Below are 113,212 nucleotides of genomic sequence, written 5' to 3'. Positions count from 1 at the left end.
TTCAGAGGAAATAAGGAATCAAATGAATACCTACTTTCTTGAAAGACTAATTGAAAATATAAAGGGTGGAAAAGGTGATTTATACCCGAATGTAACGGAAGTGTTCAGTTATTTACATGCAAATAATTATTCCATTTACATAGCTAGTAATGGTTTAACGGATTACTTAAAAGCAATTGTCAGCTATTATAATTTGGATAAATGGGTTACAGAAACGTTCAGTATTCAACAAATACAATCATTGAATAAAACTGACTTGGTTAAGGCAATCATTGAGAAATATCAAATTAAAGAAGTAGCAGTAGTAGGAGATCGTTTGTCTGATATTAACGCTGCAAAAGAAAATGGGTTAGTATCGATTGGATGCAATTTTGATTTTGCACGGGAAGATGAATTAGCACAGGCTGATTTAGTGATCAATGATTTAATTGAGTTAAAAGAAATACTACCCAAATTAATCAATAAATTGTCTATTTAGGTGATTTTATTGAAAAGATTTATTAGGATTTTGTGTGCTAAGTGTTATTACTAAAGAAATGAAACGATTAAGTGTATTTATTAATACAGTTAAAGAAAACTGTCGATTGGTTCTATTAGAGATCAATCGGCTTTTTTGACTTGTAATAAAGAAGAAGGTTTTCAATTTAATACGACTTTTGGTCAATCTAAATTAAGTCTTAAGACTGTTAATATAATAATATTTATAATGTAAAATTAAGAAGTCTTATAGAAGCTAATTATTGGAGGAGATCTAAATTAATAAATTATATATGTTACACGGTTTTATGGGGACGGCCGAATCACATTTTATTAATCAAATATCTTTTTTAAAATCCGATTTTGAACTGATTTTACTTGATTTACCTGGTCATGGTAATTCCAAAGAAGTTGCATCTGACAATTATTTTGAAGATACGCTTGATTGGGTGGTATCAAAAATTAAGAGTAAAGGAAAAGGGTTTATTCTAGGACTTTCCTTAGGAGCATCATTAGCTATTCACATCGCCAAAAGGGAACCGGATCTTGTTAATGGAATTGTGTTAACGGGATATTCAACGTTTATACCCACAGAGTTTAAGGAAGTTATGGAAAAGCAATATAAATATTTTATACATATTGAAGAAAATGATAAAAATATTGCTACTCACTTTCAACATGTTCACGGTGAAAGATGGTTTGATACGTTAAAAAAGGTGTTATATACTATGACATTTAATTATCCTACAATTAGTAATAAGGAATTGAGAAATTTAAAAACTCCAATATTAGTTTTAAACGGAAGTAAAGACATATACGAGGTGGAAGCAGCAACACACATCAAAAAGCAAAATAGTAATATTGAAATAGGTATAGTTCCGGGGGGAGGACACACGGTAAACATTGATCAGCCAAAAACTTATAATACGTTGGTTAGAGAGTTTTTTTATAATCTCATTTAATAAAAAACTTATAGGGAGACCTATGATAAAACTGGAGTTTATGGGAAATGAGTATTTTAGAATATGAATGGTCGAAATGAATAGTTAGCTTATTAAGTTCTTTTTTATCTATCTCATTAGTACTTATCTTTATTTAAGTATTGGCAGGCCGATTATTTAAAAATGCCTTTAATTTTTTCACAGAATAATCCGTCTATCCTGTGCGAACAATAGTGGCATAAATGTAAAATAGGATGATAACAATGGCTACAATTCTTGAACCTCTATCATATGTCAGTGGATGGATCATCGTCCCTATATTGATTTTCGCCACCTGGCGGTTAGCTGATTGGAAAAACTGGAGAGCGTATTACCCTACGATTCTCTTTATGATATGTGTAAACTTATTTAGCAGTCTTTTAATGTATCAACATTCATTATGGTTTTTTCATGAAACGTTATTTCTTCCTAACCATACGGTGACTGATTTTTTTATTGTATTTGTTCAATTTCCGATGTTTGCTTTGATTTATCTTTCTAACTATCCTAAACAGTGGCTACTTCAAATCGGATATATTATTGTATGGGTATTTCTTTTCAGTGCCATTGAGCTCTTCTTCTATCAAGGAGGAAAAATTTCTTATCAGAATGGATGGAGCATGGGCTGGTCAGTCCTCTTTAATTGTGTGATGTTTCCGATCCTTGGACTTCACCATAAAAAACCCCTGTGGGCTTGGGTCCTGACTATTCCTTTTCTAATTTTTATTCTATTATATTTTGATTTTTCTTTTCAGGACATGAAATAAATTTTGTTTTAGAGAAAAGCACATCACGTGATACAACACCCGATTGATATTTTCAAAGAATCAATCGGTTTTTTAATGTAATCATGTTTCGACTCAGTCTCCTTAATACTGTATAACTTTTCTATTAAGAGGAAAAATATATGGAAATCATTATGAGGAGGACTAATATTGGCAGAAAACAATGACAAGAATGCTTCAAACGGAAAAGACGTGAAGAGGGAGACATTGACTACTCGCCAGGGCAGGCCAGTGGCGGATAATCAGAACATCCGTACAATTGGAAATCGCGGTCCAGCTACACTTGAGAACTATCATTTCATTGAAAAGATTTCCCATTTTGATCGGGAAGAAGTACCAGAACGTGTTGTGCATGCAAGAGGAGCAGGCGCATTTGGATATTTTGAAACGTATGGAAAAGTCGGTGATGAACCGGTAGAGAAGTATACGCGAGCAAAAGTATTTTCAGGCGCTGGGAAGAAAACACCGTTAATGGTTCGCTTCTCTACAGTAGCTGGATCAAAAGATGCACCAGAAACAGATCGTGATCCACGAGGGTTTGCAATTAAAATGTATACAGAAGATGGTAACTGGGATTTGGTCGGGAATAACCTTAAGATTTTCTTTATCCGTGATGCGATGAAATTCCCTGATATGATTCATGCATTTAAAGCTGACCCGGTTTCAAATGTACCTAATCCACAGCGTATGTTTGATTTTGTTTCACGTTCACCTGAAGCTACACATATGATTACATTTGTATTTTCACCATGGGGCATCCCAGCAACATACCGTCATATGCAGGGATCTGGTGTTAACACGTATAAATGGGTAAACGAAAAAGGTGAGGCTGTATTGGTGAAATATCACTGGGAGCCGAAGTCAGGAATCCGTAACTTAACACAAGATGAAGCAAGCGCTATTCAGGCGAAGAACGTGAGTCATGCAACACAGGATTTATATGAAGCGATCGAACGTGGGGAGTATCCGGAATGGGAGCTCTTTGTTCAGATTATGGAAGATGATTATCATCCAGAACTCGATTTTGATCCGCTAGATGATACAAAGCTTTGGCCAGAGGATAAGTTTCCATGGTTACCAGTCGGACGTATGGTTCTTGATCGCAATCCAGTAGATTACCATGCGGAGATTGAGCAAGCAGCATTTGGTACAGGGGTACTTGTTGATGGAATGGATTTTTCCGATGATAAGATGTTGCAAGGTCGTACTTTCTCGTATTCTGATACACAGCGCTATCGTGTAGGTGCAAATTATCTAAAATTACCTGTTAATGCACCGAAAACGGACGTGCGCTCAAACCAACATCGTGGACAAATGGATATTCGTGATTCGAAAGAGTCTGGTGATAATCCGCATGTTAACTATGAACCATCGATGATCGGAGGCTATCAAGAGCTCAGTGAAGAAGAGCCACCACCGCACCGTCCAACGTATAACGCTGCTGCAATGAGTGCACCGATTGACCGTCCTAATAATTACGGTCAGGCAGGCGATACATATCGTAGGTTTGAAGACTGGGAGCGCGATGAATTGATCAACAATCTCTCTGATGCACTTGCGATTTGTGACAAACGTATTCAAGATGCCATGGTTGAGCACTTCACCAAAGCTGATGAAGACTATGGTCGACGGGTGAAGGAAGGTATTGAAAAGAAAATGAAAGAGCTGCAAGAAAATAAGGCGGAAAATAAGGTACCCGGACGTGATTCAGGGATTTCGAAATATGGTGAAGGTTCAATGGCTGAGAACAAGGCAACAAAAGATGCTGTGAAGAAAGGTCATGAATCCGATCCTTATTAAAAAAATCGTTAACGATAAACGCAAACGTAATAAGTGTCCACGCTGGTCATGTAGTGTAATTACTTTTCCAAAGTGAGTTAGCTCTTGAAGGACTATTTTACTTAGGCTGAACGGTATTCACCATCGTTCAGCCTTAATTAATGGATTCATTTTTGTCTCAAATAAATCTTTTCTGATTCCACCATTACCAACGTAGCGCAGGATCTCCACCGATCTTTTAATTAAGTATATTATAGACTATTGATATCTTTAATTAATTCAAAAAAATAGTTAGTTAAACTTAACAATTATTTCTTTTTTCGATTCGATTTGTTTTGCAATATCACTTATATATTTTTTGCTCAATTCATCTTTCATATTACGTTCTGCATCACGCATCACATTTTCAATTAAACAATCTTCATTACTATGATCGAGTGAACATCTGAATAATGTTGTTTGACCTTCAATAGCATGAATGACATGTAAAAAAGAAATTGCTTGAGACCGTCTCGTGATACTGTAACCACCATTGACCCCAGGGTTGGATTCAATTAGTCCTGCTTTAACCAGCTTTGTTAAAATTTTTGAAAGGTAAGTGGGAGAGAGGTTTTGTATTTTCGCTAACTTTTCTACTTTAATCGATTTTCCTTTTGGTTGTAAGGATAAATAGACCATTGTGTGCAAAGCATAATTTGTGGCTTTTGAGTATTTCATAACGTGCCTCCTTTAATAATATATTAAAGACCTTTTATATCTATAATTGATTAACGAATCTAGTGACCGTCAGCATAAGTATCATCGATCAATAATAGGCAGTAACCGATATTCCCAATAATGGTTAATGATTAATATGCTTCTCCATCTTATGTGCTGTATGTTTTGTTCCCCATTCGTGCATTGCTTCTAAAATTGGCTCCAAGCCACGTCCATACTCGGTAATGGAGTATTCCACTTTTGGTGGAACCTGAGGGTATACCACACGCGCGACAATGTCTTCATCCTCTAATTCCCGCAATTGTTTGGTTAACATTTTCTGTGTGATTCCGGGTAAGCTACGTTTAAGTTCACTAAATCGTTTTGTTCCATTCTGCATTAAGTGCAACAAAATAATAGGCTTCCATTTTCCAACTAAAATACCTAACGCATCCTCGACACGACATTCTTCAGGTATCTTTTTCATCAATAATCCTCCTAAGTATCTTTTTGTATACTATACCACCGATAAGTGCGTACTTATCTAAACGAATTATATGTTCTATAATAGCATTGTAGACAAGCAATGGAAAGATTGGTGATAAATGAATGGAAAAATATAGAATTGATCCTGCCAAAGGGATGGAGTTTGGTATTTATACACTGGGAGACCATTTGCCAAATCCATTAACGGGTGAAAGAATATCTGCAAAAGAACGCATACATGAACTGATTGAATATGCAAAGCTAGCTGATCAAGCTGGTATTGATTTTTTTAGTGTAGGGGAGAGTCATCAGGAATATTTTGCAACGCAAGCGCACGCTGTGGTTCTATCAGCTATTGCACAAGCTACAAACAATATTAAGATTGCAAGCTCATCAACAATTATAAGCACTTCCGATCCTGTACGCGTATATGAAAACTTCGCGACGCTTGATTTAATTTCAGGTGGTCGTGCGGAGATTGTTGCTGGACGAGCATCACGAATCGGGCTTTTTGATCTACTAGGCTATAATGTTCGTGATTATGAAGAACTGTTTGAGGAAAAATTTGATTTGTTGCGGAGAATCAACGAAGAAGAGGTTGTTAATTGGAGTGGTGAATTCCGTGCATCGTTAAACAATGCAAAAGTGCTTCCGCGCCCACAAGACGGTTCAATGCCGATTTGGCGTGCTGTCGGTGGATCCCCCGCTAGTGCAATAAAGGCAGGATATGCTGGCGTACCAATGTTTATGGCGCATTTAGGTGGACCAGTCAGTGTGTTTAAGCGTACAATTGATGCGTACCGTAACGCTGCCGAAAGCAATGGATTTGATCCATCCGAGCTACCAATAGCTACGGCTGGCTTTTTCTATGCTGCAGAAACATCACAGCAGGCGTTAAAGGATATGTATCCGCATATTAATGAAGGAATGAAGAAAACAAACGGACAGGGCTTTCCAAAGCAGCATTTTGCGCAGGGTGTTGATCCGCATAACGTTATGAATATTGGTAGTCCACAAGAAATTATTGAAAAAATGCTTTATCAACATGAGGAATTTGGGCATCAACGATATATAGCGCAAATCGATTTTGGCGGTATGCCATTTGAACGTTTAAAGAAAAATATCGAAATTATTGGTACGGAAATTTTACCAGCAATTAAGAAATACACGGCTAAGAAGTAGGGGGCGATTTGTATGAAGATAGTCGGGTTATCCGGTTCAAATGTCGGATCGAAAACAAGAACGGCGATGAATTACACACTGAAGTATGTAAAAGAAAAATGTCCAGATACGGAAGTGACATTGATTGATTTAGCTGATTATGACGTACAGTTTAGCGATGGTCGCAATTACTTAGAATACGAAGGCGATACCAAATATGTGACACAGCTGATTATGGAAGCGGATGCCATTATTATTGGGACTCCGATTTTTCAGGCATCGATTCCAGCCACATTGAAAAATGTATTTGATTTACTTCCTGTAAATGCGTTTCTTGATAAAGTCGTCAGCATCCTTGTGACAGCTGGTTCGGCAAAGCATTACTTAATTGCAGAAAATCAATTAAAACCAATTTTAGCCTACATGAAAGCACAAATTGTCCAAACGTATGTGTTTATTGAGGAAAAAGATTTCCTGCGAAAAGAAATCGTTAATGATGATGTATTTTTCCGGATTAATCGTTTGGTGGAAGATACGGTTTTGTTGACAGAAACCTATACGAAAATTCGTGAAGAAAAAGAAGTAGCAGAATATGGTTTCTAGTTCCTAGAGTCATTAGAATTTCAATCGCAACCGATTAGTAGCTGTGTTCTATTAAAGAGAGCTTTCTGCTTTTTTACTATAGTCAACTTAGTTGACAAAAATACCGCGTTGGAATTATAATGAATGTAGTTGACGGTATATAGTAGGAGTGGAGGAATCAAATGTATAACGTTGGAGATTTAATCGTTTATTCTGCTCATGGTATTTGTAAAATAGATGATATTTGTGAAAAAACGATTTCAGGTATTACACAAACGTATTATGTGCTGCATCCATTGGAAGATGATCGCCTGACGATAAGCACTCCTGTTCATAATGAAAAGGTTGTTATGCTTGAGTTGGCAGATAGTGAGGAAGCTCTCGATATAATGGAATCATTTAAGCACCCGGGGGTAGAGTGGGATGACAAACATAATTCGCGTCGTAACGCTTATTCAGAGATTGTTCATAAAGGTGAAAGAAAGGAAATCGCTAAAGTGGTTAATACACTTTTGCGGAAGAAAATTGACGCTGAAATTCATGAAAGAAAGCTATATGAACAAGATCTGAAGCTATTGAACGATACTCAAAATATATTATTTAATGAATTAGCTATAGCATTAAATACGACAACTCATACTATTGAGGAAATGGTTAAAAAATCCATCAAGGGATCACCAGACTTTTCTCTCACTAATCATTAATGGAAAGTGAAATTTTTTAATAAAATGTCCCCCCTTTTTGTTATTTTGAGAAAATGGGGGGTTTATATTGTTATAATTGCCAGTCTAACTTTAAAATATCTTTAAGAATTTCTACTCGCTCTACACCAATTTTTTCCGCAATTTCCCCCTCAAGCTGGGCTTTAAGCGCAGCGTTTTTCTCGTAGCATTCTTCTCCCAAATCCGTTAATTCAATACACTTTTCTTTCTTATTGTTTTCTACATTTTGGACGTTTACTAATCCTTTTGCGGATAGGTTCTTGATAAATTTATGTATTGCCTGGCGAGAAATATCCACATTTTTCGTTACATAGGAAATGGTCGGTCGCTTTTTATAAATTCTGGCCATGATATACCATTCCGAATTTGAAATATAAATCTCACTCGTATCGTTCCATGCTTTCTCTGCAATTCCGCGGACCAAACCATGACGCTCGCTTAATAAATCTATTAAATCCAACGTTTGTAACTCAGCATTTGAAGGCAAACGATTCACTCCAATCCTATTCTTCGCACTAACTATACAAAAACCCTGATGTGATGTCAATTTGTTCCTTAAATAGTTAGTTTAGAAGAAAATTTAAAACAGTACCTTGCATTGTATAGTACCATGTGATATATTTCTTATTAATCACTACTATACATTATATAGTACTGGTTAATAACGCATAGAACGCCAGAAGAGATGAGGTGTTACCAATCGACGTTCAATTTAAAAAAGGTGTGCTAAAACTTTGTGTACTCGTTTTACTTGATAAAGAAGATCGATATGGATATGAACTCGTACAAAAAATTTCTGACCAAATTGAAATATCAGAAGGCACCGTGTATCCATTATTGCGACGTTTAACAAAAGAAGAATACTTTACAACCTATCTAAAGGAATCCAATGAGGGACCATCTCGAAAGTATTACAGTTTAACCAACAAAGGTAAAAACTATTTGCAGGAATTGCTGCAAGAATGGAAGGATTTCTCAAAAGGTGTCAATCAGTTAATAAAGGAGGGTTTTGACAATGAATAGTAAACAATTTATGAATGAATTGGAATCATCATTAAAAGGAATTTCTAGCGATGAACGACAGGATATTCTACATGATTTCCAGGAGCATTTCACCAATGGATTAGCGGATGGGAAAACGGAAGTAGAAATTGCGGCATCTCTAGGCTCGCCGCACCATATTGCAAAAGAATTACTTGCTACGCACCATGTAGAAAAAATGGAGGCAACTGCTAGTACTGGCAACATTTTCCGAGCGCTGTGGGCCGTAGTTGGATTAGGCTTTTTTAACTTAGTCATTGTACTTGGTCCGTTTGTTGCAATAGCTGGAGTCGTTCTTGCGGGCTGGGCTGCTGGAATTTCCTTTGTAGCTTCACCGATTCTCGTATTAGTTAACGTGTTAATTAACCCGTTGTCATTTGAATGGTTTGATTTATTCTTCTCCATCATGCTTGCTGGAGCAGGGTTATTCATTACAATTGGATTGTTTTTTGCCACAAAAGCATTAAGCAACATATTCGTGCGCTATTTAAAATATAACGTATCGCTTGTGAAAGGGGGATTGAAGCATGAATAAAATCAAGAAGACATCTATTATCGCACTCATATTGCTAGTAGTCGGAGCAATTGGAAGTATCGTTACATTTCAATCCGTAAGTAAGGCAGTAGCAATTAAGGAAGAAAAGTTAATAAAAAATAATACATTTACAAACATAGACATTAACGCTAACAATGACAGGGTAGAAATCGTCTCAACAGATGATTCACAGGCAACAGTTGAACTTGTAGGAGAGAGTAGAGAAGATGTAACAAAGGAATTGATTGTTGAGCAAACTGGTGATAAGCTTTCGGTTAAGGTAAAAGAACAGAAGGTATTTAAGTTGTTTCACTTCATGGGATCGGATTTAACGTTACGGATAGCGTTACCTCAAAAGCAGTACAAATCGCTACAAATCGATATCGACAATGGTACGGTCCAAGCGGAGCAATTAAATATAGAAAATATCCATGCAGAAACAAGTAACGGGGAGATTGAACTAAAAGACATCGAAGCAACAGCTTTGAAAGTCGAGTCAGATAATGGAACAATCTTGCTCGAAAACGTGTCTGGTGAAATCCATGGAGAAACAGATAACGGCGAAATTATTCTCGAGACCACCAATTTAAATCGTCCGATTACTTTGAATTCGGATAATGGCAGTATCACCATTAAAACGAATAAAGAACCAACTAATGCAACATTTGATGTACAAGTAGATAATGGTGAAATTAATATATTCGATAAATATAGTGATAATGCTGTTTTTGGTGATGGTGCGAATAAAATTATGCTTTCCACGGATAATGGGGAGATTACTGTTACGAAGTGATATAAAGAAAGCAGTTTGAAATATATCAAAAAGCCAAATACTATATATTGATAGCATTTACTAATTTTAAAAAATACCAAAGGAGGCAATGCATTATGAAAATAATTGCTACTAGTCTATTCGTACAAGACCAAGACAAAGCACTAAAGTTTTATTCGGAAACGCTGGGTTTTGTAAAAAAACATGACGTTCCTGCTGGAGAATTTAGGTGGATAACGCTTGTTTCTCCCGGGGATCAAGACGGTACAGAGCTATTACTCGAACCGAATAACCATCCTGCTGCCAAAGAGTATCAAAAGAAGATATTTTCTGAAGGCATACCGGCAACAATGTTTGGCGTTGCAGATATTCATAAAGAATACGAACGATTAATAGAAAAAGGCGTGAAGTTTACGACGGAACCGACAGATGCGGGGGAACTCACATTAGCTGTCTTCGATGATACATGCGGTAACCTAATACAAATAGCGCAGAACAAGTAACGAACTGTTAATGAGTATTACGTCGGAAGATTGTTAAAAAAGAATCCACTTTTGATAAATCTCTTTCAAAAGTGGATTCTTTAAGTTTTTCCTGTGAGCATATTTTTCAAAGCGTAATTAGCTACAAATAATCATGCTCACTATTAATCTTTAAATCTACACAACACTATCTATAATTTCTTCGATTTGATCGCATACATAATCAATGTCATTTAAAATAGTCTCATTTTGAAGTGTGATTACACCGCGGTGTTCGTTCAAGTTCATTTTTTCAAAAATTGATCCCATAGATTCTCCGGTATTCTTATCAACTTCAAAATATAATTTAGTTTGTTCTTTTTCAGGAACAATGTAAACTTCTAACTCATCTAATTTACGAGCATATTTTCCTATAGTGGGTTTGAACTCGAATTGCTGTACGTAAGGTAAACGACTCTCAATTCTACGCGCAGCTTTCTCGTTTTCCATCTGTCTGAAACTAAAGCCTAGCATCTTAATAGAATCAATGATTTTTTGATATGTATCTGTTGGTTCAACGGAAATATGATCCTTATCTCTTGGGTCAAATGCATTCTTTATTTCAAGACCAGTCTCGATCCAAACTGGTGGTACGTTCAATCCAGTTTCCTCGTCTCTCATGGTCATCGGTGTATCTAACGGAATTTCCATCGTGAAAGAAAACTCCTTTTTCTCACCTGGCTTGATACTAAGTGGTTCATTTATTTTTTGAGTAGAAATAGTAGCACGGGTTAGACGATCGCTACTTTCGTGGCAATATAATGTCATGAGTTGTAGTTTAATAGATTCAATTGATTGTTCCGTTTCTCCACCAAGAATAATTACGGTACCATGAAGTGTGTCACCTTGTTTAACTATATCATTCGTTATCTTTGTATTTACTTTGGCAGATCCTACACCAAAACTTGCAATTGTCTTTTTTAGAATTGACATGATTTTCCTCCTCGTACTTGTTAAACCCATCATACCATAATGGTGATTATGTTTAAATAATCAGTATTATTTAGTTAAAACTATTTGCATTAGCACAGTAGTTAATGTAACTACGTTTATTCATCCTGTACAATTAAATTATTTATTTACTAAAACTTGGACATTCTATTACTGGGTGATACAAATGAAGGCAAACGAAAATGATTATAAAAAGTATAGCGATGCTATTGATCAGATACAGCAAGGGAACGAAGCCATGATTGATTTGTTTAACGAAATGGAAGCAGATCAAGAGCTTATTGATTTTGACGATTCAGTTATTGAACAAATTAAAAAAGCAAAGGTGAAGTTTGGTAATGAGGAAGTTAATAAAAGAATAAATACGTTAGTTCACGAAATGCTTTCTTGGCTCGATTTGGATGATGTTGATTTGGACAAAGAATAAGAGCGGGTGAAAAAAATACGGTAATTTATCTCATCGTTTGGTGAGTTATTTTTGTATGTTTATAGGAAATATCCCTAAATTAATATCGAAGTTTATGACACCTTTTGCACAAAGGAAACGATAGTATGAGTACACCATTTTATATATACAATCGAATTGTAAATGGAAAGGGTGGCACAATCTGTAAATCTTTTAACTAAAACTAAATATGGACATATTTTGTGTGATATATCTTGAACGAAATGTTAACAACCTATATGCCCTACCACAAAAGCTCTGTATTAAGGCTAATGTATTTTGATATTATTCAGGAAAATGTAATATAGTATATTAATAGAATGATTATTACTTATTATAAAGAGGGATATGTTAAATGACGATAAACATAAAAAAGTGTACCATTGAAGATTCACGAAAACTTCAGGAGATTAGTTATGAAACATTTAATGAGACATTTCAAAAGCAGAATTCGTTCGAAAATATGAATGCCTATTTGGAAAGAGCATTTGACCTAAGCCAAATTGAAAAAGAATTAGAAACCATTTCTTCACAATTCTTTTTTGTTTATTATAATAATGAATTAGCTGGATATTTAAAGGTTAATACCAATGATGCTCAGTCCGAAGTAATGGATGATGAATCACTTGAAATCGAGAGGATTTATATTAAGAGGAAATTTCAAAAGCATGGTCTCGGTAAGTATCTGGTAAGTAAAGCTATGGAAATTGCGATGGAAGAAAGTAAAAAGAAAATCTGGTTAGGCGTGTGGGAAAAAAATGAAAACGCTATTGCTTTTTATAAGAAAATGGGGTTTGTTCAAACAGATTCCCACTCTTTCTATATGGGTGATGAGAAACAAATAGACATTATAATGACCAAAACACTTATATAACTTTTTGGAAAGGTGGATTATCCCTAAACATTTCAAAGTAACGGATTTTGATGAAATCAAAGAATTTATTCAGGACAATTCCTTTGGAACAATTGTGACGACAAAAGAAGGGAAACCAATTGCCACTCATCTGCCTTTGGAGTTATTTAAAAAAGGTGATGATTACTATGTAACTGGACATATGGCTTATGCAAACCCGCAATGGAAAACTTTCGAGGCTGCTAACGATAATGTTCTTATTATGTATCAAGGTCCACATGCTTATATTTCTTCATCCTGGTATCAATCTGAAAATGTACCAACATGGAATTATCAAGCTGTCCATGTATATGGAACAGCTAGTATTATGAGTGAACAAGAATTGCAAGAAGACCTTATTCTACTATTACAAAAATATGAACAACATCGAGAGGGTGCAGCTTTATGGGAAAATCTATCTGCCCAAACAAAAAAACAAATGAAAGGTATTGTTGGATTTAAAATCAAAATACAAGAAGTTCAAGCGGCTTATAAGTTAAGCCAAAATCGTGATGAATTTGATTATGGTAATATCATTGATAAATTACATAATGAAGGAAATTCGAATGCGGAACAAATGGCAGAACTTATGGATAAGAAGTTGAAAAATAACATGTAAACCCAATTATTATTCAACTCTCAATACAGAAAGAACGGAACTGTCGCCTTGGCGCAATTCTTTAAATGATTTATTATAAAATATACATAAACCTTAACAGTTAAACAAATAGGGAGGGAACTTACATGGCAAATAGTAATAAAAAGGTGTTAACCCCAGAACAACGTGGAGAATTGCTCGAAAAGTTGAAAGCCCGTTTTGAGAAGAACATGCATAGACATAAAGATATTGAATGGGCAGAAGTTGAGGCAAAGCTGGATGAGAATACGGAAAAGTTGTGGTCGCTCAATGAAATGGAAAGAACTGGCGGTGAGCCGGATGTAGTTGCTTATGATGATAAGAAAAACGAATACATTTTTTATGATTGTTCAACGGAAAGTCCTAAAGGTCGTAGAAGTATTTGTTACGACCGGGCAGCGTTAGAGTCAAGAAAAAAACATAAACCAGAAAATAGCGCCATTGATATGGCAACTGACATGGGCATTGAACTATTGACGGAAGAACAATATCGCGCGTTGCAGAAACTTGAAAATCTCGATAAGAAAACGTCGAGCTGGGTGCAAACCCCTTCTGACATAAGAGAACGTGGTGGGGCTCTTTTTTGCGATTATCGTTTCGGACACGTTTTCCTGTATCATAACGGAGCAGATTCTTACTATGGTGCCCGAGGGTTTCGTGGCTCACTAAGAGTCTAATTTTTGCTTAGGAAGCTTAATTTAAATTTCAGAACGATTACGATCCACTTATCGTGGGGAATAGGGTAGAAGAATTGAACAATGTGGGCTGTTTCCAGCAGTCCATTTTCTTGTTCTCTAGTCCAATTTGTCTGAGTTGATTAGTGATTAGGTGAGTTAATAAGCATTTTTCAGTTCTTATTTCTTCGAGCTTATATTAAAAGAGACATCCTAAATGGATGCCCTAATAATTGTTATTTGTTATCTAATTTTTCTTCAATTCTTGCTAAACTTTTTAATACTTCGTCTTTCCATTGTTGATCTTCATCATTGTTATTTTTTGAATTAGTATATTCGTTAATTTTATTCATTGCTTTATTTACATCAAATTTAGGCATTTTTTCACCTCCCTATGTAGTATTTAAGTTATTATTCCGCGAATTTTTAATTATTTTCTTCTCTCCAGATAACATATTGTCTTACTTATTTTGAGAAAAAAAGATTGCACCATGTTTGTTCATTTAATAGAATATGTTGACTATCAATTCGGCTCAGAAAGAACAGTGCTTATTACTAAACACCTACTATAATAATCATAGTGGTTATACAGTGGAGATACAAACTTTTGATTTATATTAAATGGGGAAAGAGCTATATATTTTAAAAACAGGGCAAATAACTAGAAGTACAAAACTTCATGCTTTTTTAGTTGGGTCTTTAACACAGTCAGAAAAGGAATAGCCTAAGCTACTCCCGTTCTAGTTGATGAGTGTTTACATAACATTTATAATTTATTTGACTGGTCCTTTATTAATCTCAGTAAGCCTAGAATTGATAGCAAAGATCTTTGCATTGACATCTGTTATTCCAAAACCAGCTAATCTTTTCGAATGCATTTCAATATATTTTTCAGCTGTTTCTTTCGTTTCGAACTGATAAATTCCACCTGCTTCATTTGTTGTGGGATTCTCTGTCCAGATTTTCCACATGAAGCCATCTTCTTCATTAATACTTTTTGCTATATCAGAAAATGCTTCTGCCATTTCATCTCCGAATGGTCCATTCATGTTAAAATCCACTTGTAATATATATGCCATGGTCATTCTCCTTTGTTTAATTAGTAGTTTCACTATGCAATAAGAAAGGATTTGTGCTTTCTTAACTGCTAAAATAGGATTCCCCTAAAACCTCTTTCACTTGATAACAATCTGATGTGAGTTCTTTTTCAACAAAAGCAAAAACATCTGATTGTTCAACATCGTACATTACTTCAATTTCTTTCGAGAATAACAGACGTTCTTTTTCAAGCAGACGAGAAAGAGAAGGTTGTTGTTTTGGTTGAAGTTCTTCCGTATTTAGAACCTGCTTTAATCCATCTACATAATTTTCTAACGGACGGCCACCAACAATTTTAACACCTTTATTATGCTCATTGACCATGATAATAGTCGGAAATCCTCTGGCACCTAAACTCGCTGCAAGTCCAAAATCTTCATTTAACAATTGTTGTCCGATTGACTGTTCTGCTTCATTTACAATTGCTTTTCCATCGAGACCAAGTTTATTTACAATTTCAATCATAACCGATTCATCTGCAATATTATGATTAAAAGCGAAAAGTGCTTCTCTTGCACGGCGCAAATATTCATATGCTAATGCATCATGATGATTTTTTTGAATCACCTTAAATACACGAGAAGGTGGATAAGATGATTGAACTGGATTATCAATCATTAAAGTCCCATCAATTGGCATTCTTGAATGTTCTCCAACTTCTCTCCAGTGACCAGCAACATCGGCTGGTTTATAAATTCCGTTTGCAGGATCAATTGGTCCGTCATGCCATTTTTCTAGCAAGCCGCCCATCACGGTATGAAAGTTAAAATAATGCCCATATTGTTCTTTAAAACGTCGAAGAACGGGTTCAATCGCCCAGCAATGAGAACAAATTGGATCAGTTACATAATAAAGATTGATTGATTTTTTTGGTTGGTTAAAATCAATCACCTCCATTTCTTTCTCTCCAGTTACTCCGCATACACCTGTTTCAACATCACAAATCATATTACTATTGTTTTTCAATTCTTTTCCCCTCATCTCGTTAAAAATTCTTATACTAGAAATAGATTTTCATTAATGAAAGTTGACACAATATATTTGCCTTACAATTGAATTTTAAGTCATAATGAACTTGATCAATACCAATAGTTCTGTGAATTTGTCGTTTATACAACACATTGAATAAATTGTTTAAAAAGTAGGAGTGAGTAACAATTGACGCAATCAAAGACGGATCCCCGAGTTTTGCGTACTCGCAAATTAATAATGGATTCTTTTATTGAACTTTCAGGGGAAAAAGAATTTAAGGATATTACCGTTAAGGATATTACAACTGAGGCTATGATAAATCGTGCTACATTCTATTATCATTTTGAGGATATATATGACTTGCTGGACAAGGCATTATCTGAAGTTTTGTTAGTTAATTTGGATTGTGATTACTACCAAAATAATAAACTAAATGAAGAAACGTTGGTCTGCATCTTCTTAGCGATTACAAATTTTCAAAAGTCATTATCTAATCGTTGTCATAGGGGATACGAAGATACCATTGCACGAATTATTAAAGAACAGCTTGAAGTCATTTTTTAGAAAATGCTGCTGAAACAACATCCAACTAAAGCAGAGCACGGGTTAAAGGTTATTGCTGTCATGTTAGTTTGGGGGATTTACGGGGCATCTGTAGAGTGGAGAAGAAATAGTAAAAAGTTATCGCCTGAAGAATTTATTAATTCAGCAATACCTTATATAATTTCAGGGATTGGTTTTGGATTTACTAAATAACAAAAATAATGTGAAAAGGGCATTTAATAGCCATTATAATAATTTATAGTAGTTTAAAATTAAAATAGGAGTGAATGTAATGTTAGTCGGTCATATCAAGGAAATAGTTCGCCATCCTATAAAATCTTTTTCCGGAGAAAGTGTGCCAAAAACCAAAATAATGGATTATGGTTTATATGGAGACAGAAGCCACGCTTATTTAGATGAGTCAAAAAAGATGATTTCCTAACAATAACTAGATTCCAAGAAATGGTTCGATATAAAGCAAGATTTGTTGGAGAAGAATCAATGGATGAATATCCGAAAGTGGAAGTCACAACACCTGAGGGTAAGGTTTTTAATTGGAAGGACACGGAATTAATTAAAGAAATGGAAAACAAATCAAATCGAAAAATCTCTACTACTGAATATACCCCTTCACACGTACCGATTGGACCAATAGCAGTAGAACACATTCAACTTGTAACGGATGCTTCAGTAGATAATTTGGAAGCAATGTGGGGGAAGGATGAGGTTGATTATCGACGATTTCGTCCTAATTTATTTATTTCATTAAATGAAAAAATACCGTTTATTGAAGAAGAATGGATTGGTAAACGAATAAAAATAGGAAATGAAGTAGAAATTGAGTTAGTAGGACATTGTAAAAGGTGTATGATCATTACTGTTAATCCAGATAATGCAAAACGAGATCCGAGTTTACATAAAACAGTTATAAAAGAAAGAAAAAATAATTTTGGTGTGTATGCTACTGTTATAAAAACAGGTGACATTCATGTGGATGATGAAGTTTATCTTAGTGACTGAATGTATCATACATAGTCCGAGCTTTTTAGAGAAAATTAATACTCCCCTTTAGAGATCAAAAACCATCTAAAGGGGAGTAATTTGTTTTTACATGAAAAAACTTATTCGTTGACAAAAATACCTTATGGGGGTATAGTATAAATATAAAATAAAAGGAAGTGATTACATTGGATAAATTCTTACATGATCACCCAACAAAACCAAGAACAAACGATGAAAAGCAGAAAGTTACAAATCGTTTAAAACGTATAGAAGGTCAAGTGCGCGGAATACAAAAAATGGTGGAAGAAGATCGTTATTGTGTAGATATTTTAGTACAAATTAGCGCCATTCAATCCGCGTTAAAAAATGTAGGTTTCGCTGTCACCGAACGTCATATCAATCATTGTGTCAGTGATGCTATTAAACAGGGTGAAGGCAAAGAATCGATCGAGGAACTAATGACTGTTATGAAGCAGTTTTCCAAGTAGGAGGGATTTATGATGAGCGAAACAAATCATGCAACACTTGGTATAACAGGAATGACCTGTGCTGCTTGTTCCAATCGCGTTGAGAAAGTATTAAATAAGATGGATGGGGTAGAAGCTCAAGTTAATTTAACAACGGAAAAGGCAACCATCGATTATGATTCAGCAAAAGCTTCAATGGAAGATATTACGGCAAAAATAGAGAACATAGGTTATGGTGTTCTAATGGAGAAGACTGAATTTGATGTTTTTGGAATGACTTGCGCTGCATGTTCTACCCGCATTGAAAAAGTTTTGAACAAACAAGATGGTGTTAAGCATGCAACAGTAAACTTAACGACAGAAAGTGCAACGATCGAGTATAACGCTGGATTAGTTGATCAAGGGGCTTTAATTGAGAAAATCCAAAAAATTGGTTATGATGCGAAACCAAAAGCAGAGGCAGAAGAAAAACAGACCTATAAAGAAAAAGAGTTACATCATAAGAAGACGAAGTTAATTGTATCGGCATTACTATCTGCCCCTTTATTAGTAACGATGCTCGTTCACTTATTTGGGATGAGTCTACCGGAAATATTCATGAATCCGTGGTTCCAATTTGCATTAGCAACGCCCGTTCAGTTTATCATCGGATGGCAATTTTATGTTGGTGCATATAAAAACTTGAAAAATGGTGGAGCAAATATGGATGTGTTGGTTGCATTAGGTACCAGTGCCGCGTATTTCTACAGTTTATACGAAGCATTTAAAACCATCGGTAATCCTGGATATATGCCGCATTTATATTTTGAAACGAGTGCAGTATTAATTACATTAATATTATTTGGTAAATATTTGGAAGCTCGAGCTAAAAGTCAAACAACGAATGCACTATCTTCATTACTTAATTTACAGGCAAAAGAAGCTCGCGTAGTAAAAAATGGCGAGGAAGTTATGATTCCAATAGAGGAAGTTGCTGTTGGTGATCGGTTAGTTGTAAAACCAGGAGAGAAGATACCTGTAGACGGTATGGTTGTAAAAGGAAAAACATCTGTCGATGAATCGATGATTACAGGGGAATCCATTCCAATTGAAAAAGATCCTGGTGAAAAACTCATTGGATCTACCATAAATAAGAATGGTTCAATTGAAATGGAAGCGACAAAAGTAGGTAAAGATACTGCCCTTGCATCGATTGTCAAAGTTGTGGAAGAAGCGCAAGGATCGAAAGCACCAATCCAACGATTGGCTGATGTAATTTCAGGATATTTTGTACCAATCGTTGTAGGAATTGCAATCGTAACTTTTATCATTTGGATAGCATTTGTCCAACCTGGTCAATTTGAACCTGCTTTAGTTGCTGCAATTGCTGTGTTGGTTATTGCGTGTCCATGTGCTTTAGGACTTGCAACACCAACATCTATTATGGTTGGTACAGGAAAGGCAGCAGAAAATGGAATTCTTTTCAAAGGTGGAGGACATCTAGAAAGAACTCATCAATTAGAGGCGATCGTTCTTGATAAAACAGGAACCATCACAAAAGGAAAACCAGAAGTAACTGATTTTACTGGTGATCAAGAATCATTACAATTATTAGCTAGTGCTGAAAAAAGTTCCGAACATCCATTAGCAGAATCAATTGTGACATACGCAACAGAAAATGAAATTGAGTTGTTGGATGTGGATGACTTTAATGCAATACCGGGTCATGGTATTGAAGCAGCAATTTCTGGAAAACAAATTCTTGTTGGAAATCGAAAATTAATGGTGGATCACCAAATAGAAATGAAAGATTCAGAAGAAAAATTAGTTGAATATGAGACAAATGGTAAAACAGCTATGTTAATTGCTATTGATGGTAATCTTCGCGGTATTGTTGCGGTTGCCGACACCATTAAAGAAACAGCACCTGAAGCGATTAAGCAATTAAAAGAGTTGGGAATTGAAGTAATCATGCTAACAGGTGATAACGAACGAACAGCACAAGCCATTGCCAAACAAGTTGGAATCGATCAAGTAATTGCGCAAGTATTACCAGAAGAAAAAGCTGATAAAGTCAAAGAAATTCAGAAACAGGGTAAAAAGGTAGCAATGGTTGGTGACGGTGTGAACGATGCGCCTGCATTGGTTACTGCAGATATTGGGATTGCTATTGGAACTGGTACAGAAGTGGCGATTGAAGCAGCTGATGTTACCATTCTTGGTGGAGAACTATTACTCATACCGAAAGCAATTCGAATCAGTCATGCTACGATTCGAAATATCCGTCAAAATCTTTTCTGGGCGTTCGGCTACAATACAGCAGGAATCCCAGTTGCAGCAATCGGCCTGCTTGCACCATGGATTGCTGGTGCTGCAATGGCATTAAGTTCGGTAAGTGTTGTTGCTAACTCACTTCGCCTAAAGCGAGTAAAACTATAAGAATCCAATTTTAAAGGAGGTGAAAGATCATGGAAAAAACGATAAGCGTACAAGGCATGACATGCGGTCATTGCAAAATGTCAGTTGAAGGTGCATTAAAAGAACTGGATGGCGTATCAGCAGCTGCAGTTAATTTAGAAGCTGGTAATGTAACTGTTACGTTTGAAGAATCAAAAGTAACAGTTGATGCCATGAAAGAAGCTATTGAAGAACAAGGCTATGATATTGAAGCATAAATATATAAATGAGAAGCTGGTTTTCCGTTGTGAAAATCAGCTTTTTTTACACAGAAAAATATAAGATTTTTAGGAATATCAGTATTAGGGCAACTAGGGTTTTTGACATCTGTCGATAAAACAGGTTTTCTAATTTTCCGCAATCGATTAGGATTTTCGATTTAATGACACAATAATAGCTTTTTCATACACTATCTTGGGGTGAAAAAATGCCAATAGTTAAATATACAAGTGCGGATGTTGCTCTAATGGCAAGGATGATGCGAGCGGAAGCCGTTGGTGAAGGAAAACAAGGAATGTTATATGTGGGAAATGTAATTGTAAATCGGGCTAAAGCGGATTGTTTAGATTTTAGAAGTGTAAGATCAATTCGAGATGTCATTTTTCAAGTACAAGGTGGAAATTATTCTTTTGAAGCTGTTCAAAAAGGAAATCTATTTTACAATGGCGCAAGAGAAGTTGAGAAAAGATTAGCAGAAAAGAATTTGAAATATTGGAGGCAATACCCAGCGAAATATGCTCTTTGGTATTTCAATCCGTATGCTCCATGTCCTCCTACGTGGTACGGTGAACCTTTTGCAGGCAGGTATAAAAATCATTGTTACTATGAACCAGCAGCCGGAACTTGTCCCAGTGTTTATTAAGTTATTGTATTTATCCAGGAAAACAGTTAAAAGTACTTAAATTATGTGCTTAGTTTAAAAGATGAAGCGAAAGAATACTAAACGTTGATTTTTGAATATTGGGATACGAAAGCAAAGAACGCCAACAACATTATTTTACTATCAAGTTCATGGAAAAAGGCACAAATTTGATTTGTGCCTTTTACTAATCAATAAAGTTAATTGACAACAGAAAATATTTGTAAGATACTATTGTTAAATTAATTTTACCGAGTAAATGGAGGAACTGATGAAGGATATAAAACTATTAACTACCCATGAACAGCTGAAAGCACTGAGTGATCCTTTTCGATCTGAGTTACTTTTACGATTAATGGAAAAACCTAAGACTGGACAACAACTTTCTGAGGTATTTAATCTTTCTAGAGCACGTATTCATTATCATTTAAAAGAATTAGAGAAGAATGAACTTGTCCAGATTGTACACAAGGAAGAAAAGAATGGGATTGTACAAAAGTTTTATCAAGCAGTTGCTGGGGGATTCGTGCCTGATCAATCCCTCCTTCCTTATTCTGATATGACGGAAACGGTCAGAACAATGATGATCAGTATGTTAGAGCAATCGAAAAGAAGAATTCTTGCTGCACCGGAAGAATCTTTACTAGACCAGTCTAGCTCACAGGATCCTGCAAAGTGGAAGTATAGATCGAGTGCATACGAAATTCATGCTAAAGAGGAAGATTTCATGACCTGGCAACAGAAATTTTCGGATCTGATGGAAGAGCTTGCGGAGATTCAACGGCCAGAACCTTCTCCTGATAGCAAACTTTACTATTTTCATATGCTTGGCTTAAAGATAGAGGAAAGTTCTTTTGAAAAGAAAAAGTAGAGTCGTAGCAAATGACTCTTTTTTTTAGATAGACGGTTAATTTATTTTAACCGAGTAAAATAATTATATGGAGTGAGTTATGGTGGAAAATGCAAAGATGTCGGAAAGTGAATTAACAATTCCTTTATCAAAATCCAAATCGTTTATTCTATTATGGTTCGTAACCGTAATATCAAGCTTAAGTTTATCTATGTTTATGTTTATTCAAACGTGGTACGTGGTTGAAGATCTCGGAATGGAAGCTGCTCTTGGCATTGTATTGATCTGCTTAACGAGTACGAGAATAGTTTCCATGGTTATTGGCGGAGTGGTGGCAGATAGAAGCAAACAAACAAAAATTATGTTCCTGTCTGATATGTCACAAGCACTATTATTAATCCTACTTGCAGTACTCTTCAGGTATTTATCAGAGGTTCCAATTTGGGCACTTGCTGTCAATGCAGCCTTTTTTGGAGTCTGTGGAGGATTATTAGAGCCGGCAAGAGATGCTCTATTACCAAAAGTTGTTAAGATCGAACAGCTTACACGCGCGAACTCGATCATTCAAGGAGCGATCCAAATCGCTCTTTTTACAGGTCCGCTACTTGCAGGAGTACTAATCAGTATTGTCAGTTATACTCTAATATTGGCACTTATTTCTCTATTTTTATGTTTTTCCGGAATAGGGGTACTATTTATAAAGCGTCGTAACGAAGACCAAAAAGAAAAGAAGATGGTTAAAAATTCTTTTAAAGCTCAACTAAAGGAAGGGTTTGTCTATACTTGGCAGTCTCCATTACTAAAGGCATTGTTTATCATTACAATTATTGTAAACTTCTTTATATCTGGACCATTAATGATGGGACTTCCAATTTTTGTGGAAGGTGTATTGAATGGTAATTCCATAGATTTTAGTTTCGTGCAGGGAGGTTTCACTTTTGGGATGATTATTGGTTCTGTTGTATTAGGGATGGTTAATATTCACCGAAAGAGAGGATCTTATGCCTTATACTTAATAGCACTACAAGGAATTGGTATGCTTATATTTAGTCAGGTTGAAACGCTTGGATTAGCTATTGGAGTTATAATTTTTATTGGGATGCTCAATCCAGCAGTTAACATTCCGTTAATTTCCATGGTTCAAGCCCATTCAGATAATTCCAAAGTTGGGCGCGTAATGAGCTTAATCCGCACGGGTTCGTTAGGGTTGATTCCACTTTCATATGCAGTAACTTCTTTTATTTTGGGGCTGGGAATACAAATTCAGACCATCATGGCTTGGAGTTCAGTTCCATTAATACTTAGTGTAATCCTATTGTTTTTCGCAAATCCAATATTAAGAGAAGCAGATTAACGTCAAATAAATAAGTGCAACGTCAATTTAGATAAAAATGGATAGAGTTTTATGACGCCTATTAAATAGATACTTTACATTTGCTCGTCGCATCTTCCTTATATGCTAAAATGATTATAGATTCATTTTACGGAAGTCACCCCGTACAATAAATAAACAGAAACACAAATAGAGAGGAAGTTTTCTTAATTGCCTACAAGAACAAACATACAAACCATTACGCCAACCAATGATCCGTGGGAAGCATACATGGATGTTGAGGAACATGGAGAAATGACGTTATCAAATGTGAAATTACGACTACGACACTTTGCAATATGCGCTGTGCCCATTGTGCGGTCGGTTATACCCTGCAATCACAGGATCCTGATGCATTGCCAATGGATCTTATTTTGAAACGACTGGATGAAATTCCGCACCTCCGTACGCTGAGTATTACCGGCGGTGAGCCAATGATGAATAAAAAGTCCATTCGTAATCATGTGCTTCCACTATTAAAATATGCACACAGTCGCGGTGTGAAAACACAAATAAATTCAAATTTGACATTGCCGTATGAAAGATATGAATCTATTATTCCATTTTTGGATGTATTACATATTTCCCACAATTGGGGTACTGTCGAGGAATTTGTGGAAATTGGTTTTGCCAATATGGAGCGAAAACCATCTAAAGAAAACCGCAAAAATTTTTTTGAACGTATGATAGATAATTCACAGCGACTTGCCAATGAAGGTGTAATGGTTTCGGCGGAAACGATGCTGAATAAACGTACTTTCCCATATTTAGAGCATATTCATGACCAAGTTCGTGAAATGGATTGTGAACGGCATGAGATTCATCCCATGTATCCAGTGGATTTTGCAAGCGCATTAGAAACGCTAGAATTGGATGATACTCGTATTGCGATTAACCGACTGCTTGATCATCAGCACAAAGATATCTGGATGTTGTTTGGAACGTTGCCATTTTATCCGTGCAGTGCTTCACAAGCAGATTTGGATTTATTAAAAAGATTGTATCGTGAGGAAAATGTGAGTGTACGGAATGATCCTGATGGCCGTTCTAGGTTGAATGTTAATATCTTTACAGGTGACATTATCGTCACCGATTTTGGAGACGAACCCAAACTTGGAAATATACAGGACATATCACTTCCCGTTGCATATTCAAAATGGGTGAATACACCGACAGCTAAAAGCCTGAATTGTCATTGCCCAGCGGTAAAGTGTCTCGGACCAAATTTGCTTGTAAAGAACACTTATTATTCAGACGTTGATTTTAGGAAGAGAAAGGCTCAAATCAGTTTATAATTGAAGATTAGTCTGGTTAAGCGCTGATCTTTTATCTATTTTAAATAGACCAGTCAGCGTTTGTAGACTGGTCTAATAGGATAGGTGAATTTTTAATAGCATTCATTTCTGTAATAATCATTCAAGTCTAATGCTAGCTTTTTTCTTTACTGGCATCCAGATTTCGCTATATACATTTTCCGATGTGCCATTGTGCTTTGTAAAAGAAATTCCAGGTAAATCTACTATCTCATAATTTGAAGAAGGCAACCATTCAGAATAAATTCTTGCAGTAGTTTCTTGAAGTGTAGTAGGGAAGGGCCCATGATTCGGAAATATTGCCCATAAACTCTCTTCAATAGAAATTTGCTTTAGATCATCGAATGAATTTTCTTTTGTGGTTGCAAAACCGATCATATGCGTTAAAGATCCTTTTTCTTCTAAGAAACCATCATCAAAATCATAAGATACATTTAATACATGCTGCGGATATAAATCAGCTAATTCATGCATTTCATTCCTTTGTTCTTGGGTAATTGATTGGGCTAGCTCTATGATAGCTTTATTTTCACCTTCGAATTGAATAGGGACTCTTTTCGAAACACCAACGATATTAAACTTCTTTTTGTTTTCAATTTTGAATTCCATGGATCTTCCTCCTTTTACATCGATAACGAATGATAATTTGGGAAATGATTTTTGAATTTTATTTTTCGTTACTTCTGAAGGTAGAAAACCACTCCATTCACGAAAAGCTCTTGAAAATCCTTCAATCGATTGATAGCCATATTTATACGCAATATCTGTAACTTTCTCGCCGTCTATTAATTCAACATTGGCAGATGATAATCTCCTATTTTTGATATACGCATTCAATGACATTCCAGCCATATACGAAAACATTCTTTTGAAATGATAATCTGATAGTCCTACAATTTTAGCTACATCTTTTCCCGAGATATCTTCCGTTAAATGTGCTTCGATGTAATCCATTAAATTATTAAATTCGTGTAGCATTCATTTCCCTCCTTCACAAAATCATTTTATCTTTGAAATCTTTATTTTACTCGATGTTTTTCATACGGAAATTATCGGAACTTTTTTTATTACTTACATAATCATTTCATAGTAATCTTTATTAGTCATTCGTAACGTTAAATAACTGATAAATTACTCGATTTATCTTAAAAGAATATCATTAATGTTATCATAGTCTTTAAGTGTTCTGCAGATAGGGCAGTTAATTGATGATTTTTTATGAAGATAATAGAGACACCAGAAATGTGAACATTTTAGCTCCTATTAAAATATGTTTTAATTTGGTAATAAGTTGAAACGGAATGTTACATTAAAACGTATAATTAAAAGGAGAAAATCTTTGTTTGTTAGAAAAACAAAGCTAGAAGTAAATTTGATTCATTTTACTTATGCAAATAACTTATCCAAACAAGAAAGGTAGTAGTTTAATGAAAAATAATCATAAAATTATTATGGTAATGCTAATAGGAGTTGTAGTTTTACTGACTGCTTGCGAGAATTCATCTGAGGAGTCAAAAGCATTGGATAACCAGCCCCAAAATAATACGGTTAGCGGCTCAATTGAAAAAAATTCAAGTAAAGAGAACCTCAACACAAATAGTAGTGATTCAGAAAATAATGATACAAACGAAAAAGCGGATACAGACAATAATGATTCTACAAAAGAGGATTCCTCCACGAATAGTTTGTCGGGTGTGAAAGATGAATATGTCCAGAAACTAAACGATGCTAAAAAAGAAATGGAAGAGATGCGAGAAAATCCTATAGACGGCACAACATTTGCTATGAAAAAGGTAGAAGGGGATTTATATGACATTTGGGATGGACTGTTAAATGAAATATATGGAGTGCTAAAGAAGCAACTTCCTTCAGAAGAGATGGACAAACTAAGACAAGAACAACGTGACTGGATAGATTACCGAGATAAAACTGCAAAAGAAGCATCGCTTAAATATAACGGCGGAACGATGGAACAATTAGAGTATGTAACGGTCCAAAACAATCTTACAGTTGAAAGATGCTTTGAATTAGTTGAAGAGTACATGGAATAATCTTTCAATACTAACCATCAATTTATTTCCATCTGTGTGATACAGCTTTTTGTAATAACTGTTTGGGGTTTAATAGTAATATTATAGTGGTGGTTGTTTTTTGAGAGATTCTTGAAATGGAAATAAAGGAGCCGATGCACTATGTCCCATGCGTCATTCAAAATCCGCATTTACGCTTTCTTATTAGATTATCTCGTTATCCTTATGTACGGTATTTTTGTTTTAGGTACCATTTCTTTAGTATTTCAATCATATATTAATCCCTTATTTTCAAGTTCCCCAGTAACAGCTGAATTGACAGGGTTTCTTATGATAACGTTACCAGTTTCGCTTTATTTTATTCTTTGCGAATGTTCAAAATGGAAGGGGACATTGGGAAAGAGAAAAATGGGCATCCGTGTAGTTGATCAAGCCGGTCAGCGGATTGGAATTGGTCGCTCCGTTTTTCGATCAGCAATCAAGTTTTTGCCATGGGAGGTTGGTCACTTTTGTATTTGGCGTTTAATGCTTCCAACTGACTTTTCTGAGGTTATTGTTTATGTGATCTTACTTACTGTTAATCTTATAATATTGATATATTTAATTACTCCTCTTACCAATAAAAAAAGGAAAAACATTTATGATTGGGTAGCAGGTACGAAAGTAGTTTGTTAACCAAAATTATCACTTATAAAATAGTCGATTTCATTATTTGGTATATTAGGAGGTTCTTTCTCGTTCAATAATTGAAAAGTTAGAGAGTGATATTGAGTATAATAATTTTAGGATTATTTATAGTATAGGGTAACTTGTAATCATGGTTGTTCCCCATAAGTTCTCTGTACCTTTATTATGAAGGAGAGATGAAAATCATGTCACGTGTTCAAGATGTTATATTAGATCAGTTCTTAGCAAATGCCAATGATCCTAGCTGGTACCTTCCATTTACAGTAACAGTTCAAAATTTATCTGAGGAAGAAGCATTTTGGAGGCCGACTGAAGATAGTCATAGTATCGCTGAAATTGTGCAGCATTTAATTTACTGGAATGAGACATGGCAAATAAGATACGAAAAATCTGATTTTAAAGCTGTTCTGTCTCTTGAGGATAACGATAAAAGTTTTATAATTCCAGAAAACAAAGTATTTAATGAATTAAGAGAGGAATTATTAGAGGTGCTGTTACAATGGCAGGGTCTACTGACCGAGAAACAACTCGAAAGTGATGTAAATGGATTCCCGGTACAAGCTAAATGGCATGATTTACTCGGAAATGCTATTACACATAACGCCTATCATATTGGTCAAATCGTTTATATACGAAAATTGCAAAAAAGCTGGAATCGTAGTGATAAGTAATCTTACTTACATGGGGATTAATCGCAAATGCAGTGGTTTTATTATTAGGTATCTATAAGGGACAAAGAAAAAATAAGAACTGTGCTCCATTCTAGGATTGTTCTACCATTTGATGATTAAGGGAGAGTGCAATATGGAAGTAGTATATTTTGCAGGTGGATGCTTGTGGGGAGTACAAGCTTTTATAAAAACTTTACCTGGAGTTATGTTTACAGAAGCGGGAAGAGCTAATGGAACAAGTCATACACTCGAGGGTGATTATGATGGATACGCCGAATGCGTTAAAACGGGATTTGATCCGGAGGTTGTAACAATCAGGGAATTAATGGGATATTTATTTGAAATCATTGATCCATACAGTTTGAATAAACAAGGCCAGGATGTTGGCGAGAAATACAGAACGGGAGTATATAGTGAAAAGCCAGAACACTTAAAAGAGGCTAAGGCATTTCTAAGTGAGAGAAATGATTATGACTTTATAGTCGTTGAAGTATTACCTCTTATAAACTATGTGAGAAGTGCAGAAGAGCATCAAGACAGGTTATCTAAATGTCCAAATGATTATTGTCATATTCCAGCAGAAATATTAAGTCGATATAAGTAATAAAGATTTAAGTAATCATTGTTCAAGTAAAGAGCGTGATTGCTGAAGATATATAAGTATACAATGATACCCCTACTTTGATGGAAAAGAACCAAAAATAGTAAAAGCCATACCACACAAGTCCTATCAACAACTTGTGCAGTATGGCTTATTTTAGAATCCAATTATCTTCATCAAAAAGTCAAATAAAAACAGCGATGATATGATTACTAATGCAAATGACAGCTCGCGTTGCTTTCCAAGTGCTAGTTTCACAATTGGATAGGCGATAAAGCCAAATGCCATTCCATCAGCGATACTGTACGTGAATGGAATCATGACAGCGATTAGAAATGCAGGTATTGCTTCGGATAAATCGTCTAAATAAATATGACGAATATTTTGCGCCATTAGCACACCTACAATGATAAGAATCGGGCTAATTGCTGTATTCGGTATGATCGATATCCACGGAATGATAACTATTGTCGCTAGGAATAAGATACTTGCTGTAATTGCAGCTTTCCCTGTTTTTCCTTTTGCCGCGATCATTGCCGCATTCTCAGCTGCTGAAACAGTTGGTGATGTTCCAAGAAACGCACATGCGAGCGATGAAAAAGCTGTTACATGATATGCTTTCTCGTAACGGTTTTCTTTTTTCAACATGTGTAGTTGTCCATGTAACAATCCCATGTTTTCAAAAATAAGGATCATCGCAAGCGGGAAAACAGCTAACCAGAATGACAGTTCATCTATTGCTGTAAATGATGGAATAAAAAGTAATTCCTCAGCATTCACATTTACTGTACTAGCACCGGTATCCAGAATCCCGAAAACATACGCTAACACCGTACCGCTAATCATCGTAATCAAAAAATTCGCTGGTACATTTTTAACAAATAAAAATATCGCTAAAAACAAGGTTAATAGACTTACGATTACAGTTGGTGAGGTGAAATCGCCTATTGCAACAATCGTATGTTCACCACTTGTAACAAGTCCGCTTTTTTCTAATCCAATTAAGATTAAGAAAAACCCTAAGCCAACGGTAATTGCATGCTTCAACGAATTCGGTATCGCTTCTTTCAATACCACTCCCAGCCGACTAAACGCCGTAATAAGAAATAATATCGAAGCAACGAGTACTACTGCCAAACCTTCCTGAAAACTAAGCCCTGTGCTTTCCACGATAGAATAGGCAAAAAGTGCATTAATCCCCATTCCTGGAATTAGAATCAATGGTAACTTCGCGTAAAGTCCCATGAACAATGTTCCAACAAAGCTTGCTAGAATCGTAGCCATCATGCCACTTTCGATTGATATTCCAGCTTCACTTAGGATCGAACCGTTCACCGCCACAATGTATACCGTAGTCAGGTAACCAATCAGTCCAGCTATAATCTCCGAACGCCAATTTCCTTTCGCTAGCGTGTTACTCGGATTTTGTTTGTTATAAGGCATGAAATCTCCTCATATTTCCTTCTATCCCTCTCCCACCCGATTATAGCTAAGTATAATCCACAAGATTATAGTATAAGCGGAATAGGGTAGTAAGTCAAATTTATACTGGATAAAGCCTTTGTTCAATGGTTTTCCATATATCATAATAGACGATGTATAAATTTGAATAAGGACTTCAAACTAAAGTAGATTGTTTAAAAAATGCTACGGAGGAAATTAAATGTTCACTAAACCTAAAATGACTTCTTCAGAACTGAGCGCATTATGGACTACATACCACAAAAAAACAATGATTCTGCGTTTTTTGGAGCACTTCATTCAAACGGCAGATGATCAAGAAGCCAAAAGTCTAATGTTGGGATTACACGAAAAACTTGATGCTAAAGTCAAAACAATGAAAACGATGATTGAAAATGAAGGGGCTGCGGTACCAGTCGGTTTTACGAAACAAGACGTTAATTTGGGTGCCCCTAAATTATTTGGGAATGGTTTTGATATAATGTTTAGTCGAATTTTAAAAGAGATAAGTATGGGAATGTATACCCTCCATGTTACGATGTCTTATCGGAAAGATATTATACAATTTTATCGGGAACTGACAGAACTTACGCAAACGTATTATGAACACTTCACCCAATATTTGCTTGAAAAAGGGTTTCTTTCTTATCCAAACTATATTAACATGCCGAAGTCGGGTGACTTTGTAAATGACAAAAAATATACTAAAGGAACGAATTTCTTGCGGGACAAACGCTCGCTGAATATTGTTGAGCTTGGAATTTTTTATCATGGTGTCGAGACAAATACTACAGGTATGCAACTAATGACAGGTTTTGCGCAATGTGCCAAAAATAACGATGTCAAGAAATATTTTATGAAAGGGAAAGAATTGTCAAAGGAAATGATTAATGAGACAGAGCAAATCTTTCTTCAGAATGATATCCAATCTCCAGTCACACCTGGTGGAACCATTACAAGCTCACAGGAAGCTCCATTTTCTGAAAGGCTTATGATGTATTGTACATATCTTTTATCCAATTTTAGTATTGGCGGTCATGGTTTTGGTACCGGTTTTAGCTTGCGAAAAGATCTGAACGCAAAATCAATGATATTCGGTAAAGATACGTATGAATTTATGCGAGAAGGTGTTTCGATTATGATTGAAAATGGTTGGTTGGAGGAACCTCCTAGAATGGATGTTAATAGCTTGGAATAGTGAGCGTGGTAGTAAAATGAATCGTTACTTTTACACGTCTATTATTGTACTGTAAGACAGTAGGACAAATGTAAGTGTATGTTTCTTAAGCAATCACTTACATTTTTTTGTTTTAATACGATTTTATAAATTATTGAATTTCATTTTTGTAAGATCTCATTTTTTTATTATCCTATAGTGACCACATTAATTTCATCATAATCTCCGTCTCAAGACCGAGATTCATTCAACCCAATGCCCGAAGTAATTTATAGCATAACGCTATATGATTAGGACAGTTAATATCTGTGCGTTTATGCTTTAGCTTAGACCCCGGATAGAAAGAAATGGGGGAAACAAAAATGAAATTTAGAGATTTTCATCCAAATATTAAGTTGCGAATCATATTTGGATTCTTTAGTGAAATTATTGGGAGTATGATTTTTCCATTTATGGCCATTTATTTCGCTGTCCACTTTGGAGCAAAATTAACTGGAATTCTATTAATCATTAATATTATTATTGGTGCATTGGTTGGGATGTACGGTGGCTATTTATCGGATAAGTTGGGACGGAAGCAGTTAATGGTCATAGCAGAAGTCGTAAGAGCTGTGTCGATGGTCGTAATGACACTCGCTAACTCACCTTGGTTCGAATCACCAACCTTAACCTTTTTCATGTTTTTGGTAGGTAGTATTTGTTGGGGAATTGAAGGACCAGCAACAGATGCTATGCTTATTGATGTCAGTAAGCCAGAGCAACGAAAACTTATGTACTCCATCATGTATTGGTCAGGTAACCTTTCGATGGCAATAGGTGGAGCTGTCGGAGCGTTCCTATTTGAGGACTATTTGTTCGAATTATTCATTGGGATGACGATTATTACGTTTGTATTGGCAATTGTAATTATCTTCTTCATCGAAGAAAGCTACATTCCAAAGCAAGCTACCGATCAAAAGAAAAGTACAGGAAAGCTTCGTGTCTTTACTGATATTATCAAAAGTTATAAAACAGTCGCGTCGGATAAAGTGTTTATCTTGTTTGTGATTGCAGGGTTATTCATTCAGTCGCTAGAATTTCAATTAACGAATTATATAGCTGTAAGGCTACATGAAGGGATGCCCATACAAGACGTATTTAACTGGTCGATCGACGGTTTGCAAATGACCGGAATCTTGCGAACAGAAAATACCGTTCTCGTGGTAATTTTTGCAGCACTTATTACCAAAATCGTTCACAAGTATAAAGATAAGCATGTCTTTTTAACATCCATTGTATTATTTACAATCGGTTATACGGCCATCAGTTATTTTGATAACGTTTGGATTTTATTCATAGCAATGGTAATTGCAACATTAGGCGAGCTAATGCGCGTACCAGTTCAACAAAGCTATATGGCTGCGATTCCACCTGATGATAAACGTAGTAGTTATATGGCAGTTAATGCCTTCGAGTATATTTTTGTTGATCACGGGTGTGATTGGGTATGTGTTGATTAATAATATTATTCCTAGTTTAGAGGAGAGGGTTCGGGGTCAGGATGGTGTTGATAAAGCGCAAGAAGATGAACAAAATGGTGTTTTGATTGGGGAGGTCTAGTTGGATAACTGGTTGAAAAGGTCAGTGCTTTAAAGAAGCACTGGCTTTTTTCAATGTCAACCAGGTAAACTGTTCCAGCATTATTCAGTTTCCTATATAGAAAGGTTCGTTTATTAGGTAAATCATATAGAACAGTAGATAAACGATTCGAGTTATGGTAATCTATTAATAACTTTATTTGGAAGAAAGGAATTTAGGTAAACGTATGCCAACATACTCATTGTAATGGAAACTAACTGAACATACTCTTTTTGGAAAACAGCCCGTTTTTCTCCCAGGGAGTAGTATGTCTATAAACATTACAAAAGTGTGGAACCTGAATTTCTGTAGAAAACGTAACCAATGGGACACTACATTTTGTAGATGTCTCTTTTTGTTTTCTGATAAAACTCCAAATAAATAATCGGTCCACCTTATAAAAAGATGAGGTGCATAACATGTTAAAACTAAATAAAATTGAAGAAAAAGCAAATAATTTATTGCAAAAATCTCCAGGTTTGGCCGTTTCCATTTTTACAGCTAACGACGTGCTTTTTGAAAAAGGGTTAGGCGTTACAAGTGTCGAACAACAAGGTGTGGAAGTGACTCCTGAAACAATGTTCCGAGTTGGTTCCATAAGCAAAACGATAACAGCTACGGTAATTATGAAGCTTGTAGAAATGGGGAAGGTTGAACTGGATCTTCCGATTAAAGTATACGTAGCTGAGCTGATACTTAGCAATGAAAAGGCGGTTGAGATCATTACGTTACGTATGCTACTAAGTCATACTGCTGGTTTACCGGATGGTGGTGACTTGTTTGGTGGTCGTTCTGCAGACGGACTAGCAAACTATGTTGAGAAGGAGTTACCAAATCTACCTTTTGTTGCTCCACCAGGAGTTCTTTATTCGTATGGGAACCATGCAATCAATCTAGCAGGTTATGTAGCGGAACGCGTGATGGATAAGACTTTTGCCAAGCTAGTAGAGGAAGAAATTTTCAGACCATTAGGGATGAAGAAAAGTACGTATGACCCATTACGGGCACTTACGTATCCGACCGCACTACAGCATGAAAAAGGGCGAGACGGGGAATTCGAGGCAGTCCATTCATTCCCAGAGAATACTGCATGTCATCCGTCATTCTTTTGTATTTCAAATGTAAGTGAAATGAAGAAATTTGGACAATTCTATTTAAATGGTGGGTCGGATGGAATTCTTTCTAGTGAGTCGGTTCAGGAACTACTCCATCCACAAGTTAATCGCTACACATTGCCACAAAGTTTTGGTGGTTTATGCTGGATTAAAGAAAAAGATCGTGGAATCAACTTTATTTGGCATAGTGGTGGTGTTGGTTCGTATCGTTCCTTTATTGCACTTTTTCCAGACCATAACCTAGGCATCGTGACGCTTGCGAACCAGGATACTGGTTGGGAGTTAGTAGAAGAAATTCTGCAACAGATTGGTATGGTAGAAGAGGTAGAATGGAAAGAAGTAAATCAGGAACTTGTTAAACAGAGCTACGGATCTTACCTGAGTGCAAAAAGCGGGTTTGTTACGCTGAGCGAAGATTTGAATAAACCATATGTGGAAATTAATACGGAGAAGTATAGCCTTCGTGCAATTAAGGATGATCATGTAGCTGCTATAGATAAACAGGGAAATGCGATCGCCTTCATTGGATTATTGGATCATAAAGATTACATTATGGTCAATGGTGCAGGATGCAAAAGGATAGATGGGCAAATTAACAGGCTAGACTTATTCGATTTAACCAATTTGGCGGGGGTCTATAAACAAGATGAACTTCAATTCAGCTTCTTTTTTGAAAACGCAATAGCTTTTTTAAACGATGGTGACGATACCCTAGAATGTAGGTACTTGTATAGTAGTAAATTTTACTGTCCAGGTCATGGGTTGCTAGAATTTGAGGATAATAAACTAACTATACAACGAGGGTGGATTTTTTATAGGCAATCAACGCGCAAATAAAAGATTGATTTTCAATAAATTTTATTATAAAAAAATAGTTATATATACTAATTTAATAAGAGAAACAAATTAAGGAGAGAACTATATGACAGATGTAAAAAAAGAAACGAATCCAAAGGTTGATGAATACTTAAGTAAAGCCAAAAAGTGGAAGGAAGAATCTGTGAAGCTAAGACAAATCGTTCTCGATTGCGGACTGACTGAAGAATTTAAATGGATGCATCCTTGTTACACACTTGACAATAAAAATGTTGTGTTAATACATGGATTTAAAGATTATTGTGCTCTTCTGTTTCATAAAGGAGCCTTGTTAAAGGATGCACATGGAATCCTAATCCAGCAAACAGAGAATGTACAGGCGGCGCGTCAGATTCGGTTCACCAATGTTGAAGAAGTTGTTGAGCTGGAACCCATATTGAAAGAATATATTAAAGAAGCGATTGAAGTGGAAAAAGCCGGATTGAAGGTGGAGGCTAAAAAGACAAAAGAATACAGAATTCCTGAAGAACTTCAAGATAAATTCGATGAAAATCAAACTTTAAAAAATGCATTTGAAGAATTGACTCCGGGACGTCAACGAGCATACATTCTTTATTTCTCAGGAGCCAAACAATCCAAAACCCGAGTTTCAAGGATTGAAAAATATATGAAGCATATTCTTGATGGAAAGGGAATGAATGATAAATAGTTTATATTCAATAGATTGGCCCCTATAGGAATCAATAGTTACCTGAAATTAGGGGGTCAATCAATTTTAGTTGTTTCTCAAAATATTAGTATAGGAGATGGAAACTTGTCCGATATTAAAGCAATTGTGTTAGACCTTGATGGTACATTACTTGATAGTAATAAATCTATATCGTCTCGTAATTTTGAAGCTGTTAAGAGATGTTTTGATTCTGGAATACATATTATTATAGCCACAGCACGACCACCAAGAGCAGTTTGGCAATTTATGAAAGATGTCAATTTTGTAGATTATTTTGTTTTCTACAATGGTGCACTTGTGACGTGTAAATCTAAACAAATGCAACGACATACTAGTATCCCAACAGATATAAGTCGACAAATTACCAAATTTATCATGTCACAAGAGCCACAGTCAGTGATTTCATACGAGGTAAACGATTCCTGGTACACGTGTACACCTATTCGTGATTCGCAGTGTTCTCATCTTGGCATTCGTAAAACTGATCCTAGACCCGAGTTAGTCGATGACAATTTCATCCATACTATTTCTCCTACCAAAATCCTGGTTTTAGGCAACAACATGTGGAGGGAAATCAGGAAAAAATTTGATGAGCATGTAAATGTAATTGCAACCGATGGTGGGGTCCTAGTACAAATAATGCAAAAATCAGCTTCAAAGGAAAACGCTGTTCTGTGGGCGTTAAATGATATTGGAGTAAGTCCAAATGATACGATGGTTTTTGGCGACGATTTTAATGATTTGGGATTATTCCACGAATGCGGATTTCCAATTGCCATGGGAAATGCAGTAATTGAGTTGAAAAATTGTGCAAAATACATAACCGAATCAAATGATAATAACGGAATTGCTACTGCACTTGAGAAGTATGTACTATGAAACTAACACAAGAATAATGAACTAGATAAGAGATCTAGTTGATTTAGCTATACCAATGGAAATGCTATTAAATAAGTACTTTGGTTATGTTATTATTTCAATAGATATCAAACAATTGTGGTACGGACAGATTGGGGGAATGAGAATGAAAAAATGGTCTCAATTGATAGTTGTTTCTTTTTCGGTGTTACTTTTATTTAGTGGATGTACCGATTCGGAAGGTTCTGCTGAGAAAAAAGACCAGACAGAAGAAAATAATAAAGAATCCAAATCAGAAGAATCCAAAATTGTGGAGTCAAGCGGTGAGCCGCTCGAATTGTCTGCTTATGCAAACGAAATTGATGCAACGCTCTCAGCTCCGCAAAGTAAAGAATTCTCCGTTGAATCCTCATTTATGTTGGAGGGAGAAATTAAGGATACATCTGGACTGGATGGACGCTACATATGGGTAGAATTATTTGGACCACAGGGTGGAGAGTTTAACTATTACTTACCGATTAAGGATGGTAAATTTAGCGAAGAGATTAAGTTGTTCGAAGGTAAGGGAGACTATGACATTACAGTGCGTTTGCCGAACAAAGAACAAGACAATCATTTTTACGAGATGAGTTCCCTTCAAGTGACGAACGAAAATGCTAAGATGACCAGAGATATTTTTATCGGACGTGAAGCGTTAAAAAATGGAATAACCATTTCACAACCTGCTAGTGGCTATACAGAAGCGGGCGGAATGTTTCACCTAGAAGGAACTATCGATGCCAAGCTAAACGGGAAGAGTCTAATGATTAAAGGAAAGAAAGAATCGGAATCGTGGGAAGTGCTTATTCCTATTGAGAATGGAAAGTTCGAAACGGAGCTTCCGTTACATTATGGCGGTGGAGAACATAAGATAACGGTTATGGTACCTGACCTGGAACGTGAAAATTATTATTTAGAGGCTGCTAAGTTAGTGGTCAACAATACATCATCAGCGAAAACAACACCGATTACCTTTTATCAAGATTATACAAAAAATGAATTTCATCTTGAATATCCAAAGGCTGGTGGATTAACAGTTGATGATAATACTTTTCGCATTGCAGGCTCGTATAATCAAAGTGTCTCCGATAATAAAAAAATTGAACAATTAATTGTAACGACGAAAAAGGGGGATCTTGAAGCAAGTTACCTTATCCCAGCAAATAACGGAACATTTGAAGGAAAATTTTGGCTTCGATTTGGTCCAGGAGAATATGAAGTAACGGTTAATATTCCGACTGACCCTGGTGCATATCAGTCATACTTTAGATATTCTGGAATCGCAACATTTACGCTTAATAGTAAAGCAGGGGATAAGCGCAATTTACTGCCGTCTCGTGGAATTCAGTCCGATTCGCAGAAGATTGAAGATCTTGCAACAAAAATAACAAAAGGAATTAAGGGAGAACGACAGAAAGCCAAAGCTATTTATGATTATGTAGCGAAAAATATAAAGTATGATGTCGAGAAGCTGGAAAATGACTTATTTAAATTAAGTGACAGCGCGTTAAAAACATTGAAAACAAAAAGTGGTGTATGTCAGGACTATGCCTTTTTGAATGTTGCCTTGTTACGTGCTGCCGGCATTGAGTCACATTATATCAGTGGTCGTGCTAATCTTGCACGCCATGCTTGGGTAGAGGCAAATATTGACGGAGAATGGGTGCTGATGGATCCGACACGGGGTTCTGGTTATGTCCAGGATGGAAAGTTTGTAGCTAAATACACAGACAAATATTTTGATCCGAATATGGATGAATTTAAAAAGACGCATACACGTGAAGAGATTGTTTATTAAGGAAGTTGAGCCACCTTGTTTTTTACAGGGTGGATTTTTTTATTGCTTTTGTACAAGGTGTTAAAATAATTCTAATCAACTAAACCTAAGTGAAAAGTTCGGATTATCCAAATTTATTTTAAAGTAGTATATCATTTACTAAATGGTACATCTTTATATTAGGTTGAAAATAGATAGAAGGAGACAAACAAATTGTTACTAAACGAGCTGATGAACAAATTAATTGAGAACAAGGACCGCATCATCGAAATTCGCCGTTATCTACATGAACATCCGGAGCTTTCCTTCCAAGAAGACGAAACGGCCAAATATATTCGTGATTTTTATACGGAATTGTCAGTGGACTCAGTTGAGACGAGCATTGGTGGTGAACGCGGTGTTGTTGTTACCATTAAAGGTTCGAAACCGGGAAAAACCATTGCCATACGTGCTGATTTTGATGCCTTACCAATAAGTGAAGAAACAGGATTGTCTTTTGCATCAAAAAACGAAGGTGTTATGCATGCATGTGGTCATGATGGTCATACAGCATACATGCTTGTATTAGCGGAGACGTTAGCCGAGTTTAAAGATCAATTAAAAGGTACGATTAAAGTTATTCATCAACCAGCCGAAGAAACTCCTCCTGGTGGTGCGATTGGTATGATTAATGTGGGTGTCCTTGAAGGTGTAGATGCAATCTTTGGAATTCATGTAATGAGCAACATGAAAACGGGTCATATTTATTACAGAGGTGGGAACGCACAAACGGGAAGGTCTTATTTTAAATTAGTTGTACAAGGGAAAGGTGGACATGGATCCTCTCCCCATTTGGCAAATGATGCGATTGTTGCAGCAAGTTCATTCGTCATAAATATACAAACGATCGTTAGCCGCCGGATCAATCCATTTGATACAGTTTCGATCACCATTGGTAATTTTGATGGAAAAGGTACCTTCAATGTCATCAAAGATGCCGTTACCATTGAGGGAGATGTTCGAACCATGTCCCGCGAGAATCGAGAAATTGTAGAAACGGAAATACGCGCCTTTGCGGAAGGTTTAGAAAAATCATATGGAGTAACATCTAGGCTTGAATATAAAAATGATTATCCTGTTCTATATAATGATCCCGAAGTAACGGAACATGTACGTCAGGCTCTAGAGCAAGCATCCATTCAAGAAGTAGAAGCTGTTTTGGAAACACCACCACAGCCACCCTCAGAAGATTTTGCTTACTATCTGCAAAAAGTACCTGGATGTTTCTTTTATGTCGGTGCTATGCCTGATTCTGGTGAAGCATATCCACACCATCATCCTAAATTTGATATCAATGAAAAAAGCCTTATCATTAGTGCTAAAGCGATGGCTAGTGTAGTAGCCTCTTATTGTGATGGTAGTGAAACTTAACTTTATGACCGAACAAGATGTGCTATCATTAGTAGTAGAGTGAAAAAAGATAAAATGTTTGGGGCGAGGAAATCTATGGGAAAAACCACGAAGCAAAAATCGAAAAGACTTAAGATTATTTTACGAGGATTAATGATCATTATTGGCGGATTTATAACTGCTTATGGACTAGAAGCGGTATTAATCCCGAATAATGTATCTGATGGCGGTATAACAGGTGTGAGTATTGTCGGATCGGAAGTATTTGGCATACCATTGGGCGTTCTCATTGCAATCTTGAACCTGCCTTTCGTTTGGTTAGGGTATCAGCAAATCGGTAAAAGTTTTGCCATCTATTCGATTATCGGAATTGCTTCACTAGCAATTGGCACTAGTGTCATGCATTACATACCAACGATTATTCAAGAGGATACCATGTTAGTCACCGTCGTCGGAGGAGTTATTATCGGTTTTGGCATGGGGCTAGCCTTACGGAATGGTGGGGCATTGGATGGAATAGATATGCTGGCGGTCTTGCTTTCTAGAAAATTACCGTTCGGAACAAGTGATTTAATCCTTTACTTGAACGTATTTGTGTTTATCATTGTTTCAACTGTATTTGGACTCCAAGGAGCTATTCTTTCAGCCATTGCCTATTTTATTGCTTCAAAAGTAATACATATTGTGGAAGAAGGCTTAAGTGGCTCAAAAACCTTCAAGATAATCACAACCCAGCCAGAAGAAATGGTTGAAACTATTCGCGATCGTTTAGGTCGAAGTGCAACGTATAAAGAAGCGTATGGCGGTTATACCAATGAATTATTTACGGAGATTACTTGCGTGATTAATCGTTTAGAAGAAAGCAAAATAAAAGAGATTATTAACGATGTTGACGAAGGAGCGTTTGTAACCGTATATGAAGTAGCAGAAGTAAAGGGTGGAAACTTTAGGAAGAATAATATTCATTAAATTAAGCGTAGGTTTTAGAGATCAAGAGGACATTTATTCACTAATGTCCTCTTTGTTGTGTTAGATTTGGGGGTATTCTCTATATAATTGTCGGTAATCAAGGGAAGTTAATAATGGCATTTGGGATAGTGAATACAGTTGGAGGAATTATCTTTGCAAACTGGTTGATATCTACCCTTAGTTAAGTTGATATTTTAGAAGAAAAACTCTTATTCATCGATATGGATAAGGGTTTTAATTTTGCGACTGGTAAAAGTATTATGTTAAAATGGAACAAATGTTCTAGTTGAGAGGTGCGAAAACAATGAAGGATTTGCTTAAATATTCAGTTGGGCGACACAAAAAAATCATAATGCTATTTTGCGGATGTGTTGCATGATGGAGAAGCTCATACATGATTTTATCGTGTTGCCACTCGTCTTAAAAGTATTTAGAAGAGATCAATCAGAATTTAAAGTGTCTAAGATGGAAAACGTTTATTTAGATAGGTTAGAGGCTTCCATGGATCAACTTCAGAAGGACATAAACCATGTCAAACAGCAGTTAATTATGTTTCATCATATTGATGTGAAGTATTTAGGTAAAGAAAATGATGTTATCAGATATAGTTGTAAAGAAAACGATGAATCTAAAATTATTCAATTTACTTCTGCAGAATTGAAAACAATGACCAGAAAAACGATGAGAAAATATTTATATGGAGATAAGGCGGCTCCCTTTAAGCATAAACCACGAGCTTGGCGTGATGCCTTGGAAAAACAATAATCTTTTAAAAAACAAATAGTTATTATCAGAATTATTTAAATGATAAAATGATGATAACAAAAAGGTAATGACACACTGAAAAATTTTTTATAAACAGGGGGAATGAACATGTCTGAACATTATCCAGTTTTAGAAGGTGCGGAACCATTTTATTTTGAAGGAAGCCGAATAGGAATCCTAGTATCCCATGGGTTTACAGGATCAACCCAGAGCATACGACCGTTGGGCTAGGCATATGCGGAGGCTGGTTATACGGTTTGCGGACCACGCCTTAAGGGGCATGGTACACATTATAAGGATATGGAACAGTCTACTCACCAGGATTGGATTGCTTCACTAGAAAAAGAAAAGGCTATCAATGGTTAAAAGAAAGGTGCGATACCATTATTGTTACTGGTCTATCAATGGGCGGGATGCTGTCATTATATATGGCAGAAAATCATCCGGAGGTACAAGCAATTGTCCTGATCAATGCTGCTGTAAAAATTCCAGAGATGGAACCAGCCGCCCAAGTTGAAGATACTAGATTTTTAGAATTTAGCCGAGAACCCACGTGACTTCAGTCATGAGATGAATCGGCTTCGGACAAGGGTTGGCTTTTGCCAACTCAATTGTCCGAGATCCCTTTCAACTCTAAACATATGAGTAAAAAAATAGAGAAATCATTCATAATTCAGTAACTATTTTACGTATATGATAAGACATATAGTATAATTGACGTTAGGTGATCACTGTGTCAAAAGTTAGTTACGGTAAAGGTTATGCCTATTCGCTTCAATGCCAACTAGTGTGGTGTGTAAAGTACATATATTGAAAAACAAAAACAACAATGACAGGTGGTGAAACCAATGCTTGAATTCGTAAACCGTGGCTATGTGTATCGTGCTACCCCTATTTCTCCAGAAGTGGAAATATACTTACGTCAGTGTTTTGGTGCAGACCGTAAAATATACAATCTACATGTTGCTCATTTATATGATTATTTGGAGAGGAACCATTACCAAATTGGTGACAAGCTACCTTCATTAAAGAAAATGGGTATGCCTACTGTTTCTGCATTCAAAAAACAATCTGTCAGTGTTGACAACGTAGCCTACTTGTATCTTGTAGACGCATACGCCTCTAATGAAGCAAAGCAACATTTCAACAAGGCGATAACTGCTTTTAACAAGATTGCGTATATGAAACAATACAAGAAGTCTGCCTTAAAACGTCAGAAGACACTAGGAATTGAACCAACATTTCGTGATTTAAAAGGAATACCACGGTTCCATTCTCGTAAAGGTAGCAAAGCCAGCTATACGACATACAATCAAAATGGAACTATCTACATCAAAGATGACCTATTATTTCTTCCATCTGCACAAAAATCTTCTGTGAAAGTAGTTGGGTTAAAGCTACACACACATAGACCATTACCACAAGGTAGTAAAATTAAAAACGTGACCATTATGATGAACACGAAAGGACAATTTGACGTGTCTATTTGCGTTGAATTTCCAATGGAAATGACAAGCATTGGGACACCTACTTGTATTCTAGGACTAGACTATTCTCAATCGCATTTTTTCGTGGACAATGAGGGTAAGAAAGCCAATTATCCTCACTATTATCGAAAGATGGAAAAACGTCTAGCAAAAGAACAACGGGTACTATCACGCAGAGTAAAAGGCTCTAATCGTTGGGAAAAACAACGGCTTGTCGTTTCAAGCCTACAAATCAAAGTAAAAAACCAACGAAACGATTGGCTTCATAAGAAAGCTTATGCCCTAGCGAATCGTTATGACATGATTGTAGTGGAGAATCTAGACCTTCGTGCCATTGGGCAAAATAAATATTATGCCAAAAACCAGCAAGATAATGGTTTTGGTAGTTTCCGCCTGTATCTAAAATACAAACTAGAACAACGAGGGAAATACTTTGTCAAACCACCGAAATATTTTGCATCTACACAATTATGTTCAGCTTGCGGGCATACGAATACAGCATTGAAAGGAAATGTAGATATCCGTGAGTGGAGCTGCCCTTCTTGTGATGCACATCATGACCGAGATATCAATGCAGCGATCAACCTTAAACAATATGGAGAATGGTATACCAATGAAGTAATACTACCACGGTTAATGGTGGTTTAACGAATATAAACGGGTTGCTTAGAGCCCAAACAGTACCTCCAGCGTGGTTTGAAGGGCAGGACATTCGTTCTGTAGTCCGCTGTAAATTCTAAAGGTCTAAAACCTTACAAGCCCGTGACTTCAGTCATGGGTTGTTGACATGCTATTGGTTCGGACATTAAGAAGCAAGGAATTACGGAACTTGCTTATGCGAAAACACCAGTTCAATCGATAAAAGAAATTTTAACATTGATGGAAAAGGTAAAAGGGAATTTATCTCAAATTACTTGTCCCACATTAATCTTTGTTTCTGAAGAAGACCATGTTGTTCCTCCAGATAATGCAAACATTATTTACAATGGCATTCGTTCAGAGGTAAAGGAAATATATCATTTGAAAGAAAGTTATCACGTTGCCACACTTGATAATGATCAGCAGTTTATTATCGAAAAAACATTGGAATTCATTAAAAAAGCTTTATAATATTATTATTTGACTGCCGGCGTTGTCAGAAAACGGATGATGGCGGCAGTTTACTAAACTATATAGTTTAGTAAGTTCAAAAAACGTAACTGAAATTTTCCTAATTAACTATTTATAACAATGGATAATTTGTAATTAACATATTTGTTCAAGCCTCTTAAGAACTCATCTAATTGTTCATTCGAAGCGAATTTACATTCGAGAACATAGCAACTTTCTCCACTAATTTTATAGTTGTTTATAATATATTTCTCTTGAGTATTTATAAATGAAAGATAAGGTTCATGGTGTGCACTTTTAGTATAAATATGAATCAAAGCATGTATAGAAAGCCCAAGCTTTTTATGATTAACGTTGATGGTATAGCTCTCAATTACTCCGTTATCTTCTAGTTTAGCAACTCTTGCTGAAGCAGCTTGCCCAGTCAAATGGACTTTCTCACCCAACTCCTTCATAGAGATACGACTATTCTTCGATAGCTCGTCTAAAATACGTAAGTCGGTATTATCTAACATTTTAGTCATTCCTTTCATAAATCAAGTCAAACGGCTAAAAGACTTGATTTCATCTATGTATCTGTCAATTGCTCATAGTATAAACTAAAAGCATACCAAATGAAAAGGAGTTAAAATCATGGAAATCAAACTAATTCGAAATGCAACGCTCGTTGTAAAATATGCCGGTAAAAAGTTTTTAATCGATCCATTTTTAGCAGAGAAAGGTACCTATCCTCCTTTCCCAAATTCGGAAAGGCAGGATCAGAATAACCCGCTGGTTGGCTTACCAACTTCCATTGAAGAAATCATAGATCATGTAGACGCTGTTATTATTACCCATTTACATTTAGACCACTTCGATGATGCTGCCAAAGAAATACTACCAAAGAGTAGTAAACTATTTGTACAAAATGAAGAAGATGCGAAAGAAGTAGGAAAAGCTGGTTTTGAAAATGTAGAAATTCTCAGAGAAGATACTGTCTTTGAAGGAATTAAATTATCAAAAACAAAAGGTGAACACGGTAGAGGTAAAGTGGTAGAGATTGCCGGTAAGGTGTGTGGGGTTGTCTTTAGCCACCCAAGTGAAAAAACGCTATACGTAGCTGGGGATACGGTATGGTATGATGCTGTTCAAGAAGTAATTGATACGCAAAAACCAGAAATTATTGTAGTAAATGGTGGAGATAATCAATTCCTTGAGGGTGGTTCTCTAGTCATGGGTAAGGATGACATCTATGAAGTGTACAAAGCTGCGCCTCATGCAACTATTCTTTCTGTCCACATGGAAGCGGTAAATCATTGGACTTTATCTAGAGAAGAATTAAAGAGCTTTATCGAGGAGAAAGGAATTTCCTCTAATGTTCTAATTCCAGATGACGGTGAATCATGCTCATTTTAAACATAATAGTTTAGTTATTTACTTTAACAAAAAGTGCACAAACTCTTTTTCGTGTTCGTGTACTTTTTGTATTAGTATAGATTATAAATTTTAAAAATTTTCCAACTTGATGCCACCAAACCTGCTCCTTCTTACGATTATAGTTGTAGGAAGTTTTTATCGGATTAAATCCGATGAATTATTAAAAGGGAGATGGCGTATATGGAAAATCAAGTATTTGTTATTTTAAAAGATTGGTATGAGATGCATCAACAAATATTATCAGCAGGAGAGATCTTAAAACGACTAGGAACTGCGTGCAGTGGAGAGTGTTTGGTGGAGGGCGTGTACGTGTTTAATGCGTGGCTAGATGGGTTGAGGAAGGGGACTCTATGAAATATAAAGATGATACATTTATTACGACATTCCATAGCCTAATAGGGAGGACACTTCCGTGAGTTAGAATTAAGCATGGTTTTGCTATTGGTTAGAGGTACAGCTAAGCCACCAAGTAAGGTGGCTAGCACTTTGTTTCAAACCAAATATTCCATATTGTCTGGTAGTATCTATTAAACCTTTATACTTTTTTCGCTCTTAAAAAAAGTACTAAAGGCATCTTTTTTTCACCTTCATCAAGTTCATTTACACTTTTATTTTCTCTGAGTCCGGTAACAGTGAATCCAGTTTCCTGAAGTACGTTAAAATAGTCTTCTATTTTTCTATGATTTTTAATAACATCATTTTGAAACCAGTTACAAATATGTCCTCCGACATTATAATAGTCCTTAGAGTAGTTTTTATATGTAAAAAAAGGATGTTCTACTGAAAAAACAAATTGACCTTCTTTTTCTAATGCATTATAAACCTTTTGAAATATATCCGCTATATCCAATAGATAATGAAGACTCATTCGTGAAATAACTAAATTATATTTTTCCCTTGGAAAATCCCAGTCTTGCAACAGTGACCTTTCAAAATGTACACTTTTAACTGCGGAAAAATTATTCTTCGCAAAATCTATCATATTCTGCGAACCGTCCACACCCGTATAACTTAGACAATCTTGTTCTACAAAATCGAATCCAATTTCACCGTCGCCACAACCTAAATCAAGAACTTTTTTACCTTTAACTTTACCAATAATCTCAAGCAATACAGGTTTTTCAATAATATCATTTAAATTGTCTTTACTTCTTCTCTGCTTAATATATTTTTTGAATACAACTTTATCATCATAAAATTCAGAATTACGATAAATCATCGGACATCCTCCTATTTTTATTTCTTCATCCATTTAAGCAATAATTATCACAAAGTTTCTTATATTTATTATAACACTGCAATATATCAAATTTAGAATTTCCTAACAATTCCTCTACCTATTTTTTTATGATCCGCAGCTTAGAAGGCTGTTGCTCATAATTATATTTATGTAAAGGGATAAGTACAAAATGTAGAAGAATGGTAAACATAAGTTTTATCTCAATAAATGACAGAGTAACACGAATTGAGTTGATTTAATTTTCGAAATTATTTATGATAGCAGTAGTATTTATTTCCAAAAGGGAGTTTAGAGGGAATATGATGAGTAAAAAAGTGCTAATTTCATTGTTTGTTACTTTATTGGTTGTCAGTTCAGTTAGACCGGTGCTAGCAACGATATGGGAGGATCTTGAACCAGAAGAGGTAGTAGATAGAGCAGAAGTGATTGTGAAGGGTAGATATGATTTTTCAACCAACCCAATTTCCAATGAGCGAATAGTGCCCTATTGTGGTATGAAGTTCAATGTTGATAAAGTCTACGAAGGGGAGGTTGAAAACAAAATAACTGCTGGAATCGATTGCAATGATTTGGCTTTAATAGAAAAATTTCAAGAAGATGGTGGTAGTGTACTGTTATTTCTCGAGCATGGTGGCAAGGTAGGATTTTCAATTCCAGTAGCTGGACCAAACGGCATAGTTAAAATGAAAAATGGTGAAGTACAGGATGAACAAGAAAAGAGACGGGAATTTTTTACAGAGTTTTTAGAGGATAAGAATAAAGCAAATCCATTACTTTTTTATCTAGTCATTTTTGGGATAGTTATAATAGTTTTACTTTATTATGTTAAAAAGAAAAGAAGAATAGAGTGAAAAGTATTTTTGCTAGGGAAAAGTATGCGAGAATAAAGCGTTTCTTTACTATATTATCGAAGAAACGCTTTTAAATTATTTTCCAATGATTTTAATTTTTGAAACCTAATTACATAAATGAACGTATTAATCAGAAAGGAGAGAATTATATGAAAAAGACAACGTATAGATTTTTTGCAACGATATTATTCGCTTCACTTGTTTTACTTTTTGTTGGTTGTACCGAAAAATCTGAGATGAACGCACAGAATACGAAGCCACAAGGTACAGATACAAAAGATGAGAATATAGAAACAATTGACACTGTATTACAGAATACACTGAATGGTCCGAGTGATGAATTGAAAAAAATGATGAATAGCCAGGGACTCGAAGATCTAGTGAAATATGATGAAAAACTTTTTAAAGAGCATTTTGCGAATGTAACGTCTTACATGGAATACGTAAATAGCTTCGGTACAACCGTAATGATAGATCCATTGCGAGAAGGTTACCAGATCAAGGTAAAAAATATCGAATATAAAAAATCGGAATCGAAAGAAATTATTTATGATTTTACCGTTGAACTCCAGTATCAAAAAGAAGGCAGTGATTCTTGGGAAGTCGAAACGATATCTGGTGAAGCTAATTTAAATGACCAACATAAAATTGAAAATATGATTATTCGTATTGGAGACTTTTTAGGTTCTTTGCACAAAAAATAGTATTTGTGTAGTAAATAGATTGGTACAAAATGAATACATTTGATGAGACAACATGCACTTTATTTATAGGTGCATGTTGTGGGAGTGAGGGAGCATAGTGAAAAAACCTTACAATGTCATGTTAATTTTGCTATTAATATTGAATTTTTTTGTGGGAGCTGTGTTATTTCAACAAAATACATTGCTTAATGAATACAGTCAGAAGATCAAAAATCTTGAAGGAAGAATGAAAGATTTGCATGATGTGATTGAAAGCGATGTTGTTCCTAGGCTAGAGGAAATGTCTGATGACGATAAAGTATCAAAAGCAGAAGAAAAACAAGATAAATGGGAAGTTCGCTATGCGTATGTAAAAAATGGGGAAGAAATAATGACAGTTTCTACTGGTCCAAACATAGTGGCCGGAGAAGAAAATGGTTATCTATTTAGCTTCAATGAACCATTCGAAACATATAAAGGAAAAGAACTCACTATTTACGCTGTACACAAAGAGACAGGAGAAATAATTGCAGCCGTACCACCTACTACGATTAGAGAACCATCGCCTGGTTATTCTAGTTTAGGACGCTACGGTGCGAATTTTTCAGTTCCAAAAAGTGGCTTGTGGCGCTATGAAGTGAGATTAGATGGGAAAATATATGCTGATGTTGTATTAGCAGTTAAGGAATAGCTTTCTTGAATAATTTTTTCGGCATGATCTTAATTTTATAATGATTCCTATTAAAAAGAACAATTTACTTACTAATAAATTTCATAATCAAACTAACTATAACTGAAAGAATTGTATACATTGCAACCCAAATAAAAAAAGTTTCATTGAAAACGGTAAAAGTTAATATGGTAGACCCAACGAACGTTAATAGTGGAATGACAAACCATCTTTTAACTAAATAAAAGCCGATTATGGATATTAAAATAACAATTACAGGAAATATAAAAAATACTAATTGAAATTCCATATCTTTTATCACTCCTTTGTAAATTTTAACTTCAAGATATAACTTTCGGCACCGTCATTATTTTTAAGATAATCTTCCTGAAGAATTCCACATACCGCACAGTCTTTGTATTGCCCCTTGGAATTGCGGATCATATGCTTGATCACACCTTCTTGTTCCATCCCAGCTTTTCCCATGATTTTACCAGAAGCTGGGTTATCGATATTATGTGCTGCGGATATTTTGTGAATTTGCATATATCTGAAGGCAAACTCTACAACGGCTTTTAACGCTTCGGTACCATAGCCTTGATTCCACCATTTGTATCCAAGCGAATAGCTGACCTCACAGTTGTCGGTAGTATTGTCAAAATCGTATAAATCGATTTCTCCAATTAGTTCGCCACTTGCTTTTAGTGTGATAGCCCAGTAACAGAAATCTTTCCTAGCATAATCACTGACGATTCCAGCGACTCTTTCGATTGTTTCCGATACGGCTATATGGGCCGCATTTACACGATTGTCCGATACTCGCTCATCGGAGAGCCAATGGTCAAATACTTTCTGAGCATCAGTGGATTCAAATTTTCTTAGGATTAATCGATATGTTTCAATTGTTGGAGTTCCTAAAAAGTTTATCACTTTGTCATCGTTCCCTTACTATTCAATACTTAGGAAAATAACCTTACGAGATCCTCGAATTTCTCAATAATATAATCATATTCATCTACTTGTCCAAATCCATAAGCTGCATAAACAAAGGGAACCTCAGCATAACGGGATGCCTTTAGGTCACCTTCCGTGTCACCAACGTAAACAGGATGTTTTAAATTATTTCTTTCGATGACTAACTTAATGTTTTCTCCTTTAGAAAGTCCAGTTCTTCCAGGATTCTCGTAATCTAAGAAAAACTTCTCCAATTTATGATACTTATAAAATGCTTCTATGTATCCATCTTGACAATTACTTACGATATATAGCTTATATTTTTGGGCTAGCTTCTCCAGCACATTTTCCACGTTATTATATAATATGCCGCCTTGTTTCTCTAAATCCGCATTCTCTAATTCACTACATTCTTTTATTACTTTATTCCGTTCATCGTCGTTTAATTGGGGAAATAATAGTTGTCCTATTTCTTGCATCTGCAGCCCCATTGTCTTAGAAAAATCTTCTCTCGTTAATTCTTTATCAATGTGACCATTTTGCTTCAGTACACGATTCCATGTAACTAAGACGGTGTCTATTGAATTCCATAATGTCCCATCTAAATCAAAAATAATACTATCCATAATATAAATCCGTCCTTTTTGGTTTATCCGACCTTTCTGGTTTTGAAAAATCGTAACGTAACCGTTCAGTTTATTATTCATTTTAGCATAATTAACCAAATTTCATATCCTATATATGTTAAAATATTTTTATAATTTATAAATTAAGAAAGTTGAGCTTTAACAAATGACGATAACGTATAGAAGATACCAAAATAAAACTGATTATAAAAGAATATGTACTTTCTTAGAAAATAGTTATTCATCTTATGGGACCCGGTTTGATAATAATTTAACTCTTTTTGAGTTTCAATGTGCATTAGCACGCGGATTAGAAGAACCTGCTAAGGAATTTGATGAGGCATTATCTAATATTTTTCTTTGGTTTGATGGAAATGAATTAGTAGGCATACTTGAAGAGGATGCATTTTGTATAGCGAAAAATTGCAGATTTATTTTTGAAGAGATGGTTAGAATTGGAGAACAGATATATTCGGATGCTGATAACAAGTCGGAATGGAGTGTTTATGATAAGGACTCTGATTATGAACGTGTCTTACTCAATAGAGGATATGAAAAGTCAGAGGAATATTGGGTAAGAAGAGATTTTAATTTAAATAATACAATTAGCCAACGTGAGTTGCCTGAGGGGTTTTACATCGAGTCGGTACCTAACCTTAAAGAACATGAAGAAGTATATACGGCTTATAAGCTATGTTATGGAATTTTATTCAATGAAAGCATTTTTCAAAATTTCTATGAAACATCGACTTACAGAAAAGAGTTAGATTTAGTTGTTATTGGTCCGGATAGAAATGTAGTAGCATTGTGTAGTGGAAGATACGATGAAAAGAATAAACTAGCTACGATTGAAGCAGTTTCTTGCTACCACGACTTTAGAGGTAAAGGCATTAGTAAAGCATTACTCTTACATGAATTAAATGAAGCAAAAAAACTAGGTGCAGAAAAAGCTACTGTATATACTGCATCACCAGAAGAATATCCAGCACCCAACAGACTTTATGAATCGGTTGGGTTTGAATTAGTTGGTAATATATTTGTTTGGAAAAAGAATGAATAAGGTCAAATTTTCACAAGAGAAATATCTAAGGAGCGTGAGTAAATTGTTAACAAATTTGTATTTTGTAAGACATGCCCATTCTACCTATACGCCTGAAGAACTTGAAAGACCATTGTCAGAGAGTGGCTTTGAAGATGCATCTACTGTAACGGAATTGCTCAAAAAAGAGAACATTGATTTTGTATATTCAAGTACATATAAACGTGCGATTCAAACGGTTGAAGGAATTGCAAAATATATAAACAAAGAAATTAAATTAGTAGACGACTTTAAAGAACGCATACTGGCAGAAAAACCTGTAAAAGATTTTGGAATTGCTATTTCTAAAGTTTGGGAAGACTATGATTTTTCATGGGAAGGTGGAGAATCAAATAGGATTGCCCAGAGAAGAGGTGTTAGTGCAACATTATATGTATTAGAAAATAATATAGGTAAGAATATAGTCATTGGTACACATGGAAATTTGATGGTTTTAATAATGAATTATTTTGATCATAAATATGGGTTTGATTTCTGGAATGAGCTTGAAATGCCAGACATTTATAAGCTGACTTTTAAAGATAAGAAACTGGTAGATGTAAAAAGAATATGGGAGAAATCCTATAAGACAATAGGTTCAAAGTGATTGAAATGTTTTCTAATCTGTAGTATGAAACTGCACCTCCAAGAGGTGCAGTTACACTCTGTGGTATTTTGAATTGGAGGGGAGTTTTTAAAATTATTAGTTTATAGTAAATACATCATATTAATGATAGGTAGAACCTTGGTTATTATTACGGTTAACCATATCATTTATTTTTTCTCCCGCCTGTTCAACTATTTCATCAGCAATCATGACAACGTCGGTATCATATTTTTCGTTGTGTGATACATCAAATTGAAGCTTTTCTGCATATGGTGCTGATCTGTTCATCATAAAAGCAGATGTTACTTCACAGTATTTATCCCGTGCATCTTCTGCGTTTACTTTTCCCGTTACGATATCATTCATTAAGTTGAGTGCAAGAATATTAGCAGCTTCCATATCACATCGGGAAGATACTTCACCCCTTGTTCGTTCAACTATGACACTTCCATCAAACTTTGCTAATTCACTAAACATTTCTACTGGAACGGAATAGTTAATATAGTTTTCGATTACATCGGTGTGAGGTTGTGGAAAATCATGCGGAATCTCGTCGCGATAGACAATCGTTCGTTTCCATGGCCCGTTGTTATACCAAATTAGTCTGCTTTCAGTAGCTTCATTTGGAGGCCCGTATTGTTCAATTGTGAGATTAGCTGCCTTTTTAGACATTGCATTCCAACCGTTAACGATAGCATTAACCGTATCCATATCTTCAAAAGTTTTAGTCGTCTTTTCGGCACCACCAAATGTCTGCACCTTAAAATCGCTTCCCATGGAAATTCCTGCAGTTTTCAATTTGTCTTCTTGTTCCATTGTTTACCTCCTATATTCATGTTTTATTGTTAATAGCCTTTAAATCAAGGGTCTCTACTTTTACAATTTTTGATTTCTCTTCTGTCAAGCAACATTGAAGCTATTTAGTTCATCCAGGTAGACAAACCCGTTTACTACAATTTTTTATCAATTTATTTACAATACAGAGATAGTATTTGTTGTGGTTGAATAAGCTATTCATTTCATGGAATTAGACGTAGAGACCACGCGAAAACCATTTATTCGAATAGAATAATGTAAAATAAAAATATTGGAGGTGTTATATCTTGTTTCCATCTAAACCTAGGCGACCAATGCCGCCTAATCCACCTTCTAGATTTCGCGAACCTATACCAAGACGCCGTAGATCGCCTAATCCGAATTTAACTGCAATGTTTCGTAATCCGGAAGGAAATCTGGATTTAAATAAAATTAAAGACACTGCACAACAGATTAACGCTATGTATGGTCAAATAAAACCACTAATCACTACATTTATGAAAAAATAAAAGTGAAATGAGATTAAATAAAACTCCGTAATTATTTGATAGTTAGAACGGGTTTTTAAGGGTATTAAGAAATGTTATAAGATTCTTGTTGAGTTAATGGGTGGTAGTTAAACAAACTATGAAAAGAATGAAAACTATAAAATTGATCCACAGCAATCGGGCGCACTTCTTGAATAAGTGCGTCCTTCCTTCCTTAATTGAGCCTTTTTCTGGAATTACACTTAATAAGGGAATTTGTTAATTATGTTAAAATATAAAGAGAATTATGAAATAATAACGAACAGAGAAAGGGGCAATGAAAATGGATGTAAAATTTCCAATTGGAAAATTACAAGTTCCTAATAATGTTACAAAAGAAAATATTCAAGAATGGCTAAAGGAAATCGAAACTTACACGATTCGATTAAGTGAAACTATCGACTCATTAAGTGATGAGGAATTAAGTAGAACATATCGAGATGGTAGCTGGACAGTAAGTCAACTTGTTCATCACATTGCAGATTCGCAGTTGAACATGTATCAACGATTGAAGCTGGCTTTAACAGAAGAGAATCCAACAGTACCAGCTTTTGATCAAGAAAAGTGGGCAATTCAACCGGATACAAAGCTTCCTATAGAAAGTTCTATTAAAATGCTAGAAGGTATAAATGAGCGCATCGTTTCTTTAGGATATAGTTTAACCGAAGAGCAATTAGATCGAGCTTTTATTCACCAGAAAAACGGTAAAATAACAGTAGCAACAAAAGTTGCAAAACTGGCTTGGCACGAAGAGCACCACTTAGAACATATAAAAATTGCATTATCAAAATAATAAAGTTATGTATGGAATTGGCTTATCGTACTTTGATAAGCCAATTTTAAATTGAGTTTTGAAATTATATTAACTGAATACTTCTTTCCTGTATTTGTAAAAAATTATAACTTAAATGTGATGTAGGCATGTTAAAATATTTTTATAATTTAGTATTCGAATAATAGAGTGAGTTTAATTTTTAAAGTAATATAATAAGTTGCTATGAGGGTACGGAAGGGAATGGAACTTGTAGAATGATAACAAATATTGGTAACTATCAATATTCAAAGTATCTTCATGAATATAGGTCTCAAAACCCGTAGCTATAACACAAATTTAGTTCAATATTTATTGGAGGATGTGTTAAAAATTAAAATTCTTATTGGTCAACCTAAACGAGAAGATGGATTGCAGCAATTGAAACATGAAGTTAAACATAATCCGGAGGTAGATCTAATTTTATTTCCAGAGGGTTATTTTAACTCTAGCAAAATAGACGAAGTTTGTGAGTTAGCTGAAAAGTATAATACATATATCGTGACTGGTTTTATAGATGAAAACCATAAAGATAGGGCATTCATCGTAAATCGTTCAGGTAAAGTGATTTTAGAAAGAGCTAAATCGCCCGTTAATGAAATGCTATACCAACCTTCTAAAACAGAAGACAACGATCTAAAGTTTGGATACGTACTTTGTAGAGAAATTTTTCAAGGAATGGAAGGATTAGATAACGAGAAAGTTTTCATAATTTTTAATCCAATTGGGGTAGGGATGTATAGCGAAGAACAGTTTGATAAATGGACTAACGAGGCAAAGAAAATAGCGGTTGAACAAAAAGCTTTTATTATTGGCACAAGTCATGCAGATGGTTCATATAAAAATTGTGGATTTTCTATTCCAATAGCATATTGTTTCAATGAAAACGGTGAGAATATCTTGATCTCGAAGAATGATATGAGAACGAGGATATTGGATACTGAGACTCTTTTATCAGAAGTTATTGCAAAATAACTATTAGTAAAAGGATTTAAGAAAAATATGAGGTGAGTACTATGTTTACTCCAAAAGAAAGAGATTTGCTTTTCGAAACAATCACCAGCAAAATAAAGTCTTCAAATATTATTGAAGGAGTCGTTCAGCTAGGATCTGGGGTCAATGGTTACAACGATGAGTATTCGGACATAGATCTGATGGTATCAACACCAAAATATGCTGATGTGAAAAAAACAGTGAAATATGTTCAACATTGTTTATCTGAATTAAATTCGATTTATATAAAAGAAAAGGCACTTAGGATAATATTTATCTCATCATTGCTTTCATGGAGAATGGACTTGAATTAAATATCTCTATCTTGCCAACTGCATATTTAAACGTTAAATCACCTTTATGGAAGGTAGTTGTTGATAAAACAGGCAAGGTATCTGAAAAAATGAATATTGAACACGAACGTTTTACTAATAGAAAGGTGAGATATTCTATTAGTGAGGATATTTTATTTGAATTTGTTTTTAGCATGCGAAGATTCCAGATTGAATTGAAACGGAGTAATTTAATTTATGCTCTACAGGTGTTGGAGGTAATGAGGGACTATACCCTACAATTACAAGCACATAATGAAAACAAGAAACTACATCAATTTAAAGCTTTTGATTCTTTAAGATCTGATTTTATTAATGAATATTTTAATACATATCCAAATGAAATTACAATTGAAAAATTATTAATCTCTGCAAAGAAATTGAACGAACTGTTTATAAAAACTGTTCAGCAAAGTAGTGTATTTTCAATGGATGTAGAATTGAATAGGATTCTAAAATAAATTCACATGCACAAGTATGTGAGGAAGGATACGTAATGAAGGATATAGAAATTAAAAGGCTATGTATGGTAGACCAACTGGGGGAAGTAGTTGGAAAACCAACACCTGTCTCAGGTGGTCTTATGCACAAAATGTATGCGATGGAAACTACTACCGGAAAATACGCGATAAAATTCTTAAATCCTCAGATAATGCTTAGACCAGAAGCAATGCAGAATTATATTCATTCAGAACGAATTGCCAATTTAGTATCGGGCAATGTACCTGCCCTTCCAGCAAAACAGTTTAATGAGACTTTTTTACAAGATGTAGACGGTCAGTTTTATCTTATTTTCGACTGGATAGAAGGTGAGGTCCTGAGATCAAATGAAATCAATACCGTTTATTGTGAAAAGATGGGGATTATTCTTGCGGATATACATAAGACAGATTTTTCAGCACTAGGCATAAAATATAATCCACAGGTATGCGAAATAACTGATTGGAACTACTATTTAAAAATGGGAAAAGAAAGGAATGCAGAATGGGCCAATCTTTTACATGATAATATTGATAAACTGAATGATTGGAATGCTAAGGCGAGAAAAGCAACCCAATTTCTTGCAACAGATGCGGTTATTAGTCACAGAGATTTAGATTCGAAAAATGTTCTGTGGCACCAAGACAATCCGGTTCTAATTGATTGGGAGTCAGCTGGTTATATAAATCCAATGCACGACTTGATCGAAACAGCAATTTATTGGTCTGAAAATGGAACAGGAAAAATAGATAAAGTTAGATTTTTCGCTTTCATAAATGGATATAAAAAGAGATACAGAGATTTACAAGCTAATTGGAATATAGTATTGGAAAATGGGTTTTCAGGAAAATTAGCATGGCTGGAATATAACTTAAAACGATCTTTATGGATTGAATGTACGGATGAAGAAGAGCAGCGGTTGGGGACAGGTGAAGTGATTGGAACCATAAAAGAAATAAAGCAGTATGCTGATTCCATTCCTGAAATAGTAGGTTGGATGGAGAATGAGTTATAGCGATTAAGGATTTTGTTTGTTAACTATAAAAATAATAATCTGCTATTTAAATAAACAATATTAATGCTCAATAAATCTTCGAAAGGATGATTATATGGTAACCGAACGAGGTGGCGTCGGAATAGCTGTGCGTGTTGATCATTCAGTGGAAAGGGAGGTTGAAGCGCTATTTGAACGTATTCAGACCGAACAAAATGGCAGGTTAGATATTTTGGTAAACGATATTTGGGGTTCTGAATCTAACATTCAATGGGGTAAACCTTTCTGGGAAGATGATGTACAAAACTCCATACAAGTGATGGAAACCGCAATACATACCCACATGATTACAAGCCGATACGGTGTCCCGTTAATGGTGGAATGGGGAAAAGGATTAATCATAGAGATAACTGATGGGCAAACCTATAAGGTTCGTGGATCACTACCATACAGCATGGCAAAAATCGGAACAATCCATATGGCCGAGGTAATGGCCGATCAGCTAAATTGGAAAGGATATAAGGGGATAACCTCAGTAGCGTTGACACCAGGTTTTCTACGGTCTGAACAGATGCTTGAAATATTCGGTGTTTCTGAGGAAAACTGGCGTGACGGTGCAAAGGTTGATTCGAACTTCATTGCATCGGAGAGTCCTTATTATGTTGGACGCGCAGTTGCGTCGCTTGCGGCTGACCCTGAGGTACAGAGATTTAATGGTCAGGCGCTGTCTTCTTGGGGCCTTATGCATATTTATAATTTCTCGGATCTTGATGGTTCGCAACCTGATTGGGGAAAGCATTTTAAAGAGATATATGGGGAAAATGCTGAAAGATAAAAATGGTATATTTTTGGAGGAAATCAATTGAATAAAATGATAAATAATGGTTTGAAATTTCTAGACTTCTTATCGATAAAAGAAGAAGAAATCAATCAGTACCACCCAATTGCAGGCTCTTTCGCAGTGTTAAAATGTAATAATAAGTATTTACTCTGTTACAACGTTTGGCGTAAACAGTGGGAAATACCAGCTGGTCATAGAGAGAAGAATGAAGCATCAAAAGAGTGTGCAATAAGAGAACTTTATGAAGAAACAGGACAAAAAGCTTCTGATATGGACTTCAAAGGTTTGTTGAAAACAAAAAATATCTCGAGCGGTGATAGTAAATTTAATCCAGTTTACTTTACTACTACGGAGAAAATACACCCTTTTCTGGAAAATGAGGAAACATCGAAAATAAAGCTTTGGGACTTAGATGAGGAAATAGGCAATATTGATTCGGTAGATATTAGGATATTAGATTTTCTCTAAGAACAAAAGGTGATGAAAATGATCAGTATGAAAAACACAGAAATTCGAGAAGATATTTTCAATTCGATTACTAACTTTTACGGAATAACTATCATAGAATTCTCTTTAATAGAATTAGGATACAAAAACTTAAAGTGGAAAATAGAAACTGATGGAGGAAGTTTTTTTGTAAAACAATATAATAAAACTCGATATCCTGAACATGTGATCCCTGGATTAGAGAAATCATTAAGTCTACAAGATATGCTATATAAGGAAGATATTCGATGTCCTAAATTGTATTCACTTAATGATAAGTACATACGAACATCAAAGAACGGCGAACGTTTTGTCTTAATGGGATTATGTGATGGAACTAATATTGAACCTGGCTCAGCAAACGAAGGTCAAATGTATAATCTAGGTAGAATAGTAGGGAGAATGCATCGTATTTTAAATAGTAATGCAGCATTCCAAATGCCACTTCACTGGGACGTTAGATCAAAGAAGAATATGATTGAGAATTGGCAGGAAAGATGGAGTGAGGCGATACATCTGGATTGCAGCGACACATTATCAAAATTGGAAACTCAACGATTAATTCTTGAACGTAACGATATCGATCTATTCTTAAAGTGTGAAAAAAGGTTGGGGACATTGGGATTTGTTTGTAGATAATATTTTATTTAGCAATACTAGTGTTACAGCAATTCTTGATTTTGATAGGATGAACTATGTTTATCCTGAGTTTGATATCTCAAGACCTATTTTGTCTTGCTGCTTAGATAACGAAAATATACACTTAGACAGAGTTTCAGCTTTTGTTAGAGGGTATCGTGAATATCAACATCTTAGCCATGATAAGTTAATCCGTTCCATGAAGTTAACGTGGTGGAAAGAGGCGGAATGGGTGAGTGCTAAGAAAAGACAGGACTCCTCGACAATAAAAAGATTTAGTGAGGAGAATGTCTGGGTTGGTGATAACTGGGATTACTTAGACAGTATTTTTGCCGATATGTGATCTCATACCTCTATAATAATTCTTTTATATACCAGGCGTTCATGGCACTATGCTCTGAATTATCTAGTGCTCTGTCAAGTTGTTGGAAGCCTAGCTGAATGTAAAGAAGATTAGCCACTTGGAGTTTCTCTAATGTTTCTAAATAACAGTGTGTATAATGCTTCTTGGCGAAATCTAGTGCTACCTTCATGAGCTTCTTCGACAGTCCTAGACCTTGAGCTTCCGGTGTAATGTATAGCTTTTGCAGCTCGCAAATCCCTTTTTCTTGCCCAAATGGTGCAATACCCACTCCGCCTACCACTTTGTCTTGTTCATTTACTACTACCCAATACTTTGCATTTGATTCTTGCTTGTAAAATTGTGCTAGATTGCTCAGTTGGGGATCAAAATAAGCCGTACCTGGAATATCTAAATCAAATGATTCCAAAGAGCGTTTTATAATATGCTCCATTGTTTTATTGTCTTTTTGATCAATTTCACGAATTTGCATTATTGTATTCTCCGTCCCTGGTAATATTTAATAAAGACTATTATTCCTATACTTATTGCTATGATGATTCTCAGCTGTAGTATAACATTTTCGATTCCAAAAAATCATGGAGAAGAACAATTACTAATCTTTTGTTGTAAAATGTTCATATACAAAACGATTGGATTCGAAATTTAATGGTAATATAAAAGAAAATGTCACGTCAAGAAAGGGGTTTATCCGATGAGTGTTGGGCTTATTCTAGTATTTATCGTGCTATTTATTTTTGCTTTGGGAGGCACCATATTCGCATTTAAGCAAGAAGAACGTAAAATGAAAAAATACGAGGAAGAAGGACAGACACCGCAAGATGAATTAAGACGCTCAATTGAATATGAATCACAATCTATAAAGTCCAATGTTTCCAATTTAACCTGGATTTACCTTGTTACAATACTTTCGGCAATTATTGTGTTTGCGGTTTATCTTTATTTAAGTTGATCATGAAAAGGAGCGTAAGGAAAATTGATGGTCAAAGGAGGATGGGATGAGAGTAATTCTAGAATTGGCACGAATTATCATTATACTTTTTTTCCTTGGTGGACTTGCTTGGTTACTCATAGGAGAAACTTATACAGTTAACGAATCGGCTGAAGGATATCAGTGGATAGCAGGTCTTGGTATTTATGTTGCGCTTTTTGTACTGTATAGGAATAGGTTACAGTTTTCTGGATGGTATAAAGGCAAAGGACGAAAGAAGCTCTCTAAAACAACAACACTAGTACTTATAGTTTTTTCAATTATAATGATAATCTTACCACTAATTATGAGTTTTGTAATCACAGAAACTAAAATATTAACTACTTTTTAGCCTTCATTTATATGAATGTTATTTGTTTAGGTGATTTGCTACAACGGGCTACTACGAAAATCCGAAACATCTATATGAGGAATTAATATCGCAAACCGACCATAGTATCTTAGAAACTAGAGTAAGAAACATTTTAGAATATGTACATAACTGTAAGGGGAAAGACAGTGCAACGATGGTTTGTTGGGAATATAACAATACTCTTCCTGCACAATATCCGAGTGATTTACCAAACCGGGGTGAAAAAAATGTATAAAGTAATTGAAAAAAATGTGTCTAGAAACGATCAATCTACCATTGATTACACATGGATTCGTAGCGAACATGAAAATAAAAACATTTTGTATAATGTTACCAGGACTCGGCTATACAACGCAACGTCCACTTTTTCATTATGCTACAAACGTATGCATAAATAATAATGTTGACGTTCTTCACGTTAATTATAATTATAGAGACAACGAAAGAATTAAGAATCTTAATGAACTTGAACAAGATAAGTGGATGTGTGAAGATGTAAAATGCGTTATTAATTCAGTCTTGGACGGTATCACGTATGAAAAATATTTCTTTTTAAGCAAATCAATTGGAACAATACCCTTGGCATATGAATGGACTGAAAAACAGTTTATTTCTGAGAACAACACTTATGGTATATGGTTGACCCCTTTATTAAAGGAGGAACTAGTATATAATACTCTCTTGAAAACTACTATGCCTTCCTTTTATGTAATAGGAGATAAAGATCGTCATTTTGATATAGAACAAATTAATAGATTGGATTCAAGTAAAGTTGTAACAAGTCTTGTAATTCCAAATGCAGATCATAGCTTAGAAATTAAAGGCGAAATACAACGAACGATTAACATTGTAGGTGAGATTATGCGTTCCGTCGAGGATTTTATTTGTAAGTACAAGAATTAATGTTAATAGAAATGAATAGGTGACAACATTGGAGTGCATAGAATGGCACCGAATTAAATGGTTGTAACAATCATTGAAATAATGGTTTCCGTGAACTTTAATAAACCTAGACAATTGGAATACAAAAAATGGCCACATTCTTCAATAGGTTTGTGGCCATCATTCATTATAAGAGGAGTATAAAATATGTAAAGTTCTTATTTAGAATTCCCTAAAATTCTACCAATCGTTTTCTGTTCTTCAAATTTGTCAAGGTATTCAAATAAGCCAATGCGATTCCCCCAAGGGTCCTCAAATGTTGCCCATTTTACAGGAACCTCTTCTCTAGTATGAATATCAAATTTAGGTACATTTAAATCTTTCGTAATTCTGTTTCGTTCACTCTGTAAACTCTTCACCCCGAAACGTAATGGTCCACCAGATATTGCAGGATCTCCTTCAGCAACCTGTAACCAGCATCCAGGGATAAACTCCCACTCAGCAAAACCATCATGTGGTATGAAGTCTGGTTCTTTGCTGAACAATGTTTGATACCACTTTTGACCTTCCACAATATCTGTAACTCGAACTTGAATCGTCATTTCGAAAATTAACATGCCATTCCTCCATCCCTACGTTTTACTTATTTTCATTTGTCATATCGATTAGACGAATTAAGTTTCCTGAATTGTCCTTAAAGATTGCATAACGTCCAGGCGGAATGTCAAATGGTTCTTGAAGAAATTCTAAGTTTGCATGTTCTTTATAAAATTCATCAACACTGTCTACCAAAAATACACCGCCAGCGGTCAACTTACTATCTTCTTGATCTAACATTAATTGTACATCCGTACCTTCCAACTTCATTGCTGCAGTATGGTCTCCTTCGCGCCAAGCTTCGACCATGCCAAAGTTCTTGCGGTAATACTCAACAGACTCTTTTAAGTTTTTTACTGGATACGAAAGAAATACAAGCTTCACTTTTACCACTCCTTTTTTATTAACGTAACTTAATTATGTTAAAGCATAATTGAGTTATGTTTTGTTGTCAAGTGTGGTAGAATAAGAATATGAAAAATTGGATTCCTATACCTGGAACGATAAAAGCGAAAATATTGGAACTAGCAGTCAAAGAATTTAGTGCAAAAGGCTATAAAGGTGTGCATGTTAAGGAGCTTGCGAAAACAGCGGGTGTTACGACTGGAGCGATATACCATCACTTTGAGTCAAAGGTCGGTTTGTATGCAATCGTTCGCGAAGAAATGGAGCGAAGAATAGTCGATAGAATGGAGGGAGCAGCATCTGTATTCGACGATCCGATCGATTCTTTGCGGGCAGCAATACTTGTAGGCTTTGACGCAGCTGTTAAATTTGAAGCATGCAGATTGTTAAGCGAAGAAGATCCGATTAATGGTACGGATAGAATTGCTGATTTTCTACAAACGATCCAGACAGACAAAGTTATAGGTTTATCGTATATTTTACCTGCAGCATGGAGAGCAGGGTTACTTGCTGTAGAAGAAGGAAAGCTTTCTGTTGATGAAGCTCGAAAAACTTTGGAATGGTTTTTTGATGGGGGAGGGAAGTAGTCAATTAATTGTTTGTACTCACTAGCAAAAGTATGCATTTCTTTTTAAATGAATTTGTAAAATTCTTATACAGGCAAATATGGTCACTAATATTATTGTTTGCATTAGTGTTTTATGAAGCACAGAATTCCAATGAAAGAGTAAATGGTGAATGGTATCTTTTACTCTGAGATCCCGATAATATTATAGGAAGTTTACAGCCACCTGAATTGAAGATGGCTGGCAAATGCTGTCTAAAAAGAATACGGGTTACTTCACTAACTTTAGTTTTCTCGTAACTTGAGAATGTAGTTGACTTACGTTCTTATGTAATTTCTTATTTAAGTATGAAACTTTTTTTGATAATGAAGCCTCTTTATATAATAGGTTCATCAGTCGATCTAGCTCCTGACTACATTCAACTGTTGCTTTATTTGTAAATCCTTTGGTGAAAGCTAATGTAATCATTTCCTGTCTCTTTTTACTAATAGACTCTTTCAAATTTTCTTGAGTATACAATCTTGATTTTCCTTTCCTGTAGTACTGAATTACCATTCAGTATTATCCAGAAATTCTTTCTTAATGTAAATACTTTTGACAAAGAAAGACAAAGAAAGACAAAAATAGATGAATATAAAGTGCTAGGAAATATGCAACCGTATATGAATTTTTGATGGTGAGTAAAACACCACACGTAGTCTACCTAGAAATAAAAATCACTTGTTCACGGTGGCTACAAGTTTTTGGGCGATTTAATAGTAAAGAATAGAAAAGAGGATATAGAATGAATTAAAATATTGAACTTACAATGAAGGCATAATACGTTGAATGTAACAGAATGAATTGGAACTTCAGAGATTATGAAGTTCCAATTATTACGTCAATAATATTGTGCTTAAGTTTCAGCGCGAAACGTTTTACCTAATTCCTCACTTAGTCCAAAGTAGTGCCGGAAATTGTATATCAGTGGACTCCATTTATTTGGGTCAATATGATGCTCATCAATAACAATTTCTTGATGAGCATGTACGTGAACAGCTTGTACTTCAACTATACCAAAAATAGGATTATATTCAGGTATTCTATAATTTTTCACTTCAGCTTCTATCTGCAATGGACATTCATCTACTCTAGTAGGCTGAACTGACTTGGATTTTTTTGGTGTAAGGCCCGAAATGCTATATTTGTCCTTCTCAAAACGAAAGCCAGCTTCCTGTTTATAATCTGGAACAGGATTGCTACCTGTAAAGGGTGCTAATGCTTCAACGTTTTTCCATAATGATGGATTAGGTACATTAACAACACAATCAGAGCCTCGCTGTATATTTTCCATTGCTTTTCCTCCTAGCCCAAGCCCTAGAACAATGCAATTTCCAAGTCCCCAAGAAGAAGATATTGGTGAAATATTTGTGGTACCATCCTCATTAAGGGTAGTAAGTAACACTACTGGTGTGCCATAGTAAAGAATTTTAGGTTTGATTTCTTGATCTTTTTTGCAAGTTTGAACCAACTTGTTTTCCCTCCTGTAAAATGTTGTACAAAACCAGTATAAAGTTATAAAACTTCAATTATGATCGAAATATGAATGTTGATAAAATAATTGTTTTAAAACAACATTTCAATTATTATCGAAGTATGAAAACAAACAGGGAGGATTCTATATGAACGCTAATCCAAACATTTCTGAAGTGGCAAAAATGCTTAGCGAGTCTTCAAGGTCATTGATTTTAACAAGTCTTATGGATGGTCGTTTTCATACTGCTTCAGAATTGGCATACATGGCGGGGATCAAGCAACAAACAGCAAGCTTTCATTTATCAAAACTAATGGATGCCGGCCTAATTATAATGGAAAAGCATGGACGACATAGGTATTATCAATTAACCAATGATGAAATTGCTCAGGTGTTAGAGTCATTCCTAACTATTGCACAGCCACCTGAAATCCGTTCACTAAAACAGTCATCACAAATGAAGGCACTTAAATCTGGACGCACTTGCTACGATCATTTGGCAGGTGAACTCGGAGTTAGCGTGACACAGGCGATGTTGCAAGAAGGCATTATTGTAAAAGGTGAGAACGAATTTATTGTTTCTGATAAAGGGGGAGTGTTTTTTGAGGAATTCGGCATAAATATTTTGGACCTACAACAAAAACGTCGCTCTTTTTCTCGAGTATGTTTAGATTGGAGCGAGAAACAGCATCATCTTGCTGGCTCATTAGGCGAAGCGATTACACTTAAATTTTTTGATCTGAAGTGGATAGAACGACATGTATCCAGTCGTGCGGTAAAGGTTACGGAGGAAGGGAAAGTAGGGTTAAGGAAGATGTTTAAACTTGATGTATGAGTGTAAAATCGGTTTATAAATAGATAATGCAATTAAGGAGAGTAAACTTGAAATCATTAATTTTTGAATCTACATTAAACGACCTAAATGAAATCGCTGAAATTGATCGAAAAATAGTAGGTAATGATAATAGAAAAAAGTACATAAAGAGAGCGATTGAAGAAAAAAGATGCGTCGCTATTAAGGATAAATCAATAGTAGGATTTTTGATTTTCGACACGCATTTCTTTGACTGTAGTTTTATTTCATTAATAATTGTCAAACCAACAGAAAGGCGAAAGGGATATGCAACATCACTCTTGGGATTTTTTCTTAAAATAGCACCGACCCGAAAAGTTTTCTCTTCAACCAATCAATCGAATAAAAAAATGCAACAAGTATTCGAAAGAAATGGCTTTGTTCGAAGTGGTTTTATAGAAAATTTAGATGATGGCGATCCAGAAATAATTTATTTTACATCAAGATAATTATCTATCATTTTATGGTGCTATTCATTTTGGATTATAAAAGGAGAACTAAATGAAATCTATCAAAAATGAAAAATGGAGAACAGATAGAATCGGTTCTGCGCTAAGGGGTGAAAACCCGATGGTACTTGTGAATATGAAGAGTGGATTTGCTGTTATCGGCGACACACAATTTTTACCAGGCTATTGTGTTCTACTTCCTTCAGTTGAAGTTAACTCATTAAACGATCTGGATATTATCAAGAGAACCGAATTCCTAATTGACATGAGTATAATTGGAGACGCAATACATGACGTATGTGATCCAAGAAGAATTAACTAAAAGCAAAGAGGCTGGGACATAGCTATTCCTACCAATTGAAATGACGAACAATTATCTAAATTAGCTCCGGAAATATACGTAGACTCCTGCGGGAGGGATGGCATCGGTGAGACCCCGGAGTGCGAAAGCACGAGGAGGCTCACCAGCCACCCGCGGAAAGCGAAGTATATTTCCGGAGCGGTTTTTTTACACATTTTATATTATTGTTCGGATTATCTTTAATAAATTTAATTTGGTCCCAGCCTCTTTCTCTGTTCTATATTTTTCGTTTCAATTTATCATTATTTTTTCTATTAATTCAATGGATAATCCTTCACTTAACGTTGCGATAGCATCTTCTTTTCCTTTATCCCATCAAAATTAGGTTTTTTGAATTTAGTAGGTAATTTTTTTTGCATTAAATATTCCACATCGCTTTATAAAAGTGAAAATATGTTTCATGTAAACTTCTTAACCATCACAATATGCGGGCCAAGAGTAGGATAATCAAATACTTCACCATGTGGTTCAAAACCTAACTTTTTATAATAATTCTGTACAGTTGTCCTTCCTTTGCACCATAAAAGGTCAACACTCTGTTCTTTTAACAGTTTTTCTGCAAAGGTAACAAGGGATTTTCCTGCACCTTGCTTTCTATATTCATCAAGAGTTGCCATAGCTCGTAAGCGATATTGTTTTTTCTCTGGAAGGTCAGGATGTTGTTCATCACAAAAGGATACGATACTTATTAGCCTCTCTTCATCAAATGCTCCAACATTAAAAGCACCAGCTTCATGGTCAGTTTCATACATAATATCCTCAATTGGGCGGTGTGGCCGTAAAATACGATGTCTAAGATCGTACGTCATTTCTGGCTTAATTTTTTTAATCTCAAACATATTTATCCTCCAAATTTCTTGTTTATCATGTTTACATTATTCTTTATCTTGCTTATGAAATCCTGCTTTTAATTATAATTTATTTATTGGGTACTTCTAGATCCTAAGAAACAATAAATTAGTAAAATATGGTAGAGAGCTTTTAATTATGAATGAAAACCGTAACCGTTTTCTTTATCAATGGCACGCTATGTATGTGGTTTTTGTGTATGATTATTCCTCCAACTAAAAATATTTTAATTTGCATAAATAGTCAAAAATATATATAGACACTATATTTAATGCGTGATATATTAGTAAGAATTTAATTTGAGGAGGGGTTCTATGTTAAGCAATCCACTTGTAGCTACAGCCTTAATTTTTACATTAATTGCCTTGGGGGAGTGGTTGTCCATTATTTCTAGGGCGAGAATACCTATGCTACTCACTGCGATGGTTGGTTTTTTAGTTGTTAGGTGGACAGGGATTTTTCCAGCAGACATTTTGGAAAAGTCGACGTTCGCATCACTTGGAGCAATTCTAATTGGTCCTGCCATTTTACACATGGGTACATTGATTCCCTTCTCCATACTTAGAAGTCAAATTAAAGCCGTAATTATTGCTTTAGGTGGAATTGTTGTGTCAGGCATATTAATTTTAACAATTGTTCCATTGGTTTTTGACTATCCAACGGCGGTTGCTGGGGTAGGGCCAATAAGCGGAGGTATTATTGCATTAATCATTACTTCCGAAAAACTAACAGCATTAGGAATGACGGGCCTAGTTGTCATACCTGCATTAATTGTTGCTTTCCAAGGTGTGTTAGGGATGCCACTGGCTATGAATTTCATGCGAAAATACGCTGGTACGATTCAAAAGGAATTGGATAATGGTACGTTTGTTGCTATGAATGAAACAGCTGCAACTACTGAAAAGACAATTGAGAAACGTAAAGCTAGCCCATTGAAATCAAGCACTACGTTAAAACTATTCTTTGTATTTGTCGGTGCAGCGATTGGTGTCTCACTTGGTGAAATTACACCGATCCACTATAGTCTATGGTGTTTAGCAATTGGAATAGTCGGTCTTAAATTAGGAGTGTTTGAAGCAAAAACACTAGAAGGTTCTAATTCGTTTACGATCACAATGATGGCTATTATCTTCGTTGTTATTGGAACAATGGGCAATGTCAGTCCACAGGATGTAGTAAGTAATTTACCTAGTATTCTATTAATCTTGATACTTGGAACCGTTGGTATTTTAATTGGTGGATACATCATGGCTAAATTTGTGAAGTGGCATCCTCTGAAGGGTATGCCGGTCGCTTTAACAGCTCTTTTTGGCTTCCCGGGTGATTATTTGCTTTGTGAAGAAGTCATTAGAAGTGTAGCACGAAATGAACAGGAAGAAAAACTCATTTTTGATGAATTGTTAACACCGATGTTAATTGGCGGCTTTACAACAGTTACGATAGCCTCAGTGGTTATTGCAGGACTATTAGTTCAAACATTATAAAGGAGGAAGAAATCTATGGGAAAAACATTAATTAAAAATGGTCTATTGATTGACGGAACAGGATCAGAGCCTAAAAAAGAATCAGTAGTTGTATTAGAAGATGAAAAAATAGTTTATGTCGGTGCAGAGAACGATTATGTGGTAACAGGCGATGAAGTAGTTGTTGATGCAGAAGGAGGGACTATCCTGCCTGGCTTGATCGACAGCCACGTACATGTCATGATGGAGTACGCCCCAATTGCGGAAAGACTAGCAACACCATTTTCATTTATGTACTATAAGGCAGCGAAACATTTAGAGGCAACATTAAACGCAGGAATTACATCTGTACGCGATGCGCTTGGTGCCGATTTAGGTTTAAAGAAAGCGGTGGAAGATGGTTTAATCCCTGGCCCGAGATTACAATTAAGTATCAATGCACTAACGATCACTGGCGGACATGGGGATGGTTACACGGTATCTGGCACAGTTACCGATATTTTGCCATCTGGCCATCCAGGAATGCCTAATGGTAAATGTGATGGAGTGGAGGAAGTACGGAAAAAGACACGTGAAATGTTGCGTGCTGGAGCAGAGGTCATTAAAGTACATGCAACGGGTGGAGTTTTAAGTGCTACCGATCATCCAGAATTCACACAATTTTCATTAGATGAATTAAAAGCAATTGTAGAGGAGGGGCGCTTTCGAAAAGGTGTTAAAGTGATGGCCCATGCGCAAGGGGCAGAGGGGATTAAAAATGCAGTCCGAGCAGGCGTTCATTCCATCGAACATGGTATCTTTTTAGATGATGAGGCAATTGAGCTGATGAAAGAAAACGGCACATTTTTAGTTCCTACATTGCTTGCTCCGGTTGCTGTACTGGAAACTGCAAAAGAAGTTGGTATGCCCGATACAGCAGTTCAAAAATCAAGAGAAGTTATTGAACATCATAAGGCTAGTATAAAAAAAGCCTATAAAGCCGGCGTGAAAATTGCAATGGGTACAGACGCAGGTGTAATGAAACATGGTACTAATTTACGCGAACTTGCTTTAATGGTTGAAGCTGGAATGACCCCGCTGGAAACCATTGTAGCTTCCACTAAAACCGCAGCTGAATGCTTAGGTTGGGAAGATAGGGTAGGCACGATTGAAAAAAATAAACTAGCTGATGTAATTGTTGTAAAAGGTAATCTGCTTGACGATATTCATTCACTTGCAAATAACGATTCGATTCAACTTGTTATTAAAAATGGAAAGGTTGAAAAAAATATACTTAGCGAAAAGAGTAAGATAATGAACTATAGTTAGTATGTTGTCTTCATAAAAATGCGCAGTAAACGAAATTTTCTATCCGTCACTGCGCAACGTTTATTTAAGATGACGTCCATGCGCCACCATTTATGTGAATCGCTTGACCGGTCATATACGAAGCTTCATCGGATGCTAACATGACATACGGCCATGCGTGTTCAGATGGTTGGCCTGGGCGTCCCATTAAGTTGTCTTGTCCAAAGTTTTCAACGCCGTCTTCATCAAATGAAGAGGGGATAAGTGGCGTCCATACAGGTCCAGGTGCTACAGAGTTTGCTCGGATTCCTTTGCTAGCAAGACTTTGAGCAATACTACGGATAAAGGCAGTGACTGCCCCTTTAGTTGCCGAGTAATCCATGAATATGGGATTTCCTCGGTACGCGTTTATCGAAGAAGTTGCAATAATCGAATCGCCTGATTTCATATGCTCTACAGCAGCTTTCGTTAAATAAAAATGTGAAAAGAAATTGGTTTGAAAAACTTCCTCAAACTCTTCCGTTGGAATGTCTAGTACATCATCATGTACATGCTGAATTGCAGCATTGTTAACAAGAATGTTAATTGTACCGAATTCTGTAACTGTTTTTTCAACAAGGCTTTGACAATGGGACTCCTCTTTGATATCTCCTGGTAGTAACAAGCAGTTCACGTTTTCTGCCTCTACCATTTTTTTCGTATCCTTCGCATCTTCATGTTCATCTAAATAAGAAATAGCAACATTAGCACCTTCTTTTGCATAAAGAAGGGCAACAGCCCGGCCAATTCCGCTATCGCCACCAGTTATTAAGGCGGCTTTTCCTTTTAACTTATTTGTTCCTATATAATCAGTTGGCTGCGCTGGATTCGGTTGCATTTTTGATTCGATTCCTGGTTGCTTGTCCTGATGTTGGCGAGGAGTACTGCCTTTTTGCATATCTCTAGGATCCATAATTTTCATAACCTCCTGTATAGTAATTACTGTTGTGTTTTTCTCGTACCCTAGGCGATTAATATGCAAACATTTAGAGGGGATCAGTTCATTTTTCTTTTTTATGTTTTATGTATTTCTCAATGAAGTGACCTGCAATCCCAAAGATTATTCCCCAAAACAGTCCGTTAAAGATTGGGCTGGCTAAAATAGAAAGAATATATATGTTATCTAGAAATGTGTGATGGTAATATACACCAATGTTCATCCCCACAACGAAAGCTATAAAAAATCCAGTTAAATAAGTTTCTCTTGGTGTTTCTTTTTCGGCGTGTTGCTTATTAATGACGATTGCTCTGTTATAGGCTTGCCATATTCCAAATGCATAAACCGATGGATAGTACATACCCCACTGATGACTAAATGTGTCATGAGCAACATGCATTTCACCGTGAAAAGAATGGAGTATAGACGTATTTAAACTGGCAAAGCCGTTTGCAACCATTTCAAACACAAAAAGCAATGCACCAAATATATATTGTCCGTTATAAAATTGACCGAAACCAGGCATCATAATCGACCATAGTAAAGCTGCAGGAGGAGATTTAAATTCATTGTTTTTATCTAGTTCCATAAAATTCTTTCCTTATTCTTTGACATTGTCTTCTTCCTTATTATCTAATAATCGCAGACGAGTCAGTTTATTAATAACATTTATTACAACATGAGTAGTTAGAAAGTAAAGGGTCACAAAGACAAAAGTGTGTAACGGTGACCACCGTATCCATTTAATTAATCGAGTTTTTCGTTCTAAAATCCACTCAAAGATAGTCAATGGAAAAGTAAATAAAATAACTTTGCCTAAAATGGCAGGGAGTTTAGATTGATACGTTGTTTGGATAAATAGGGTACAGGTAATCGGAAAAATTAAGTAATCAAACAAGATACTCTTATCACTTAACTTTTTAAATAGCCTGACAGGATAAGATAATCGTTTGGTTTTAATCACAAAATCATCTAATAAATTTGCTAAAAATCCAGTGAAAAAGAAAACGATTAGCCAATCCTTTGCAGGTTTTTTTCTAAGTATAATGGCTGGTAATATTCCTAACCCCAATGTAAAAAATCCTCTTAGAATTAATTTTTCCATCAACTTAACCTCTCTCGTATAAAAAGTTTAAAAACTCGGTAATTACACGTTAATTTCCCCAATCTTAGTGAAAAATATTAATGATACGTACGGACGTAATTCCTCTTGGCGAAAAATGTTTTGGAATGTACATTCATTTGACGCAATTCATTTTGTTTAGATGTCTAAAGAAAAAAAGCCGCAAACAATATTTGCGACTTTTTGATCGTGGTATAAGTATTAGTTACGTTTATTTTTAGAGGGAAGATGGTATCAGAAATAGGTGATAAAATAATTTAATAGTTCAAAATCCTTTTGTGAATTCTGATACATAAGTGGATATTCTTTGCAAAAATTTAAACAGCGATAGCTCCTTCTAATTTCCTTTTAAATTTTTCTTTATGATTAACAATTTAACGTTCCAAATGTTCTGGACAGTGTTGATTTTGAATTGGACTAAATGTCTTCGGATCTAAGTAAAGCATTCGAATACAGTTTTCCTTCTTTTCAAAAATGTGAATTTGTAATCCTTTTGTTTTTTCAGCAATTCCATATAGTTCATATTTATCCATTGTTATCATCTCCTTATGCTAACTAAATCCCCTATTTCAAACTGGATTAAACCCGAAGATCAAGAAGTATCCAAATCGCATTCATTGTTACACATTTTTCCATCGAAATATATTACTCTTTTAAATTTACTTGTGATATAATGAGAACAAACGTTCTTGTTATGGGGGTTATTTCATGAGAAAAATGATATTGAGGTCTATCCACAATAAAGAAAACCTTGAACTGTTTTATCTGTCTAATGATAATCAGGTAACACAACGGGTTATTCGTGTGCTTAAAATCAGTGATGAAATGATTATGGCTTTTTGCTATACCAAGAGAGCGATACGGACATTCAAATTAGATAATATATTGTCAGTCGGATCAGTTCGAAAAAGGATGGGTGCTTAATAATGAGTATAAACGATAGAGGTACAAAAAAATGGACGGCAATGATGCTTCCCGAGCATATTGAATTGCTCGAAAAGATGTGGCAGGAAGATGACCATAAAGTAAAGCCAATTCTTGATGAACAGCAAGTAGCCGACATGGAATTAAAGCTACAATGTGCATTGCATAATGACTTAACTGTTGAGATTAAGTATTATAATAAACCTCACTATTCTATGGTTAAAGGGAAGCTAGTAAGCATAAATTCTGCAGCTGGTACATTGAGAGTAGGGGAGAAGGAGATTGGTTTTAGGAACTTGTTGGATGTTTATGTTGATTAGATAACGCAAAAAAGCAACCACCCAATTTCACAAGTAATTTAGTGGTTACTTTCTTTTTACAAATTAATAAAAACCGTTTTTTGATTTAAGTTAAAGATTACTAAAGCTATTAATACAAATGAAAAATAATGCCCATTAGCGAATAAATAATGATCGTTGAAAAAAGAACAGTCATATAAATGAGTGAAAAAATGAACATGGATTTCGCCCATTTTTCAGATTCCATCCTTTTATGGCCAAATATACTTAACAGAATCCAGATAAGACCTAAAAGAAGGGCTACTAGCATCAGCCCAAGACTTAAATAGCCAAAAAGGAAACTTACAGCAAATAAAACAATTAAATAAATATTGGTCTGGATATACGTACGTTTAAACCCTTTGACAACTGGAAGCATAGGAACACTTGCAGCTTTATAATCATCATGCTTACGAATAGCGATGGAGTAAAAATGCGGCATCTGCCAAATAACTGAAATTACAAATAAGCCGATAATAGCAGGGTGTGTTATATCTGGATAGATTGCAGCCCATCCGATTAGTGGTGGTGTAGCACCAGAAAAACTACCAATTTCTGTATTATAAATAGTTCTCCTTTTACTCCACATCGTGTATGGAACAACATATAAGAACAATCCCAAGACCCCTAATAACGCTGCCAAATAAGATGCAAACGCAAGTGATAAGATGCCAATTACAGCCATGGAAACACCGAGCCAAAACACTGTTTTAGGCTTAACTACTCCTGTAACAGTTGGTCTCGTTTTCGTTCTCTCCATAATGACATCAATATCGCGGTCATATAAGTTATTGAAAGCGCCAGCAGCAGCTATAACTAAATACGTTCCGATTAGTGCAAAGATCATTTCGGGAAGTTTTTCAAGTAAACTATACTGATAGGTATACATAGCCAATGTTAACCCTGCAACCATTTGAATAAGGTTGGATTTAACAATACCAATTTTAACTGTTTTTCCGAAAATCTCTGATAAAGTTTCTTTCTCTGTAGTATGTTTTTTTCGCATTATCTTTACTTCCTCTTTAAATAGAATGATGGGAACTTCAGACTTTAAAAAGTGTAGATGGTTATTTTCTACTTAATAAGAATCCCTATACTGACTTGAATATATCTAGTATATCGTATTCTTGTCAAAAAAAGGGGTATAGTGGTTGAAGCTTTTATGACAATTATTCTGTAATAGTAGAAAATATAATATATAAAGAAGGGGTTATCATTAGGGAAAGTGAAACTTATACAGCGTTCTTACGTATTATTGGATATAAATGCTAATAGGAGGGGTTCAATTGTTTACCATTTCAGAAGAATTGTTATTGCTTGCATTTGATGATGACAAAGGAACCGTTGTTTTTTCGGCTTCTGACTCGCTAAGTTATGGATTAGCAGGGGCTATTCTTGCAGAGTTGGCTATTATGGGACGGATAGAGTTGGAGGATAAAAAGATCATTGTAATAGATGATGAAAAAACAGGAATATCTTTTCTTGATAACGTATTAACTGAAATGATACAGTCTGCTAAAAATAAGAAAGTAGACAGCTGGATTCAACATATTACTAGTAATATCGGACAAATAAGGCAGGACGTTATTCATCAGCTTGTGGATAAAGGTGTTTTAAAGGAAGAGGAGAAAAAAGTACTTTGGTTATTCAACCAAAACACCTATCCGACAAATCAAGATGTACCTGAATGGCAAATACGAAAAAAAGTTCATACAACTCTTTTTGGAGATGGAGAACCAGATGCAAGAACCGTAATGTTATTAAGTTTAATCAAATCTTGCAACCTTATAGAAGAAGTTTTTTCTAAAGCCGAAAGGAAAGAAGCCAAAAAACGCATTGAAAAACTTATTGAAAATCATGATTACGGTAAAGCTGTGAAAGCTTCAATTGAGGAAATGCAAACTGCTGTTATTGTGGCTTGTACAACCATTGTAACAGTCAGTGTAATAAGCACTTGAGAGTCATAGGGGAGGTAGATAAGTCGTGAGCTACATATTATTCTTTCTTCTTATTTTTTTCACCGTTCTCATTGACTACTATTGGTTTGATACAGATCAAAAAAGATGGGGATGGGTGAAAAATTGGTCAGAACAAAATAAGATACTATTTTTCTCAGGATTTATTATCGTTTCTGGTTTAATTTATTTTGGCATGAGTATTAAGTTTTTATAGAGGAATATCTGAATCCACTTAGCATCATTACTAGTGAATATAAAAATAGTCCTATGGAGGAAAAGAGATTGCATCAAAATAAATTGAAAAGATCGTCTAAGGATAAGTCGTTACTTGGTGTTTGTGGTGGTATTGCAGAGTTTTTTGGTATTTCTTCTTTTAGTGTAAGACTGATATTTATATTGACAATGCCTCCCGCTCTTATAATATATATAATCCTCGCTAATACACTCGACGAAAGTCCCAGATCATTATAAAAAACAATGTGAACTTTTACTTTAAAGTGTTTGTAATAATATTATCGAAGAACGTAAAACATAAGCTTTATCAAGTTGTTAAAAAGGAGAATAGCATGTCGTATACAAATATTACCGTTGCCGGAAGTGGCGTATTAGGGAGTCAGATTGCTTATCAAACTGCCTTCAAAGGATTTCAGGTGACAGTCTATGATATTAATGATGAAGCTATCGAAAAAGCAAAAGAAAGAATTACGAAGTTAAAACCCCGTTACCAGAAAGATTTGAATGCTAGTCAAGAAGATGTTGATGCAGCTTATAATCGTATGTCGTTCAACAGTGATTTGGAAAAAGCAGTTGCTGAAGCTGATTTAGTTATTGAAGCAATTCCTGAAGTAGTGGACATCAAAACAACTTTTTATAAAAAGTTAGCAAAAGCAGCCCCTGAAAAAACAATTTTTGCAACCAACTCATCTACATTATTGCCAAGTCAGTTTGCTGATGCCACAGGCCGACCAGAAAAGTTTTTGGCTTTACACTTTGCGAATGAAATATGGAAAAACAATACGGCAGAGGTAATGAAGCATCCTGGTACTGATGAAAAAGTTTTTAACGATGTTATCGAATTTGCTAAAGAAATTGGAATGGTTGCTTTGCCATTATACAAGGAGCAACCAGGCTATATTTTAAACTCATTATTGGTTCCTCTTCTAGAAGCTGCACAAATGCTTTTAGTAAAAGAGGTCGCTGATGTCGAAACAATCGACAAAACATGGATGGTCGCTACGGGAGCTCCACAAGGACCTTTTGCCATATTAGACGTTGTTGGAATCAAAACTGCCTATAATATTACACGTGCAAAAGCAGAAAAAACAAAGGATCCTGCATTCAAAAAATTAGCTGAATTATTGAAGACAGAGTATATCGATAAAGGAAAACTAGGAACTGAAACAGGAGAAGGTTTCTATACCTACCCAGATCCAAGCTTTAAGAAGCCGGGATTTACTAAAAGTTAATAATATAAGTGAAAAAGAAAACAGTGTACGTAAGATTTGTTTAGTTCTTACGTACACTGTTTTCTTTTTTGGTAAGACTCCAGAACAAAATAAAAATAGTTTTCTTGGTAGTAAAAGTGTGATTTTTTTTTGTTAAATTGTGATAAAATGAAAATCAGAAATTGCAGGAACTAAAATAAGACAAAATACCCTAAATTTCTACCATTATTTACATATTCAGCTATTTGCCATATACTTCTATAGGACTAGTACTTAAGGTAGATTTTTATAAGAAGTATATTATCAGATTATGTAAACAAACTTATAAGAATACTAGCAACAGAGAGGAATACAAAATGCAAAACAAACTTAGAAATTCTACCTTATTGAACGAAGAGCAACGCACAGTCACATGGTTTCTGTGGATATTTTATGTTGTTTACTTTGTGTATGATATTTTTTACTTCTATTTATTACCTGAAGCGCCTTGGGGTAATACATCTAATTTACTAAAGCAAGGTTTGGACTATTGGATGTATGTAATATTGGTCGGTCTTTTACCAGTAGCCTACTATTTAATAAAAACTAAAAATCCTTGGTTAATAAAATATATATATTTTATTACTTATACATCAGTTAATACTGCAAATGATATATGGGTTTATTGGGACAGTGGTGCGACCTATGGAAGTGGAAATGTAATTGAATTAGTAATTGTGCTCTTTTCCCCAATATTCGTTAATAAAAAGTTCTTTTATTTAGTTTCTGTTGGGACTAGTCTAAAATTTATTGTATTAGGAATAGTTCTGCAAGATCCTGTGGTTTTATTTCCGTTACTTATTGTAGTGATTTTGTCAATGATTGGTTTTATTCTACTAAACCGTTTTTTAAGTTATGTTAGGGCAATAGAGACTTCATATGATAAGAGACTGGAAGGTATCGTAAAAGGATTAATAGCCACCTTAGAACTTAAGGATCCATATACTCGAGGACACAGTGAACGAGTTGCTGAATATGCAATGATATTAGCAAAAGAGACAGGGGAATTTAATCAAGACGAATTAAAATCATTTTATTATGCATGTTTACTACATGATATTGGAAAAGTTAACATTCCAGATTCTATTTTGACTAGTTCTGGTAGATTAACTGTTGAGGAATTTGAAATTATAAAAACTCATCCAGCTGTTGGTGCTAAAGCTGTACAGGAAGTTGATGGTATTGCTGATAATATTGACGTGATCCATCACCATCACGAACGTTGGGATGGTAAGGGATACCCTGCTGGATTAAAGGGTGTAGAGACTCCTATTCTTTCTAGGGTTACTGCTATTGCAGATGCGTTTGATGCTATGACATCTTCCAGGTCTTATCGGGCTGCGTTACCTTTAGAGAATGCATATGATCAAATTGTTGCTGGTAGGGGAACTCAATTTGACCCTGATTTGGTAGAGTTATTTGAGGATGTATATCCAGCTTGGGTAGATTATCATAAACAGTATCATAGGCACGACGAGGGTTTGGATGAAGCTGCTACTACCAATTAAAGGGGGTGAAGTTATCAATGAAAATCCGTAAGTTAAAAAAAGTTAAAGTAACATGCTGGTGGTGTGGCTGGGTTGGCCGTTAATACAAATTAAAGGTAACAGAGGGATGCTAGTATCTAGCATCCTATTTTCCATTTCTAAGACGGTGGTGTATATTATGAAACTATCTCTTCAATCTCATCTATTATTATTTCCTCTAACGATACGACAAGATAAAAAACATTACATTGTCGAAGAAAGCCTTTCCGGTGATTTTTTTGAGATGCCGAAAATTTGTATTGATGCGATTCATTTAATTAATAAAGGAAGTTCCCTAGAAAAGATAGAAAGGGAACTAAAGCATCACTATCCAGATGAAGAGGTAGATATAGTTGCTTTTTCCGAGCAACTGTTAGAGCTTGGTCTTGTAAAAGAAATTGATGGAGAAGCTGTCCAGATTACAAAGCGTAATAAGTCACCGAAGAGCTACATGTGGATCCCATCCCAAATAGGTAGGTTTATTTTTAACAAAATAACAACAAAGCTATTTATGGTTATTCTTTGTATAAATATTGTTCTATTTACAACAAATCCCCAGTTAATTCCAGCATACCAGGATCTTTTTTTGTTTGAGTCCATGACGTTTAATGTCTTAACTTTTATGGGTATTTCGTTATTTTTGATTATTGTTCATGAATTTGGTCATATATTAGCGGTTCGTTCGTATGACTTGCCTGCTAAACTGGAAGTGGGTCACCGATTATTTATAGTAGTATTTGAAACCGATCTTACTCCAGCATGGAAACTTGCTCCAAAGCAACGGAATGTTTTGTATCTTGGAGGAATCTGTTTTGATCAATTGATGCTTTTCATTACATTGAGCATTAGCCTGCTTCTTCAGGAAAGTAATCCACTTCTTATAGGTCTTCTAGCGATGGTAATACTCGATATAAGCTTAAAAAGCATTTACCAATGCTGTTTTTATATGAAAACAGATTTATATTATCTTTGTGAGAATCTAACAGGGTGTTACAACTTAATGGAAAATGGTAAGAAACATTTAAGTAAATGGATACCTCTTATGAAAAAAGATTCAACAACCGAAACATTTGAAGGCGAAGAAAAGTTTGTTCGATTGTATAGTGTTTTCTATATTTGTGGTGTTCTTTTAACCATTGGTTTATTAACATTCTATTTCATACCACAAATGTTTTACGCATATTCTCAAACGCTGCCCGAATTATTACATCCAGTTGGAAATCCGTATTTCTGGGATGCGGTCGTTTTTCTCGGGCAAAGCCTATTGATTTTAGGTTTATTGCTCTATTCTTGGCGTAAATCCAATACCTCTCGAACATACTAAGTATGGTTGGGGGGTATTATCGTTATAGCTATTCATTATACAATCGATTTAATTGATCATTTGGAAGCATGATGAAGCATAAAATTCTTACTAAATTTTATACTATAAATGACACCAATTTACATTTCTAATCGATTTTAGTACATAGAGGGTTCGTTAAAATTTAAATCTTTTTCCATTTGTAGTAGACTGTAGATTATGCAATTTACATACGATTGATTTATGCAAAGGAGAACAGTCACCATGAAAATAGGTATTGATAAAATAGGTTTCTATACGCCACAACTATACGTTGATATGAACAATTTGGCTGAAAGCAGAAATGTTGATCCGGAAAAATATACGATTGGTATTGGCCAGGAAAAGATGGCTGTGCCACCAATTACACAAGATCCTGTTACGCTAGCGGCAAATGCAGCTTTAGAAATTTTAAACGAAGAAGATAAAAAGGAAATTGATTTTGTTATTTTTGGAACAGAGTCAGGCATCGACAGTTCTAAATCCGCTGCGGTTTATGTTCATGAATTGTTAGGGTTGAATCCTTATGCTAGAGCAATTGAAGTGAAACAAGCGTGTTATGGAGCAACTGCTGGTATTCAGATGGCAAAAGGTCATGTTGCATTAAATCCGGAATCAAAGGTATTGGTACTGGGTTCTGATATTGCTAGATATGGCTTGAATACGCCTGGAGAAGCAACACAAGGTGCAGGTGCGGTTGCAGTAGTAATTAGTGCTAACCCGAGTATTATGGTATTAGAAGATCAAAGTGTTTATTTTACCACAGATATTATGGATTTCTGGCGTCCAGTGTATTCGGATAAGGCTTTTGTGGATGGGAAATTATCGAACGAACAATACATTGCGTTCTTTTCGAAGGTCTGGGAGCAATACAAAGCAAAGACAGGCTTAGAGTTGAAGGATTTTGAAGCTATTTGCTATCACCTTCCTTACACAAAAATGGGGCTAAAAGCGCTACGTACGGTTTTGGATGAAGGTACAGAAGATGATAAGGAACGTCTATTAGAAAACTATACAATTAGTTCGAAATATAACAGAATTGTTGGGAATGTTTATACAGGATCGTTGTACTTGAGTTTACTTTCACTCCTTGAACAAAAGGAAAATTTAACAGCAGGTGCACGTATCGGGTTATTCAGCTATGGTTCAGGAGCAGTTGGCGAATTTTTCACTGGTACGTTGCAACCGAACTATCGCGAAAATCTAAATGTAGAAAGCCATGCTAAGCTGTTTTCTTCAAGACAGGAAGTTACAGTTTCAGAATATGAGGATATTTTCCAAAAAACGTTGCCGACAGACGGTTCAACGGTGAAATTGGATATTGAAAAGGATCCAGCAACAGTTTGTCTGGCGGGAATGGCAGATAACAAACGGTTATATGTAAATAAAACGGAATAGCAAGTTATAAAAAACTCTGGGATTAATTCTCAGAGTTTTTTTGATTAACGATTCAACATTCCATGCGAATAATCCTACTCAATTTTTCGGATACTAAAACTAGAGTTAAAAATAATAATTCATATGTAAATTGGAGGGATGAGATGCGTACCAGTAATAAACCTCAACTCACTTCTGCAGAGATATCCAGTCTTTGGACTGCCTATATCCAAGGTACAATGATAATTTGTGGATTAAATTATTTCATAGCAAAAACAGAGGATGAGGAAATAGCAAGTGTCTTAAAATTTGCCTTAAATATAACCAAACAGCAAGTGGACAGGATCACTACTATCTTTCAGATGGAAGAATACCCAATCCCTAATGGCTTTGCAGATAAGGATGTAGATGTAAATGCTCCGCGTCTATTTTCTGACGTGTTTTTCCTAATATACATTTTAAATATGGCCTCATTTTCCTTATCAGCGTACGGAATCGCTTTAGGGACTTCGATAAGATCTGATATTGTTACGTTTTATAATGAAAGCCTAGACCAAATTCAGGAGTTGCATGTAAAAGCAAAGAAACTTGCGTTAGAAAAAGGTGTTTATTTACGTGAGCCGACACTCCCTAAGCCTGAGCGAATTGATTATGTAACAAAACAAAGCTTTTTAACTGGTTGGTTTGGCAATCGTAGACCATTGCTAGGTGTGGAAATCACAAATCTTATTTTAAACATGAAACGTAATTCAATCGGTCGTTCATTAATTATCGGTTTTAGTCAAGTGGCAAATGCAAAGGAAGTTCGAAAGTACATGGAAAGAGGCCGCGATATCGCACAAAAGCATTATGAAATCTTTTCGTCTGTACTTAAAGATGAATATTTACCTACACCTATGTCATGGGACCACACGATTACAGATTCACGTATTTCTCCCTTTTCGGATAAATTAATGATGTTTCACATTGCAGCACTTATCGCTTCGGGTATCGGACAATATGGAATAGCAATGTCTGTTAGTCCAAGACGAGACCTAGGATTACATTATGTACGTCTTTCAGCAGAAATTGCAAAGTACGCGGAAGATGGTGCAAATATTATGATTGACAATGGATGGATGGAGCAGCCACCACAATCAGTGGATCGGGAAAAACTAGCAAAGAGAAAGGACTAGCTTGATGGAGAAGCTATTTTGGAGTATTGCCCTTCCTGGATTTGGTCAATTACTAAATGGCAAATATGTAAAAGGTATTTTGTTTATTGCTTTAGAGATTTTAGTAAATGTAAAAGCGAATCTTAATATCATCATCATTCTAAGTTTCCATGGAAAGACGCAAGAAGCTGTGGAACAGACAAACTATGGTTGGCTAATGTTTTATCCATGCCTATATCTTTTTGCAATCTGGGATGCCTATAAAGATTCTGAAGAAGTGGAAAAACCTTATTCATTTATGCCGTTTGTATTTGCTGCATATTTTGGAACGGTAGGTGTTATTTTTTCTCCTGACTTAAAAATTTTAGGTATTTTATGTGGATCTCTTTGGTTACCAATAGCGTTTTTGATTCTTGGTTTATTTATTGGTGCTTTGTTAAAATCATTACTGATACGAATCAGCTATCAATAAGGCGATTCTAACTATCGTGTTGACAAAACAAAGCATTTTGATATAATTTATCTCGACATCGAAATACTTTTCGAGAGAGGGAGATGACCATGAAGGAAACGCCAGAGGTTGATGAAACAGAACTTTCATTGAAATTACTCGTCGTGTTGTTGCGAACTAACCACAATGTGTTGGATCTGGATCGTAAGAATATAAACGTTTATGGTTTATACCCAACTGAATTTGCTGTATTAGAATTGCTATTTCATAAAGGGGAGCAACCAATACAACAAATAGGGAAAAGAATATTACTAGCTAGTAGTAGTATGACGCATGTGATTGATAAATTAGAGCAAAAAGAGTTGATTGAACGAAAACGTTGTGCCAATGATCGAAGAGTAATCAATGCAACTATTACTAAAAAAGGAAAAGTATTGATGGAAGATATCTTCCCAAAACATAGAGAAGTAGTAACTGACATGTTTAAGGGGTTATCCATAGAGGAAAAGCAACAATTAGTTAAACTATTAAAGAAATTAAGTTTGTCCACGCAGGGCTAATTTAATTTTTATCTAAATATCTCGAAATAGAGATATATTATGTGGAGGGAAAATGTTTGAAGGAGGTTTTACTATGTTAAAAACAAAAGGTATTCATCATATAACAGCAATTGTAGGCGATCCACAGGAGAATATTGATTTTTACGCAAACGTATTAGGATTACGGCTTGTGAAAAAGACGGTGAATTTTGATGACCCAGGGACTTACCATTTATACTTTGGTAATGAACTAGGTCAACCAGGTACAATTCTCACATTTTTCCCGTGGGCAGGTGCTTTTAAAGGAAGAAGCGGAACAGGGTTGGTAGGTACTATTACATTTGTTGTACCAGCTGGAGCCTTAGATTTTTGGGCAAACCACCTGGAACAACTTGATCTTCCTTTTGAAAAAGCAACTCGATTTTGGGAAACGTTTCTACAGTTTGAAGATCCACACGGATTACAGCTTGAGCTTGTCGCTCGTCAAGAAGGTGCAAATAGTAAATGGACATTCAATAGTATAACCTCGGATGTAGCGATTAAAGGATTTGGCGGGGCAGTGCTTTTATCAGGTGCACCGCATCAAACTGTTCAATTACTAGAAGAGGTTATGGGCTTAGAAAACGTTGGTAAAGAAAGGGATTATCACCGTCTTCACGCAAATGGGGATCTAGGAAATGTTATTGATGTCAAGCTTACAGCAAATCCTCGTGCGGTAATGGGCGCAGGTACGGTTCATCATATTGCATGGCGGACAAATGATGATGCAGAACAGAAAGAGTGGCAACAACATCTGCACGATAACGGTTATTACCCAACAGATGTGAAGGATCGTCAATATTTTAATGCAATTTACTTTCGAGAAGCTGGGGGTATTCTTTTCGAAATAGCAACAGATCCTCCTGGATTTGCTACTGATGAGACACCTGAGCATCTTGGTGAAAAACTGTTACTACCGCCTTGGTTAGAAGTTCATCGTGAAAAAATTGAAGGTGTACTTCAGCCGGTTGAAACAAAAAAATGAAGGAGTGATCAGTAATGAAGCATATATTTAACAAAGGACAAGACGTAAATAAACCAACCATGTTACTTTTACACGGTACAGGTGGCACGGAGTCAGACTTACTTCCTATTGCAGGGATGATTGATGATACATCGTCAGTCTTAAGTGTACGAGGGAATGTGAGTGAAAATGGCATGCCGCGCTTTTTCCGTCGTTTAGCGGAAGGAGTTTTTGATGAAGAGGATTTGATTTTTCGAACAAACGAACTCCATGATTTTATCGAAGATGCTGCACGGGAACGTAGCTTCGACCGTGACAATATAGTTGCAGTTGGATATTCTAATGGTGCTAATATTGCAGCAAGTATGTTATTTCGTCATGAAAAAGCATTAAATGGTGCGATACTTTTTCATCCGATGGTACCACAACGTGGTTTGAAATTACCTGATTTAACTGGTGTACCAGTTTTCATTGGTGCTGGAAAGAACGATCCGATTTGTAAGCCAGAAGAAACAGAGGAGCTAGCTAAATTGTTAGAAGAAGCAGGAGCTATTGTAGAGGTGCACTGGGAATATAATGGGCATCAATTGTCTAGAAGTGAAGTAGAGAAAGCAGCCAATTGGTATGAACAGTTTAATCAAAATTAATTCATTTAAAATATAGATAAGAACTATCGAATGGTTTGCATTCGATAGTTTTTTATGGAATCTAGTTTGATAATATATTTTATTAATTGTAATTTTAATTTTAACTCTTGAATAGTATAACCAGTTTTTTTAATCTAAACTTCCATAAATATTTATTTTCACTGTACTCGCACCAGTTAATGTGCAGTGATAAACATATGAAATTGATGTGAGATTATGATAGATAATATTTATGTGTTTTCTCTCGCGTTTTACATTCCTAAGGTCAGAACGGCTATATTTTAAAAAAGTCCAATGATCAAACGATGGACGCACAATTTGGTTGGTCAAGTAGGCATCTTCTTCATTAGATTTTCCTAAAAGATTAAGTTGCTCGATCATTTTTTGTTTTGAAAGGATTCCCATCCCATGACCGTAATATTGGTCATCACCTAAATACACAGCATTTTCTCCTTGCCATTGCGGCTCGAGGTTGTCAGGGTTGTCAAAGTATACGACATCACCCGGAATTGGCGTTCTTGAGATAACGGAATGTAAGCCTAAATCATTATCATTTTCCCAGCTATACAAATATAAGTCAGTAAAGTTTCTATCAAACGTTTCGGCACCTAGATAATTAAGTGCTGCAAAATAGTATACGATAACCATTGCAGCAGCACATTCGAAAGCGTAATTAGCACCATTCTCATAAATATCTCGAATAGCATCAGATGGCTTCACACCAGGCTTTAATTGCATAGCACCTTGTTCTGTTACGTTCCAGTATCTATCGTTCGCCTTTGTTTCTTTAATAATTGTAAAGCTAGCTTTACTATTGTTTAGTTTTCTTGCCGAGTCCATCAGATGTTCTCTTATACGAATAGTGTTTTCCAAATCCTTCAACGAATGAAATCGGTAAATGTTTGGATCTGAGTCCAATGCTTTTAAAATATCGTTTCCATCATTCGATACTGATATATCTTTGATGATTTGATTCCAATGAGCGGTTCTACCCGAAATTTGAATCATGTTCTCGTCCCCCGTTCGAAATTCCTATACAACAGTGTATACAGTTGGGTTGAATTCGTGCTCATTAGCTGAGATGAATCTCAAAGCAGAGACACCAGAACAAACTCGGTAATCTGGAGATATACGAACGGAAAAAATGAACAAATAATCGACCGATGAATTTTCTAACTTTTTTTCTAACTTTGGAGACAAAACTTTAGGATGATTTTCGGCAAAAGCACGTGATACTATAAAGATGATTATTTCGCCGCTTTTTGTTATAATAAATACTAGAATAGTAGGTTTATCTAACGTTAACGGACAGTGAAATTCCCTTAAAAAGGGATAGTTCGTAAATGTCCAATTCGTTTAAGTACGATTCAGTAGTCAAGTATTAGACTTGCCACTGAATGAGTTTCCCGTTATATATTATGATTTAGGTGGTGGCATTAATGAAATATAATTCTGTTTTCGATATTATTGGGCCAGTCATGATTGGACCTTCAAGTTCACATACAGCAGGTGCGGCGAGAATTGGAATGGCTGCACGGAACTTGCTTGGCGAAGAACCGAAATGGGCAAAGATTCATCTTTATGAATCTTTTGCGAAAACATATAAAGGACATGGTACTGACTTTGCGTTAGTTGGTGGTTTGTTAGGTTTTGAGACGGATGATACGCGAATGAGTAAGGCATTGGATATTGCGGAGGAGCGCAACATGAAGATAGAGTTCATTGAAGAAAACGTCGCTTCTGCTCACCCAAACACTGCACGATTAATTATTGGAACGGATGATAAAGAGTTAGAGCTTGTCGGCATTTCCATTGGTGGTGGGAAGGTCGAAATTACTGAATTAAACGGTTTTGACCTACGTTTATCTGGAAACCATCCGGCAATTTTAATCATGCATAATGACCGATTTGGAGCCATAGCATCTGTTACAAGGATTCTAGCAAAATATGAAATTAACATTGGTCATATGGAAGTAAATCGAAAAGACGTAGGTAAAGAAGCATTAATGGTTATTGAAGTTGATCAAAATGTAGACGATTCCGTACTCAAAGAATTAGAAGATGCAGATCATATTATCCAAATTGCGAAAATCGTAAGTTAATCATCATAGAAAGGGGTTTTCTACATGTTTCGTACAGTTGCAGAATTAGTGGAAATAGCTGAAAAAGAAAATATATTGATTTCTGAAGTTATGATCCGTCAAGAGATGGATGTGAAAAATTTATCGCGTGAAGAAATTTATGCGAACATGGAAAGAAATTTAGAAGTAATGGAACAAGCGATAGAGGATAGTTTAAAAGGTGTGAAATCGGTTACTGGTTTAACCGGTGGTGATGCCGTTTTAGTTCAAAAATATATGAAAGAAAAAACGCCATTATCTGGAAACCTGATGCTTGATGCAGTAAGTAAAGCGATGGGAACGAATGAAGTAAATGCGGCAATGGGAACAATTTGTGCGACACCGACTGCAGGTAGCGCTGGCTGTGTGCCTGGTACGTTATTCGCAGTAAAAGAACAGCTAAACCCGACACGTGAACAAATGATTCGTTATTTATTTACTGCAGGGGCATTTGGATTCGTTGTAGCAAACAATGCAATGATTTCGGGTGCAGCCGGAGGCTGTCAGGCGGAAGTAGGTTCTGCTGGTGCTATGGCATCTGCTGCAATTGTTGAAATGGCTGGAGGTACTCCACAGCAATCAGCAGACGCGTTTGCAATTACGTTGAAAAATATGCTTGGACTTGTCTGTGATCCAGTTGCTGGCTTAGTGGAAGTACCATGTGTAAAGCGAAATGCGGCTGGTTCATCACTTGCAATTGTTTCGGCGGATATGGCACTTGCTGGAGTCACGAGTCGAATTCCATGTGATGAGGTAATCGGGGCGATGTATAAAATCGGCAAATCAATGCCGTCTGCCCTACGTGAAACTGGAGAAGGTGGACTTGCAGGAACTCCAACAGGTCAAGCGATTAAGGATAAAATATTTGGTTCGTCTGCCAAGAAAGTGTGATGGAAGTGCTAAGTGAATCGATACAAACGGTGAAGGGTGTTGGAGAAAAATTTGCCGAGTCATTGTCGCTCGTCAACATTTTCACAATCGAGGATTTACTTTATTATTTCCCGTCCCGTTATGATTTTTTTGAAATAAAACCGCTTAGTGAACTAATTCATGATGATAAGGTAACGATTGAGGGAAGGGTAGTCCATGATCCTTCTCTTTCTTTTTATGGTCGAAAAAAGTCGCGGCTTACATTTACCATTGAGACAGAAGGTATTGCTGTTAAAGTGGTAATGTTCAACCGCGCATTCGCAAAGAAACAAATACAGGCTGATGATACGGTAACACTTACTGGCAAATGGGATGCACATAGGCTCCAAATTACTGTTAGTAATTATAAAAAAGGACCAGCCAGCGAACAGCAGGCCATTCAACCAATGTATCCGTTAAAAGGTGATCTTACTAACATAAAGCTGAAAAAAACGATGAGTACAGCCATTAAAGAATATATTAATGAAGTGGAAGAGATTATTCCTGACGAATACTTAACCTCCTACAAGTTACCAGACCGTAAACATGCTATTTTGAATATGCATTTTCCAAAATCCCGAAATCATTTGAAGCATGCCCGTAGACGATTTATTTACGAGGAGTTTTTGTTATTTCAGTTAAAAATGCAGCTGTTACGAAAAATGAAGCGGGAATCTACTAGTGGAAATGCGCAGCACTATGAGCCACCAAAGATTCAAGAATTTATTCAGTCGTTTCCGTTTACCCTTACTAATGCTCAAACGAAATCGTTAAACCAAATACTAGCCGATATGAAGTCACCATACAGGATGAATCGTCTATTGCAGGGTGATGTGGGTTCAGGGAAAACAGCTGTTGCGGCAATTTGTTTATACGCTACCATTACCGCGAATCGACAAGGTGCGTTAATGGTTCCGACAGAAATTTTGGCAGAACAGCATTATCAATCACTTTGTGATATGTTTGGAGACAGAGCTTCAATTGTTCTGTTAACTGGATCCGTAAAAGGAAAGAAGCGAAAAGAAATAACGAAAGCGATAGAAGATCATGAGGTAGATATTGTTGTCGGAACACATGCGTTGATCCAGGAAGATGTCGTCTTTGCTGATTTAGGTTTTGTCATTGTTGATGAGCAGCACCGATTTGGAGTGGAACAACGCCGTTCACTACGAAACAAAGGGCTACATCCAGATGTATTGTTCATGACCGCTACTCCAATACCGCGAACACTCGCAATAACAGCATTTGGCGATATGGATGTCTCTATTATTGATGAAATGCCTTCTGGTCGAAAGGAAATTGAAACATATTGGACGAAAGAAAATACATTAGACCGTGTGCTAGGATTTATAGAAAAGCGGGTATCCTATGGAGAACAAGCGTATGTTATTTGTCCGTTAATAGAAGAATCGGACAAGCTAGATATACAAAATGCAGTTGATCTTTATCATCAATTGGAGCAATATTATCCACCAGAAGTTAATGTTGGATTAATGCATGGAAGATTATCTTCCGACGAGAAAGAAAATGTGATGGAAAAATTCGCTTCAAATGAAATTCAAGTACTTGTTTCTACGACCGTTGTTGAAGTTGGTGTTAATGTGCCGAATGCTACGGTAATGGTTATTTATGATGCAGAGCGTTTTGGGCTTTCTCAGCTGCATCAGTTACGTGGTCGTGTTGGACGGAGTGACCTACAGAGCTACTGTATTCTAATCGCCGATCCAAAGGGAGAAATAGGGAAAGAACGAATGAAGATCATGACCGAAACGAATAATGGTTTTGAACTATCTGAACAGGATTTAAAGCTCCGTGGCCCAGGTGACTTCTTTGGAAAAAAACAAAGCGGTCTACCGGAATTTAAAGTTGCGGATATGATCCATGATTTTAAGGCTCTCGAAACAGCTAGAAAAGATGCAGAAGACATAATCGAATCAAATAAATTGGAAGAGTATGAGCAATATAAAGCGTTGCATACGCTTCTCGAAAATGATTCCTATATGCGCAGTAAGCTTGATTAGAAGATTGCTTGCAAATTCAATCATCCTATTATATATTACTATTAGTACCAAGTCATAATTTTATATGATGAGTTAATGTAAAGGACCTTTTAAAAATCTACGGTGAAGTCCACTTATTGGAACAGCTGAGGCGAAGATTGTTCAGTAGTGGACACAGGACAAAGCAGACACTAGGGAATGAGTGGGAGCTGCTCTTGTATCTGTGTGATAAAAGCGACTTTCTGTAGCGGAAAATAACCTAGTGGTTACTGCGGAGTTTAATTCGAGGAAGAACAACAATGACTTTGAAAATAGCATTTGCTAACGTGAATGACATATAAACAGATTGAATATATGTAGATTATATACTGGTTAGATTATTTTATTTTTGGAATGGCCATAAACAGTGGATGGTGTCGTAAATGAAACTTAGTAAGTTAGAAAGACAAAGAACGTTAATTGAAACTATTGATGCAACACCTTTTATTACGGATGAAGAATTAGCACGTAAATTTGATGTTAGTATTCAGACCATCCGTCTTGATCGTATGGAACATGCAATTCCAGAGTTACGCGAGCGGATAAAATCAGTCGCTACGAACTCATGGAATGAGACAGTGAAGGCTTTACCTTTGGAAGAGGTAATCGGAGAAGTTATCGATCTAGAGCTAGACGAAAGAGCTATTTCGATTTTGAATATTCGAGCAGAACATGTCTTTTCACGTAACAAAATTGCTAGGGGACATCATTTATTTGCGCAAGCAAACTCACTTGCGGTTGCAGTTATTAATGATGAGCTGGCGTTAACCGCGAAGACAGAACTAACCTTTACTCGCCAAGTAAAGGAAGGTGAACGTGTTGTTGCAAAGGCTGTTGTGGAAGGTAGAAATGCTAAAGGCTACACAGTCGTACGTGTTACTAGTTACGTTGATCAGGAAATTGTATTCAAAGGTACGTTTTATATGTATCGTTCCACTGATGGGAAAGTATAAGTTTTAAGGATATCAGTGCAAGGGCGACTAATGCTTTCGTCATTAAAGCTTGGCGATAATCCTAGTTTTCTAAAAATGAACAAAAAGGGGAAAATTTGCAATGAAATTAGCCATTGATGCAATGGGTGGTGACCACGCTCCTAAGGAGATTGTTTTAGGAGCTATGGATGCTATTAAACAAAACAATAACCTTGAAATTGTGTTGATCGGTAATGAACAAAAAATTAATTTGCATTTAACTGATCAAACAAGAATTAGTATTATACATACAGAAGAAATGATAACAAGTGAAGATGAACCAGTACGAGCAGTACGTAAAAAGAAAAATGCATCACTCGTTTTGATGGCAAAAGAAGTAAAAGAAGGACGTGCCGATGCGTGTATTTCAGCAGGGAACACTGGTGCTTTGATGAGTGCTGGTTTGTTTGGTGTCGGTCGTATTTCAGGTATTGATCGTCCTGCACTCAGTCCAACTTTACCAACAACTGATGGAAGAGGTTTTTTGCTGTTAGATGTTGGTGCAAATGTTGATGCAAAGCCGCAGCACTTATTGCAATACGGAGTAATGGGTTCCATTTACACGGAAAAAGTACGTGGAATTACGAATCCTTCAGTCGGGTTGCTGAATGTTGGTACAGAAGATGGAAAAGGAAATGAACTAACGAAAAAAACCTTCGCACTTCTAAAGGATGCACCGATTAATTTCATTGGTAACGTTGAAGCTCGAGATTTACTTAACGGAGTAGCAGATATAGTGGTTACCGATGGCTTTAGCGGAAATGTTGCGCTAAAAACGATTGAAGGCACCGCTGAAGCAATGTTCCATATGCTGAAAGAAACGTTTATGGCATCGGTTAAAACGAAAATCGCTGCAGGTATGATGAAAAATGATTTAAAAGCGTTAAAGGGAAACTTAGATTACAGTGAATACGGTGGAGCCGGGCTTTTTGGTCTTGCAGCGCCAGTAATTAAAGCACATGGCTCTTCGAATCGACGGGCGATTCATAGTGCAATAAAGCAGGCTTGCCAAATGGTTGATTTGCATGTGACGGAAACGATTAAAGAAACGGTTTCGTCCATTGAACTGAATAAGGGGGAAGAGGAATGAAACGTGTAGCATTTATGTTTCCTGGACAAGGGTCGCAGGATATTGGGATGGGGAAAGAATTTTATGACGCATATCCAGAAATAAAAGAGATGTTTCAGGAAGCCGACGACGTATTAGGAATAGGTTTATCGAATATTATGTTTGAAGGGCCGAAAGAAACATTAACGGCTACTCAAAATGCACAACCTGCTTTATTGTTAAGCAGTATTGCTGTACATACGATGCTTTTGAAGTCAGAGGTTCAACCAGTTATGGCTGTTGGCCATAGCCTCGGTGAATACAGTGCTTTGGTTGCGGCAGGTGCCATTTCACTAGAAGAAGCAGTGCAGCTAGTCGCAACACGTGGAAAATTGATGGAGGAAGCATTTCCTGCTGGGAAAGGTTCCATGGCAGCGGTATTAGGATTAACGGTAGAAAAAGTGGAAGAAACGCTTAAAGCGTTAGAAACCGAAGAGGTTGTTGACTTAGCGAACATCAATTGCCCTGGTCAAATTGTTATCTCAGGATCGAAGGAAGGAATTGATTTAGCAATAGAGCCATTGAAAGAAGCTGGAGCTAAGCGCGTATTACCTCTTAATGTTAGTGGGCCGTTTCATTCTAGATTGATGGAAGCTGCTAATGAAAAGTTTTCAGAAAAGCTTGAGGAGATTTCGATAACGGATTCGAATATTCCGGTTTATGCTAATGTTACAGCATCTCCCGTTACCGAACACGAAGAAATTAAAGATCTACTTTTAAAACAGTTGTACTCACCAGTACGTTTTGAAGAATCGATTCGAAACATGATGGACGAAGGTATCGATGCATTTGTTGAAGTAGGAAATGGAAAAGTTTTAAGTGGTTTAGTTAAAAAGATTGACCGAAAAATACCTACATTTGAAATTCAAGATCCATCATCCATGGAAGAATTCGTTACATGGTACAAGGGGGATGCTTAAATGTTAAACGGTAAAAGTGCTTTAGTTACAGGAGCTTCAAGAGGAATTGGACGAGCTATTGCATTAGAGCTTGCGAAACAAGGTGCTAATGTTGCAGTAAACTATGCTGGAAGTGAAGCGAAGGCACAAGCAGTTGTAGAAGAGATTGAAAACCTCGGTGTAAAAGCATTTAAAGTACAGGCGGACGTGGCTAAAGAATCCGATGTAAAAGATATGATCAAAGAAGTTATTACTCAATTTGGCTCACTAGATATTTTAGTAAATAATGCTGGAATTACGCGGGACAATTTACTTATGCGTATGAAAGAGGAAGAATTCGACCAAGTTATTAACACAAATTTAAAAGGTGTATTTACATGCACGAAAGCTGTTACTAGACAAATGATGAAACAAAAAAACGGTAAGATTGTTAACGTATCATCGATTGTTGGTGTAAGTGGTAATCCTGGACAAGCAAATTATGTTGCAGCGAAGGCTGGCGTAATTGGTTTGACTAAATCAACTGCAAAAGAGCTTGCATCACGCAATATCCAAGTAAATGCTGTAGCACCTGGTTTCATCGCTACTGACATGACAGATGAATTAACGGATGAGCAACGGGTAGGTATGCTTGGTATGATTCCTTTAGGTAAACTTGGCCAACCAGAAGACGTAGCAAAAGTAGTTCGTTTTCTAGCATCTGATGACGCTAGCTACATGACTGGTCAAACATTACACATTGATGGTGGAATGGTGATGTAATGGCGTTAGTCATTAGCACTGACTATGACTTATCGCTAGCCCACGAGTTAGGACAATTTGGTTAATATGGTGTCTTGAGCGGACACACGATCCGTTATTTATCTTAATTGGAGTATATTTACTGGCAAAGCGGACAGAGAGTACGTTATTTACGTAAAACAAGGTATAAAAACAGCTTTTTTACCGAAATAACGAATCCTGTGTCCGCAACCATTAAGAATTTGCTCGTTTACAGGCTAATAACGAATCCTAAGTCCGCTAAGCTCAATTGAGCAAATTAGCGTAAACTTTACGGTGTACGATTTTAATTAAAAGGAAAATGAACTTTGAAAGGAGGTGAAGTACTGTGGCAGACGTGTTTGATCGAGTAAAAGCAATCATTGTTGAACGTTTAGAAGTGGAAGAATCTGCTGTAACAATGGAAGCTTCTTTTAAAGATGATCTTGATGCAGATTCACTTGATGTAGTTGAATTAGTAATGGAACTGGAAGATGAATTCGACATGGAAATTGCTGATGAAGAAGCTGAAAAAATTAATACAGTTGGGGATGCTGTTAACTACATAAACAGTGTTAAGTCCTAATAACGAATAAAGAAAGTCTCGCAGTGTGCGAGGCTTTCAATCTATTTAACAGAAGTAGGTGACAATCATGGATGTTAAACAACTTGAAGAGAAATTGAATATAACATTTAATAACCATGCATTATTAAAACAAGCTTTTACACATTCATCGTATGTGAATGAGCATCAGTCAAAAGGTTTTTCGGATAATGAACGGTTAGAATTTTTAGGTGACGCCGTACTAGAGCTAGGCGTTTCCCAATATTTATACCGAAATAATGAGAATATGCCTGAAGGTGAAATGACGAAATTGCGGGCAGCGATTGTCTGTGAAGCATCACTAGAAAATTTTTCGCGGGATCTTGGCTTTGGTGAGCATATCTATCTAGGTAGAGGTGAAGAACAAACTGGCGGACGGGAAAGACCTGCATTATTAGCTGATGTATTTGAATCCTTTCTCGGTGCTCTGTACTTAGATCAAGGATTTGCGAAAGCATTAGATTTCTTAGAAGAATTTATTTTTCCGAAAATCAGTACCGGTGCTTTTTCGCATGCGATGGATTATAAAAGCCAACTCCAAGAATTAGTTCAGCAAGATAAAAACCAATCAATCGAATACAAAATAGTCGGTGAAAAAGGTCCTTCACATAGCAAGGAGTTTGTAACTGAAGTATACGTGAAAAATAAAAAAGCAGGTTCTGGAATAGGAAAAACGAAAAAAGAAGCGGAACAACGCGCAGCAAAACATGCATTAGATACGTTTAATGATTAGTTAAAAATTTAATATGTAACTGTTTTATAGAGGTACATGTCTATTAAGATTTGTACCTCTTATTTTATTTTGAATATACAAATATTTCTACATAAAGCTATGTTAAACTTATATAGCATGCATTTATAAAATTAAAATAATGAAGAATGGAGTACTTCATGAAAAGATTAGCTATCATTACAGTTGGTAAAACCCATAGCGGGAAAACTACTTTTGCTAGAGCATTAGAAAAAGAATTGATCAATTCGTTTGTAATGGACCAGGATAACCATGCTGAATTTATCAATACTTACTATAAAAAATTACAACCAAAAGATGGACCTAATACACTAAAGCACGCCATTTCGCAGCTAATAGTCGACTATGCCATTGAAAACACAAATTTTCATCTTATTGTTTGCAACTCAAATCGAAATCGAGCAGGTCGATTGTATCTTCTTGAAAAGTTATTTAATAAAAATGAATTTATCCGCATTCTTGTCCATTTTGATATCCCAGACCATATTCTTCAAGAGCGAGTTTCAAAGAGTGAACGTAGTACAGTTATATTTAGAAGTGCATCTAATTTTGAGGAAGTACTTTCCCGACAGCAGGCTGAAACGGGTATAGGTGATGTTACGGATCCAGTAGAAGAAGAGGCAGATTATTTGTTTGTGATTAAAAATGAAGATGATGTTCATAAAGTAATTCGTACCATAAAAACGATATAAAGAAGATATTGAGGAGTGATCGTCAATGCAGTTTTTAGTGATAGTTAGATGGCAAGCATTAATAAAAATACTTGCCATCTAACTTAATGAAAGCTATTTATGCTTTTCTTACCGATCGTAACTCATCAATAAATGCTTGAGTCTCTGAAGCGCTCAATTGTCCTTTTTGAACAACAATATCATACATAAATTTTATATCATCATATTTCTCTAGATCGTAATCTTCCGGCTGTAGTATCGATCTGTTTACAACGTTCAATCGTTCACCTAACTCATCCAATAGTACTGCTAAATTCTCATTTGTTGGTTTTTCAAGACTCATTTTTTACACCTCGTAATGTATTTTTTTAGAAAAGACTGCGTATGTACACGGTAAAACCTATTCCTTACTTCTTTTGGTACAGTATTTATGATAAAATAAATGCGTTAAAAAACCAAATTATAATTAAGGCTTGTTTCTAAAAGATAGTTGTTTTGGCGCAAAATCCGTAAAGTGCGAATTAGTGACAATTCAAATTATCTGATAACAGCAACGTTGATTTCCGCTGCGGATAGTCGCTTTCCGCGGGCACGGCTTCAGCCTCCTCGAGAAAACCACTCTGCGGGGTCTTCAGCTCGCGCTGTTCTCGCAGGAGACGACTGTCCTACGCTCCAATCAACTGGCCTACTAATGGCTAATTATTATTATTGTTCATTATTAAGAAACAAGCAAAAAATAAATAGAATGATGCACAGATTTAGCAGAGGAAAAACACGAAGACTCCTGTGGGAGCAGAAGCCTAGATGAGACCCCGCAGAGCGTAAGCTCGAGGAGGCTCATCAGCTGCCCACGGAAAGCGTAGTGTTTTTCCGTAGCGATAGCCAGTTATTATGAATTATCACTAGTTCGCAATTTACTTCTAATGCGATGGCTATAAGCAAAGGAATTTTTCAAATAATAAAGATACAAATGGGCAGTAGTTAATGACACCTATGTGTTGGTTATGATTATCTCGGTTCAATTAGGAGAGAGTGTTTATGTATTTAAAACGATTAGAAAGTATGGGGTTTAAATCTTTTGCAGAACGTATTCAGGTGGACTTTGTTCCAGGTGTAACTGCAGTGGTCGGCCCTAACGGAAGTGGAAAGAGTAATATAACCGATGCGATTAGATGGGTGCTTGGTGAACAATCAGCAAAATCATTACGTGGGTCCAAGATGGAAGATATTATTTTCCAAGGTAGCGAAACTAGAAGAGCGTTAAATGTTGCGGAAGTTACACTAGTGCTTGACAATCATGATCAGGCAGTACCACTTGATTATGAAGAAGTTAGCATTACTAGACGTGTTTATCGATCTGGTGACAGTGAGTTTTATATAAATAAACAATCGTGCAGACTAAAGGATATTGTTGATTTATTTATGGATTCTGGTCTTGGTAGGGAAGCGTTTTCCATTATTAGCCAAGGTAAAGTAGAGGAAATTTTAAGCTCCAAAGCAGAAGAGCGTCGGACGATTTTTGAAGAAGCTGCCGGAGTTTTAAAATATAAGCATCGTAAAAAAAAGGCAGAGTATAAATTAGCGGAAACACAAGAAAATTTAAATCGTGTGGAAGATATCATCCATGAAATTGAACAACAGCTTGGACCACTTGAGGAACAAGCAACAAAAGCGAAGCAGTATAATGCCGCAATGGAACAATTAAAGCAGGAAGAAGTCTCCCTTATGGTTACGGAGATTGAAAACCTACATACAACATGGCAAGAATTGCTTGAGCAACTAGAAAAAGAAAAAATGCATGAACTAACAGTGAAGACTGCCATTCAAAAGCGTGAAGCAAACCTTGAGGAAGAACGTAGGAAAATGAACGCGCTTGACGAAGAAATTGAAGCGATTCAGGCATCATTATTAGAATCAACACAAAGGCTTGAACAATTTGAAGGAAAACGAAATGTGTTTCAGGAACGCTTGAAGCATTATGAAGAAAATCGTGCACAATTAGAAAATGACAGAGCAGAAACACAGCAGCGTGTTGACAACCTTGAGCTTGAATTACGGGGTGAGAAAGAAGAACTTGCAACGATTACGAATAAGCGCGATGGTGTAAAACAAGAAGTGGTCACGTTAGAAAAGCAATTGACAACAGATAAAGAATCCATTGCTGATCAAATTGAAGAACTAAAATCCGAATATATTGAGTACTTGAATACGCGTGCTGCAAACCGAAACGAAAAACAGTCCATCGATCAGCAATTAAATCAATTAACCCTTAAAAAGCAACGCCAAGAAGAAAAAAATGGTGATATTTTAGAGTCGAGAAAAACGTTAGAGGAAGAGAAGTCTACCATTTCAAAAGCGTTAGAAAGCTTACAAGCACAGTATACTGAAAAACAGAAAGAAGTTAGCACCGATAAGGATAAGTTGTCACAAGAAAAAGACAATTTTCAAGAATTGCAAGACAAGTTAAACCAAGGATACCAATTCTTAGAGAAAATGAAATCAAAAAAAGAAATGCTAGAAGAAATGAAAGAGGATTTCCAAGGTTTTTTTCATGGTGTTAAAGCAGTTTTAAAAGCGCGTGATGACAGAAAACTATCTGGTATCCATGGTGCTGTGATTGAGTTAGTCGACGTGCCGAAGAAGTATGTATATGCAATCGAAACAGTTTTAGGCGGACAAGCACAACATATTGTAGTCGAGAACGATCAGTCAGCACGTGAAGCTATTAAATGGTTGAAGGATTTAAATAAAGGTCGAGCAACATTTTTACCGTTGCAATCGATTCAACCTCGTTTCATTTCTGGAAATCTATTAGCTCAAGTGCAAAATCATTCAGGATTTATTGGTGTTGCAGCAGACCTCGTATCATGTAGAGAAACGTATAAAAAGGCTGTGGATCACTTGATGGGTCATGTCATTATTGCGAAGTCACTTAAAGATGCCAATGAAATAGCAAAACTACTTATGCGAAAATTTCGAGTCGTAACTCTTGAAGGTGATGTTGTCAATCCTGGTGGTTCGATGTCGGGTGGTGCAGCAAAGAAAACAAACCAATCACTTTTCACCCGAGATCAGGATCTGCAAGAGGTCACCGAAAAACTTGCTGACTTTACGAAAAAGACCAAGCTTTTTGAGAAAAAAGTGCAAGACGCAAAAGATTCCATCGAACAAAATGAACGCTTGTTGGAACAATCGCAGGAAAATTTATTTGAAGCTCAACAGGCGATACAGGAAATGAAAGCAAGTGCTAATCACGTTGAAATGAAACTATCGTCTGTGAACAGCAATCTATCGATATATGATCAGGATAAAAAGCAATTTGAGCTAGAAGAAAAAGAATTAGTGAATCGCAGGCAGTTATTAACAAAAGAATTATCACGTACTGAAACTGAGATCGAAGCAATTCAACATAAAATTGATGAATTAGGTGAGCAAGAAAATAAGCTTCGTGAAAATAAAGAACAAATCCAACATGATTTTCATCAAAAGCAAATTTTGTTGGCGGAGTTAGAAGAACGAGTTAAAAATCAGCGATATAAAACGAACGAACTGAGAGAAGTTATTGATAAAGAAAAGCAACAATTGGATGTCTATAGTGAAAAGTTACACGAGCTCATTGATCTGAAAGAAAATGAAGTGACAGAAGAGGAAATTACAACAAGTATTGATCACTATCATGAAGAAAAAAATCAGCTAACAGAAAGTATCCAAGCAAAACGCCAAACTCGGAGTAATTTGACACAATTTGTTCAGGACACGGAGCGAGAAATTAAGGAAGAAAATAAAGCACATCAAGAAATACTTAAACAGATCCAATCAAAAGAAGTGAAATCTAATCGCCTCGATGTAGAATTAGAAAATAGATTAAACCATCTGCAGACCGAATATATGCTTACGTATGAGCGTGCGAAGGAAGAATTTCCTAAAACGGACGATATGGAAAAAACGAAGGCAAGTGTCCAGCAAATTAAAAAGACAATTGATGACCTTGGTACTGTAAATCTAGGTGCGATTGATGAGTATGACAGAATTAAAGAGCGCTATACGTTTCTTTCTGAGCAAAAGGATGATCTTGTGCATGCGAAAGAAACAATGTTTTCTGTCATTGCTGAAATGGACGAGGAAATGCAGAAACGGTTTGATTCGACTTTTTCACAAATCAGAGATGAATTTGCGATTGTATTCAAGGAACTTTTTGGTGGTGGAAACGCTGAGTTGAAGTTAACTGATCCAAAAAATATGTTGGAAACAGGAGTGGATATCATTGCCCAACCACCAGGGAAAAAGCTTCAGCATTTAGGTTTACTTTCCGGTGGTGAACGAGCGTTAACGGCAATTGCGTTATTGTTTGCGATATTACGTGTTCGCCCTGTTCCATTCTGTGTACTGGATGAGGTGGAAGCAGCTCTTGATGAAGCAAATGTTGCTCGCTTTGCAAAATATGTGAAAATGTATAGTAAGAATACACAATTTATCGTAATTACACATCGAAAAGGAACAATGGAAGAAGCGGATGTCTTGTATGGTGTTACGATGCAAGAATCCGGCGTATCAAGATTGGTTTCCGTTCGTTTGGAAGATACAAAAGAATTAGTAGGTTCTTAAGGAAGGAATGTATGTAAATGGGCTTCATGGATAAGTTGAAAAAAACGTTTAAACAAAATGACGAAGAAGAAGTTTCCACAAAATATAAAGAAGGTATGACCAAGACAAGAAACTCTTTTTCAAGCAAAATTAATGATCTTATTGCTAGATATCGAAAAGTAGATGAAGACTTCTTTGAAGAATTGGAAGAAGTACTGATTAGTGCGGATGTTGGCGTTATGACCGTAATGGATTTGATTGATGAACTAAAAATGGAAGTGAAACGTCAAAATATCAAAGATACGAAAGATATAAAAGAAGTAATCTCAGAAAAATTAGTTGAGATCTATTATGGTGAAGATGACGAATCAATCGAAGAATTAAACATTCAACAAAATGAATTAACAATCATGTTGGTTGTTGGTGTGAATGGTGTTGGAAAAACTACCTCGATTGGGAAATTAGCACATCAATTAAAATCTGAAGGCAAGAAAGTAGTATTAGCAGCAGGTGATACATTCCGAGCTGGGGCAATTGAACAGTTAGAGGTTTGGGGTGAGCGAGCTGGTGTTGATGTGATTAAACAAAGTGCTGGCAGTGATCCAGCTGCAGTTATTTTTGATGGCATCAAAGCGGCAAAATCACGTGATGCAGATGTCTTAATTTGTGATACTGCTGGTCGTTTACAAAATAAAGTAAACCTAATGAATGAGCTGTCAAAAGTAAAGCGCGTAATTGAGCGCGAAGTTCCAAATGCTCCGCACGAGGTATTGCTTGTATTAGATGCAACCACTGGACAAAATGCAATGAGTCAGGCAAAAACCTTCCAAGAAGCTACAAATGTATCAGGAATTGTATTAACGAAGTTAGATGGTACTGCAAAAGGTGGAATAGTTATTGCTATTCGTAACGAATTGCAAATTCCAGTTAAATATGTAGGACTGGGAGAAAAGATGACAGATTTACAGAAGTTCAACGCACATGCCTTTGTATATGGACTATTTGCTGATATGCTAGAGGACGATGGCGAGTAGTTGACAGACAAAAGCCCGGTTCGTTATGATATTTTGTAAAGGTATTTCACTTAACAAGGGGTGTTTGGAATGTTAGAGAAAACAACACGGATTAATTATTTGCTTGATTTTTATCAATCATTACTTACACCTAAACAGCGAAATTACATGGAAATGTATTACCTGGAGGATTATTCGCTTGGTGAAATATCCGAACTATCCGAGGTTTCAAGACAAGCGGTTTATGATAATATTAAACGTACGGAACAGATGCTTGAATCATATGAGGAAAAGCTGCGTTTATACAGTAAATTTCAAGCTCGAATGGAACTTTTAGATAAAATTGAGCGAGATGTTAATGAAAATGCAATAACAAACGAAACACAACGTATGATTAATCAATTAAAAGAAATAGATTAGGGGGACACCTTCTATGGCATTTGAAGGATTGGCCGACCGTTTACAAAGTACAATTAAAAAAATTACCGGAAAAGGTAAGGTATCCGAACAAGATGTTAAAGAAATGACAAGAGAGGTACGTCTTGCATTACTCGAAGCGGACGTAAACTTTAAGGTTGTAAAGGATTTAATTAATCGAATTAAGGAACGCGCGACTGGTCAAGAAGTTATGGAAAGTCTCACTCCAGGACAACAAGTAATTAAAGTTGTAAAAGACGAGTTGTCTGAGCTAATGGGCGGAGAACAAAGTAAGATCGCAGTAGCGGATAAGTCACCAACAGTCATTATGATGGTAGGTTTACAAGGTGCTGGTAAAACAACAACTACTGGGAAACTTGCAAATTTATTACGTAAAAAACATAATCGTTCGCCATTGCTAGTAGCGTGTGATGTTTATCGACCAGCAGCAATCAAGCAATTAGAGACACTGGGCGGACAACTAGATATGCCTGTTTTTTCAATGGGTACCGATGCAAATCCAGTTGACATTGCTACTAAAGCAATTGAACAAGCTAAGGAAGAGCACAACGATTATGTCATTATTGATACAGCAGGTAGATTGCATGTAGATAATGAATTAATGGATGAATTACAAAACATAAAATCAAGCGTTAAACCAGATGAAATTTTCTTGGTAGTTGACTCCATGACTGGGCAAGATGCTGTGAACGTTGCTGAAAGCTTTAATGAGCAATTAGATATTACAGGTGTTGTATTAACTAAACTTGATGGTGACACACGTGGAGGTGCGGCACTTTCTATTAAGGCTGTAACTGACAAGCCAATTAAATTTGCTGGTATGGGTGAAAAACTTGATCAATTAGAAGCATTCCATCCAGATCGTATGGCATCTCGTATTCTTGGTATGGGGGATGTTCTATCATTAATCGAAAAAGCACAAACGAATGTAGATGAGAAGCAAGCAAAAGAATTAGAAGAGAAAATGCGTACGATGTCATTTACATTTGATGACTTCTTAGAGCAAATGGGTCAGGTAAAACAAATGGGTCCACTTGATGACCTTTTAGCAATGATGCCAGGTGCAGGGAAAATGAAGGGCTTGAAGAACGCGCAACTAGATGAAAAGCAACTTGCGCATGTAGAAGCAATTATTCAATCGATGACAAAGAAAGAGCGCCAAGAGCCAAGTGTAATGAACGCAAGCCGTAAAAAGCGGATTGCTGCAGGTTCTGGTACATCCGTTTCACAAGTAAACCGACTATTGAAACAGTTTGATGAAATGAAGAAAATGATGAAACAAATGACCAACATGCAAAAAGGGAAAAAAGGCAAAGGCGGAATGAAGTTCCCGTTTATGTAGGATAGAAAAGTGAAATGAGCTTGCTCAGCGGTGAAATGCGTAAGCAAGAGACCGTAGAGCACCGGGTTTGTGCTCGGAGTGTCTATTGCTTACGTCACGAACCGCTAGCCCATGCAGCTAGACAGAGAAAAGCGGAGGCGACTGATCAGCGGTGTCCAAATAGCGGAACGTATGTCCACTAATAAACTAATTAACTACCTATTGATGCATTTAAACCTGAGAATCACACAGTTTTTTTAATGTAATGTAAAAACACTTTACAGACTATAATTTATCTGATAGAATCTAAACTTGGCAGGTAAGAAAATATAACTACTTTCTTACTGCATAAGAGCAACTAAGGCTTTCGCCATTAAAGGCTTGGCGATAAGCCAAGTTTTCTAATGTAAAACATTTTTATTGGAGGTGCAAGAACATGGCTGTTAAAATTCGTTTAAAACGTATGGGATCAAAAAGAAATCCATTTTATCGTATCGTTGTAGCTGATTCACGTTCTCCACGTGACGGACGTCAAATCGAACAAATTGGAACATATAACCCGGTAGTTAACCCGGTTGAAGTTAAGATTGATGAAGAAAAAGCGCTTAACTGGATGTCAAATGGTGCTAAACCAAGTGACACAGTGCGTAACCTTTTCTCAAAACAAGGCATCATGACAAAATTCCACGACATGAAAAATCAAAAGTAAAGTAGTGTGATATCATGAAAGCCCTAATTGAATCCATTGTTACACCTCTTGTCGACCATCCAGAAGACATCGTTGTAACAGAAACAGAAGAGGAATCAAAAATCATTTATCATCTTACTGTTCATCAAGACGATGTGGGTAAAGTTATTGGCAAGAATGGACGTATTGCAAAAGCAATCCGTACCGTTGTGTATGCAGCAAAATCGGATGCAAACAAGCGTATATATTTGGATATCATGTAAAGGGAAAGGGTATACCTTTCCCTTTTTGTACATTATTTTTTGTAAATCTTCTATTTAGACGAAGAGGTGCTCGAATGAAAATAATGAAAAAAGTGTTAGTAAAACAAGTCATTACGGAGAATAGTAAAAAGAAGCTTGAGAGAAATTTTACAAATCATAAAATGCGACTTGAACAAGAGTGTCAACAGTTGTTATTTGAACAGCGAAAACTGCAAAATAAGCAAGGTACTTCAAAGCAGGAAGTATCCCAGCGTTTTCACCAAGAAATTAAAAACCGAAAAGAAAAGATGAAGCTGGTTGATTTTAAGTTGGAGCAATTAGATATGCTAGAGCTGGGTAGTGAAATTACCGAAAAAGAAGTTGAAGCTCTTGTTGAGGTTAAGGTTGGCACGCATTGGAATCAATTGATGGGGGAGACAGCAATCATCATAAAAGATGATGTCGTTGTTCGAATCGATGAATAGTAGGTGAAAAAATGAATGAAAAATTATTTAATGTAGGTAAAATTATCAATACACATGGCATACGAGGCGAAGTAAAAGTTCATCGAATAAGTGATTTTGACGAACGGTTTACAATAGGTGAAATACTTTACCTTGTAAAAGAAAATAATAAGCCAGTCGAGCTTACTATTAAGAGTCATCGGATCCATAAAGGATTTGATTTAGTGTCGTTTGAAGGACTAAACAATATTAATGATGTTGAACATTTTAAAGGTTCTTTCTTAAAAATTACCGAAGAACAGCTAACCGAACTTGAAGAAAATGAGTACTATTATCATGAAATAATCGATTGCGAAGTTATTCTACCTAACGGTGAACGATTAGGCTTTGTAAAAGAAATATTATCACCTGGCGCGAATGACGTATGGGTGGTTAAACAAGAAAAAGGTAAGGATCTTCTAATTCCTTACATAGACGATGTTGTCAAAACGATTGATATTGTGGCCAAAAAAATTACGATTGAACCATTAGAAGGACTGCTTGACTAATGCATATTGACGTATTAACTCTGTTCCCAGAAATGATAGATGGTGTCTTTAATTCCTCTATTTTAAAAAAAGCACAGGATAAAAAGAAATTCAGTTATAATCTCGTCAATTTCCGTGATTATACAGAGAATAAACATGGAAAAGTGGACGACTATCCTTACGGGGGTGGTGCAGGAATGGTTCTGACGCCACAGCCTGTTTTTGATGCAGTTGACGGCATTACAAAAGACAAGAAGAATAAACCTCGTATTATATTGATGTGTCCCCAAGGTGAGCCTTATACGCAAAAAAAAGCTGAAGAGCTTGCGAAAGAAGATAATTTAGTTTTCATCTGTGGACATTATGAGGGTTATGACGAACGAATTCGTGAGCATTTAGTAACGGATGAAATTTCGATTGGTGATTATGTACTAACGGGTGGTGAGCTGGGTGCAATGGCTGTTATTGACAGTGTTGTCAGGCTGCTACCAGATGTATTAGGTAATAAAGATTCTGCACCCAAAGATTCTTTTTCTACTGGTTTACTAGAACACCCACATTATACTAGACCAGCTGATTTTCGAGGTATGAAGGTGCCAGATGTACTGTTATCTGGTGATCACGCAAAAATTGAAGCGTGGCGCAAGCGTGAATCGCTAAAGCGGACGTATGAACGAAGAAATGAATTACTTGATATACAAGAATTGAGCGATGAAGATTTGAAGACACTGGAGACAATTCAAAGGGTTGATAAGAAGTAGTCGAAATGTTGTTTCTATATAGTCTTTTCTGGTTCCATACGAATTGCTCAAACGGCAACTAGCTTGGCCATTAGCAAAGTTTTCTAACAAAAACAGTTGAACTACACAATTCTATATGGTATATTTATTGTTGTGCTTAAGCAACTCGGCTTAGGCGCTATAAACGATGTTCCGCTGTTCCTTAGAGAGTCATGAGCATTGGTTTGGAAGGAGTGAAGTAGAATGCAAAAACTAATTGCAGATATCACAAAAGAACAACTACGCACTGATCATCCTGACTTCCGTCCTGGTGACACTGTTAAGGTACACGTGAAAGTAGTTGAGGGTACTCGCGAGCGTATTCAGGTATTTGAAGGTGTTGTTATCAAACGCCAAAACGGTGGAATTAGTGAAACATTTACAGTAAGAAAAATTTCTTACGGTGTTGGTGTTGAACGTACATTCCCTATACATTCACCTAGAATTGCAAAGATTGAAGTTTCAAGACGCGGTATTGTTCGTCGTGCGAAGCTATACTATCTACGTAACCTACGTGGAAAAGCAGCACGTATTAAAGAACGTCGCTAATAAAAACTGTAATTTAAAGGAGCTTGGCATTGTATGCAGGCTCTTTTTTACTTTAACGTATTAAATAAAATGTTTCGGAGGAAAGACAAATGCTAAAATTGAAAAATGAATGGTTCGATTGGGTAAAGGCATTATTGATTGCTTTTGCATTAGCCTTTATCGTACGAATGTTCTTTTTTGCGCCGATTGTGGTAGATGGTCCTTCGATGCAGCCCACGCTACATAACAATGACCACATGATCGTCAATAAAATTATCTATAACATTACCGATATAGAACGTTTTGATGTTATCGTTTTTCATGCAACAGAAAAACAAGATTTCATAAAACGAGTTATCGGTCTCCCAGGTGAACATGTGGCTGTAAAAGACGAAGTTTTATATATTAATGGGAAGCCGGTAAAAGAACCCTTTTTAAAAGAAATTAAGACACAGATGCAACCTAACCAAACATTAACGGAAGACTTCCGTTTAGAGGAACTTCCTGGAGGGTATTCGACGATTCCAGAAGGTTATGTATTTGTCTTAGGAGATAATCGGAATAATTCAGCTGATAGTCGTGTATTAGGATTAATACCAAAAGATACTATTGTCGGTAAAACGAGTCTGATTTATTGGCCATTAGACCGGATTCAGCTGTTAAATTACTAGAAACCAAATTTTTTAAAATGAAAGTAGGTGATTCCATGTCAATACAATGGTTTCCAGGACATATGGCAAAAGCACGTAGGCAAGTTGAGGAAAAATTAAAGCTGGTAGATTTTGTGATGGAACTAGTTGACGCACGCGCTCCGCTATCCTCACAAAATCCAATGCTACAAAAAGTTCTACAAAATAAACCAAAAATGATTGTGTTAATGAAAAAGGATTTAGCTGATCCACGCGAAACAGATAGATGGATTGCCTATTTCCAAGAAAAAAATATTACTTCAGTAGCCATCAATGTGAACGATAAGAATGATATTCAGAAGGTCATTCAGCAGGCAAAACGATTAGGGCAAGAAAAACTCGACAAACTGGCTAAAAAAGGCATAAAGCCACGTGCAATTCGAGCGATGATTGTTGGGATTCCGAACGTTGGAAAATCAACATTAATCAATCGATTGGCAAAGAAAAAAGCAGCTAAAACAGGTGATCGCCCCGGAGTCACAAAGCAACAGCTTTGGATAAAAGTAAAAAATGATTTTGAGTTATTAGATACACCTGGTATATTATGGCCGAAGTTTGAGGATGAAATGGTTGGACTTAGATTAGCAGCGTTAGGGACAATTAAAGACCAGCTATTATCATTGCAGGACATCGTAGCATTTGTCATCACATACTTTCAAGAGCACTATCCTAAATTACTTGAAGAACGATTCAATATTGATCGTGACATGCAGGATATGGTAGAGATCTTCGAAGTGATTGGAAAACAACGAGGATGTCTTGAAAGTGGAGGAAATGTTAATTTTGATAAGGTTTCCGATGTGGTAATTCAAGATTTACGCTCTGGAAGACTTGGTTCAATTACACTGGAAACAGTTGATGAATAATGTGGCAGGCATCTCAGGATGAATGCCATATTTTTTTATAACGTCAGGAATTATGGTAGACCTTATAAGAATGTTTAAAATCTTGGGTTTCAACCAGGGTAGTGAAAAATGATGTGACAGATTCCCAGTAGATGTAAACTGCGAACTATAATGATGGGTGTTTGGACCACCGCTACGGATAACATTGAAAGTAAGGCAAATTAGTAGTGAAATTATATTAAGCGGACACCAGATACCTTATTTGAACAAAATAAGGGTAAATTTGGTTCTTCGCGGACACAGGATACCTTATTTAGTATAAAAAGGCTAATTTCAACCCGATATTACCTAAATAAGGTATCCTGAGTCCGCTTAACCCATAAAACACGCCTGAAAAGTTAAAATAAGGCCTTCTGTGTCCGCTACCGATTACAATCACAGTGCCTGGCCACCATGTTTAGTTCGCAGTTTATTTATATATGCATCTAGTTTTCTAACATAGGTTTAGAATAGCTACAAAATACATAGAAATAAGCCGATAAGGAAGATGTGATAATGAAAAATTACTCGATTAATGAACTTAAGCAGTTAGTAGAGCAAGATAAAATTACGAAAGATCAATTTGTAGCATTAAAAAAAGATACCCGTAAAGGGGTTCAAAATCTATTAAAAAAACATGAGCAAACAAAACAAAAGCAACTTGATCTTAAAAATAAGTTTTTTGAAATGAGTCAGTACGAACGGTTTAGTTATGAAAAAGGCTGTGAGTTTATAGCTGGAATGGATGAGGCAGGAAGAGGGCCGCTAGCTGGTCCTGTAGTAGCTGCTGCAGTAATTTTACCTAGAGAATTTATGTTATTAGGATTAGATGATTCTAAGCGCCTAAACGAACAGAAACGAAATGAATTTTACACGATCATAAAGGAACAAGCTATAAGTTATGGAATATCCATCATAAGCAATGAAACGATCGATGAAGTAAATATATACGAAGCAACAAAGCTAGCCATGCGAGATGCGATAAATCAATTGTCCCCTAAACCTGATCATGTGCTGATTGACGCCGTTCCATTGAGCGGGCTTGCATGTTCATCTGAATCGATGACAAAAGGTGATCAAAAAAGTATTTCAATTGCTGCAGCAAGTATTCTAGCAAAAGTTACGAGGGACAACCTAATGAAAAAAATACATAGTACTTTTCCGATGTACGATTTTGAATCAAATATGGGATACGGTACGAAAAACCATATGCAAGCCATACAAGAGCATGGTATTTCACCGTTTCATCGTAAATCATTTGGACCAGTTAAAGGTTCGATTGTTTCGTAAAGGAGTAGGCTAAAATGAGCATTCATCATGTGTTGTCCAAACGTTTTGAACAAGTAAAAGTTAATCAAGTCCAACCATCCTTAAAGGCTGGTCAAATTGTTCAAGGTAAAATTGTGAAACTATATCCAAACAATAAAGCACAGATTCAAATTGGATCACAAAGCCTGATTGCTCAATTAGAAGCATCTTTATCTATAGGTGAAAATTATCATTTTCAAGTGAAATCGAATACTGATGTTATCCATTTACGGGTACTAAGTCAATCGATTAAAAATAGTACACCAAACAATATGTTACAGCTTTTGCAATCATTAGGAATTAAAGTCACCAAGGCAAATATAGCAGTTTTAGAACACTTGACAAAAAATAAAGTGCCATTTGATAAAGAACAGCTGATGAAGGCTATCCAGTTAGTAGAAGGGGCAAAAAACAAAGCACAAGCTCAATTAGTAGTGCAAGAAATGCTAAGGCATAAATTACCGCTGACTGATTCTGTATTTCAAGCTTTATATGCAAAATCCACGAGTGGTATCACTGAACAACTTAGTGATTTTTTACAACAATTAAAGCAAGATTTGACAACATCACCAACAAAGCAATCATTAATCGATCGATTAACGTTGTTGACCGAACCTCCAGCTTCGCCAAAAGAAAGTGTAAGTAAACAAATTTTAGGAGAAATAAACTCGAACAAAACAACTATTTTCCAAATGATAAAGTCACTTGGTTTAGTAGATAATGATGTTGATTTATCCACTTGGAAATCGGAGTGGCAACATTTTGCTAAAAATGCGACTAATACGAAGTTACCGTTTCAGCTTAATGTGTCTGAACTACAAACAGTCATCGAGCAAGCTCTCAAAAACAAAAATGAATTGATAACTAAATCGCAAAACATTCTACAACAATTTACATCCGGTATAAATCGGTCCATTATTCACCAAATCCCGATGGCATCTAGTAACTTTGAAGTATTGCAATCACAGGTTGAAAATCAACTACTTCCATTGCTACCAGGCAAACAACAACAACTTGTGCAATCTCTTTTACAGAACAATGTAAGTACTTTGGAACAATTTCAGACATTACTCAAAACACTTACTAACGAGACAAATTATAGTCAAATGCAACAGCTTGTTAAAAATATGAACCTTGCTGAGGCGTTATTATTAACCAAGCCACAAGAAGCATTTTTATCTCATTTTAAGCAGGTTCTGCAATCGATTGGGTTTTCACATGAATTTAATATAGCAAACGATTTGCCAGAACAACATTCCATTAAATCGTTAATCATGCAGCTTATACAACAAAGTGAAGGAGCAACAAATGAACGGGCAGTACAGCTTCTACAATTTATAAATGGGATGCAGATTCAATCAGTAAATGATACAACTAATTTTATTCAAGCAAGTTTACAACTTCCAGGTGAAAAACTTGGTTTGAATAACGATCTCCAACTTGATTTTGAAGGTAAAAAAACGGAATCGGGTGAAATTGACCCAGCATATTGTAGAATTTTATTTTATTTGGATTTAGCTAACCTGAAGGAGACAGTAGTAGATATGAACATTCAAAAACGGACAGTTGCTGTAACCGTTTTTAATGACCATCCTTCCGTCGCCGATCATTCTATCCCTTTAAGACCCTTGTTAAAAGAAGGGCTAGAATCATTAGATTATCACTTATCTACTATTCATGTGAAACCATTTAAACAGGTAGACGCCGACAAAGATTCATCAATAATTGAACGTAATACATTTCAAGGGGTTGACTATCGTATATGAGTGAAAAGCGAATGAAGGCAGCAGCGCTCCGATATGATCAAAAGCGAGATCAAGCACCAACCGTTGCAGCAGCTGGTAAAGGTATTATTGCTGAAAATATTATTGAAAAAGCAAAACAAAGCAACGTCCCCATCCAAGAAGATGCTAGTTTAGTTGAACTGTTAGCCGAACTAAACATAAACGAAACTATTCCTGAAGAATTGTACCAGGCTGTAGCTGAAGTATTTGCATTTGTTTACCGTGCAGATAAGAAACTAGAATCGACAGAAAGGTAGAATTTATAGTCGAAAAACCAATCAAATGTACCGTTGGTAGGTTCTGTCAAATCGGAAAAAAGAAGCAAACTAACTGACGTTTACGGACTCTGGATCACTTTTTTACAAAATAAGATGGTTTACGATTTAAGCGGACATCAAATTCGTTATCTAACGCGGTGAAGGTGAATTTGATGTCCGTATCATTTGAAAAAGGTAGATTTTAGAAAAACTACTGAACCAGAGACCGTCAAATTAGTTATTCATATGTTTACGACAAATTTCTTAAGGATTCGCTTTAGCTATGTAGTTTTTCCTCTATTTCCTTGCTTTTACGTAGGGTAAAAAACCCCACTCTTTTCACCTGCCTATCTATCTGTACACCGTTGACCAGTCGCCTCCGCTATTCTTTGTCCAGCTGCGGCTCCTAGAAGCTGCTCTCATAAGCAAGAAACACTCCAAACGCGAAAGGTCACGCGTTTTGCGGTTCCTTGCTTATGCGTCTGCTTCTGTTCAGTCGCCTTCGCTCTTCTCTGTACAGCTGCGGCTCCTAACGGCTAGCAGATAGGTAGTCAGGATGAACGTACGGTAAGAACACCGTACTTTTCACCTGCCTATCTATCTGTACGCCGTTGTTCAGTCGCCTTCGCTCTTCTACTCTATTCTATTTTTCTTGTTATTATTGTCGTTTTTTAATACAATGGGAATGCAGTGAATTTTGATGGGAGGATAAATGATGAACATTCATGAGTATCAAGGCAAAGAAATTTTGCGAAGCTATGGTGTAAATGTTCCAACTGGACATGTTGCATATACAGTGGACGAAGCTGTTGAAGCTGCAAAGAAACTAGACTCTTCTGTGACAGTGGTCAAGGCACAAATACATGCTGGTGGACGTGGTAAAGCCGGTGGAGTTAAAATTGCTAAAAACTTAGACGAAGTGCGTACATATGCTGATGAGATTTTAGGTAAGACTCTAGTTACGCATCAAACTGGTCCTGAAGGTAAGGAAGTTAAACGCTTACTTATTGAGGAAGGTTGCGACATTCAAAAGGAATACTATGTAGGTCTTGTTCTTGACCGTGCTACATCTTCTGTAGTTATGATGGCGTCAGAAGAGGGCGGTACAGAGATTGAAGAGGTTGCTGCTGAAACGCCAGAAAAGATCTTTAAAGAAGTTATTGATCCCGTTGTTGGACTTTCTGGATATCAAGCTCGTAGACTAGCATTTAACATTAATATTCCAGAAGAACTACTTGGAAAAGCAGTTAAATTTATGATGGGTCTTTATCAGGCTTTCGTTGAGAAAGATTGCTCGATTGCTGAAATTAACCCATTAGTTACAACTGGTGACGGAGAAGTACTTGCATTAGATGCAAAGTTAAACTTTGATGATAATGCATTGTTCCGTCAAAAAGACGTATTAGAGTTCCGTGATTTAGACGAAGAGGATGAGAAGGAAATTGAAGCTTCTAAGTATGACCTAAGCTACATTTCATTAGATGGAAACATCGGATGTATGGTTAATGGTGCTGGTCTTGCGATGTCTACAATGGATATCATTAAACATTATGGCGGCGATCCGGCAAACTTCCTTGACGTAGGGGGCGGTGCAACTGCTGAGAAAGTTACGGAAGCATTCAAAATCATTTTGTCCGATGCTAATGTAAAAGGAATTTTTGTTAATATTTTCGGTGGAATCATGAAATGTGACGTTATTGCGGAAGGTGTTGT

The 113,212-nt window shown here is 36.0% G+C and carries 130 protein-coding genes and 4 pseudogenes (2 of these 134 cut by a window edge); 106 read left to right on the top strand and 28 right to left on the bottom strand.

Going from position 1 to position 113,212, the window contains the following annotated elements; all coding sequences use genetic code 11:
- The 4 genes from ACY9Z2_RS06275 to ACY9Z2_RS06260 form a co-directional block, all read left to right on the top strand.
- A protein-coding gene (locus ACY9Z2_RS06275) for an HAD-IA family hydrolase (RefSeq protein ID WP_463608757.1) crosses the window boundary here: on the top strand, positions 1–478 show its 3' portion. 194 nt of this gene lie to the left of the window's left edge; the window shows 478 of its 672 coding nt (coding positions 195–672); its start codon lies off the left edge, out of view; the stop codon is at positions 476–478.
- 292 nt (positions 479–770) lie between these two features.
- Entirely contained in the window at positions 771–1,439 is a 669-nt protein-coding gene (locus tag ACY9Z2_RS06270) for an alpha/beta fold hydrolase (protein ID WP_463608756.1), read from the top strand.
- Positions 1,440–1,681: 242 nt separating this feature from the next.
- Positions 1,682–2,224 carry a CBO0543 family protein gene (locus ACY9Z2_RS06265; RefSeq protein WP_463608755.1) on the top strand — a complete coding sequence of 181 codons (543 nt, stop codon included), beginning with the start codon at positions 1,682–1,684 and terminating at the stop codon, positions 2,222–2,224.
- Positions 2,225–2,392: 168 nt separating this feature from the next.
- A complete protein-coding gene (locus tag ACY9Z2_RS06260) occupies positions 2,393–4,042 on the top strand; it encodes a catalase (protein ID WP_463608754.1) in 1,650 nt (549 codons plus the stop codon).
- 270 nt (positions 4,043–4,312) lie between these two features.
- On the opposite strand, the gene ACY9Z2_RS06255 is transcribed toward ACY9Z2_RS06260, so the two are convergent.
- Positions 4,313–4,738, bottom strand: a complete 426-nt coding sequence (locus ACY9Z2_RS06255; protein WP_463608753.1) for an RrF2 family transcriptional regulator — start codon at positions 4,736–4,738, stop codon at positions 4,313–4,315.
- A 124-nt stretch (positions 4,739–4,862) separates the two neighbouring features.
- Positions 4,863–5,204 carry a winged helix-turn-helix transcriptional regulator gene (locus ACY9Z2_RS06250; RefSeq protein WP_463608752.1) on the bottom strand — a complete coding sequence of 114 codons (342 nt, stop codon included), beginning with the start codon at positions 5,202–5,204 and terminating at the stop codon, positions 4,863–4,865.
- Positions 5,205–5,326: 122 nt separating this feature from the next.
- Here ACY9Z2_RS06250 and ACY9Z2_RS06245 point away from each other — a divergent pair, with 122 nt between their 5' ends.
- The 3 genes from ACY9Z2_RS06245 to ACY9Z2_RS06235 all read left to right on the top strand — a co-directional run bounded on the left by ACY9Z2_RS06245 (position 5,327) and on the right by ACY9Z2_RS06235 (position 7,650).
- Positions 5,327–6,385 carry an LLM class flavin-dependent oxidoreductase gene (locus ACY9Z2_RS06245; protein WP_463608751.1) on the top strand — a complete coding sequence of 353 codons (1,059 nt, stop codon included), beginning with the start codon at positions 5,327–5,329 and terminating at the stop codon, positions 6,383–6,385.
- 12 nt (positions 6,386–6,397) lie between these two features.
- On the top strand, positions 6,398–6,967 hold the full coding sequence (locus tag ACY9Z2_RS06240; protein WP_463608750.1) for an NADPH-dependent FMN reductase: 570 nt from the start codon (positions 6,398–6,400) through the stop codon (positions 6,965–6,967).
- A 161-nt stretch (positions 6,968–7,128) separates the two neighbouring features.
- Complete coding sequence (locus ACY9Z2_RS06235) at positions 7,129–7,650, top strand: CarD family transcriptional regulator (RefSeq protein WP_463608749.1); 522 nt, start codon at positions 7,129–7,131, stop codon at positions 7,648–7,650.
- A 70-nt stretch (positions 7,651–7,720) separates the two neighbouring features.
- On the opposite strand, the gene ACY9Z2_RS06230 is transcribed toward ACY9Z2_RS06235, so the two are convergent.
- A complete protein-coding gene (locus ACY9Z2_RS06230; RefSeq protein ID WP_463608748.1) occupies positions 7,721–8,155 on the bottom strand; it encodes a MarR family winged helix-turn-helix transcriptional regulator in 435 nt (144 codons plus the stop codon).
- 212 nt (positions 8,156–8,367) lie between these two features.
- Between ACY9Z2_RS06230 and ACY9Z2_RS06225 the strand changes: the two genes are divergently transcribed.
- The 4 genes from ACY9Z2_RS06225 to ACY9Z2_RS06210 all read left to right on the top strand — a co-directional run bounded on the left by ACY9Z2_RS06225 (position 8,368) and on the right by ACY9Z2_RS06210 (position 10,519).
- Entirely contained in the window at positions 8,368–8,691 is a 324-nt protein-coding gene (locus tag ACY9Z2_RS06225) for a PadR family transcriptional regulator (RefSeq protein ID WP_463608781.1), read from the top strand.
- Entirely contained in the window at positions 8,684–9,244 is a 561-nt protein-coding gene (locus ACY9Z2_RS06220; RefSeq protein ID WP_463608747.1) for an HAAS signaling domain-containing protein, read from the top strand. Before ACY9Z2_RS06225 ends, ACY9Z2_RS06220 begins: the two co-directional genes overlap by 8 nt.
- On the top strand, positions 9,237–10,037 hold the full coding sequence (locus ACY9Z2_RS06215) for a DUF4097 family beta strand repeat-containing protein (RefSeq protein WP_463608746.1): 801 nt from the start codon (positions 9,237–9,239) through the stop codon (positions 10,035–10,037). The genes ACY9Z2_RS06220 and ACY9Z2_RS06215 overlap by 8 nt, the downstream gene beginning before the upstream one ends.
- A gap of 95 nt (positions 10,038–10,132) precedes the next feature.
- A complete protein-coding gene (locus ACY9Z2_RS06210) occupies positions 10,133–10,519 on the top strand; it encodes a VOC family protein (protein WP_463608745.1) in 387 nt (128 codons plus the stop codon).
- Positions 10,520–10,675: 156 nt separating this feature from the next.
- On the opposite strand, the gene ACY9Z2_RS06205 is transcribed toward ACY9Z2_RS06210, so the two are convergent.
- Positions 10,676–11,470 (bottom strand): sporulation protein, encoded by a 795-nt coding sequence (locus tag ACY9Z2_RS06205; protein WP_463608744.1) that lies wholly within the window; start codon positions 11,468–11,470, stop codon positions 10,676–10,678.
- A 184-nt stretch (positions 11,471–11,654) separates the two neighbouring features.
- On the opposite strand from ACY9Z2_RS06205, the gene ACY9Z2_RS06200 reads away from it, so the two are divergent.
- The 4 genes from ACY9Z2_RS06200 (at position 11,655) to ACY9Z2_RS06185 (ending at position 14,139) form a co-directional block, all read left to right on the top strand.
- On the top strand, positions 11,655–11,915 hold the full coding sequence (locus ACY9Z2_RS06200) for an atypical membrane-integrating protein (Mistic protein) (protein ID WP_463608743.1): 261 nt from the start codon (positions 11,655–11,657) through the stop codon (positions 11,913–11,915).
- A 373-nt stretch (positions 11,916–12,288) separates the two neighbouring features.
- Positions 12,289–12,807, top strand: a complete 519-nt coding sequence (paiA, locus tag ACY9Z2_RS06195) for a spermidine/spermine N(1)-acetyltransferase (protein WP_463608742.1) — start codon at positions 12,289–12,291, stop codon at positions 12,805–12,807.
- A gap of 4 nt (positions 12,808–12,811) precedes the next feature.
- On the top strand, positions 12,812–13,444 hold the full coding sequence (locus tag ACY9Z2_RS06190; RefSeq protein WP_463608741.1) for an FMN-binding negative transcriptional regulator: 633 nt from the start codon (positions 12,812–12,814) through the stop codon (positions 13,442–13,444).
- A 125-nt stretch (positions 13,445–13,569) separates the two neighbouring features.
- Positions 13,570–14,139: a DUF4256 domain-containing protein gene (locus ACY9Z2_RS06185; RefSeq protein ID WP_463608740.1), complete on the top strand. Its 570-nt coding sequence runs from the start codon at positions 13,570–13,572 to the stop codon at positions 14,137–14,139.
- A gap of 233 nt (positions 14,140–14,372) precedes the next feature.
- On the opposite strand, the gene ACY9Z2_RS06180 is transcribed toward ACY9Z2_RS06185, so the two are convergent.
- The 3 genes from ACY9Z2_RS06180 to ACY9Z2_RS06170 all read right to left on the bottom strand — a co-directional run bounded on the left by ACY9Z2_RS06180 (position 14,373) and on the right by ACY9Z2_RS06170 (position 16,215).
- Positions 14,373–14,516 (bottom strand): hypothetical protein, encoded by a 144-nt coding sequence (locus tag ACY9Z2_RS06180; protein ID WP_463608739.1) that lies wholly within the window; start codon positions 14,514–14,516, stop codon positions 14,373–14,375.
- A 393-nt stretch (positions 14,517–14,909) separates the two neighbouring features.
- The gene (locus ACY9Z2_RS06175; protein WP_463608738.1) at positions 14,910–15,215 is read right to left on the bottom strand and encodes a monooxygenase; all 306 of its coding nucleotides are present in this window, start codon (positions 15,213–15,215) and stop codon (positions 14,910–14,912) included.
- Between the two features lie 61 nt (positions 15,216–15,276).
- Positions 15,277–16,215: a DsbA family protein gene (locus ACY9Z2_RS06170; protein ID WP_463608737.1), complete on the bottom strand. Its 939-nt coding sequence runs from the start codon at positions 16,213–16,215 to the stop codon at positions 15,277–15,279.
- A gap of 177 nt (positions 16,216–16,392) precedes the next feature.
- Between ACY9Z2_RS06170 and ACY9Z2_RS06165 the strand changes: the two are divergent.
- From ACY9Z2_RS06165 to yfkAB, 9 genes and pseudogenes are all read left to right on the top strand, one after another.
- Positions 16,393–16,962: pseudogene (locus ACY9Z2_RS06165) on the top strand (TetR/AcrR family transcriptional regulator).
- Positions 16,963–17,041: 79 nt separating this feature from the next.
- Positions 17,042–17,769, top strand: a pseudogene (locus ACY9Z2_RS06160) (MOSC domain-containing protein).
- Between the two features lie 167 nt (positions 17,770–17,936).
- Positions 17,937–18,239 (top strand): metal-sensing transcriptional repressor, encoded by a 303-nt coding sequence (locus tag ACY9Z2_RS06155; protein WP_463608736.1) that lies wholly within the window; start codon positions 17,937–17,939, stop codon positions 18,237–18,239.
- Positions 18,240–18,251: 12 nt separating this feature from the next.
- Complete coding sequence (locus ACY9Z2_RS06150; RefSeq protein WP_463608735.1) at positions 18,252–20,636, top strand: heavy metal translocating P-type ATPase; 2,385 nt, start codon at positions 18,252–18,254, stop codon at positions 20,634–20,636.
- A 29-nt stretch (positions 20,637–20,665) separates the two neighbouring features.
- Positions 20,666–20,872 carry a copper chaperone CopZ gene (gene copZ, locus ACY9Z2_RS06145; RefSeq protein ID WP_463608734.1) on the top strand — a complete coding sequence of 69 codons (207 nt, stop codon included), beginning with the start codon at positions 20,666–20,668 and terminating at the stop codon, positions 20,870–20,872.
- Positions 20,873–21,081: 209 nt separating this feature from the next.
- Positions 21,082–21,516, top strand: a complete 435-nt coding sequence (locus ACY9Z2_RS06140; RefSeq protein ID WP_463608733.1) for a cell wall hydrolase — start codon at positions 21,082–21,084, stop codon at positions 21,514–21,516.
- Positions 21,517–21,784: 268 nt separating this feature from the next.
- The gene (locus tag ACY9Z2_RS06135) at positions 21,785–22,384 is read left to right on the top strand and encodes an ArsR family transcriptional regulator (RefSeq protein WP_463608732.1); all 600 of its coding nucleotides are present in this window, start codon (positions 21,785–21,787) and stop codon (positions 22,382–22,384) included.
- A gap of 82 nt (positions 22,385–22,466) precedes the next feature.
- Positions 22,467–23,717, top strand: a complete 1,251-nt coding sequence (locus ACY9Z2_RS06130) for an MFS transporter (RefSeq protein ID WP_463608731.1) — start codon at positions 22,467–22,469, stop codon at positions 23,715–23,717.
- A 249-nt stretch (positions 23,718–23,966) separates the two neighbouring features.
- A pseudogene (gene yfkAB / locus ACY9Z2_RS06125) lies at positions 23,967–25,030 on the top strand (radical SAM/CxCxxxxC motif protein YfkAB).
- Positions 25,031–25,147: 117 nt separating this feature from the next.
- On the opposite strand, the gene ACY9Z2_RS06120 reads toward yfkAB, so the two are convergent.
- Entirely contained in the window at positions 25,148–26,026 is an 879-nt protein-coding gene (locus tag ACY9Z2_RS06120) for an AraC family transcriptional regulator (RefSeq protein WP_463608730.1), read from the bottom strand.
- 449 nt (positions 26,027–26,475) lie between these two features.
- Between ACY9Z2_RS06120 and ACY9Z2_RS06115 the strand changes: the two genes are divergently transcribed.
- The 4 genes from ACY9Z2_RS06115 (at position 26,476) to ACY9Z2_RS06100 (ending at position 29,040) form a co-directional block, all read left to right on the top strand.
- Positions 26,476–27,099: a lysozyme inhibitor LprI family protein gene (locus ACY9Z2_RS06115; protein ID WP_463608729.1), complete on the top strand. Its 624-nt coding sequence runs from the start codon at positions 26,476–26,478 to the stop codon at positions 27,097–27,099.
- 141 nt (positions 27,100–27,240) lie between these two features.
- Entirely contained in the window at positions 27,241–27,753 is a 513-nt protein-coding gene (locus tag ACY9Z2_RS06110) for an RDD family protein (RefSeq protein WP_463608728.1), read from the top strand.
- 197 nt (positions 27,754–27,950) lie between these two features.
- Entirely contained in the window at positions 27,951–28,436 is a 486-nt protein-coding gene (locus tag ACY9Z2_RS06105; RefSeq protein WP_463608727.1) for a DinB family protein, read from the top strand.
- Between the two features lie 133 nt (positions 28,437–28,569).
- Positions 28,570–29,040, top strand: coding sequence for a peptide-methionine (S)-S-oxide reductase (locus ACY9Z2_RS06100; RefSeq protein ID WP_463608726.1), 471 nt, complete (start codon positions 28,570–28,572; stop codon positions 29,038–29,040).
- Between the two features lie 153 nt (positions 29,041–29,193).
- Here the strand turns inward: ACY9Z2_RS06100 and ACY9Z2_RS06095 are convergent, their stop codons facing one another.
- Positions 29,194–30,480, bottom strand: coding sequence for an NCS2 family permease (locus tag ACY9Z2_RS06095; RefSeq protein WP_463608725.1), 1,287 nt, complete (start codon positions 30,478–30,480; stop codon positions 29,194–29,196).
- A gap of 220 nt (positions 30,481–30,700) precedes the next feature.
- Between ACY9Z2_RS06095 and ACY9Z2_RS06090 the strand changes: the two genes are divergently transcribed.
- From ACY9Z2_RS06090 to ACY9Z2_RS06035, 12 genes and pseudogenes are all read left to right on the top strand, one after another.
- Positions 30,701–31,696, top strand: coding sequence for a DUF3231 family protein (locus ACY9Z2_RS06090; RefSeq protein WP_463608724.1), 996 nt, complete (start codon positions 30,701–30,703; stop codon positions 31,694–31,696).
- Positions 31,697–32,037: 341 nt separating this feature from the next.
- Positions 32,038–33,174 (top strand): MDR family MFS transporter, encoded by a 1,137-nt coding sequence (locus ACY9Z2_RS06085; protein ID WP_463608723.1) that lies wholly within the window; start codon positions 32,038–32,040, stop codon positions 33,172–33,174.
- 537 nt (positions 33,175–33,711) lie between these two features.
- On the top strand, positions 33,712–35,244 hold the full coding sequence (locus ACY9Z2_RS06080) for a serine hydrolase domain-containing protein (RefSeq protein WP_463608722.1): 1,533 nt from the start codon (positions 33,712–33,714) through the stop codon (positions 35,242–35,244).
- Between the two features lie 85 nt (positions 35,245–35,329).
- Positions 35,330–35,932 carry a YdeI/OmpD-associated family protein gene (locus tag ACY9Z2_RS06075; protein WP_463608721.1) on the top strand — a complete coding sequence of 201 codons (603 nt, stop codon included), beginning with the start codon at positions 35,330–35,332 and terminating at the stop codon, positions 35,930–35,932.
- Between the two features lie 105 nt (positions 35,933–36,037).
- Positions 36,038–36,832, top strand: coding sequence for an HAD family hydrolase (locus ACY9Z2_RS06070; RefSeq protein WP_463608720.1), 795 nt, complete (start codon positions 36,038–36,040; stop codon positions 36,830–36,832).
- A gap of 145 nt (positions 36,833–36,977) precedes the next feature.
- Positions 36,978–38,648, top strand: a complete 1,671-nt coding sequence (locus ACY9Z2_RS06065; protein ID WP_463608719.1) for a transglutaminase domain-containing protein — start codon at positions 36,978–36,980, stop codon at positions 38,646–38,648.
- 210 nt (positions 38,649–38,858) lie between these two features.
- Entirely contained in the window at positions 38,859–40,037 is a 1,179-nt protein-coding gene (locus ACY9Z2_RS06060) for a M20 family metallopeptidase (protein WP_463608718.1), read from the top strand.
- A 75-nt stretch (positions 40,038–40,112) separates the two neighbouring features.
- Complete coding sequence (locus ACY9Z2_RS06055) at positions 40,113–40,985, top strand: YitT family protein (RefSeq protein WP_463608780.1); 873 nt, start codon at positions 40,113–40,115, stop codon at positions 40,983–40,985.
- A gap of 378 nt (positions 40,986–41,363) precedes the next feature.
- On the top strand, positions 41,364–41,750 hold the full coding sequence (locus ACY9Z2_RS06050; protein ID WP_463608717.1) for a YhjD family protein: 387 nt from the start codon (positions 41,364–41,366) through the stop codon (positions 41,748–41,750).
- Positions 41,751–41,858: 108 nt separating this feature from the next.
- Positions 41,859–42,241: pseudogene (locus ACY9Z2_RS06045) on the top strand (alpha/beta hydrolase); the annotation flags it as partial.
- Between the two features lie 357 nt (positions 42,242–42,598).
- Complete coding sequence (locus ACY9Z2_RS06040) at positions 42,599–43,885, top strand: RNA-guided endonuclease InsQ/TnpB family protein (RefSeq protein WP_463608716.1); 1,287 nt, start codon at positions 42,599–42,601, stop codon at positions 43,883–43,885.
- Between the two features lie 144 nt (positions 43,886–44,029).
- Positions 44,030–44,347, top strand: a complete 318-nt coding sequence (locus ACY9Z2_RS06035; RefSeq protein ID WP_463608779.1) for an alpha/beta hydrolase — start codon at positions 44,030–44,032, stop codon at positions 44,345–44,347.
- A gap of 104 nt (positions 44,348–44,451) precedes the next feature.
- On the opposite strand, the gene ACY9Z2_RS06030 is transcribed toward ACY9Z2_RS06035, so the two are convergent.
- Positions 44,452–44,862 (bottom strand): Lrp/AsnC family transcriptional regulator, encoded by a 411-nt coding sequence (locus ACY9Z2_RS06030; protein WP_463608715.1) that lies wholly within the window; start codon positions 44,860–44,862, stop codon positions 44,452–44,454.
- Positions 44,863–44,980: 118 nt separating this feature from the next.
- On the opposite strand from ACY9Z2_RS06030, the gene ACY9Z2_RS06025 reads away from it, so the two are divergent.
- Both ACY9Z2_RS06025 and ACY9Z2_RS06020 read left to right on the top strand, forming a co-directional pair.
- Positions 44,981–45,742, top strand: coding sequence for an MBL fold metallo-hydrolase (locus tag ACY9Z2_RS06025; RefSeq protein WP_463608714.1), 762 nt, complete (start codon positions 44,981–44,983; stop codon positions 45,740–45,742).
- Between the two features lie 201 nt (positions 45,743–45,943).
- The gene (locus ACY9Z2_RS06020; protein ID WP_463608713.1) at positions 45,944–46,117 is read left to right on the top strand and encodes a hypothetical protein; all 174 of its coding nucleotides are present in this window, start codon (positions 45,944–45,946) and stop codon (positions 46,115–46,117) included.
- 181 nt (positions 46,118–46,298) lie between these two features.
- On the opposite strand, the gene ACY9Z2_RS06015 is transcribed toward ACY9Z2_RS06020, so the two are convergent.
- On the bottom strand, positions 46,299–46,982 hold the full coding sequence (locus ACY9Z2_RS06015) for a class I SAM-dependent DNA methyltransferase (protein WP_463608712.1): 684 nt from the start codon (positions 46,980–46,982) through the stop codon (positions 46,299–46,301).
- Between the two features lie 323 nt (positions 46,983–47,305).
- Here ACY9Z2_RS06015 and ACY9Z2_RS06010 point away from each other — a divergent pair, with 323 nt between their 5' ends.
- From ACY9Z2_RS06010 to ACY9Z2_RS06000, 3 genes are all read left to right on the top strand, one after another.
- Complete coding sequence (locus tag ACY9Z2_RS06010; protein WP_463608711.1) at positions 47,306–47,854, top strand: hypothetical protein; 549 nt, start codon at positions 47,306–47,308, stop codon at positions 47,852–47,854.
- A gap of 149 nt (positions 47,855–48,003) precedes the next feature.
- On the top strand, positions 48,004–48,558 hold the full coding sequence (locus ACY9Z2_RS06005) for a hypothetical protein (RefSeq protein WP_463608710.1): 555 nt from the start codon (positions 48,004–48,006) through the stop codon (positions 48,556–48,558).
- A gap of 97 nt (positions 48,559–48,655) precedes the next feature.
- The gene (locus tag ACY9Z2_RS06000) at positions 48,656–49,228 is read left to right on the top strand and encodes a hypothetical protein (RefSeq protein WP_463608709.1); all 573 of its coding nucleotides are present in this window, start codon (positions 48,656–48,658) and stop codon (positions 49,226–49,228) included.
- 64 nt (positions 49,229–49,292) lie between these two features.
- Here the strand turns inward: ACY9Z2_RS06000 and ACY9Z2_RS05995 are convergent, their stop codons facing one another.
- The 3 genes from ACY9Z2_RS05995 to ACY9Z2_RS05985 are packed head-to-tail and all read right to left on the bottom strand — an operon-like array spanning position 49,293 to position 50,787.
- Positions 49,293–49,517 carry a DUF2651 family protein gene (locus ACY9Z2_RS05995; protein WP_463608708.1) on the bottom strand — a complete coding sequence of 75 codons (225 nt, stop codon included), beginning with the start codon at positions 49,515–49,517 and terminating at the stop codon, positions 49,293–49,295.
- 8 nt (positions 49,518–49,525) lie between these two features.
- Positions 49,526–50,137: a GNAT family N-acetyltransferase gene (locus tag ACY9Z2_RS05990; protein ID WP_463608707.1), complete on the bottom strand. Its 612-nt coding sequence runs from the start codon at positions 50,135–50,137 to the stop codon at positions 49,526–49,528.
- A gap of 29 nt (positions 50,138–50,166) precedes the next feature.
- Complete coding sequence (locus ACY9Z2_RS05985; RefSeq protein WP_463608778.1) at positions 50,167–50,787, bottom strand: HAD family hydrolase; 621 nt, start codon at positions 50,785–50,787, stop codon at positions 50,167–50,169.
- Positions 50,788–50,953: 166 nt separating this feature from the next.
- Here ACY9Z2_RS05985 and ACY9Z2_RS05980 point away from each other — a divergent pair, with 166 nt between their 5' ends.
- Both ACY9Z2_RS05980 and ACY9Z2_RS05975 read left to right on the top strand, forming a co-directional pair.
- On the top strand, positions 50,954–51,847 hold the full coding sequence (locus ACY9Z2_RS05980; protein WP_463608706.1) for a GNAT family N-acetyltransferase: 894 nt from the start codon (positions 50,954–50,956) through the stop codon (positions 51,845–51,847).
- Positions 51,848–51,890: 43 nt separating this feature from the next.
- Positions 51,891–52,472 (top strand): histidine phosphatase family protein, encoded by a 582-nt coding sequence (locus ACY9Z2_RS05975; RefSeq protein WP_463608705.1) that lies wholly within the window; start codon positions 51,891–51,893, stop codon positions 52,470–52,472.
- 120 nt (positions 52,473–52,592) lie between these two features.
- Here ACY9Z2_RS05975 and ACY9Z2_RS05970 read toward each other — a convergent pair whose 3' ends face one another.
- Positions 52,593–53,288: a hypothetical protein gene (locus ACY9Z2_RS05970; protein ID WP_463608704.1), complete on the bottom strand. Its 696-nt coding sequence runs from the start codon at positions 53,286–53,288 to the stop codon at positions 52,593–52,595.
- A 287-nt stretch (positions 53,289–53,575) separates the two neighbouring features.
- Here ACY9Z2_RS05970 and ACY9Z2_RS05965 point away from each other — a divergent pair, with 287 nt between their 5' ends.
- The 10 genes from ACY9Z2_RS05965 to ACY9Z2_RS05920 all read left to right on the top strand — a co-directional run bounded on the left by ACY9Z2_RS05965 (position 53,576) and on the right by ACY9Z2_RS05920 (position 59,734).
- Positions 53,576–53,797, top strand: a complete 222-nt coding sequence (locus tag ACY9Z2_RS05965) for a YppG family protein (RefSeq protein ID WP_463608703.1) — start codon at positions 53,576–53,578, stop codon at positions 53,795–53,797.
- Positions 53,798–54,098: 301 nt separating this feature from the next.
- Positions 54,099–54,608 carry a YfiT family bacillithiol transferase gene (locus ACY9Z2_RS05960; protein ID WP_463608702.1) on the top strand — a complete coding sequence of 170 codons (510 nt, stop codon included), beginning with the start codon at positions 54,099–54,101 and terminating at the stop codon, positions 54,606–54,608.
- 342 nt (positions 54,609–54,950) lie between these two features.
- Positions 54,951–55,601, top strand: coding sequence for a carbon-nitrogen hydrolase family protein (locus ACY9Z2_RS05955; RefSeq protein ID WP_463608701.1), 651 nt, complete (start codon positions 54,951–54,953; stop codon positions 55,599–55,601).
- Between the two features lie 41 nt (positions 55,602–55,642).
- A complete protein-coding gene (locus ACY9Z2_RS05950; protein ID WP_463608700.1) occupies positions 55,643–55,933 on the top strand; it encodes a nucleotidyltransferase domain-containing protein in 291 nt (96 codons plus the stop codon).
- Positions 55,912–56,412 carry a hypothetical protein gene (locus tag ACY9Z2_RS05945; protein WP_463608699.1) on the top strand — a complete coding sequence of 167 codons (501 nt, stop codon included), beginning with the start codon at positions 55,912–55,914 and terminating at the stop codon, positions 56,410–56,412. The genes ACY9Z2_RS05950 and ACY9Z2_RS05945 overlap by 22 nt, the downstream gene beginning before the upstream one ends.
- Before the next feature lie 35 nt (positions 56,413–56,447).
- Positions 56,448–57,446: an aminoglycoside phosphotransferase family protein gene (locus ACY9Z2_RS05940; RefSeq protein WP_463608698.1), complete on the top strand. Its 999-nt coding sequence runs from the start codon at positions 56,448–56,450 to the stop codon at positions 57,444–57,446.
- Positions 57,447–57,540: 94 nt separating this feature from the next.
- Positions 57,541–58,260: an SDR family NAD(P)-dependent oxidoreductase gene (locus ACY9Z2_RS05935; RefSeq protein WP_463608697.1), complete on the top strand. Its 720-nt coding sequence runs from the start codon at positions 57,541–57,543 to the stop codon at positions 58,258–58,260.
- A gap of 36 nt (positions 58,261–58,296) precedes the next feature.
- Entirely contained in the window at positions 58,297–58,734 is a 438-nt protein-coding gene (locus ACY9Z2_RS05930) for an NUDIX domain-containing protein (protein WP_463608777.1), read from the top strand.
- Between the two features lie 12 nt (positions 58,735–58,746).
- A complete protein-coding gene (locus tag ACY9Z2_RS05925; RefSeq protein WP_463608696.1) occupies positions 58,747–59,391 on the top strand; it encodes a phosphotransferase in 645 nt (214 codons plus the stop codon).
- 49 nt (positions 59,392–59,440) lie between these two features.
- Positions 59,441–59,734, top strand: a complete 294-nt coding sequence (locus tag ACY9Z2_RS05920; protein ID WP_463608783.1) for a hypothetical protein — start codon at positions 59,441–59,443, stop codon at positions 59,732–59,734.
- A 10-nt stretch (positions 59,735–59,744) separates the two neighbouring features.
- On the opposite strand, the gene ACY9Z2_RS05915 is transcribed toward ACY9Z2_RS05920, so the two are convergent.
- Positions 59,745–60,224: a GNAT family N-acetyltransferase gene (locus tag ACY9Z2_RS05915; protein WP_463608695.1), complete on the bottom strand. Its 480-nt coding sequence runs from the start codon at positions 60,222–60,224 to the stop codon at positions 59,745–59,747.
- Between the two features lie 222 nt (positions 60,225–60,446).
- On the opposite strand from ACY9Z2_RS05915, the gene ACY9Z2_RS05910 reads away from it, so the two are divergent.
- From ACY9Z2_RS05910 to ACY9Z2_RS05900, 3 genes are all read left to right on the top strand, one after another.
- Entirely contained in the window at positions 60,447–60,704 is a 258-nt protein-coding gene (locus ACY9Z2_RS05910) for a hypothetical protein (RefSeq protein WP_463608694.1), read from the top strand.
- 46 nt (positions 60,705–60,750) lie between these two features.
- Complete coding sequence (locus tag ACY9Z2_RS05905; protein WP_463608693.1) at positions 60,751–61,074, top strand: hypothetical protein; 324 nt, start codon at positions 60,751–60,753, stop codon at positions 61,072–61,074.
- 270 nt (positions 61,075–61,344) lie between these two features.
- Positions 61,345–61,998: an alpha/beta family hydrolase gene (locus ACY9Z2_RS05900; protein WP_463608776.1), complete on the top strand. Its 654-nt coding sequence runs from the start codon at positions 61,345–61,347 to the stop codon at positions 61,996–61,998.
- A 197-nt stretch (positions 61,999–62,195) separates the two neighbouring features.
- Here the strand turns inward: ACY9Z2_RS05900 and ACY9Z2_RS05895 are convergent, their stop codons facing one another.
- Together ACY9Z2_RS05895 and ACY9Z2_RS05890 are read right to left on the bottom strand one after the other, a co-directional pair.
- Positions 62,196–62,594 carry a VOC family protein gene (locus ACY9Z2_RS05895; RefSeq protein WP_463608692.1) on the bottom strand — a complete coding sequence of 133 codons (399 nt, stop codon included), beginning with the start codon at positions 62,592–62,594 and terminating at the stop codon, positions 62,196–62,198.
- A gap of 22 nt (positions 62,595–62,616) precedes the next feature.
- The gene (locus tag ACY9Z2_RS05890; protein ID WP_463608691.1) at positions 62,617–62,958 is read right to left on the bottom strand and encodes a VOC family protein; all 342 of its coding nucleotides are present in this window, start codon (positions 62,956–62,958) and stop codon (positions 62,617–62,619) included.
- 89 nt (positions 62,959–63,047) lie between these two features.
- Between ACY9Z2_RS05890 and ACY9Z2_RS05885 the strand changes: the two genes are divergently transcribed.
- Complete coding sequence (locus tag ACY9Z2_RS05885) at positions 63,048–63,566, top strand: TetR/AcrR family transcriptional regulator (RefSeq protein ID WP_463608690.1); 519 nt, start codon at positions 63,048–63,050, stop codon at positions 63,564–63,566.
- A gap of 249 nt (positions 63,567–63,815) precedes the next feature.
- Here the strand turns inward: ACY9Z2_RS05885 and ACY9Z2_RS05880 are convergent, their stop codons facing one another.
- Both ACY9Z2_RS05880 and ACY9Z2_RS05875 read right to left on the bottom strand, forming a co-directional pair.
- The gene (locus ACY9Z2_RS05880) at positions 63,816–64,064 is read right to left on the bottom strand and encodes an aspartyl-phosphate phosphatase Spo0E family protein (protein ID WP_463608689.1); all 249 of its coding nucleotides are present in this window, start codon (positions 64,062–64,064) and stop codon (positions 63,816–63,818) included.
- A gap of 376 nt (positions 64,065–64,440) precedes the next feature.
- Positions 64,441–65,055 (bottom strand): flavin reductase family protein, encoded by a 615-nt coding sequence (locus ACY9Z2_RS05875; RefSeq protein WP_463608688.1) that lies wholly within the window; start codon positions 65,053–65,055, stop codon positions 64,441–64,443.
- A gap of 151 nt (positions 65,056–65,206) precedes the next feature.
- On the opposite strand from ACY9Z2_RS05875, the gene ACY9Z2_RS05870 reads away from it, so the two are divergent.
- The 3 genes from ACY9Z2_RS05870 to ACY9Z2_RS05860 are packed head-to-tail and all read left to right on the top strand — an operon-like array spanning position 65,207 to position 66,682.
- A complete protein-coding gene (locus tag ACY9Z2_RS05870) occupies positions 65,207–65,893 on the top strand; it encodes an ArsR/SmtB family transcription factor (protein ID WP_463608687.1) in 687 nt (228 codons plus the stop codon).
- A 47-nt stretch (positions 65,894–65,940) separates the two neighbouring features.
- Entirely contained in the window at positions 65,941–66,360 is a 420-nt protein-coding gene (locus tag ACY9Z2_RS05865) for a GNAT family N-acetyltransferase (RefSeq protein ID WP_463608686.1), read from the top strand.
- Between the two features lie 52 nt (positions 66,361–66,412).
- Positions 66,413–66,682, top strand: coding sequence for an HIT family protein (locus ACY9Z2_RS05860; RefSeq protein ID WP_463608685.1), 270 nt, complete (start codon positions 66,413–66,415; stop codon positions 66,680–66,682).
- 437 nt (positions 66,683–67,119) lie between these two features.
- Here ACY9Z2_RS05860 and ACY9Z2_RS05855 read toward each other — a convergent pair whose 3' ends face one another.
- Positions 67,120–67,560 carry a GNAT family N-acetyltransferase gene (locus ACY9Z2_RS05855; RefSeq protein WP_463608684.1) on the bottom strand — a complete coding sequence of 147 codons (441 nt, stop codon included), beginning with the start codon at positions 67,558–67,560 and terminating at the stop codon, positions 67,120–67,122.
- Positions 67,561–67,884: 324 nt separating this feature from the next.
- Here ACY9Z2_RS05855 and ACY9Z2_RS05850 point away from each other — a divergent pair, with 324 nt between their 5' ends.
- Positions 67,885–69,054 (top strand): hypothetical protein, encoded by a 1,170-nt coding sequence (locus ACY9Z2_RS05850; RefSeq protein WP_463608683.1) that lies wholly within the window; start codon positions 67,885–67,887, stop codon positions 69,052–69,054.
- 15 nt (positions 69,055–69,069) lie between these two features.
- Positions 69,070–70,341 carry a metal-dependent hydrolase family protein gene (locus ACY9Z2_RS05845; protein WP_463608682.1) on the top strand — a complete coding sequence of 424 codons (1,272 nt, stop codon included), beginning with the start codon at positions 69,070–69,072 and terminating at the stop codon, positions 70,339–70,341.
- Positions 70,342–70,405: 64 nt separating this feature from the next.
- On the opposite strand, the gene ACY9Z2_RS05840 is transcribed toward ACY9Z2_RS05845, so the two are convergent.
- From ACY9Z2_RS05840 to ACY9Z2_RS05825, 4 genes are all read right to left on the bottom strand, one after another.
- On the bottom strand, positions 70,406–71,272 hold the full coding sequence (locus ACY9Z2_RS05840; RefSeq protein ID WP_463608681.1) for an SDR family oxidoreductase: 867 nt from the start codon (positions 71,270–71,272) through the stop codon (positions 70,406–70,408).
- Positions 71,273–71,360: 88 nt separating this feature from the next.
- The gene (locus ACY9Z2_RS05835; protein ID WP_463608680.1) at positions 71,361–71,885 is read right to left on the bottom strand and encodes a hypothetical protein; all 525 of its coding nucleotides are present in this window, start codon (positions 71,883–71,885) and stop codon (positions 71,361–71,363) included.
- Between the two features lie 12 nt (positions 71,886–71,897).
- Positions 71,898–72,401: a CBO0543 family protein gene (locus ACY9Z2_RS05830; RefSeq protein ID WP_463608679.1), complete on the bottom strand. Its 504-nt coding sequence runs from the start codon at positions 72,399–72,401 to the stop codon at positions 71,898–71,900.
- Positions 72,402–72,793: 392 nt separating this feature from the next.
- On the bottom strand, positions 72,794–72,952 hold the full coding sequence (locus ACY9Z2_RS05825; RefSeq protein WP_463608678.1) for a hypothetical protein: 159 nt from the start codon (positions 72,950–72,952) through the stop codon (positions 72,794–72,796).
- A 175-nt stretch (positions 72,953–73,127) separates the two neighbouring features.
- On the opposite strand from ACY9Z2_RS05825, the gene ACY9Z2_RS05820 reads away from it, so the two are divergent.
- On the top strand, positions 73,128–73,343 hold the full coding sequence (locus ACY9Z2_RS05820) for a hypothetical protein (protein ID WP_463608677.1): 216 nt from the start codon (positions 73,128–73,130) through the stop codon (positions 73,341–73,343).
- 2 nt (positions 73,344–73,345) lie between these two features.
- Complete coding sequence (locus ACY9Z2_RS05815; protein WP_463608676.1) at positions 73,346–73,663, top strand: YolD-like family protein; 318 nt, start codon at positions 73,346–73,348, stop codon at positions 73,661–73,663.
- A 109-nt stretch (positions 73,664–73,772) separates the two neighbouring features.
- Here ACY9Z2_RS05815 and cyoE read toward each other — a convergent pair whose 3' ends face one another.
- Complete coding sequence (gene cyoE, locus ACY9Z2_RS05810) at positions 73,773–74,687, bottom strand: heme o synthase (RefSeq protein ID WP_463608675.1); 915 nt, start codon at positions 74,685–74,687, stop codon at positions 73,773–73,775.
- A gap of 280 nt (positions 74,688–74,967) precedes the next feature.
- On the opposite strand from cyoE, the gene ACY9Z2_RS05805 reads away from it, so the two are divergent.
- From ACY9Z2_RS05805 to ACY9Z2_RS05750, 12 genes are all read left to right on the top strand, one after another.
- On the top strand, positions 74,968–75,639 hold the full coding sequence (locus ACY9Z2_RS05805) for a GOLPH3/VPS74 family protein (RefSeq protein WP_463608674.1): 672 nt from the start codon (positions 74,968–74,970) through the stop codon (positions 75,637–75,639).
- Between the two features lie 25 nt (positions 75,640–75,664).
- Positions 75,665–75,853 (top strand): hypothetical protein, encoded by a 189-nt coding sequence (locus tag ACY9Z2_RS05800; protein ID WP_463608673.1) that lies wholly within the window; start codon positions 75,665–75,667, stop codon positions 75,851–75,853.
- A gap of 53 nt (positions 75,854–75,906) precedes the next feature.
- The gene (locus ACY9Z2_RS05795) at positions 75,907–76,110 is read left to right on the top strand and encodes a PspC domain-containing protein (RefSeq protein WP_463608672.1); all 204 of its coding nucleotides are present in this window, start codon (positions 75,907–75,909) and stop codon (positions 76,108–76,110) included.
- Between the two features lie 95 nt (positions 76,111–76,205).
- On the top strand, positions 76,206–77,105 hold the full coding sequence (locus ACY9Z2_RS05790) for a 3-hydroxyacyl-CoA dehydrogenase (protein ID WP_463608671.1): 900 nt from the start codon (positions 76,206–76,208) through the stop codon (positions 77,103–77,105).
- A gap of 335 nt (positions 77,106–77,440) precedes the next feature.
- Positions 77,441–78,631, top strand: a complete 1,191-nt coding sequence (locus ACY9Z2_RS05785) for an HD-GYP domain-containing protein (protein WP_463608670.1) — start codon at positions 77,441–77,443, stop codon at positions 78,629–78,631.
- 157 nt (positions 78,632–78,788) lie between these two features.
- Positions 78,789–79,973: a PqqD family protein gene (locus tag ACY9Z2_RS05780; RefSeq protein ID WP_463608669.1), complete on the top strand. Its 1,185-nt coding sequence runs from the start codon at positions 78,789–78,791 to the stop codon at positions 79,971–79,973.
- Positions 79,974–80,216: 243 nt separating this feature from the next.
- Entirely contained in the window at positions 80,217–81,389 is a 1,173-nt protein-coding gene (locus tag ACY9Z2_RS05775) for a hydroxymethylglutaryl-CoA synthase (protein WP_463608668.1), read from the top strand.
- 143 nt (positions 81,390–81,532) lie between these two features.
- Complete coding sequence (locus tag ACY9Z2_RS05770; RefSeq protein ID WP_463608667.1) at positions 81,533–82,543, top strand: DUF3231 family protein; 1,011 nt, start codon at positions 81,533–81,535, stop codon at positions 82,541–82,543.
- 4 nt (positions 82,544–82,547) lie between these two features.
- Positions 82,548–82,994 (top strand): hypothetical protein, encoded by a 447-nt coding sequence (locus ACY9Z2_RS05765; protein ID WP_463608666.1) that lies wholly within the window; start codon positions 82,548–82,550, stop codon positions 82,992–82,994.
- Between the two features lie 89 nt (positions 82,995–83,083).
- Positions 83,084–83,533: a MarR family winged helix-turn-helix transcriptional regulator gene (locus tag ACY9Z2_RS05760; RefSeq protein WP_463608665.1), complete on the top strand. Its 450-nt coding sequence runs from the start codon at positions 83,084–83,086 to the stop codon at positions 83,531–83,533.
- A 73-nt stretch (positions 83,534–83,606) separates the two neighbouring features.
- Positions 83,607–84,536: a ring-cleaving dioxygenase gene (locus ACY9Z2_RS05755; RefSeq protein ID WP_463608664.1), complete on the top strand. Its 930-nt coding sequence runs from the start codon at positions 83,607–83,609 to the stop codon at positions 84,534–84,536.
- Positions 84,537–84,550: 14 nt separating this feature from the next.
- Positions 84,551–85,162 carry an alpha/beta hydrolase gene (locus tag ACY9Z2_RS05750; RefSeq protein ID WP_463608663.1) on the top strand — a complete coding sequence of 204 codons (612 nt, stop codon included), beginning with the start codon at positions 84,551–84,553 and terminating at the stop codon, positions 85,160–85,162.
- Between the two features lie 129 nt (positions 85,163–85,291).
- Here the strand turns inward: ACY9Z2_RS05750 and ACY9Z2_RS05745 are convergent, their stop codons facing one another.
- The gene (locus ACY9Z2_RS05745) at positions 85,292–86,170 is read right to left on the bottom strand and encodes a TGL-type protein-glutamine gamma-glutamyltransferase (RefSeq protein WP_463608662.1); all 879 of its coding nucleotides are present in this window, start codon (positions 86,168–86,170) and stop codon (positions 85,292–85,294) included.
- Positions 86,171–86,601: 431 nt separating this feature from the next.
- Between ACY9Z2_RS05745 and sdaAB the strand changes: the two genes are divergently transcribed.
- The 10 genes from sdaAB to ACY9Z2_RS05695 all read left to right on the top strand — a co-directional run bounded on the left by sdaAB (position 86,602) and on the right by ACY9Z2_RS05695 (position 96,014).
- Positions 86,602–87,264, top strand: coding sequence for an L-serine ammonia-lyase, iron-sulfur-dependent subunit beta (gene sdaAB / locus ACY9Z2_RS05740; protein WP_463608661.1), 663 nt, complete (start codon positions 86,602–86,604; stop codon positions 87,262–87,264).
- 24 nt (positions 87,265–87,288) lie between these two features.
- Positions 87,289–88,173 (top strand): L-serine ammonia-lyase, iron-sulfur-dependent, subunit alpha, encoded by an 885-nt coding sequence (gene sdaAA / locus ACY9Z2_RS05735; protein WP_463608660.1) that lies wholly within the window; start codon positions 87,289–87,291, stop codon positions 88,171–88,173.
- Positions 88,174–88,178: 5 nt separating this feature from the next.
- Positions 88,179–90,212, top strand: coding sequence for an ATP-dependent DNA helicase RecG (recG, locus tag ACY9Z2_RS05730; protein ID WP_463608775.1), 2,034 nt, complete (start codon positions 88,179–88,181; stop codon positions 90,210–90,212).
- A 401-nt stretch (positions 90,213–90,613) separates the two neighbouring features.
- On the top strand, positions 90,614–91,183 hold the full coding sequence (fapR, locus tag ACY9Z2_RS05725) for a transcription factor FapR (RefSeq protein WP_463608659.1): 570 nt from the start codon (positions 90,614–90,616) through the stop codon (positions 91,181–91,183).
- Between the two features lie 100 nt (positions 91,184–91,283).
- The gene (gene plsX, locus ACY9Z2_RS05720) at positions 91,284–92,291 is read left to right on the top strand and encodes a phosphate acyltransferase PlsX (protein ID WP_463608658.1); all 1,008 of its coding nucleotides are present in this window, start codon (positions 91,284–91,286) and stop codon (positions 92,289–92,291) included.
- Positions 92,288–93,229: an ACP S-malonyltransferase gene (fabD, locus tag ACY9Z2_RS05715; RefSeq protein ID WP_463608657.1), complete on the top strand. Its 942-nt coding sequence runs from the start codon at positions 92,288–92,290 to the stop codon at positions 93,227–93,229. The genes plsX and fabD overlap by 4 nt, the downstream gene beginning before the upstream one ends.
- Positions 93,230–93,970, top strand: coding sequence for a 3-oxoacyl-[acyl-carrier-protein] reductase (gene fabG, locus ACY9Z2_RS05710; RefSeq protein ID WP_463608656.1), 741 nt, complete (start codon positions 93,230–93,232; stop codon positions 93,968–93,970).
- Between the two features lie 346 nt (positions 93,971–94,316).
- Positions 94,317–94,553: an acyl carrier protein gene (acpP, locus tag ACY9Z2_RS05705; protein WP_463608655.1), complete on the top strand. Its 237-nt coding sequence runs from the start codon at positions 94,317–94,319 to the stop codon at positions 94,551–94,553.
- A 67-nt stretch (positions 94,554–94,620) separates the two neighbouring features.
- Positions 94,621–95,304: a ribonuclease III gene (gene rnc, locus ACY9Z2_RS05700; RefSeq protein WP_463608654.1), complete on the top strand. Its 684-nt coding sequence runs from the start codon at positions 94,621–94,623 to the stop codon at positions 95,302–95,304.
- A 146-nt stretch (positions 95,305–95,450) separates the two neighbouring features.
- Positions 95,451–96,014, top strand: a complete 564-nt coding sequence (locus tag ACY9Z2_RS05695) for an AAA family ATPase (protein ID WP_463608653.1) — start codon at positions 95,451–95,453, stop codon at positions 96,012–96,014.
- Between the two features lie 97 nt (positions 96,015–96,111).
- Here ACY9Z2_RS05695 and ACY9Z2_RS05690 read toward each other — a convergent pair whose 3' ends face one another.
- Positions 96,112–96,336 (bottom strand): DUF1128 domain-containing protein, encoded by a 225-nt coding sequence (locus ACY9Z2_RS05690; protein WP_463608652.1) that lies wholly within the window; start codon positions 96,334–96,336, stop codon positions 96,112–96,114.
- 695 nt (positions 96,337–97,031) lie between these two features.
- Between ACY9Z2_RS05690 and smc the strand changes: the two genes are divergently transcribed.
- The 16 genes from smc to sucC form a co-directional block, all read left to right on the top strand.
- Complete coding sequence (gene smc, locus ACY9Z2_RS05685; RefSeq protein WP_463608651.1) at positions 97,032–100,598, top strand: chromosome segregation protein SMC; 3,567 nt, start codon at positions 97,032–97,034, stop codon at positions 100,596–100,598.
- 17 nt (positions 100,599–100,615) lie between these two features.
- A complete protein-coding gene (gene ftsY, locus ACY9Z2_RS05680) occupies positions 100,616–101,611 on the top strand; it encodes a signal recognition particle-docking protein FtsY (RefSeq protein WP_463608650.1) in 996 nt (331 codons plus the stop codon).
- Between the two features lie 69 nt (positions 101,612–101,680).
- Complete coding sequence (locus ACY9Z2_RS05675; protein ID WP_463608649.1) at positions 101,681–102,010, top strand: putative DNA-binding protein; 330 nt, start codon at positions 101,681–101,683, stop codon at positions 102,008–102,010.
- Between the two features lie 13 nt (positions 102,011–102,023).
- On the top strand, positions 102,024–103,370 hold the full coding sequence (ffh, locus tag ACY9Z2_RS05670; protein WP_463608648.1) for a signal recognition particle protein: 1,347 nt from the start codon (positions 102,024–102,026) through the stop codon (positions 103,368–103,370).
- 415 nt (positions 103,371–103,785) lie between these two features.
- A complete protein-coding gene (rpsP, locus tag ACY9Z2_RS05665) occupies positions 103,786–104,058 on the top strand; it encodes a 30S ribosomal protein S16 (protein WP_463608647.1) in 273 nt (90 codons plus the stop codon).
- Between the two features lie 14 nt (positions 104,059–104,072).
- Positions 104,073–104,300: a KH domain-containing protein gene (locus ACY9Z2_RS05660; protein ID WP_463608646.1), complete on the top strand. Its 228-nt coding sequence runs from the start codon at positions 104,073–104,075 to the stop codon at positions 104,298–104,300.
- Between the two features lie 74 nt (positions 104,301–104,374).
- The gene (locus ACY9Z2_RS05655) at positions 104,375–104,764 is read left to right on the top strand and encodes a YlqD family protein (RefSeq protein ID WP_463608645.1); all 390 of its coding nucleotides are present in this window, start codon (positions 104,375–104,377) and stop codon (positions 104,762–104,764) included.
- 11 nt (positions 104,765–104,775) lie between these two features.
- The gene (rimM, locus tag ACY9Z2_RS05650) at positions 104,776–105,291 is read left to right on the top strand and encodes a ribosome maturation factor RimM (RefSeq protein WP_463608644.1); all 516 of its coding nucleotides are present in this window, start codon (positions 104,776–104,778) and stop codon (positions 105,289–105,291) included.
- Positions 105,291–106,031 carry a tRNA (guanosine(37)-N1)-methyltransferase TrmD gene (gene trmD, locus ACY9Z2_RS05645; protein ID WP_463608643.1) on the top strand — a complete coding sequence of 247 codons (741 nt, stop codon included), beginning with the start codon at positions 105,291–105,293 and terminating at the stop codon, positions 106,029–106,031. Before rimM ends, trmD begins: the two co-directional genes overlap by 1 nt.
- 222 nt (positions 106,032–106,253) lie before the next feature.
- Positions 106,254–106,598, top strand: coding sequence for a 50S ribosomal protein L19 (gene rplS, locus ACY9Z2_RS05640; protein WP_463608642.1), 345 nt, complete (start codon positions 106,254–106,256; stop codon positions 106,596–106,598).
- 89 nt (positions 106,599–106,687) lie between these two features.
- On the top strand, positions 106,688–107,248 hold the full coding sequence (gene lepB / locus ACY9Z2_RS05635) for a signal peptidase I (protein ID WP_463608641.1): 561 nt from the start codon (positions 106,688–106,690) through the stop codon (positions 107,246–107,248).
- A gap of 35 nt (positions 107,249–107,283) precedes the next feature.
- Entirely contained in the window at positions 107,284–108,132 is an 849-nt protein-coding gene (gene ylqF, locus ACY9Z2_RS05630; protein WP_463608640.1) for a ribosome biogenesis GTPase YlqF, read from the top strand.
- Positions 108,133–108,666: 534 nt separating this feature from the next.
- The gene (rnhB, locus tag ACY9Z2_RS05625; protein WP_463608639.1) at positions 108,667–109,440 is read left to right on the top strand and encodes a ribonuclease HII; all 774 of its coding nucleotides are present in this window, start codon (positions 108,667–108,669) and stop codon (positions 109,438–109,440) included.
- Between the two features lie 14 nt (positions 109,441–109,454).
- Complete coding sequence (locus ACY9Z2_RS05620; protein ID WP_463608638.1) at positions 109,455–111,224, top strand: TP0910 N-terminal domain-containing protein; 1,770 nt, start codon at positions 109,455–109,457, stop codon at positions 111,222–111,224.
- Positions 111,221–111,499, top strand: a complete 279-nt coding sequence (locus tag ACY9Z2_RS05615) for an EscU/YscU/HrcU family type III secretion system export apparatus switch protein (RefSeq protein ID WP_463608637.1) — start codon at positions 111,221–111,223, stop codon at positions 111,497–111,499. The genes ACY9Z2_RS05620 and ACY9Z2_RS05615 overlap by 4 nt, the downstream gene beginning before the upstream one ends.
- A 715-nt stretch (positions 111,500–112,214) precedes the next feature.
- On the top strand, positions 112,215–113,212 hold the 5' portion of the coding sequence (gene sucC / locus ACY9Z2_RS05610; protein WP_463608636.1) for an ADP-forming succinate--CoA ligase subunit beta. 163 nt of this gene lie beyond the right edge of the window; the window shows 998 of its 1,161 coding nt (coding positions 1–998); the start codon lies at positions 112,215–112,217; its stop codon lies off the right edge, out of view.

This window comes from Virgibacillus sp. GM2-2 (assembly GCF_055329585.1).
Note: the sequence above shows the minus strand (reverse complement) of the source record. Positions and strands in the feature narration are given on the sequence as shown.

Excerpts from the sequence above, each read along its gene's own strand:
- trmD (WP_463608643.1), top strand. The coding sequence starts at position 105,291 with ATGCATATTGACGTATTAACTCTGTTCCCAGAAATGATAGATGGTGTC.
- ACY9Z2_RS05815 (WP_463608676.1), top strand. The coding sequence starts at position 73,346 with ATGAGTATAAACGATAGAGGTACAAAAAAATGGACGGCAATGATGCTT.
- ACY9Z2_RS05920 (WP_463608783.1), top strand. The coding sequence starts at position 59,441 with ATGAACTATGTTTATCCTGAGTTTGATATCTCAAGACCTATTTTGTCT.
- ACY9Z2_RS05755 (WP_463608664.1), top strand. The coding sequence starts at position 83,607 with ATGTTAAAAACAAAAGGTATTCATCATATAACAGCAATTGTAGGCGAT.
- ACY9Z2_RS06270 (WP_463608756.1), top strand. The coding sequence starts at position 771 with ATGTTACACGGTTTTATGGGGACGGCCGAATCACATTTTATTAATCAA.
- ACY9Z2_RS06080 (WP_463608722.1), top strand. The coding sequence starts at position 33,712 with ATGTTAAAACTAAATAAAATTGAAGAAAAAGCAAATAATTTATTGCAA.
- ACY9Z2_RS06050 (WP_463608717.1), top strand. The coding sequence starts at position 41,364 with ATGGAGAAGCTCATACATGATTTTATCGTGTTGCCACTCGTCTTAAAA.
- ACY9Z2_RS06250 (WP_463608752.1), bottom strand. The coding sequence starts at position 5,204 with ATGAAAAAGATACCTGAAGAATGTCGTGTCGAGGATGCGTTAGGTATT.
- ACY9Z2_RS05825 (WP_463608678.1), bottom strand. The coding sequence starts at position 72,952 with ATGGATAAATATGAACTATATGGAATTGCTGAAAAAACAAAAGGATTA.
- ACY9Z2_RS06065 (WP_463608719.1), top strand. The coding sequence starts at position 36,978 with ATGAAAAAATGGTCTCAATTGATAGTTGTTTCTTTTTCGGTGTTACTT.
- ACY9Z2_RS05785 (WP_463608670.1), top strand. The coding sequence starts at position 77,441 with ATGCAAAACAAACTTAGAAATTCTACCTTATTGAACGAAGAGCAACGC.
- ACY9Z2_RS05655 (WP_463608645.1), top strand. The coding sequence starts at position 104,375 with ATGAAAATAATGAAAAAAGTGTTAGTAAAACAAGTCATTACGGAGAAT.
- ACY9Z2_RS05690 (WP_463608652.1), bottom strand. The coding sequence starts at position 96,336 with ATGAGTCTTGAAAAACCAACAAATGAGAATTTAGCAGTACTATTGGAT.
- ACY9Z2_RS05835 (WP_463608680.1), bottom strand. The coding sequence starts at position 71,885 with ATGGAACTAGATAAAAACAATGAATTTAAATCTCCTCCTGCAGCTTTA.
- ACY9Z2_RS05980 (WP_463608706.1), top strand. The coding sequence starts at position 50,954 with ATGACGATAACGTATAGAAGATACCAAAATAAAACTGATTATAAAAGA.
- ACY9Z2_RS05870 (WP_463608687.1), top strand. The coding sequence starts at position 65,207 with ATGAACGCTAATCCAAACATTTCTGAAGTGGCAAAAATGCTTAGCGAG.
- rnc (WP_463608654.1), top strand. The coding sequence starts at position 94,621 with ATGGATGTTAAACAACTTGAAGAGAAATTGAATATAACATTTAATAAC.
- ACY9Z2_RS05855 (WP_463608684.1), bottom strand. The coding sequence starts at position 67,560 with ATGTTTGAGATTAAAAAAATTAAGCCAGAAATGACGTACGATCTTAGA.
- ACY9Z2_RS05860 (WP_463608685.1), top strand. The coding sequence starts at position 66,413 with ATGAAATCTATCAAAAATGAAAAATGGAGAACAGATAGAATCGGTTCT.
- ACY9Z2_RS06025 (WP_463608714.1), top strand. The coding sequence starts at position 44,981 with ATGGAAATCAAACTAATTCGAAATGCAACGCTCGTTGTAAAATATGCC.
- ACY9Z2_RS05840 (WP_463608681.1), bottom strand. The coding sequence starts at position 71,272 with ATGGATCCTAGAGATATGCAAAAAGGCAGTACTCCTCGCCAACATCAG.
- ACY9Z2_RS06010 (WP_463608711.1), top strand. The coding sequence starts at position 47,306 with ATGAGTAAAAAAGTGCTAATTTCATTGTTTGTTACTTTATTGGTTGTC.
- ACY9Z2_RS05760 (WP_463608665.1), top strand. The coding sequence starts at position 83,084 with ATGAAGGAAACGCCAGAGGTTGATGAAACAGAACTTTCATTGAAATTA.
- ACY9Z2_RS06170 (WP_463608737.1), bottom strand. The coding sequence starts at position 16,215 with ATGAGGGGAAAAGAATTGAAAAACAATAGTAATATGATTTGTGATGTT.
- ACY9Z2_RS05620 (WP_463608638.1), top strand. The coding sequence starts at position 109,455 with ATGAGCATTCATCATGTGTTGTCCAAACGTTTTGAACAAGTAAAAGTT.
- ACY9Z2_RS06180 (WP_463608739.1), bottom strand. The coding sequence starts at position 14,516 with ATGCCTAAATTTGATGTAAATAAAGCAATGAATAAAATTAACGAATAT.
- ACY9Z2_RS06205 (WP_463608744.1), bottom strand. The coding sequence starts at position 11,470 with ATGTCAATTCTAAAAAAGACAATTGCAAGTTTTGGTGTAGGATCTGCC.
- ACY9Z2_RS05925 (WP_463608696.1), top strand. The coding sequence starts at position 58,747 with ATGAAAATGATCAGTATGAAAAACACAGAAATTCGAGAAGATATTTTC.
- ACY9Z2_RS05780 (WP_463608669.1), top strand. The coding sequence starts at position 78,789 with ATGAAACTATCTCTTCAATCTCATCTATTATTATTTCCTCTAACGATA.
- ACY9Z2_RS06235 (WP_463608749.1), top strand. The coding sequence starts at position 7,129 with ATGTATAACGTTGGAGATTTAATCGTTTATTCTGCTCATGGTATTTGT.
- ACY9Z2_RS05750 (WP_463608663.1), top strand. The coding sequence starts at position 84,551 with ATGAAGCATATATTTAACAAAGGACAAGACGTAAATAAACCAACCATG.
- sdaAA (WP_463608660.1), top strand. The coding sequence starts at position 87,289 with ATGTTTCGTACAGTTGCAGAATTAGTGGAAATAGCTGAAAAAGAAAAT.
- ACY9Z2_RS05910 (WP_463608694.1), top strand. The coding sequence starts at position 60,447 with ATGAGTGTTGGGCTTATTCTAGTATTTATCGTGCTATTTATTTTTGCT.
- ACY9Z2_RS05940 (WP_463608698.1), top strand. The coding sequence starts at position 56,448 with ATGAAGGATATAGAAATTAAAAGGCTATGTATGGTAGACCAACTGGGG.
- rimM (WP_463608644.1), top strand. The coding sequence starts at position 104,776 with ATGAATGAAAAATTATTTAATGTAGGTAAAATTATCAATACACATGGC.
- ACY9Z2_RS06110 (WP_463608728.1), top strand. The coding sequence starts at position 27,241 with ATGTCCCATGCGTCATTCAAAATCCGCATTTACGCTTTCTTATTAGAT.
- ACY9Z2_RS05935 (WP_463608697.1), top strand. The coding sequence starts at position 57,541 with ATGGTAACCGAACGAGGTGGCGTCGGAATAGCTGTGCGTGTTGATCAT.
- ACY9Z2_RS06120 (WP_463608730.1), bottom strand. The coding sequence starts at position 26,026 with ATGCTACACGAATTTAATAATTTAATGGATTACATCGAAGCACATTTA.
- ACY9Z2_RS06005 (WP_463608710.1), top strand. The coding sequence starts at position 48,004 with ATGAAAAAGACAACGTATAGATTTTTTGCAACGATATTATTCGCTTCA.
- ACY9Z2_RS05675 (WP_463608649.1), top strand. The coding sequence starts at position 101,681 with ATGTTAGAGAAAACAACACGGATTAATTATTTGCTTGATTTTTATCAA.
- ACY9Z2_RS06055 (WP_463608780.1), top strand. The coding sequence starts at position 40,113 with ATGGGAAAAACCACGAAGCAAAAATCGAAAAGACTTAAGATTATTTTA.
- ylqF (WP_463608640.1), top strand. The coding sequence starts at position 107,284 with ATGTCAATACAATGGTTTCCAGGACATATGGCAAAAGCACGTAGGCAA.
- ACY9Z2_RS06040 (WP_463608716.1), top strand. The coding sequence starts at position 42,599 with ATGCTTGAATTCGTAAACCGTGGCTATGTGTATCGTGCTACCCCTATT.
- ACY9Z2_RS06175 (WP_463608738.1), bottom strand. The coding sequence starts at position 15,215 with ATGGCATATATATTACAAGTGGATTTTAACATGAATGGACCATTCGGA.
- ACY9Z2_RS05945 (WP_463608699.1), top strand. The coding sequence starts at position 55,912 with ATGGAGAATGGACTTGAATTAAATATCTCTATCTTGCCAACTGCATAT.
- rnhB (WP_463608639.1), top strand. The coding sequence starts at position 108,667 with ATGAAAAATTACTCGATTAATGAACTTAAGCAGTTAGTAGAGCAAGAT.
- cyoE (WP_463608675.1), bottom strand. The coding sequence starts at position 74,687 with ATGCGAAAAAAACATACTACAGAGAAAGAAACTTTATCAGAGATTTTC.
- ACY9Z2_RS05900 (WP_463608776.1), top strand. The coding sequence starts at position 61,345 with ATGTGTCTAGAAACGATCAATCTACCATTGATTACACATGGATTCGTA.
- ACY9Z2_RS06215 (WP_463608746.1), top strand. The coding sequence starts at position 9,237 with ATGAATAAAATCAAGAAGACATCTATTATCGCACTCATATTGCTAGTA.
- plsX (WP_463608658.1), top strand. The coding sequence starts at position 91,284 with ATGAAATTAGCCATTGATGCAATGGGTGGTGACCACGCTCCTAAGGAG.
- ACY9Z2_RS05985 (WP_463608778.1), bottom strand. The coding sequence starts at position 50,787 with ATGGATAGTATTATTTTTGATTTAGATGGGACATTATGGAATTCAATA.
- ACY9Z2_RS06150 (WP_463608735.1), top strand. The coding sequence starts at position 18,252 with ATGAGCGAAACAAATCATGCAACACTTGGTATAACAGGAATGACCTGT.
- ACY9Z2_RS05790 (WP_463608671.1), top strand. The coding sequence starts at position 76,206 with ATGTCGTATACAAATATTACCGTTGCCGGAAGTGGCGTATTAGGGAGT.
- ACY9Z2_RS06075 (WP_463608721.1), top strand. The coding sequence starts at position 35,330 with ATGACAGATGTAAAAAAAGAAACGAATCCAAAGGTTGATGAATACTTA.
- ACY9Z2_RS06085 (WP_463608723.1), top strand. The coding sequence starts at position 32,038 with ATGAAATTTAGAGATTTTCATCCAAATATTAAGTTGCGAATCATATTT.
- ACY9Z2_RS06095 (WP_463608725.1), bottom strand. The coding sequence starts at position 30,480 with ATGCCTTATAACAAACAAAATCCGAGTAACACGCTAGCGAAAGGAAAT.
- ACY9Z2_RS06185 (WP_463608740.1), top strand. The coding sequence starts at position 13,570 with ATGGCAAATAGTAATAAAAAGGTGTTAACCCCAGAACAACGTGGAGAA.
- ACY9Z2_RS06115 (WP_463608729.1), top strand. The coding sequence starts at position 26,476 with ATGAAAAATAATCATAAAATTATTATGGTAATGCTAATAGGAGTTGTA.
- ACY9Z2_RS06135 (WP_463608732.1), top strand. The coding sequence starts at position 21,785 with ATGAAGGATATAAAACTATTAACTACCCATGAACAGCTGAAAGCACTG.
- fabD (WP_463608657.1), top strand. The coding sequence starts at position 92,288 with ATGAAACGTGTAGCATTTATGTTTCCTGGACAAGGGTCGCAGGATATT.
- ACY9Z2_RS06105 (WP_463608727.1), top strand. The coding sequence starts at position 27,951 with ATGTCACGTGTTCAAGATGTTATATTAGATCAGTTCTTAGCAAATGCC.
- rpsP (WP_463608647.1), top strand. The coding sequence starts at position 103,786 with ATGGCTGTTAAAATTCGTTTAAAACGTATGGGATCAAAAAGAAATCCA.
- ACY9Z2_RS05950 (WP_463608700.1), top strand. The coding sequence starts at position 55,643 with ATGTTTACTCCAAAAGAAAGAGATTTGCTTTTCGAAACAATCACCAGC.
- rplS (WP_463608642.1), top strand. The coding sequence starts at position 106,254 with ATGCAAAAACTAATTGCAGATATCACAAAAGAACAACTACGCACTGAT.
- ACY9Z2_RS06220 (WP_463608747.1), top strand. The coding sequence starts at position 8,684 with ATGAATAGTAAACAATTTATGAATGAATTGGAATCATCATTAAAAGGA.
- ACY9Z2_RS05995 (WP_463608708.1), bottom strand. The coding sequence starts at position 49,517 with ATGGAATTTCAATTAGTATTTTTTATATTTCCTGTAATTGTTATTTTA.
- ACY9Z2_RS05845 (WP_463608682.1), top strand. The coding sequence starts at position 69,070 with ATGGGAAAAACATTAATTAAAAATGGTCTATTGATTGACGGAACAGGA.
- ACY9Z2_RS06200 (WP_463608743.1), top strand. The coding sequence starts at position 11,655 with ATGAAGGCAAACGAAAATGATTATAAAAAGTATAGCGATGCTATTGAT.
- smc (WP_463608651.1), top strand. The coding sequence starts at position 97,032 with ATGTATTTAAAACGATTAGAAAGTATGGGGTTTAAATCTTTTGCAGAA.
- ACY9Z2_RS05745 (WP_463608662.1), bottom strand. The coding sequence starts at position 86,170 with ATGATTCAAATTTCGGGTAGAACCGCTCATTGGAATCAAATCATCAAA.
- ACY9Z2_RS05615 (WP_463608637.1), top strand. The coding sequence starts at position 111,221 with ATGAGTGAAAAGCGAATGAAGGCAGCAGCGCTCCGATATGATCAAAAG.
- ACY9Z2_RS05820 (WP_463608677.1), top strand. The coding sequence starts at position 73,128 with ATGAGAAAAATGATATTGAGGTCTATCCACAATAAAGAAAACCTTGAA.
- ACY9Z2_RS05970 (WP_463608704.1), bottom strand. The coding sequence starts at position 53,288 with ATGGAACAAGAAGACAAATTGAAAACTGCAGGAATTTCCATGGGAAGC.
- ACY9Z2_RS05775 (WP_463608668.1), top strand. The coding sequence starts at position 80,217 with ATGAAAATAGGTATTGATAAAATAGGTTTCTATACGCCACAACTATAC.
- ACY9Z2_RS06030 (WP_463608715.1), bottom strand. The coding sequence starts at position 44,862 with ATGTTAGATAATACCGACTTACGTATTTTAGACGAGCTATCGAAGAAT.
- ACY9Z2_RS05930 (WP_463608777.1), top strand. The coding sequence starts at position 58,297 with ATGATAAATAATGGTTTGAAATTTCTAGACTTCTTATCGATAAAAGAA.
- ACY9Z2_RS05885 (WP_463608690.1), top strand. The coding sequence starts at position 63,048 with ATGAAAAATTGGATTCCTATACCTGGAACGATAAAAGCGAAAATATTG.
- ACY9Z2_RS05765 (WP_463608666.1), top strand. The coding sequence starts at position 82,548 with ATGGAGAAGCTATTTTGGAGTATTGCCCTTCCTGGATTTGGTCAATTA.
- ACY9Z2_RS06100 (WP_463608726.1), top strand. The coding sequence starts at position 28,570 with ATGGAAGTAGTATATTTTGCAGGTGGATGCTTGTGGGGAGTACAAGCT.
- ACY9Z2_RS05905 (WP_463608693.1), top strand. The coding sequence starts at position 60,751 with ATGAGAGTAATTCTAGAATTGGCACGAATTATCATTATACTTTTTTTC.
- ACY9Z2_RS06090 (WP_463608724.1), top strand. The coding sequence starts at position 30,701 with ATGTTCACTAAACCTAAAATGACTTCTTCAGAACTGAGCGCATTATGG.
- ACY9Z2_RS05830 (WP_463608679.1), bottom strand. The coding sequence starts at position 72,401 with ATGGAAAAATTAATTCTAAGAGGATTTTTTACATTGGGGTTAGGAATA.
- ACY9Z2_RS06015 (WP_463608712.1), bottom strand. The coding sequence starts at position 46,982 with ATGATTTATCGTAATTCTGAATTTTATGATGATAAAGTTGTATTCAAA.
- ACY9Z2_RS06265 (WP_463608755.1), top strand. The coding sequence starts at position 1,682 with ATGGCTACAATTCTTGAACCTCTATCATATGTCAGTGGATGGATCATC.
- paiA (WP_463608742.1), top strand. The coding sequence starts at position 12,289 with ATGACGATAAACATAAAAAAGTGTACCATTGAAGATTCACGAAAACTT.
- ACY9Z2_RS05895 (WP_463608692.1), bottom strand. The coding sequence starts at position 62,594 with ATGTTAATTTTCGAAATGACGATTCAAGTTCGAGTTACAGATATTGTG.
- ACY9Z2_RS06060 (WP_463608718.1), top strand. The coding sequence starts at position 38,859 with ATGAACAAATTAATTGAGAACAAGGACCGCATCATCGAAATTCGCCGT.
- ACY9Z2_RS06020 (WP_463608713.1), top strand. The coding sequence starts at position 45,944 with ATGGAAAATCAAGTATTTGTTATTTTAAAAGATTGGTATGAGATGCAT.
- ACY9Z2_RS05960 (WP_463608702.1), top strand. The coding sequence starts at position 54,099 with ATGGATGTAAAATTTCCAATTGGAAAATTACAAGTTCCTAATAATGTT.
- ACY9Z2_RS05770 (WP_463608667.1), top strand. The coding sequence starts at position 81,533 with ATGCGTACCAGTAATAAACCTCAACTCACTTCTGCAGAGATATCCAGT.
- ACY9Z2_RS05695 (WP_463608653.1), top strand. The coding sequence starts at position 95,451 with ATGGAGTACTTCATGAAAAGATTAGCTATCATTACAGTTGGTAAAACC.
- fapR (WP_463608659.1), top strand. The coding sequence starts at position 90,614 with ATGAAACTTAGTAAGTTAGAAAGACAAAGAACGTTAATTGAAACTATT.
- ACY9Z2_RS06210 (WP_463608745.1), top strand. The coding sequence starts at position 10,133 with ATGAAAATAATTGCTACTAGTCTATTCGTACAAGACCAAGACAAAGCA.
- fabG (WP_463608656.1), top strand. The coding sequence starts at position 93,230 with ATGTTAAACGGTAAAAGTGCTTTAGTTACAGGAGCTTCAAGAGGAATT.
- ACY9Z2_RS05660 (WP_463608646.1), top strand. The coding sequence starts at position 104,073 with ATGAAAGCCCTAATTGAATCCATTGTTACACCTCTTGTCGACCATCCA.
- ACY9Z2_RS05915 (WP_463608695.1), bottom strand. The coding sequence starts at position 60,224 with ATGCAAATTCGTGAAATTGATCAAAAAGACAATAAAACAATGGAGCAT.
- ACY9Z2_RS05850 (WP_463608683.1), top strand. The coding sequence starts at position 67,885 with ATGTTAAGCAATCCACTTGTAGCTACAGCCTTAATTTTTACATTAATT.
- ftsY (WP_463608650.1), top strand. The coding sequence starts at position 100,616 with ATGGGCTTCATGGATAAGTTGAAAAAAACGTTTAAACAAAATGACGAA.
- ACY9Z2_RS06240 (WP_463608750.1), top strand. The coding sequence starts at position 6,398 with ATGAAGATAGTCGGGTTATCCGGTTCAAATGTCGGATCGAAAACAAGA.
- ACY9Z2_RS05795 (WP_463608672.1), top strand. The coding sequence starts at position 75,907 with ATGGAGGAAAAGAGATTGCATCAAAATAAATTGAAAAGATCGTCTAAG.
- ACY9Z2_RS06255 (WP_463608753.1), bottom strand. The coding sequence starts at position 4,738 with ATGAAATACTCAAAAGCCACAAATTATGCTTTGCACACAATGGTCTAT.
- sdaAB (WP_463608661.1), top strand. The coding sequence starts at position 86,602 with ATGAAATATAATTCTGTTTTCGATATTATTGGGCCAGTCATGATTGGA.
- ACY9Z2_RS06140 (WP_463608733.1), top strand. The coding sequence starts at position 21,082 with ATGCCAATAGTTAAATATACAAGTGCGGATGTTGCTCTAATGGCAAGG.
- ffh (WP_463608648.1), top strand. The coding sequence starts at position 102,024 with ATGGCATTTGAAGGATTGGCCGACCGTTTACAAAGTACAATTAAAAAA.
- lepB (WP_463608641.1), top strand. The coding sequence starts at position 106,688 with ATGCTAAAATTGAAAAATGAATGGTTCGATTGGGTAAAGGCATTATTG.
- ACY9Z2_RS06245 (WP_463608751.1), top strand. The coding sequence starts at position 5,327 with ATGGAAAAATATAGAATTGATCCTGCCAAAGGGATGGAGTTTGGTATT.
- copZ (WP_463608734.1), top strand. The coding sequence starts at position 20,666 with ATGGAAAAAACGATAAGCGTACAAGGCATGACATGCGGTCATTGCAAA.